Source organism: Ruegeria sp. AF2, assembly GCF_056542025.1.
In genome coordinates this window covers 57,672-171,342 of record NZ_JBQFZC010000006.1, presented here as the reverse complement: position 1 = coordinate 171,342, position 113,671 = coordinate 57,672, and the positions used below count along the sequence as shown (strand labels likewise).

The following is a 113,671-nucleotide window of genomic DNA, read 5'->3' as shown; positions in this document are numbered from 1 at the left end:
GGCGCAATCGCGGTGCGCCATTCGGTGTACATCCGTCGATGCTTACCGGGCGGTACTCACGCCGCCCCGCGCAGCGTTGAATAGGTTCTGCCAAAACCGCCTGCTCGGGGGTGCGTTCGTTCCGATGCAGACCGGCACGGCGTTCCATCATCCGCGCACCAATGATCTGCCACGTAACAAAGGCCGAAACCGGATTTCCTGGCAGGCCCACATAAAGCGCATCACCCCGACAACCGAACATGATCGGCTTGCCGGGTTTCATCGCCACTTTCATCACCTCGGTTTCGCCACCGATTTCACTGAACAGGCGCGGCATGTGGTCTTCGTCCCCGACCGAAACACCGCCCGTGGTGATGATCAGGTCCGAGCTATTACAGGCATCCCTCAAGACCTGCTTCAGCAGCACCGGATCATCTTCGACCGGGCCTCGGTCGGCTAGTTCGATCCAGGGTTTATCCAGCAAAGCCAAAAGCATGTAGCGGTTCGAGTTGTAGATCTGTCCGGGGCCAAGCGCTTCACCCGGCTGGCGCAGCTCGCTGCCGGTCGAGAAGATCGTGACCTTGAGCTTGCGAAAAACCTTCACCTCGCCATAACCAGCCGAGGCCAACGCGGCAGCCTCGCGCGCGGAAATTTCACACCCGCGCCGCAGGATCGGGGCACCAGCTTTCAAATCCTCGCCCGCGCGACGGATATGCTGACCGGATTTTGGACGGCGGTTGAACCGGATGCGATCGGACTGAAACTCACAGTCTTCCTGCATTAATACCGCATCGAACTCGGACGGCACCGGCGCTCCTGTGAATATACGCAAGGCACTGCCATCCGGCGCATCGTGTGCGCCGCTATCGCCGGCGGCTATGCGCCCGCCAACTAGCAGTTCGAACACAGGCCCCTCGCCCAGATCGGCGCTGCGAACGGCATAGCCGTCCATGGCCGAATTATCGAAGGCGGGCATGTCTACCTTGCTGTCGCAATTCTCGGCCAGTATCCGGCCAATAGCCTGCACCAGCGGTAGTGTTTCGGTATCCGTGATGGGGTTGGCCACGGACAAACCGCGCCTTAGGGCGTCATCTACGGTCAGGTACATATGAGCATGGTGGTCGCAGGCACATCCATCAGCCATTTTGGGCCTCCATATACGCAAAGAGCTCTTCGAAACCGACCCGCTCGGCCTCTCCAAGTTTAGGTAGGTAGGCCTTGGCTTCTTCGAGATTCGAGCTTGGATCACCAACTACCAGCAGCATGACCATTCCATGACGCCCATGAACGCGGCAGCGGATGCCGTAGACTCCCTCTTTCTCGAAAGTCAGATCCAGTTCGGGTTTGCCCCGGATCTCGAAGACGCGCGCGCCCACGGGTATCATTCGAGGAATGGCAGTGACCGTGTGCCGCCCGGTCGAGCCTTTGAAACGCACAGTCTTCCCAGCGGGAACCTGCAGGAATTTGGGTTCGAACCGAAATGCATGCGCCGGAGTGTCGGCGTTCAGGTCGATGACCTGATGAACTACGGCAACCTCGGGGATCTCCTCGGCCAGTGCGACAGTACCAAAGGCCATTGCCCCCGTTAGAATCGCCGCGCCTAGTTTCAGCGAAATCGCCATCTATCCCTCCGGTTTCAGACCGCCCGGTGGAGGTCTCCCAACAGGTCGGCCAAAGCGCTGATCAACACCGGCCACTGGGCGCGGCGGTTCTCGTCGCGCAATCCGGCCAACAATTCGCGCCCAATGGACACCAAGGCAGGGGTGCTGTCATTGACATAGGTCACGATCCGTTGCTCAGGATTGGCCAGAAGGAAGGGTACGATGGCCGCACCTGCCTGATCCGGGGCCGTTTCAGACAAAAGCCGCATCGCCGCCTGCCGTACCGGGGCCGAGACATCGTCCAGCAAGCTGCGCGCCACATCGGCCGTCCCGTCCCAGCGGGTCAGAATCTGCATGGCGTCGATACGAAAGGCAGTATCTCCGGTTTTCAGCATTGCCCGCAATTTGCCCCGCAGCGCATCCTGCGGTGGCAGGTCAGCCTGTTGCAGCAGGTTCAGCGCCTGCAGGGACAGATTGGCATCGGTATGCGAAAGCCCCTGTGTGATCAGCTCGATCAAATGCGACTGGTTCAGTTCGGACCCGTTGCGCGCGACCGACAAGCCCAGTGCCGCCAGCGCCTGCGCAGCGATCTCGGTCTCGGGGTCCTGCGCGATCTGCGCCAGCATGATCTGCATACCTGTGACGTCGCCCAGCAGGCGGATGGCCGAAATGCGGGTCTCACGCTCCAAGGCTTCGGCATTGTCATCCAACGCCACGCGGCGGCGTTTGGGATGGCGGGTGGCCTTGACCAACAATGCCTGCTCGCGTGGCGTCAGGGGGTGCAGGTCATCATCCTCGGCCTCTTTCTTCATCTCTGCCGCGATAGCGTCATGGCCAAGGATCGCGCCGAGGCTGGAGGTAGGGCCGTTTTCATCACCTTCAGACACATCCAAACCCGCCTCTTCCAGCGCAGCGATGTCGGTTTGCGGGGTATCCTCCACGACCTCGGGTGCAGCGGGCATCGGGGCCAGCGCAAAGGATAACAGCAGCTCGCGCCCCTGCTGCTGGTTCACATGCGGGCGGTCTGCATCGGTGATAATCATAGCCAGCGACGCAACAGCCTTTAGCCGCACCGACCGGAAGGGCGAACGACAGGCGCGCTGCAGCCACTCTACCGCCTCGCGCAATGGCGAGGTCGCCAGCGCATCAACGATAGCCCATTGCAGACGCTCGGCCTTGAGGTCATCGGCATCAACCGAAAACAGCGCGTTCAGCCGATCCGCCACCAGTTGCGGGGCCAACGCCGCCAGCAGGCCCAGCGCCTGTGCCGCGACCTCGGGCTGTTGACCGGTGGCGAGAAAATCCAGCACCTGCCAGCGCAGATCCTCTTGGTCAGTTATCGGTGTTTCGCGGTCCAGCCGGTCGATCAGCGCCAATTGCACCTTGGCGCCGGGGTCGCGCATCATGCGGTCCAGCAGTTCGGGCTCCGAAAAGCCCGAAAGGTTCAGCGCCGCGATGCGGATGTCTTCGACCGCATCGGTCAGCGCCTGTTCGACCAGCAGCGGATCACCCGGCATCAGCGCCTCATAAGCGATCAGACGCACGGCCCCGTCCTTGTCGGCGGTGGCTTTGCGCAAAATGGCTTCGGCCTCGGGTCCTCCGATGGTGGCCAGCGTGCGCAGAGCGCGGTGACGCAAACGGCGGTTCGAGGATTGAGCGAACACACCCAAGGTCGGCACGGACGGCTTACCGATCTGGCCCAGCGCTTCGCAGGCCACATCCCCCAGTTCCTGCCCGTCTTCGTCCATCAGGGCCATGACAATGGGTTCAATCGCAGCCGCATCGCCCATCCGACCCAGCGCCTTGATGGCCGCGATCTGGGTATCCAGCCAGTCGTCCCATTCGTCTTGGTGCAGCTCGTCCTCGTCCCACGTGATATCCTCGCCGCGACCAGTGACAAGCGTGCGCAGGTAAGGCGCCGCGTCTTCGGATTTCAACTCGGCCAGAGCGGTGACGCAGGCCAGTTTCACCTCACCGCAGGGATCATGGATCAAGTTTTCCAGCAGTTGCGGCGCGGCCTCCTGCACGCCCAGCGCGCCCAGCGCTTGAGCTGCGTCTTGCCGGACGTCTTCGTCATCATCCAGCAGCGCCTCGATCAAGGCCGGGCTGTTGGCGGCCCCAATGGCCGCCAGGGCCTGAATGGCGCGCAGGCGGATCACGTCATATTCGGATTTGGCGTGGTCGGAAAGCAGGCCGGTGGCCTCATCGCGCAGGGCGGTATCGGAATGCATGTTCATATCAGGTCTGCCATGTTTTGCGTTGGGACGGGTTGGGTGAATGTGGAAGACAGGTTTCCCAACCGAAGCCTGCCTTCCAGGTGGTCCCTTCTGCAGCGGGACCGGACCCGAGGGGCGGCATGGCGTCCGCCCCCCGGAAAAGCGTCAGGCGATATCGCGCGGCGCGAAGGACATCGTGCGGAACGAGGTCTTGTAGGGGCTCGGCCCCAGCTTGCGGACCTTGGCAACGCCCATCTTGTAGTTGTAGTTGCCGCTGATCCAGTCAACGATCCGGCCCTCAAGCGCGTTGGCGGGCTGCTGCATGTGTAGGAAGTCCATGTAAACGACGCTTTTCTTTATGGCGGGCGTAACCATGGCCACGGCGGTGATCGCCGCTTTGGTCAGTTCGATATGCCCGTTCTCCATCAGTTTCGAGAACTGGAAGTCGTCGCCTTCCACACCGAGCAAAGTGTGCTTGTTGCCCGGAACACGTTCCGAGTAAACCATCACGTAATCACCGCTTTCGATGCCACGCTCGGCCGCATCGTCGGGGTGAATCTCGACCCAGTTTTCCGGCCAGCGCTGCACGATATAGGGGCGGCGGCGGTCGTCGAAACCGGACTGCCAGCGTTCATTGATCCGACCGGATGTGGCCCACAACTCGCCTTCGTCCTTGTTGGGTTTCAGCCATTCCCAGTAATCCGAGAACAGGCCCCACGGCGATTTCTGGATGTTGCACTTGCCGGTCTGGCTGTTGAAGTGCGTCAGCTTCTTGTTGAATACATCCGCACCAGCCGCACCGGTATCAGGCAGCGTGCGGGTTGTGTCATGCAGACGCTTGGTTTCAATCAGCGTGACACCGTCGGCATCCAGCATGACCGGGCATTGCACACCATCGGTGCCGAATTCTCGGACCTTCTGGTGCAGACCCTTGCCCTCTTTCTTTGCCAGACGGTAGACCGCGTGGAAGTCCTTGCGCGACCCGCGCGTAAAGCGCACGGCCTCTTCGGCAACCTCGTTCGAGTTCTGCCAGTCGAACCCGTCAAAGCCCATCCGCTGTGCCAGTTGCGCAATGATCCACCAGTCGGGCTTGGCCGCACCGGGCGCATCATAGAACTTCTGATACAGGCGCAGGCGGCGTTCGCCGTTGGCGCGCAGAAAGTCCTCTTCGCCCCAGGTCGCTGCAGGGAACACGATGTCGGCATAGCGGTTGCCGATCGGATCCTGCAGATAGATGTCCTGGTTGATCACCACCATGCCACCGCTGTCGGCGCGGGCCTTCAGCGTGTCGATCATTTCTTGCTTGTCGAAAGACGCAATCTGATGCGGGTTGCGGACGGTCAGTTCCTCGAACTTGTCAGCTAACTGTTGCGAACCACACATCGCCTGAATCCATGTGGTGCCGATCACATGGGCCATACGGGTATGACCTGCGATCAGATACCGGTCCGTATCCATGGCGCGGCGACGGCGACCCGGCAGTTTCTCGGGCGACTTGTTGCGCGGGTATTTCCCGCCCTTCACGCCGCCCCGCTGGTGACCACCGGCCCGGCCAATCACCTGACCCGGACGACCGCCACAGCCACAGATGATGCCCAGAGCCGAGATCGCCTGCGTGTTGCCGGTGTTGTTCGACCAGTAGAACCCTTTCTCTATCATGACCGAGGTCTTGGGCCGGGTGCCATCCGCCTTGGGTTTGGCCAGCCATTCAGCAGCCGTATAGATCTTCTGCACGTCGATCTCGGCCATAGCGGCGGCGGTCTCAGGCGCGAATTCGTCCTGCGACAGCAGCCATTCTTTCCAATCCTCGAAGCCTTTGGTCTGGAACTTGCCCCACGTAGTGCGCCACTGCCATGGCGTGTTCCGGGTGCCCTGACCGAAGCCCGACGAGCTTTCCCACTTGTTGTTGACCCATTTCTTGATCCAGTCGCTGTCTTCCCAGTCATTTTCCACGATGACCCGGGCGATGGCGTTGACGACCAGAAGGTCGGTGCCGGGCAGAACGTCGATATGCAGGCCACCCATCTTTTCAGCATGGGCCACACCGGCAGACCGGCGCGGAATCAGATAGATCTCTTTCTGGCCGTTCTGCATCCCCTTCATCATCCACTGAGTATAGAGGATAGTCTTGGTTTCATACGGGTCGGTGCCACAGACCAGAAGGGTTTCCGCATCCCGCCAGTCCTCGTACGAGGGACCAAAGTTGTCGAAACCCGCATCCCGGAAACCGGGGGTCGAGGTCACGTCGGACGGCGTGTCGTGGAAGGTGAAGTTCGCGGTGTTGATATGACGCAGCGCGTATTTCGAGATCGCATAGGTGTTCTCGATATACTGATAGCTGAAGGTTTTTACGCCATAGGCATTGGTACCGTGCTTGGCGATCACGTGGTTGCCCACCTCAGCCGCAACATCCAGCGCCAGATCCCACGGAACCGGCATCAAGGTACCATAGATCCGCATCAGCGGCGTCTTAAGGCGGTCGCGTGTTGGCGTCTGAGGGTTATAGCATTTCTGCGCGATACATCCGCCCCGCAAGGAACTGTCGCCTTCGGTGTTGACGTATTGCGTGTCCTTGTCAGGGATGATCACCACGTGGTGCGGATGACCTTTGTGCAGTACGATATTGTGCTGGTTCGGCGCGACCCACGCACCCAGCGGTGCAACGGGGAAATCCTCGCCAAAGGCGTTCTCGTCCGCAGTTGGGCCACCGGGTTTGGCCGTCACGGGCCAGCGGTAGACTTTGTAACCACAAGCCACGATGCAGTAGTCGCAGGCGGTCGAGATGACCTCGGCTCCTTTGGGCGGCAGCGGGACGTTGGTTTCGGGTACGTAATACGGGGTTGCCATGATTCCGCTTCCCTTATGCAATGAGGTTGTCGTAACGGCCGTAGATCAGGCCGAACATGCCAACGGCGTAGATGTCATCGCCGTCCAGTTCCAAAAGGACCTGCGGCAACGATTGGTAGGCCTGCCCCGAAACGAGGATGCCGTGCCGTGTCATGTCATAGGTGGACAGGTGCAACGGGCACGGGCCCAGCACCTTATGTTCAGGCTTGTAGCTGTCATACATCGACCCACCCTGATGGGTGCAGGTGAGGTTGAAGGCCACAACATCCTTTTGCGGACCAATACCGCCGCCGCTTTCCACGCCGGTTTTCACAAGGATCGAGTCCGAATAGTCGCCCTCGTCCGGGTAGTAGAACTCGACCGGCACATCCTGTTCCAACTCGGAAAGTTTGCCGATCAGCTTGCGCGGATAGGTCGATACCAATGCGGGCACCTGTTCGGCCTGACCGTGGCGGGTAGGCATGGTCACCATCACGGCAAAGGTGGTGGCACCCGAGGCGAACAGGAACTGGCGGCGGTTCACGGTGCAGGCCTTTTTGGCGTCGCCCGAACAGCTGCATCCGGTTGCGTTATGATCTGTCATGACGCTTACTCCTCTGCTGCAACCGCAGGAAGCGGCTGGTAGTCCGGCAGTTCGGGTTCCTCGATCAGGATTTCCTCGCCGGACAGGGATTTCAGGAAGGCCACCAGATCCGCCTTTTCCTGATCATTCAGGCCAAGGGGTTGGATCAGCGGAGATTTATTGGCCGAGAACTCATTCTCGCCGCCGCCCTGGTTGTAGAACTCGACCACATCCTCAAGCGTCTCCAACATGCCGTTGTGCATGTAGGGTTCGGTATAGAGGGTATAGCGCAGGCTTGGCGTGCGGAACTTCCCCTTGTCGGCCTTTTCCTTGGTACGGAAATAGAAGCCGGGGTCGTCCTTGGTGTGGCGGTACATCTCTTCGGTCGAGCCTTTGGCATAAAGCTCATACCGGAAGGTGACTTGCGCCAGACCATCGTCCTGCCAACCGTCATAGGCGGGCACACCGGTGTTGTAGTATTTTTCATCCGACAGCAACGCACCGTTATGGCATTCGGAACACTGCGCCTTGCCGGTGAACAATTCCAGCCCGCGTTTCTGCTCGTCGGTCAGCGCCGCGTCATCCCCACGCAGATAATTGTCGAAGGGCGTGTCGGTCTGAACTATGGTCCGTTCAAACGCGGCGATGGCCCGCCATGCATTGCTGATACGCGGCCACTGATCGCCAAAGACATCGTTGAAGCGTTCGACATATTCGGGGACGAAGGCCAGGCGCGCCTCCATCATGTCGGCCTCACCGTTGCCGGCGACCGCACCGCCTGCGGCGGATTTGGCCTGGTTCTCAAGGCTTTTCGAGGAACCTGCCCAGAACAGCTTGCCGTAATAGGCCGAGTTCACGATGGTCTGGCTGTTGCGCCAGTGGGTCGTGCCCGGATAGCCGAACGAGATCGGTGCCTCGACGTCCCAGCCGACATCTGGCATGTGACAGGCCGAACAGGGCGTCGACGGATTCCCGCCAAGACGGGCATCAAAGAACAGCATCTTGCCCAGTTCGATCTTGGCGTCGGTTTGCGGGTTGTCCAGCGGGATCGGCGGCTCGCCCAGCGCCACCAGCGGCGAGTCTACATCGGGGTCTGCGCCACCGATGCCGGCCTCAATCTCCATGCTGGTTTCCGCAATCGCCTGTGCACCTAGGACGGCAAACAGGGCAGCGGTGGCGATTGTGCCTGAAAGGTAAGACTTTAGGTCTTTCATGGGTCCACTCCTCAGTTTGTCGCGTCTTGCCAGTTTTCGATCGGCGCATAATCCGTATCGATGTCCTCGGCGACGAAGTCCGGGCCGGTCAGCGGCTCACCAGACAGCGCCTTAAGGAAGGCCACCAGCTGTGCTTGTTCGGTCTCGTTGAGGCCAAGCGGCTTGATGCGCGGATCCTTGTTTTCATCTTCGCCACCACCGGCGTTGTAGAAGGCCACCACATCCTCGAGCGTCGCAATCGAGCCGTTATGCATATATGGCGCGGTATAGGTCAGCTCACGCAGCGTGGGGGTCATGAACGTGCCGAATGTATCGGCGGTGTGAGTGCGGATATACGCACCGGGGTCGGCGCGCAGGTTCATGTAATTCTCGACGCCGAGGAACTTCATCATGGTCACAAAGGTGATGTGACGTTCCGGGGTCGCCCAGATATCGGGGTTGTCGCCCACGCCGATATTGTGCGGCAGATCATCCGTGAACCGCTCGCCCGAGTGGCAGGAATTGCAGCCGCTGGCATTAAACAGCTCATAGCCCGCCTTGGCTTCTTCCGACATCTCGCCTGTATCGAACGGCGCGCCGCGCGAAATCAGCGTTTTCAGATATTCCGGGATGGCGTTACGGACCCCACCGTTCGACGGCTCGCCAAATCCGGCGGCTTCGAACATCTCGACATAAACCGGATCTTGCTTGATGCGTTCCTGCATCAAACGCATATCCATGTTCATCGAGTATGTCTCGGTGATGCTTTCGCGGGTCGCGTCGTTGAGGTTGGTGCCAATGCGCCCGTCATGGAACCACGCGGCGCGCTTGGCGCTGTTAATCAGCGTCGGCACGTTGCGGAAATGCAGGCTGCCGGCATAGGCATCCGATAGGGCCTGCCCGTCGGTAAAGCCGTTTTCCGGCTGGTGGCAGCTGGCGCAGGACAGTTCGGTGTCGCCAGACAGGCGCGGGTCAAAAAACAAACGTTTGCCAAGTGCCGCCTTGGCTTGGTCGAACTCAATGGCTTCTACCGGGCCCGGCTGTTCCGCCTGGGCATGGTGAACCGGGAACGCAACACCCACCGACAGCAATGAAACTGTCGACAGTGCCGAGAACCACGTTCTGGCTTTGGTCATCATTTAAAAAGCCCTCATTATCCGCAAATCTGATCGCTCCGGTTAACCGGAGATCGACGAGGCGAATATTAAAGGGTCATGTATCGCGATGCCTTGATCGAGATTAAATCCGCAGAGAATTGGCGACGTAATCGTCGCTTATCTGAACCAAGGCCGCGACTGTCAGACGTCGATATCCAGAGCAAGCGCATGGATACGGGGGACTATATCCCCCAATGCCGTATGTACTGCGCGATGGCGGGCAACGCGGGATTGCCCCTCGAAAGCCGCAGAACGAATAAGGACGTTGAAATGACTCTCACCGCCCTCCTGATATCCAGCGTGACCACGATGGCTCTCGCTGTCGTCAACCACCTCCAGCTCACGCGGGTTAAATGCTGCCTGCAATCGTTCACGGATTTCGTCGGTCACGCTCATTTTTATGCTCAACGGCAAATAAATTGCCGTCCCCCTCTTCTACTTTCGGCTGCTTAGATTAAACTGCTGCCTCCGAGTCGAAAAGATGCCTTCGTGAGGTTGTGCAGATGGTAAAGTCAGATCCCTTCGGATTCGATATGTCCGTGTCGAGCGCTAAGAAAAAGAAGCCGCGCGGCCGTCGGGGTATGTCAGGTGCGTCCGAAACTTCGGTGCGAATCTGTGATCATGAGGGCTGTGAAGAACCCGGTAAGTTTCGCGCGCCCAAAGCTCCGGACGTGCTGGATGATTTTTTCTGGTTCTGCCAGCAACATGTGCGCGAATATAACCAGAAATGGAATTTCTTCGACGGCACCACCGAGGCCGAACTAAACGCGCAGCGTTCGAAGGACAAAGTGTGGGAGCGTGAGACCAAACCGATGGGCGATCCCGAGGCCCGTGCCTGGGCACGTCTGGGGATCGAGGACCCGCATCAGGTTCTAGGCGAAAACGCCACCAAAAATCCCGGCCGCGCCAATTCCGGCGGTCGACGCCTGCCACCGACCGAGCGCCGCGCGATTGAGATCCTCGAAGCGCAAGATAGCTGGTCGAAGGCAGAGATTCGCAAAGCCTACAAGAAGCTGATCAAGGTGCTGCACCCGGATATGAACGGTGGTGACCGATCTCAGGAAGAGCAGTTGCAAGAGGTCGTCTGGGCCTGGGATCAGATCAAGGACAGCCGCAGCTTCAAGTAGTATCCAACGGATACGGGTCAGCGGCGTTCCGTCTCACGAATAGTGCTTGTTGCGGGACATCTTTCCGATTCCCGGGTTCATACTGTTCGTGGGATCGATCGACTTGTAGAAAGCTGCCAGATCGGGTTTGGCTGCATAGAGATGGCCAACATTATGTTCGGCCGGGTATTCAGCGCCGCGTTTGTCCAGCAACTTTAGCATTGCGGCCTTCAACGCGTTCGGGTCTGCGTCTTTCTTGACGATGTAATCCTGATGCAGAACATGACACATGAAGTGGCCATAGTAGAGTTTGCCGACCAGTTGATCCGCGATCTCAGCTGGCAAGTCTTCGAACCAGTTGACGTCATTGCGGCGCAGCGCGATATCTAGGGCGATGATATCTTCCACTTCGGCTGCATGAACCTTCATATAACGAATGGCTGCACCTGCGGCAGCAAAACGATGTAGCCCAGCGATTTTTGCCTCACGCAGGTCGCATTCAAAGAAATCCAGCTTGTCTTCGGCAGTCATGTCATTGAGTAGATCGCGCGCTTCATCGATACCGCCATCGCGCATTTTGAGTATCAGGTGATGCGGATACCGATCCCGATAGGCCCGCATCCGGCGCGGCAGGATATCGGGCCAAAGTCGCATCGCGAACTGCATGAAACGATCGGTAAAATTGCCGAGAACCGGAATGCCTTCTAAACGCGCGTCCACCGCGCCCTTCAGCGCAAAGAAAGTGGGCAAACGGTCGGTTCCCAACTTGTCAATCATCACCATGGTGTCTTTGCCATAGCGGTCAGAGATATCGAATACCTCCTCATGCATGTATTCAGCGCTGACCGGCAGGGTTTTGAAGTCGGACAGGATGCGACGGCGCAATTCCGTGAATGCCTCGGTGTCGTGCGCCCCGACGTAGAAAGTACGTTCTGCTTCGTTCTTGGCATATGTATCCAGCCGAACCGCAAAAACCGCCAGTTTACCCGCGCAGCCCGCTGCTTCGTATAGACGCGACTTATCAGCGTTAAAGCGTGCTGGCGTTTCAGCATCCACATTACGCACCCGACGGGCGTAATCGGTGTCAGAGGCTTTGCGATTGTCGGTGTCGATATCAGTTGCTGAGAAATCACCGTTCTGCAGCCGGGTCAGGATTTCTTCGGGTGTATCACCCAACTGCATGCCCAGATGATTGACCAACTCAAGCTCGCCGTCCTGAGTGATCCGCGCGTACAGTGACAGCTCGGTATAGGAGGGGCCGCGCTCGACCAGCGAACCGCCCGAGTTGTTGCACACCCCGCCAACGACTGAGGCACCGATGCACGAAGATCCGATCACCGAATGCGGCTGGCGGCCAATCGGGTCCAGCAGCTTTTCCAGCGCAAACAGTGTGCTGCCCGGAAAGCTGATGACCTGCTTGCCATCATTGATCAGATGCAGATCGTCCATCCGCCGCGTGTTGATCAACACTACATCACGATCGTAGCTACCCTTGGGCGTAGACCCTTCGGTCAGGCCGGTATTGGCGGCTTGCATGATGACAATTTTGTCAGCGGCAACACAGGCCTGCAGCACCTGCCATTGTTCCAGCAGCGTAGCGGGCTGAACCACCGCGAGCGCGTCCCCTTCACCCGATCTGAACCCCCGGCGAAAGCGGCGGGTGCTGCGCGACGAAGTCAAAACGCGCCGCCGCCCACAAATGGCCTGAAGACGCTTGATCAGATCGGCATCGTTCATCCCGCTACCCTCCGTTAATACGCGACCGAGGGCAACCACGTGGCCAGTTGCGGCCACAAGAAGACAAAGAACAGGCCGGTCAGCTGCAGGATCACGAATGGGATAATCCCTTTGTAGATGTCAGTCAGGTTGATCTCGGGCGGGCAGACCCCTTTCAGATAGAAAAGCGCAAATCCAACCGGAGGTGTCAGGAAAGAGGTCTGCAACGTCACCGCCACAAGGATTACGAACCACACCAGCGCAGGTTCATCGATGACACCGAAGCCATCGATATCCAGACCCAGCCCGTTCACGATGGGGCGCATCAAGGGCAGAACGATGAGCGTGATCTCGATCCAGTCCAGCACGAAGCCCAGCAGGAAGACGATGAACAGGATCATGAAGACAGTGCCATTTGGGCCGAGCCCGGTACCGTGGATCATATCCTCGATCAGCGCGTCGCCGCCCAGTTCGCGCAAGACATAGGAGAACACTGTGGCACCCAGGAAGATCGCGAAGATATAGGCGGTGGTGTTGAACGTTGCTTTCAGCACATTCACCAGCTTGGCCAGCGTCAGCTTGCGATATCCCAGCGCCAGCAGAGTGGCTCCCAACGCGCCCACGCCCGAGGCTTCGGTCGGTGTGGTCAAACCCGCGAAGATCGAGCCCAGCACGGCGAGGATCAGGGCCAGCGTCGGCAGAACAGCGATCAGCACATCCTTTACCGCGTTCCAATCGGGACGCTTAGCACCCTCGGGCACTGGGGCCACGTCGCGTTTGATCAGGGCGATGACGAAGATATAGGTCAAGTACAGCGCGCCAATGATCACACCGGGGAAGACGGCCGCCATGAACAGATCCCCAACCGACAGCGCCATTTGATCGGCCATGATTACCAGCATGATCGATGGTGGGATCAAGATGCCCAGAGTACCCGAGGCGCTGACCACACCAGCGGCCAAAGAGGGGCTGTATTTCTGCTCCATCATCGAGGGCAGAGACAGCACGCCCAGCAGCACCACCGAGGCTCCGATAATGCCAGTTGAGGCGGCCAGGATGATACCGATCATTGTCACCGTGATCGCCAGCCCGCCGCGCACCGTACCAAACAGGCGCTGCATCGAGGTCATCAGACGCTCGGCCACACCGGATTCGTCCAGCATCAGGCCCATGAAGATGAACATCGGCAAGGCCACCAGAACCGCATTTGACATGGTGGCATAGACCCGGTTCACCACCGCGCCCAGCGTCAGATAGTCCAGACCGGTCAGAGTTTCCTCAAGCCCGGTCCAATTCATCATGCCGTTGTCGAACAGATAAGCGAGCCCGCAATATGCGACCCCGACCCCGGCCAGCGTCCATGCCACCGGGAAGCCGGTGAAAAGCAGCGCGATGAAGGTCAGGAACATCGCGATGACCAGTTTTTCCTCAGTCGTTTCCACCAGGAAGGTCAGCGCGGTCGCCACCACAGCAAAGCCCAACAGCGCCCAGACGATCAGACGCAGGCCCTTGCCTTGCCGTTCCTCGTCGAGATTGACGATCAGGGCGTGCACGTCGTGGATCAGCCGCGCCGCCGCAGCCAATGCCAGCAATACAAAACTGGCCGGGATCACACCTTTCAAAGCCCAACGCGCAGGTAGACCGGTAGGGCTGTCCGAGGATTCATTGACGCGCCAGCTTTCGTAAAAATAGTCATACCCCTGATCGATCATCAAATAGATGAACGGCACCAATAGGGTGAAGATTCCGATGATCTCGATAATCCGCCGCGCGCGCTGGCTGAGCTGCATGTGCAGCAGGTCCACCCGCACATGGCTGTCGGTGACCAGCGCATAAGAAATGCCGATCATCGTCACCAGACCATAGAAATGCCACTGAATCTCATCCAGCTTGGGATAGTTCTGGTTCAGAAGATAGCGCATCGCCACCTGTGAAACGATGGCCCCAACCAGCAACAGGTTGGCCCACATGACCACATGACCTACCGCTTTGACACCGTTGTCGATCGCTACTGCCAGCTTTTGACGGTCGGGCTCACCATGCTCAAGGATACTTTCATAGACTTCAATCGGGTCGTCCTGATGACGCTGTGTCTCAGCCATGGTCTCCTCCTCAAGAGTTTGGCGGCGGGGTCGTGAATGCGCGCGGGTCGTTGGGGAAAATAAAGAAAATCAGAAGGATCCGAGGGCGGCGGAAGGAAGCCGCCCCCGGATAATCGCAAGTGGCAAATTTACTTGCGGGGGAGGAATGCGTTCTCTTTCCAGACCGCATAACCGTCACGGAATTCGTTCATGTCGGCCAGAACCTTGGCAAAGAATTCGTCGTTGGCGGCCTGTTCTGCGGCAACCTCTTCCCAGGTCGCGCGGAAGGTCGACAGCATCTCGTCGTTCCACTGCTTGATCTGAACACCATTGTTTTCAACGTTGTCCAGCAGCGCAGCGTGTTGGATCGCCTCACCTTCGGCAAAGCTGTCAGCCATCGAAGCCTTACAGGCATTTTCGATGATCGCTTTGTGCTGATCGCTGGCTTCGTTCCAGACGTCCTTGTTGATCATCAGTTCAAACACCGTCGCTTGCTGGTGCCAGCCGGGGAAGTAGTTGTACTTGACCAACTTGTGGAAGCCGAGACGCGCGTCGATCGCAGGCATCGAGAATTCGGTCGCATCAATTGCGCCTTTTTCCAGTGCCGGGAAGATTTCGCCGCCGGGCAGCAGTGACGTCGCCACACCCAGCTTCTGCATCACTTCGCCACCCAGACCGAAAAAGCGCATTTTCAGGCCGTTCAGGTCTTCGGGGCTGTTGATCTCATTCGCGAACCAGCCTGAGGTTTCGGGGGCGATGATGGCGCAGGGAATGACATGGACGTTGAAACCGGCCTGATCATACATCTCCTGATACAAGCTCATGCCGTTGCCATAGTAGAGCCACGCCATGTATTCGCCCGCCTCAGGGCCGAACGGAACGGCCGAGAACAACGGTGCAGCCGGGATCTTACCCGCCCAGTAGCCGGCAGTGGTATAGCCCGAATTGATCTTGCCTGAAGACACCGCATCCAGAATTTCAAACGGCGGGACCAGCTTGCCCGGTTCGTAAACCTTCATCTTCAGCGTGCCGCCGGACATCAGGTCCAGCTGTTCGGCCACGCGCGGGATCGGCGAGCCGAGGCCCGGTAGAGCGGTTGAAAACGCGATTGGGGTTTTTAGCAGCATCTTATCCGCCGCGTGGGCAACCGGGGCTGCCAGCAGCGAGGCCGCAACGGCAAGCGATGTCAGGGTGGTCTTCATGGGTTCTCCTCCAAGGTAAAGATCAGCCGGTGGTCTGGCTGTCACTCTCGCCGCGAGCACGGCTTAAGTGGTAAATATTGTTTACCTTGTCATTCAGTCAACAATTTAATTTACCAATTTGGCTACGCCGTGGTGATGTGGCTAATAACCAAGATTGACCTTTCATAACCCGGAATTTTCCAATAGTTTTGCGACACTCAATAAAAACAAACGCTTATACGCGCAGCGAGCATCCGTATTTTTGGGTAGTTTTTCTTGCAATGCCGAAAGCTAGTGGTAAATATTATAAACAACTTCGACGATCTTTAATCTAACTACCGGACAGGAATTATGAGCACGAACAGCCTCTTTGATCCCGTTGGTCACGAATCAATTGCCGATGCTGTCGTTGCACAAATCGAGACAATGATTGTTGATGGAATCCTGAAAGAGGGTCGCAAAATCCCGTCTGAACGGGAGCTTGCGGAAGCCCTAGGCGTTTCACGCCCCAAGCTGCGCGAAGCACTCCAAATCCTCGAAAATCGCGGCTTGGTGACCGTGCGACATGGCGAGGGCACCTTTATCGCCCCACTGACCGGTCGTGCCATGTCGCCCGCCCTTCTGTCTCTCTATGCCCGGCACGGCAGTGCTTTCTACGATTATCTTGAATACCGGCGCGAGCAAGAGGCCTTTGCCAGCCACCTCGCCGCACAGCGCGCCACACAGTCCGACAAGGAACGGATCGCAGAAATCATCGATGAAATGCAGCGAGCCTGGGAGAATGACGATCAGGATGCCAGTGAAGAGGCTGATTTTCGACTGCACGCCGCCGTTGTCGATGCGAGCCAAAACACGACCCTTATCCACATGATGGCATCCATCTATGACCTCACGCGCCAAGGCGTGTTCTACAACCGCCGCTTCCTGCGCTCGATGGACGGCACGGGTGAAGCGTTGCTTGAGCAGCACAAGGCAATCGCGCAGGCCATCATCGACGGCGACCCGGACCGCGCAGAAACCGCCGCACGCACGCATATGGATTTCGTCGAGGATTCATTTCGCGTAGGACAAGAACAACAAGCTCGCGAGATCCGCGCAGCAAAACGGCGGCAGTTTTCGGATTGAGGTCAAAAACAGAGGCGTATTTTTTTGTTCTACGGAAAAGTCTCCCGCACGACGTACTAAGTCTTGGCTTTGCCTTTCTCGACCGGTTCTCGCCTCAGGCACTTTTCCAAGTCTACTTCCAATGCACTGAGGTTTATGTCTCCAGCTCGCAGAGCGTCCACCTCATTGGCTCCTTGCCTCGTCAAACCAAGGTTTTTGAGCAACGTGTTCCAGTCCGGTACGTCCCGCTTCAATCCCGCGCGCAGCAAAACCTCAATTTTTCGAATGTACCAAAGGGTCAGAGAAGACACACGAATGTCTGGTGGAGTGTCCACAGGTACATGGGCGGCAATCGCAGCGCTTGCGCACGCCATTGACTCGGATGCCACGTAGAAAGCCTGCGCCGCGCTGTTAGGGTTTACGTATTTAACGCCTTCATTGATCAAAGCTCCACCGGCCAAGACCAAGGCCAGGTCTTTCCCTGAGATCGAGGCCGCACTTCCAAGCGCAGCACCGCCTGCTACAGTGATCAGTGCCGCCGCTGTCAGGTCCCGATTGCGCGCTGCTTCGTCGCCCAGCCTTTTGTAGGCATCTGAAAGTTGCAGCGCATAATACGACGTACGAATAGGACCGCGTTCAAGCAACAGGCTTGTGGACTGAAATGTTTTTGGTGCCGTTTCAAACGCACCCCCGATCCCTACAGCGTGCTGGATAACGTCTCCCGATGTATTCGACAGCACGGTTTGCTCGGCATTAAAGGCCCTGTTCTCGTAGGCACAACCGGTGATCAAAGTCAGCGGCACCAAGGCCGGAATCAGGCGATTGAAAACGGACTTCATCAAATTTCCCCATGAAAACGCGCAATTGAATAAGTGAAACTATACAATCACAGGGTGTTTCAGGCAAATTCGGCCGCACATGTCATCGCCAACTCACAATGCCACAACCCGTTTCAAACACCCGGCGCGACGCGCATGGATGGCTTATAAATCCCGAATCCAGAATTGAAGCCGCTTTTGGGTTTCGCAATCGTCGCCTCGATCCTTCCACGAGAATTGCGCCACGACGCCAGGAAGCGGCACATAACCCCGCGCGCGCCAGAAGGCATCCAACGGGCGGTAATGATCTGGTCGCATGGGGTGGTCGTCAGGGCGTACTACACTGCAGAAGGCGCTTTTGGTGAATCCCATCGCATGGGCGTGGGCTTCGCGCAGATCAAAAAACGTGTGGCCTGCGCCCTGTCCGCGATACTCCGGCAGCAGAACCGATTCTGCGCAATAGAAGATATCGCCCAGCGACAGGCCCGAGCCTTCGAACGCGGCCGCGAAATCGTCGGCGTGATCCGTCAAGGGTGCACCCGTCGAAGCACCCACCAAAGTATCACCGTCGAACGCTCCGACAACGATGGCCCTGGCGCTGTCGACGTAAGACTGCAGGTATTTGCGCTCATACTCCAGATCGCCATCATAGAGATATGGCCAGGCGTGAAATACGTCGATCCGCAGGCGCGCGACTTCATCCAACGCGTCGACCAATGTCGATCCGGTCATTGCGCGGACCTGCGAAATCTCAGCCATTCGAGACCTGTTTGGTCCAGTCCGCAAGGTTGTAGAATGTGGTCACGCGGGTGATCTTGCCGTCGTTAAGGTCAAAAAACGAACCCGCAGGCAAGCGGTAAGTCTGCCCATACGCTTCTGGCAGACCTTCATCAGTTTCCAGATAGGTTCCGTTGACGATGAACTCAGCCGCAGCACGGGTACCGCCTTCGGCCTCGAAGATCACGATATCCGTCAGGTTCTCGCGGTAACAGCGGTTCATATGCGCGCAGAAGGCGGCAAATTTCTCTTTGCCGACGCGAATCTGACCTTCGTTGACATGATGGGCCACGTCATCCGACAGGCAGGCCAGCATGCCATCTACATCACCGGCATTGAAGGCATCAAAATACGTTTTCACGGTCGGGTTCATGGTCACTCCGTCGGTTCGCCCCAGCGGTCTTTCAGATGCGCGATGATCTGATCTCGGGTTTGTCGATAATGACGTAGCTTGTCCTCACGGGTTTCACCTAGTCCGGTAGGGTCCATAATTGGCCAATAATCGACATCCAGGTGAAAAAACCGCGTCAGTTCCAGCGCCTTTCGCTGACTGGCGGGTGACAGGGCCACGATCAGATCAAATGAACTGAGGTCATCGCCCCATTGCTCCATTTCGTCAAAAGAACGCGAGCGGTGACGGGACAGCTCAACGCCAATCTCCTGACAGGCTGCGATGCAGAACCCATCGATCTCCAGATCGTTATGCACGCCAGCAGATTGCACATAGGTGCCGGTGCCGTAAAACTTCTTCATGATGCCTTCGGCCATGGGTGACCGAACCGAATTGTGGTCGCAACAGAACAGAATGGACTGCGGCAGAGGCGTCACCCGTTAGCCTCCAAAATGAAGGACGCAGATGAGCGTAAAGAGGCGGCGGGCAGTATCAGTATCAACCTCAGCTTTGCCTTCCAGCCTTTCCTGTAACACGCGGCTGCCTTCGTTGTGGATGCCGCGCCGAGCCATATCGATCGTTTCGATCTGGCTGGGCGGCAGTGTTTTCACCGCATCGAAATAGCTCTCGCAGATCTGAAAATAGTCTTTTACGACCTGCCGGAATGGACCAAGCGACAGATGAAACTCAGCCGCCTTCTCGCTGGCTTCGGTGGCGATATCGAAAACCAGTCGCTTGTCACGGATTGATAGCTGCACATGGTAGGGCCCGTCGGGGATCATCCGATCGTCGCGCGCTGGCAGCGTGAACGAGTTATCTTCAAGCAAATCATATATGGCGACCTTCCGCTCCTGCTCGATCTCCGGTGTCGGCGGGGGCAGATTTCGGTCGTCCAGTTCGATATGCGAAATACGGGTCATCTTAACGGTCACAATCCTTGCGTCTGCACAGACCTATAACAACGATTTTCATTGAGCAACGTACAGAAGCGCCATGCGTGCCAAGTCATTGCGTCACTTCAGCCATTCAGCCGGTTAAGGCGCGCCGAAACGGACAGGCCATGCGCTTCGAGGCTTTCGGATTGCGCAAGCGTTTCAGCCGCCGGGCCGATGGCGCGCAAAGCTTCGGGTGTCATCTGGCTGAGCGTTGTGCGTTTGAGAAAATCCATCACGCTAAGGCCAGACGAAAAGCGCGCCGAACGCGCTGTGGGCAGCACGTGATTGGGGCCGCCGACATAATCGCCAATGGCTTCGGGCGTGTACTGGCCAAGGAAAATGGCACCGGCATGGATCGTTTGCTGGCTTAACGCCACCGGGTCGGCCACGCAGAGTTCCAGATGTTCAGGCGCGATGCGGTTGGACAGCGCGGCAGCCTCGTCCAGGTCGCGCACAGTGATTACGGCACCAAAGTCGCGCCAGCTGGCCCGGGCGATGGCGCGGCGTTGCAGGGTCTCAAGACGTTTTTCCACCGCTTGCGTCACGGCTTGACCAAATTCTGCGTCATCCGTGATCAAAATGGATTGGGCGCTTTCGTCATGCTCGGCCTGGCTGAGCAGGTCCAGCGCGATCCAGTCGGGGTCGTTGTCCTTGTCTGCAATGACCAGAATTTCCGAGGGGCCCGCGATCATGTCGATGCCGACCTTGCCGAATACACGGCGTTTCGCGGCGGCCACGAAGGCGTTGCCCGGTCCGGTGATCTTATCGACCGGCGCAATGGTTTCGGTGCCATAAGCCAGCGCGGCCACAGCTTGCGCGCCGCCGATGCGATAAATCTCATCCACGCCCGACAGTTGTGCCGCCAGCAGGACCAGCGGGTTTGCCTGACCCTCAGGTGTGGGGACGACAATGGCCAACCGGTCTACGCCCGCCACCTTCGCAGGTATTGCGTTCATCAAAACCGACGACGGGTATGAAGCCAATCCGCCCGGCACATAAAGCCCCGCAGCCGACACCGCCGACCAGCGCCAGCCGAGTGTTGCGCCTGCCTCATCGGTCCACTGATGATCCTCGGGCATCTGCTTTTCGTGATATGCACGAATGCGTTCTGCTGCCAGTTCCAACGCGGCGCGGTCCTGGGGCGTGACCTGCGCGACGGCCTCGGCGATCTCATTGGATGAAAAGGCCATGGTCTCGGGCGTCAGCTCCAGCCGGTCGAATTTCGCGGTAAGTTCGATCACCGAAGCATCACCACGGGTCCGCACATCATCGATGATCTGCGCCACAACCGCATCCACATCGGGGCTGTCCTCGCGCTTGGCGGACAACAGCGTCTGAAATGCAGTTTCGAAATCGGCGGAGGTCGTATCGAGGAAAGCGGGCATGTGAGAGACTCCGGAAGCGTTTCAACGGGTCTTATCGCCCGGGCCGGGTGGCCTCAACCCTTAGGCCGCTGGGTGCAGCGATTTGCGCATCGGGAATTGGGGGATGCCGTGCCATTCCGTCGGGTCGCCGACATCATGCCAGCCGTGCGCCAGATAGAACGAATGTGCCGTTTTGGTCGCGTGCAGATGCGCCTCAGAGACGCCACGTGTCTGCAGTTCCTCTTCCAACCGATGCAGCAGCGCTGCTCCGAGCCCGCGCCCTGCGTGATCGGGATCGACATAGAGCAGAGATATCTCACCCTCGCCACTTAAACCGCCCACTGCAGTAACCACTCCCACTTGCGTAGCGACCCAAAGGATTGCTCCACTATCGATCCAGTTTCGGACCGAAGCCGGATCCTTATTGGCAGACCAGCGGGAAAGGTTTTCGGGATTATCTAGATGATCCGCCCGACAGAGGTCACGGATCGATCGGATCAGAACACGGCTGATGTCGAATACATCAAACACGGTTGCCCGCCGCACCGCGATGCCGCGTGGCGGATTCGGGAAGGCCTGAGCGATGCCACGTTTATTCTTCACTCGGGTGATGGGGCGCTTGTCCAGAAGGCGCCTTGTAGGGACGCGTCACATCCTTGAGCGTTGCATCGATGGCCTCAACCGACAGGCGGATCGCGCCGTCGCCTGCCAAGGTCAACAGGATTTGTCCCGCACCATCCTCGCTTGGCTCGAATTCGACCGAGAGCAGAGACAGGATCATGTCCTTGTCGCTGCGGTCGATGCCCTGACTGGCTACCGACAGAACCGAGCCGAACATCAAAACGGCCTGCACCCGCTCATAGGCGCGACCGCGCCGGGCAGCGGCATCCTTGTCTTCCCAACGAAAGCGATTGAGCAACAGCGCAAAGCGGCGCTGGCCGGGTTGCCATGTCATCTCGGTCACCGGGAAAACCGCATCCTGCGTCAGGGTCGCAATCACCTGGAGATCATCCGCATCCTCGGCTCCAAGGTTCAGCGGTGCCTCGCGGCCATCTTTGAAACTTGCGTCTGTCATTGACCCTTAATCCGTTCGATCTTTGCGCCCACGCCTTCCAGCTTGCGCACCACATGTTCATATCCGCGGTCCAGATGATAGACCCGGCTGACAACCGTCTCACCTTCCGCCGCCATTCCGGCAAGGATCAGCGAGACCGAGGCCCTCAGGTCTGTCGCCATCACCGGAGCACCTTTCAATCGTTCGACCCCGGTTACGGTGGCCGTGCCGCCATGTACCTCGATATTCGCGCCCATGCGCACCAGTTCGGGCGCATGCATAAAGCGATTCTCGAAAATACGCTCTTCAAGCACGGACACACCCTCGGCAGTGCACATCAGCGCCATCATCTGAGCCTGCAGATCGGTCGGGAAGCCGGGGAAGGGTTCGGTGACCACATCGACCGAGGTCACACGCCCGTTCTTACGAGAAACTTTTAGCCCCTTGTCGGTTTCAGAAACACTGATCCCCGCCGCATCCAGCTTGGCAGCGAAGGATTCGACCAGCGACATGCGCCCGCCCAGCAGCTCAACCTCGCCCCCGCAGATCGCCGGGGCCAGCATATAGGTGCCAAGTTCAATCCGGTCGGTCACCACCTGATGGGTCGCGCCGTGCAGACGATCGACACCCTGAATTTCGATGGTCGAGGTCCCCTCACCCGAAATCTGAGCGCCCATCTTGCGCAAGCATTCGACCAGATCGACAATCTCGGGCTCGCGCGCGGCGTTTTTCAGCACCGTGGTGCCCTTGGCCAGCGTGGCGGCCATGACGATGTTCTCGGTCGCGCCGACCGAGGCAAAGCGCATCTCATGCACAGCGCCTTTCAGCCCGCCCGACGCCTTCGCGTGCAGATAGCCATCTCTAAGCTCGATCTCGGCGCCCAGCGCCTCAAGCCCTTCGACATGCAAATCCATCGGGCGCGCGCCAATGGCACATCCACCAGGTAGCGACACCACGGCCTGCCCCAGCCGCGCCAGCATCGGCCCCAACACCAGGTTCGAAGCGCGCATTTTTCGCACGATGTCATAATCCGCCGTGTGGCTGTTCAGGTCATGGCTGGACATCGCAATGACCTGACCATCCTGCAGCGAAGACACCTCGGCCCCCAGCGACCGCAGCAGCGCCGTCATGGTCTTGATGTCACTCAAACGCGGCGCATTGGTCAACGTCAGCGGTTCTTCGCTGAGCAAGGTCGCGGGCATCAGCGTCAGACACGCATTCTTGGCCCCCGCAATGGGAATCTGCCCGTTCAGCGGGCCATTGCCCGTTACCAGAATCGAATCCATTTGCTCTTATCCCTCGTCCTTGCCGGCTTTGTCCCCGGAGGTGGCTCGCGCCTTGGCCTGAGCCTTGCGCCGCGCCATATTCGCTTTTAGCGCCGCCTTTAGACGGTCTTCGCGCGTTTCCCCGGACTTGCCGTGTTTTTTAGGTGAATTTTTGTCTGCCATTGCCTTTCTCTACAGGAGTAGAAAAAAACCGTCCAGACACCCTTGCGCCGCGTTTCGTTTGAGTCTAATCACCCGCCCACAGCGCTGCTGTAGCTCAGAGGTAGAGCACTCCCTTGGTAAGGGAGAGGTCGAGAGTTCAATTCTCTCCAGCAGCACCATGATTTCCTTATCTACATCAGAAACTTACGATAAAACAGCGGCTTGCGCTTGCAGTCTCCTACATAGGAGTTCTACACAGTGACGCTTATCATGCCTACACCAGGCAAAGACAAAAACAGCGGAATATACTACATCAGGGTGCGAGTTCCGGCGGACCTTAAGGGAATCGTCGACCGTGTCGAGGTGTCAAAGTCACTCCGCACCAGAGACCCTGCAGAGGCCAAAGAGAGATTTGCGGCTGAATACGCCAAAATCCAAAAGCAGTGGGCGTGCCTGCGGGCAAAGCCTGAAACCCTCCCTTTGAAAAAGATCGTTGCTCTTTCTGGTCGCGTGTATTTCCGCCTGATGGAAATGCTAGATAGTGAACCGGGTGAACCTGAGATATGGAACCGTGTACTGCACCTGAGCCAACAAGCGGAAACTACCGAAGGCGGTATTAAAAAATGGTACGGAGATGTGCTGACGAGATACTGGCGGAAGAAGGTATTGCTTTAGACGAACCGACGCGTGCGCGATTACTACGTGAAGTCCACAGGTCTTGGATTCAGGCGGCTAGCCAGCAGTTGAAGAGAGCAGAAGGCGATTTCACCCCGGACCCTCAGGTCATGCGTTTCCCCGAATGGGAACCCGAAGGCGTATCAAAAAAAGGCGGCAGAAGGCCCAGCACTCACCCATCTCACGGAGCGGTGACAGAAAGACCACCTGAGCAACGGGAATGTATGCAACGATTGAGACTTCGCTCATAAGAAAGACACGTTGGCTGCCTATCCTGGGCACGAGGATATCTCTCGAGTAAGGCCAAAGGACATTGCAGATTAGTGTGACTACCTTTGAGACAAAAAAGGATTGAAGCTACCGATGGACGATCAATAAGCGCCCTTTAGGTACCGACGAGGTGCAGTTCTGTCTTTGCACTAATGCATGCCGCTGCCGCCTCATGGTACTAAAGCGGTACGTCCACATGGGTGATGACGTGGTGGACGATTATGACGACTTTGAACCAGCTGCGGAATGGCCAGGGCCTGGGCTGAGATCTCCCGTCAAGGTGCCAGACCGGTCTATTTCAATGTGATCCCTACGGGACCTTTTGGTCACCATCGAGACGGGTGGCTCCGACGTGTGATGCTCCTCACGTTAGGCAAAGTGGTACCTCTTTCCCTGCCAGAACTTCAATCTGTCGCAATTTCGTGACAGCCTCCCCGGGCTTCGATCGCCTGTCTGCCATGTGCCTCCTCCGGTTTCCTAAACATAGTGGAGGACCAGTCCAACGGAAGAAAACCAAATCACTAGAGCCCGCGAGCCAGTTCCAATCAGATTGCATCGAAGACCGATCTGCAAAACACGTTAAAAATCTCTCGGAACTGTCTCTAGCTACTTTTCAAAAGCCCTAGTGTGTAGTACCGGTCCCTCTCGAGCTCTCAACCAGCCTTAACCACCCGCAATTGAAGAAAATGGTACTTTTCTCTAAACACTCGTCTGAAGACCGAAAGTTGATTTCTCTGCAATGAATAATCGCAAAAGACTCATGGGTATTTTCTTAAGCGCATTCATATTAGTTGTAGCGCTATCGATTTTTACGCTGGATACAGTTTTCAGCGCTAGAAATGAATTTCGCCCCGTTGAGTTGGACTACATCAGAACAGCCTTTCTGGCCTGTTCTTCCGCCCTTATTGCAATGGTTGTCGTTGCAAATTTGTTGCCTTCAAAGCTTGCAATAGCGGCCCGAGCTCTGACGGGTGTGCTTTTCGCTGCCGCTGTTTTTTCGATTAATTGGTCGATGGTCGAAGCATTCGTATTGCTTCCGATGATAGCAATGGCTGGCCTTTGCCTCCTTGCGATCTATTTGACTTACATCGTTCTGAGCTTGGGTGTTCGGGGCCGGGCAATAGTTGCTGTAATCGTGGCTGTGATTTTCATCCTTGTCCCTGGGCGGGACATGCTGGATGCGAATGAAGAGGCTGAAAACACAGAGTTTCCAGGCATCGAAGATATCACGTTTGATACAAAACCAAATGTCTATCTTATCTCGTTTGACTCAATTCACCCCAAAAGCCTGACATCTCGCTACATGGGCATTGAAGAGACAGCTTTCCACGAACCGGTTTATACCAGAATGGACAGGTTCGAGAATCTGTTTTCGGTCCGTGTCCCCACAAAATATGCGATGAATCTAATGCTACGGATGGAGGTTGATGAATTTGATCGCGGCAAACGTAAAAGTTTTGAACTCTATACGGGTAAGTACGACGGTCGACTAAACGCAATTTTCCGCAACAATGGTTACGAAATCAACACGGCCTATGCCGGAAAATACTTTGGGACCGAACAGGGCAGCTATGTGGATCGGTATCATATTCCGTCGCGAACAGCGGGCGCGTGCGAATTCAATGATAGCAAGTTTCGACAGGTGTCGTTGTTTGGTCTCTGCCGATTCATCGACAAAAACAAGTCCGATACAAAGGTCGACAAAGCAGCACATGTACTTGATTTCGTGTCTTATCTGTCACGTCAAAAGGAGCCGCAGTTCTTACTGGCCTCCATCTACTCCCCAGGTCACACCGGCAAAGACTTTTTGATCGAAGACGAAGAAGCCGATGCCGCTTACAATGACTTCTACCTGGAGCGTTCTTTGGAAGCACAGCAAACGTTGAACCAGCTTCTGGACCAGCTTGAGCGGGAAGATCCCACGGCGATTCTTTATATCTTCGGTGATCACGGCCCTTGGCGGAGCCGGGGAACTTGGGAGACCCGTTTTGCGAAAGATCCAGAGTTCTTTGTACATGACCGTTTTGGGATATTAGGGGGCGTTTTTCCGAAGGGACGTTGTAAAACCTATGTGGACCTGAGAAATGAGCAGACGTATACGACGAGCGTTCAAGGTGCGGAAGCAATCTTAAAGTGCCTGACCGAGGGTCGCTATCAGGAACTGGATCAAGTCTATAGAATCAACCAAAGCGTTGACGGCGTAAGTGATAAATTCGAGGACTATGTATATGAATAGCCGCAAGAAATTGGCATTGCTCATCATTGCCGCTGCCATTGTGCACCCATCCGTTGCTCTGGCATACGTGGATCCAGGTTCGGGGAGCGTCATTGTAACCACAATTCTCGGGTTCTTCGCAGCGATTGCTTACACGTTCCGCAAATACTTCTATAAGCTGAAGCGAAAGATATTTGGCACAAAAAGCGATGAAGAAGACAGTCGAGCGCTCGATGACTAAGGCAAACAGTGGCTCCTTTCGTGACCCCAGCAGCCGTGTATATACAATTGACTTACCCGAAAATGGCAGTTCTGCGATTTTTCGAGGCGTCGACAATAAAACGCTTGAGAACTTCAAAAAGCTCCAGACTGAGCCCTTCTACCAACAACTTGAAATCGAAAAGCGCGTTGTAAAAACCAAGCTTTGCGCGCCTGACGATCCTGTTGCAAAGGAAATCCTAGAAGCCGGGTGGGCAGGTGTGATGCAGCATGAGCCTGTCTCGATCGTTTCTTACTCTTACGAATGGTCGTTCGCCATGCTAAGACGAGCGGCTCTATTGCATCTGCGTATCTTGACCGACGCGCTGGAAGCTGGGTGGACCATTAAGGACTCAACGCCTTTTAACATCCAGTTTGAAGGTACGGCACCAGTCTTTATTGACATCCCATCGTTTGTGCCTTGGCAGGAAGGCGAACCCTGGTTGGCATACCGACAGTTTTGTTGCTGTTTTCTGACGCCGTTGATGATGCGTAGCCATCTGGGCATCAATCACCTTCCATTATTACGGTCCTACTTGGACGGTATACCTCCGGTTGAGGCTGCGAACTTTTTCAGAGGTTTCTCCCGTTTCAAGCGCGGTGTCGCTAGCCACATCATGCTACCTGCTCGCGTAGAAAAGCGGATTGAGGCGCGTGAACGCGATGCCGTTCCCGCTCAGGACCGAAGTCAGCGCAAAGTCAGTCGAAAATACGTACTGGCACTTGTTGAAAGTGTAACGCGACTGGTCAAGTCGCTCTCTGTGAACATCGAGCACACGGACTGGTCGGAATACGACAAAACCCACACTTACGATGACGAGGAACTCCAAGCGAAAAAAGGTTTCGTACAAAAGTTCGTACAAGAAAAGAAACCTTATTGCCTAATGGATATCGGCTGCAACACAGGCACTTTTTCAAAAATTGCTGCGGAACATGCAGACTTGGTCATTGCAGCTGATGGCGACCACGATGCGGTCCAGAAACTGTTTATGCATGAATCCAGTCACTCGGTGCACAACAACATCTTGCCGTTAGTGCTGGATTTGTCCAACGTCTCCCCCAATCAGGGATGGGCAGGCAAGGAACGCTCTTCATTCGACAGTCGCGCCAATCCAGATGCAATTCTGGTTCTGGCCCTTGTCCACCACATTCGGATTTCTGCCAATATCCCGATGGCATTGTTCCTAGACTGGTTGCGGTCTTTCAATTGCGACATCGTTATTGAGTTCGTTGATCGGCACGACGAGATGGTCGTCAAATTGCTGCAGAACAAAACGGAACAGTATCTGGATTACGACCGCGTGGCCTTCGAGCACGAGCTAAAAGAGCGCTTTAAAGTGCGTACTTCCAAAGACCTCAAAGGCGGTAAGCGCGTGATTTACCATATTGAGCCACAGTGATAGGGGATGTTGTTTATACGGTCCTGTTGCCGGTTATATATCCGATGGACTTGCTGTTCGATTTGATGTGGACTGCAACGAATTCTGCTGGGCTATCGATAATTCTGCTTGCAATGGTGATCTCGATTTTGACCATCCCGCTTAAGAAGTGGGCGAAAAAGTCCGAGGATAAATTTCTTGCGGTCAAGCAGTTGGTCGACATCGATATCGCAAAGCAAGCTGCTGGACTAAAAGGCGAAAAGCGATTCGAAGTAGTTGAAAAAGTTTATGAAAAACACGGCTATCATCCAATCAAATCGATCGTCGCCGGAACATCGTTCGTTGTTATGCTTCCATTTCTGATTTCGGCGATCTTTATTTTTGGAGGCTCGGATGAATTGAAAGGCGTTAGCTTTTTGTTAATTAGTGATCTTTCGGAACAAGATCATCTGTTTTTTGGATTAAATTTACTCCCTATCTTAATGTTGCTCCTTGGAATTAGCGAGGCCCTATTGCGCTGGCATAACCAAAAGGATCAATTGATCCGTTACTTAATCGTGTCGGTTGTTCTTTTTGCGTTGGTCTATTCACTTGCATCTGCACTAATACTCTACTGGATTAGCATGAACATTTGTGCCGGGATCATCTTTTTTGCGGCGAGAAGCCAGAATCCTCGTTAGAGGTGAACTTTCGGTTGGCGACAACCTGTGTCTCGCGCCAGATTGCCTCTCCCGTTTTAGGAGACAGCTCCAGTGTCGTCCGGCAGCGAATTCACGGTTACAGGAGGCAGCTATTATTTAGCTGACCAATAAAGTTCGCTGTAGAAACGGTGGCGAAATGATGTTTGGTGCGTAACTGAGAATCTGCAAAGTTTGTAGAGTAACTTTGCTCTGAGCTGAAGGCTGCCCGGTGCATTCACGATATCCTGACTAAATGCGAGGACGCGTAGGTGCAAGTGTTCGGCTATCGAGAAGCTTGCGAAGGATATTCCTTCAACAATTGCCGAAGTTACATTGTAGCTTATGTTAGTCATGATATTGGCCAATACGCCTCCGCAGGACCGCCACACATAGCTGCTCTACGTATGGTTTTATATCATTAAATCAATGTATTGGCACTCCCTCATCCAAATTCAATTCCCTCCGGGCACACCATCTTCATGTCCGACATAATGCTTCGAATGGTGCACGATCACGTGGCGTCTCTGCCACTGGAATTTTCATTGAATTGAGTTGAAGTTGACGCGCGCAAAAGCGCCTGACGACAGCGGGCGGTTGCATCACAACCGCCCGTGCCTAGGTTTATTCCGCAGGTGCTGTGGTCTGCTTTTGCCTCAGACCATCGCGATAAAGCGCCTTGGCAAGCGCTATACACATCAGGCCCATGACCATCGTAAAGGGTAGCGCACCGATGATCATCGCATTTCGCAAGGCGTCCATCGGATTGTTTTCACCCGCAGCGAGGATCAGAGCGCCAATCACCGCTGTCAGGATAAGGCCCCAGACGATCTTGTGCTTGTTGCCGATGTTCTGATCTCCGCCAGACATGATGGTGTTCATCACCAGAATGCCCGAGTCCGCCGAGGTGACCAGGAAGGTCATGATCAGGACGACACACATCACGGTGATGCCAGACAACAGCCCACCGGTGATCATCTCTTGCAAGGTGACAAACAGCTTGGCGGTGTTCGACGCCCCGATGATCGCGCCTTCGGCGGTGCCATTCAGTTCTAGATCGATCGCGGTGCCACCCAGAATGGTCATCCACGCAAAGCAGACCAGCGCAGGGGCAAAGACACAACCGATGATGAACTCACGCACAGAGCGTCCCTTGGAAATGCGCGCCAGGAACAGGCCGACGAAAGGCGAAAACGCGATCCACCAGGCCCAGTAGAACGTGGTCCAGCCCGCTTGCCAGCCAAACTGCCGACCCGGATCACCTGCAGCGTAGACCGAAGCCAGAACAGATTCCGGCAGCGAGGCGGCGTCGCCTTCTAGGCCAGATTTGAACCCGTCAAACGATCCCCAAGGATTGGTCGCACCGGCGTAAAGCGCATCGGCAAACGGCGCTGCTTCACTCGGCAGGGCGGCATCAAACGCCGCCGCCGATTGCGGATTGAAAGCACCAAAGCTGAGCGAAATGAAGTGCTGGATGTAATCGACAAATGCAGTTGCGTAAGTCGTCATCGCGAACAGGAACGACCCAAAGACAACAAAGACCAGCAACAGGATCAGCGACAACACCAGGTTCAGGTTAGACAGGTACTTGACGCCACGACCAACACCAGAGACAGCCGAGATGATCGAGAGGCCCATGATCACGATGAGGCCAGCCAGCAGACCAACAGTGCTGGGGGCCGGTGCGTCACCGGTCAGATCCATCATCCATTCCATACCTGAAATGGCGTAAAGGCCGTCGATGAACTGCGAAACCCCGTAACCGATGGTAACTGAAACACCCAAAATGGTTGCCACCACGCCCAGTACATCCACGACGTGGCCCAGGAAGCCGTTCATCAGCTTGCCGAACAGAGGTGTCAGCGCGGTGCGAATAGTCAGGGGCATGTTGCGCGTGTAGGCGTAATAGGCCAGCGACAGGCCGGTCACCACATAGATCGCCCAGGCGTGAAACCCGTAATGCAAGAAAGTGTAGCGATATCCTGACTGCAATGCGTCTTCGCTATTGCCGACGACATCGCCCGCGATGACAACCGGGTTCGATCCCCACAGCCCTAAAGGCTCAGCGGTAGCGAACACCATGAGACCGACGCCCAAGCCCGCGCCAAACATCATCGAAAACCATGAGAAATCCGAGAATTCTGGTTTTTCGCCCTCTGGGCCCATAAGCCGCTTACCGGTTTGCGGCAGCGCCGCCACGACAAACAGGAAAAAGACAAAAAAGCCGACAATAATGATATAGAAGGCGTTGAAATCTTCCAGCAGACGCGAGTTCAGGCTTCCAAGAACTCCGTTTGCATTTGCGGGCCAGACAAGCGCCCAGATAACCAGCGCGACCATGATTGACTTGCTCAGCAAGGCAATCTCAACACTGTGCCCTTCATAAAACCCGCCCGAAGATCGCTTGATCTCCAGATCGGTAAAAGGTTCCTTCATAGACATGTGTTTCCTCCCTATTCGCACGTGTCCTGATTTCCAGAAAGATCTTCATGAGCGTCCCGGAGCTTCGCCATCGAGCCCTACGTCAGCAGAGCTTCTATTTTGTCGAGGGTCGCTACACTGACAGCCACACCATCGTTCTTGGCCACCAAACGCTTTGCCTGGCGGCCGTCACCGGGCAAATGTGCGCCGTTCTGAGATCGGATCGCTTCGACAAGATCGACAATTCTGGAAGAAAATGCGTCATCCGCAGTCGCAGAAGCGTCAATTGCAATAAAGAACTGGCCTGTTTTCGGAGGCCCACCGGCGGTTCCCGAAAAAGGTGAGGCGTGTATCCCAAGCGTGGCACCAGTCAGCGCTGCAGCCAAAACCTCGGTCATCAGGGCAACGCCAACCCCCTTGTACCCACCCGATGGGGCCATGGAACCCTTAAGCCCAACATTCGGGTCGGTCGTAGGGTTGCCATCTGCGTCCAACGCCCAGCCAACCGGGATTGGTTTGCCTTCGCGCGCGTGTTTCATGACCTCGCTTTTGGCGATGGTGCTGGCGCTTTGATCGATCAGTAATGCGGGTTGGCCGTCGTTTCCAGGGACCGCGATTGAAAATGGGTTGGTTCCGACCACCGGTTTGGCACCACCGGACGGCGCGATGGAGGCGGGCGCGTTGGTGAACCCAAGTCCCACAAAACCAGCCTGCGCCAGCCGGTAGGTGTGATACCCCAGAACGCCGCAGTTATAGCTGTTGCGGATCGCCAGCACCGCAACGCCCTGCGTGCGCGCCGCAGCGATCAATGCCTCGAACCCCGCGTCGATCGCCGTGTGGGCGAACCCGGTCGCGGCGTCGACCGTCACTACGCCGGGGCGCGGCTGGGACAGCTGAGGGGTGGCCTGCCCATCTACCTTGCCGCACTGAACATGTTCGCAATAGATCGGGATATAGGCCAGACCATGGCTCGCTACCCCGTCCGCCTCGGTTGCGGCGGTTGCAATTGCCAATGGACGCGCGTTTTCTTCGCTGGTGCCCGCGGACACCAACGCACGGAAAGAAAGATCCTCGATTTCAGCAAGGCTAAGGGTACGGGTTTCGATCATGTCGGTCTCTCATTCAGTCATTGTCGGAAAGGCCCGCACCGGCACCCAACAGCCGGGATTCTTCGGTGGCGGGCGCATAGGTGCGGTGGGCAAATCGGTTAAGGGTGTCCCAACTGTCCGGGTCCGGGGTTGCGCGGGTCACTTGCGGTCGAGGGGTGGAGAGTTGGCCGCCCAGCGCGATCTGGACGTGATCAGAAAGCGCGGGCCATTCCTGCCCGGCTTCCAAATGACCGCCATCCGTTGCGGCCGAGAACAGGTCGGACGTAAGCGAGATCACGCTACCCTGAGCGCGCGCCGCAGAAGCTACGAAGGGCAGCAGATAGACAGGCACCGCAAGGTTTTGGATACGTATGGGACCTGCGTGCAGCAGGTCAGACCGATCAGAAAGCAACGCGCCCGTAATGATCGGACAAAGCACGCCTTGCCCCGCCCAAGCCGACTGCATCTCAACCGGGCGGTGATTCTTGAGTGAGGCCGCCAGACCTTGCTCCAACAATTGCGCCAGGGATTTCGTGCCATCAATCCCGTGCGCGCATAGCCAACGTGTGGCTTTGCCCGCCTCTTCCGCCAGACCCCATGGATATCCGGCTCCGCGCGCGGCGCGTTTGGCCGTGGCTTCGACCTCATTCAGCGATACGTTCACGATCCTAGCTCCGGATAGATCCACAGATCGGCAGTCTTGCTGCTTAACTCTTCGGGATAAGGCGCGCCAGCATACATGCAGATACGTACCCAGCGGTCTGAACGAGGATCGAAATGCGTGGCGCCAAAGAACGAGAGTTTGGCACGCAGCATGTCGATCGGCAGAACATCCGCGCTGATCGTGTTGTCGCGAATTTCGCCGTAAGGCGCGACGCGGCTCATTTGCGCGCGACGGATCGTGTGGCGGTGTTCAGGGTGTTCAAGTAGGAACTCGGCGATGGGTGCACCATCCGCCCATTCCGAAAGCGCGCTTTCGGCCAGAGCCGCGTCGCGCGCCGGGGCTAGCGGCTGTTCGTAGTCTGCAATCGGTTCGTCAAACCGCTCACCCAGCCGGGGCTCGAGCTTTTCCTCGGACACATACCAAGCGCGCGCGCAGTGTTCGGGCGCGTTCCAGTCCAGATCCATTGCCCAGCCAAAGCTGGCGCGGATAAGGTCGCGCACTGCGCCAACGGTCATCGTGCCATCAATCACATGCGCCGCACCGTTGCTGTCCGCCATACAGCTGGTCAGCCCATCGACCAGTTCTCCGTAGGGTTCAAGGATCAGTGAGGCCAACAACTCCTGCCCTTCTTCGCTGAGCGCAGCCTGAGACCACTTTATCAAGCGGTCCCAGGGCTGATTGCCCGTCAGATCGGTCTTGTCGAGATAGTCCGATATTGCGCACAAGTCAGCATTCAGCGCCGCGAGCTTTTCGATCTGGATTGGATGCTCGGACTTCCACCACGAGATCGACAATCTGCTACGGGCGAAGATGTTGCGAAACTTGGCCGCTTCTGCCTCTGTTGCGGTCTCAATGGACCGAACCCGCGAGATCGCCTCTTCCCGGACCATGATCCAGTTGTTGAACAGGATCGGGTGATTGACGATGAAAGGCGCCATACCTAGCCCGGTCGAATTGCCTATACCCAGCCAACGCGCGATTTCCGGGTTCAACTCTGCGGTCTGGTCGCCACCCTTGGTGCGGGCCATATGTTGCACCAGATCGCGCACGAAGGTCCGCGTCAGGTAGACCGAAAGCATCTCGGCCTGAAATGGCGCGCTGACTTCGTCTCGGTCTGCAATCCTCTCACGATCCGCCGCGCCGAACTTGCCCGAGCCATAGACGGCGGTTGTCCGCATCAGGTAACCGACCTTGTAAATCTGTTCGAGGTCGGGCTGCTGACCGGTGGCAAGACGATCCACAACATGTGCCCACAGACGCACCGAGCGGTTGGCCCGTGACAAGGACAGCTCTCTTTCGCTTACACGCCCGGCCTCTTGCAGAGGTACGTTTTGCGAAAGCCGCTCAATGTCTTCCGGGTCAGGAATTCCGTCAAACAACGCAAAGGTCGCGTCCCATGCCTCGGCGATCACACGATCCGAGCGTTGCTCGGGTGGCAGATCATGGGCAAACGCCACCAACGAATAAGCGCGTTCGGGACCTTGTGCGGTGTAAACCGCGTGACCGACGCCCTTTTCATCAATCAGGAAGACCGGGCGGGTGAATGTCCAGTTTTCGGCAGCCATCCGACGGGTCAATTGCCGCATAAAACTAAGACGGCATTGATGCAACGATCCTAGACGGGACAGGCGCATCACAGTGGCCGGGTCGCGGCGTGCGATATGCGGGCTTTGGTCCATCATGTGCCTTGTGGACCAAAATTATCGGCAAAGAAGCGGTACCAGTTGCCGCCCATGATCCCCGCGACCTCGTCGGAGTTCATGCCAGTGGCGCGCAAGCCGGACTCGATGTTGCCGAAGTCGCGATTGTCCCGAAACCAGCCCGGCATGGGCGGGAAACCGGGGGCCGAGGCCGAACCCTCGCCATAGTCGATCTGTTTTGTCCAGCGCCCCACGCGCATCCATTCAACCACACTGTCGGGCTGATCTTGACACAGGTCGGTGCCAATCCCCAGATGCTGGGCACCGTATTTCTCAGCCGTTCGGGCGATCATCTCACAGAAACTCTCCAACGTGCAGTCGGACTTGTCCTTGAGGTGATGAGGATAGACCGAAAAGCCCAGCATCCCACCATTTTCCGTCACCGCCCGGATCACCGCATCGCGCTTGTTGCGTAAAGCGGGTGACCATTCGTGCGGATTGGCATGGGTGATGGCGATGGGGCGCTCGGACAATTCCGCCGCTTCGATGGTCGACCGATCCGCCGAATGGCTCATATCGACAACAAGGCCCACGCGGTTCATCTCTTTGATCACCTGCTTGCCCATGCGGGTGATGCCGGTGTCTTCGGCCTCGTAACAGCCGGTCGCCAGCAGCGACTGGTTGTTATAGGTCAGCTGCATGAAGCGAGCGCCCAGATCATGCAGAACCTCAACCAGACCGATATCGTCTTCGATCGGGGATGGGTTCTGAAACCCGAAGAACACAGCCGTCCGCCCCGTTTCGCGCGCGATGTCGATGTCGCTGGCCCAACGGCCTTTCATGATCAGGTCCGGGTATTGCTCGAACCAGCGATTCCACTTTTCAAAGTTCAGAACGGTTTCGCGGAAATTCTCATGATAAGCGATGGTGACGTGGATCGCATCCACGCCGCCTTCGCGCAGTTGGCGGAATATCTTCTCCGACCAGTTGACATATTGCAGCGCGTCGATACGCATCAGACGGGGCCTGCGCTGATATAGGCGGTCTTGACGGTGGTATAGAACTCTGCCGCTGCTTTGCCTTGTTCGCGCGGCCCGTACGAGCTGTCGCCGCGACCGCCAAAGGGTACGTGATAATCGGTGCCTGCCGTAGGCAGATTCACCGTCACCACACCAGTTCGCGCATTGCGGCGGAAATGGGTGGCACGGGCCAGCGATTTAGTCACGATGCCCGAGGTCAGGCCGAAATTGGTGTCGTTCACCACACTCAGCGCCTCGTCATAGCTGCCAACCTTGATGACGCTGGTCAGCGGCGCAAACATTTCCTCGCGGTTTATGCGCATGTCGTTGGTGGTGTTCAGGAACACGCCCGGCGACATGTAGAAGCCCTCATGCGGCATCTCTAGGCGCTGTCCACCGCAGGCCAGTTCGGCCCCTTCAGATTTACCCAGATCGACATAGGCGAGGTTCTCGCCTAGTTGCTGCTGGCTTACGACGGGGCCCATCTGAACACCTTCTTCCAGCGCGTGGCCAACTTTCATCGCCTGCGCGCCTGCGACGAGTTTCTCGACAAAAGCATCATGGATGCCTGCATGCACCACCAGCCGCGACGAGGCGGTGCATTTCTGACCGGTGCCGCCGAATGCGCCGCCCAATGCCAGCGAAACCGCAAGATCCAAATCCGCGTCGTCCATCACGGCCAGCGCGTTCTTGGACCCCATCTCCATCTGAACTTTGGTCAGGTTCTGGATCGCCGCCGCCGCGATGCCCTTGCCTACTGGAACCGAGCCGGTGAAAGAGATCGCGTTGACCTTAGGACTTTCGACCAAACGCTGCCCGATGCTGCGGCCTGAGCCCATAACGAGGCTGAACAGACCTTTGGGAATGTCCTGCCGTTCGATGATTTCGGTCAGTGCCACGGCCGAGGCCGGGGTGATGTTCGCCGGTTTCCACACCACAGCGTTGCCATAGCACAGTGCGGGCGCAATCTTCCACGAAGCGGTCGCGGTGGGAAAGTTCCACGGGCTGATAATGGCGACAACACCCACCGCTTCGCGGCGCACGTCAATCTCGATATCGGGTCGAACGGAGTCGGCGTTTTCCCCAATCTGACGAAGACATTCAGCGGCGTAGTAGGTAAAGAACTGACCCGCTCGATAGACCTCGCCCTTACCTTCGGCCAGCGGCTTGCCCTCTTCCCGGCTGAGCAACGTGCCCAGTTCCTCGGCGCGGGTCATCAGCTCGTTACCGATGGCGTTCAGAACGGCCTGCTTACGTTCCAGCCCATAGGCAGCCCATTCAGCTTGCGCGATACGCGCCTGATCCAGCGTCGCTTCAAGTTGGTCGCTGCTGGCTTGCGCGAACATACCAACCAGGTCAGTCAAATCAGAAGGGTTGCGGTTTTCGATTTCGCTTTCGCCTGCCAGCCATTCGCCAGCGATCAGGTTCAGTTTGGTCACAATGCGCCCCAGAGTCAGAATTCGTTTGTCACAGGATGGATTTTCCGATGCACATCAGTCAAACTCAAATAACTTAAACAAACTTCAAGGAAACTGAAGTTGGCAATCAAGATTGAGATGCTGCGTTGCTTTTGCACGGTGGCCCAGACCGGGAACCTGTCCGAGGCCGCCGACCGCCTTGGTCGAACGCAATCAGCCGTCTCGATGACATTGAAGCAGCTCGAAGACCATCTGGGCAAAAAGCTGTTCGAAGGCGAGCGCAAGAACCAGCTTTCCCCGCTGGGTGAGCAGGTACTCGATCTGGGCTTGCGGCAAGTGCGCCAATTCGATCAGACCGTCCAGAATATCGAGGCCGCCGCGCTGGCTGAACAGGGATTGATCCGGATCGTATCCGTCCCGTCGGTTGGCGCGTTGATCTTTCCACCACTATTGCACCACATGAGCAGCGAATCCCCCGGGGTGAAGATCGAGCTGCGCGACACCGACACGCAGCAGGTGTTGGATGCTATCGCTCAGGATCAGGCAGATATCGGAATCGCATCCGGGTATCACGCCCTGAACGGCATCCGAACCATTCCGCTTTTTCAGGACTCCTTTGGATTGGTCGCGGCCTCGGATCATCCTCTGATCACACGCGCAGAACCGCTGAATATCCCCGACATCGCCACCGCGCCCTTTGTCCGAAACACGTTGTGCGATCTGATTCAAACGCCGGCTTTCCATACGGCAATCAAAAACGCCGAGATCACAATTCACAACACGCATTCATTGATCACGCTGGTGCGATCGGGCGAGTGGATCACAGTGCTTCCTCAAACCGTTGCCGAATTCTTGCCGGAGGCGGTGTCTTACCGCCCGATCACGGACCTTCACGACAAAAGGCAAGTGTATCTCTATGTCCGCGAGCGTTCGCGCTTCCAAGATCTGACCGAGCAGTGTTGCGCGTTCATCCTATCCCGTGATTTCGCGTGAGGGAGGGAGTCGATTAGACCTTTCGCCTTCAACCGCCCCTGAGACGCTGCATCAGATAAACCTCGGCACCTTCCGGAATCGGCTCAGACAGTCCGGTCGCGATGATGCGCCCGTCCAACGCCACCGAGACCCCAGCATCGATCGGTGCCTGCAGCCGGGGATGTATACGCACCAGTTCCTGCAGCAATTCGCCCGTGGTGGCGGCCTCAACCTCGACCACCTCGCGACCCCCGGTCAAAGACCGGAGGCTAGACCAGAGGTGGACCTCAACCATTGTCCTTGAGCGCGGCAAGAATGCGCGGCGGGGACATTGGCAGTTGCTTCAGGCGTACACCGGCCGCGTTGGAGACCGCGTTGGCGATGGCGGCCAAGGGCGGCACGATGCCGGTCTCTCCCACACCACGCACACCGAACGGGTGGCCGGGGTTGGGCACTTCGACAATCACCGTGTCGATCATCGGCAGATCGCTGGCGACCGGGATGCGGTAATCGAGGAAAATCGAGTTCTGCAAGCGGCCATCCTCACCATAGATATATTCCTCGTTCAGCGCCCAACCGATGCCCTGCGCAGCTCCGCCCTGATACTGGCCTTCGACATAGGTCGGGTGGATCGCCTTGCCCGCGTCCTGAATGACCGTGTAGCGGGTGATGCTGGTCTTGCCGGTTTCCGGGTCGACCTCGGCATCCACGATATGGGTGCCAAAGGATACACCCGCGCCTTCCGGCGTGGCCTCGAAATGGCCCGAGATCGGGCCGCCGGTCGCGCCCATATGGGCGGTGATATCGGCCAGCGGGCGCGGATCGAAGTCACCGGCATTGGGGCCTGAGGGCACGGCACAGCCGTTCTCCCATTTCACCGCATCAACCGGGATTCCCCAACTGGCCGCTGCGCGGGCGCATAGCTGCTCGACCGCGTGGCGCGCCGCCTTGATTGTCGCCAGACCCGAGGCATAGGTCACGCGGCTGCCGTGGCTCACATCATTGTAACCCAGCGTTGCCGTATCGGCGACGGTGACGCGAATGTTCTCGTAGGGAATGCCCAGAACCTCGGCCGCCATCAGCGCCATTGACGCGCGTGATCCGCCGATATCCGGCGTACCGACCATGACTTGGGCCGAGCCGTCCTCGGACAGCGCCAGAGATACCGAGGTCTCACCACCATGGTTGAACCAGAACCCACAGGAAATCCCGCGCCCTTGCCCCGGCTTCAACGGGGCCGAGTAATGCGGATGCGCCTTGGCGGCCTCAAGCGTTTCGACAAGACCTATGCGCTCATAGGTCGGGCCATAGCTGGCTTTGGTGCCTTCATGCGCGGCGTTTTTTAGGCGCACATCCACCGGGTCGAGGCCGAGTTGATTGCACAGCTCATCCAGAACGGATTCGACCGCGAACGCACCCATCGGAGCACCTGGCGCGCGATAGGCGGCCTGTTTCGGGCGGTTGGCCATTACGTCATAACCGACCTGGCGAACGTTGGTCAGGTTGTAGGGCGCAAAGGCACACATGGCGGTCATGTCGCCCGGCGCACCCGGGAAGGCACCGCCCTGCAGGCGGAAGATGCCTTCGGCTGCCGTGATGGTGCCGTCCTTCTTCATACCGATCTTGATATCCATCGACGCCGATGAGGTCGGGCCGGTCGCACGGAACACCTCGGACCGGGTCATCACGATCTTTACGGGGCGGTTGGCCTTGCGGCTGAGCGCCAACGCAACCGGTTCGATGAACACAGTGGTCTTACCACCAAAGCCGCCGCCGATCTCAGACGCGGTAACACGCAGTTGTGAGGTTTCGATGCCCAGCAACGCCGCGCAGGTTTTCTGTGCGATCCAATGGCCCTGGGTGGTGCACCAAAGCTCACCTTTGCCGTCAGTACCCAGAGACCCCATGCAGGCATGAGGTTCAATGTAACCCTGATGGGTTGCCTCGGTAACGAAGCTGTCCTCAATTACCAGATCCGCCTCGGCAAATCCGGCTTCGACATCTCCATGGCCGCTTTCGTGATAGCGCACCACGTTGGGGTGCATCCCCTCGGGCACCGAGTAGTCCGCTGCGCCTTCGCGGATGACAGGCGCGTCGGGGGCCATCGCCTTGTCCACATCTGTGACGTGGGGCAAAACTTCATATTCAACCTCGATCAGCTTCAGCGCATCGCGTGCCGCCAAGGCTGATGTCGCTGCAACTGCTGCTACCGCGTGGCCGTCATACAGAGCCTTTTCGCCCGCCATGACATTTTCCAGCACGTTCCAGAATTCGCCTTCCAGCCCCGGCTTGAACGGAACATCGGCGAAATCGGCGCGGGTCACGACGGCTTTGACGTCTTTGTGGGCCTCGGCCTTTGAAGCATCAATCTTGACGATCCGCGCATGGGCATGGGGTGAACGCAGGATGGCGCCATGCAACATGCCGGGGGCTGAGATATCCGCACCGAACTTGGCGCGGCCCGTCACCTTGTCCAGACCGTCAGGGCGGTCAGGGCGGGTGCCGACAAACGTGAAGTCAGATTTGCGATCGTCCAGTGCCATTACGAAGCCTCCCGCATCTCAGCCGCCGTATCCATCACGGCGCGAATAATCTTGTCATAGCCAGTGCAGCGGCAGAGATTGCCTGCCAGCCAGTACCGGGTTTCCTCTTCGGTGGGATTGGGGTTCTTTTCCAGCAGCGACTTGGCCGCCACCAGAATGCCCGGGGTACAGATGCCGCATTGCAGGGCGGCATACTCGATCATCTTCTTTTGCAGCGGATGCAGGACGTCGCCGTCCGCGATCCCTTCAACCGTTTCGATCTGCTTACCTTCAGCCTCGACGCCCAACATCAGGCATGAACACACAAGACGGCCATCGACGCTGACCGAACAAGCACCGCAATCGCCGGTGCCGCAGCCCTCTTTCGCGCCGGTCAGGTTCAGCTTGTCGCGCAGACAGTCCAGCAGGGTTTCGCGTGGGTCGCAGAGGTATTCAACCGCGTCCCCATTTACGGTGGTGGATACGTGGAACTTACTCATACGTCTTCTCCCTTTGCGCGGGCATAGGCGATTTTTGCGGCGCGCTTGGCCAGAACGCCAGCAACTTCGGTGCGGAATGCAATAGTGCCGCGTTTGTCATCAATGGGGTTGCAGGCAGCCGAGGCCGCTGCAGCGAGCGCGTCCAGCGCCGCGTCATCCAACGCGCTGCCAATCAGCGCTTTGGCGCAGTCTTCAACCAGCAAGACGGTTGGTGCGACAGCCCCCAGTGAGACGCGCGCCTCGGTGATGGTATCGCCATCCAGTCGTAAGTTTACGCCCACACCAACCACCGCGATATCCATCTCGGTGCGCGGGATAAAGCGCAGATAGGCGTCACCGGCGTTGTCGCCACGCGCTGGAATGTTGACCGCCGAGATCAGTTCGCCTTTGGCCAGTGAGGTCTTGCCGGGTCCCGTCGGGATGTCTTCGACCGCCACCTCTCGTGTGCCGTCCGGGCCCGTCACGGTGACTGTAACGCCTGCCGCAACCATCGCTGGCACCGAGTCCGCCGCCGGAGAGCCATTGCACAGATTCCCGGTCAGCGTCGCACGCCCCTGTACCTGAGTCGATCCAATCAGATCCATCGCCTCGACCACACCCGGCCAATCGCGGCCCAACGCGGCGTGCTCGCTCATCTCGGCGCCGGTCGCGGCGACGCCCAGCGTCCAGCTGCCATCGGCATTGCGGGTAATTTCGCTAACGCCATCGATCTTCTTGATGTCGATCAGTGTATCGGGCGTCACCAATTCCGAGCGCAACTGCACCAGCACATCGGTGCCGCCTGCCAGAAACCGAGTGATGCCCGTTGCATTTGCGGCCAGAGCCGACGCCTCGGCAAAGCTGGCGGGGCTGTGATAATCCATGAAAGTACCTCGCACCTGTTGATCAGGATAGACTGGGGTTCGCCGGGGACGTTAGTGCAGCAAGTCGGCGGCGTCCATGGCTGGAACGACCAATTTTTGGGATTCAAAATGTCGTTTTATCGAGAGCAATCACAGATCGATCTCGATCACCCCGTCTGCCCGGGCCGCCCGGCTTTGGCACAGTATGATCGCACCTTCGCGTTGTTTGTTGGACAAAACGAAATCGCGGTGTTCGATCTCACCTGAAATCACGTCACATTTGCAGACCCCGCAGATCCCATCAGCGCATTTCACATCCACGTGAAAGCCCGCCTCATTAAGTACCTGCGCCGCATCTTTGTCAGCGGGTACAGTCAACTCCCGACCCGATTTCGCCAATTTCAGAGTGAACGGATGGTTCTCATATTCGGGCTGTTCCGGCACCGAGAAATATTCGAGATGCCGTGCACCTTCCGGAAACCCCTGCCGTTCGGCTGCGTGAATGACGCCGTCCATATAGCGGTCAGGGCCGCAGGTATAAACGTGCCATCCGTCCTGATATCCGCCCAGAACGGCCTCCAGATCGGCCCGTGTGCCCTCGTCCGAGAAGTGATAGTGCACGTGATCGGCCCATGGCACAGCCGCCAGATCATCCAGATATCCGGCACCTGCTCGTGTGCTGGCGGAATAGTGTAACTCGAACGGTTTGCCCATCGCATACAGTCGGTGGGCAAAAGCAATCATCGGCGTGATGCCAATACCACCGCCCATCAGGAAGGTTTTGGTTGCAGTCTCGTCCAGCTCAAAATGGTTTATCGGCTTTGAGATGAAGACCTTGCGCCCTTCGTTGAAGATGCGGTGCAGCAAGGCCGAGCCGCCGCGCCCCTCATCCTCGCGCAGCACGCCGATCTGATAAGTGTTGCGGTCGGAGGGATCGCCCGACATCGAGTACTGCCGCAGGAATTCGGGCGAAACCAGCACGTCCAGATGCGCACCCGCCGTCCATTTCGGCAAGGGCGCACCGTCGAGGGTTGAGAACTCGTACTTGGTGACATCCGAGGTCATCTTGTCGACCTTGGTTAATTCCACCCGCATCACCGGGGCGTCCCCTGCGACCTGATAACGGTGGATCACAGACATATCGCCGGCCGCTTTGCGCGCTTTGTAGTCTTCAGCTGTGACCATCGCCTCATAGGCGGCAATTCCGGCTTCCCGGTCCACGTTGAAGGGATAGGGCCATGGGTGCGGTGCGAGCGGAGCGGGGTAGACAGCAAGCGTCTGATCCTCGTACTTCAAATCGAGGTCTTTTTGTAGGTCCCGCCGGTTCAATGGGTGCTGCGACGGGCGATAGGCTCCGTCAGGTTCCAGCTCGATATCCCACCACCATTTCTTGATGTTATTTAGACCACCATTGCCGACCGCATCATCCAGTTTGGCCAATGCAGGCGCGGCCTGCGGAATATTCATCGCGGCCCATCGGAACGGGCGTTCCTTGAATATACCTTCGAGATTCCATGGGCAGGTCTTCATGCATCGTCCGCACATCGCCCCCCCGGGCGTGGTGATACGGTAAGTGGCGCATTTCTGGCTGTCGGATTTCCAGATTTCATAGCCGTTGAACATCAGCTTTGGCCCGGCAGTGATCGCGCCCGAAGGGCATTCCCGAGCGCATTTGTTGCAGCTTTCGCAAAACGTCTGAAGGCCGAAATCGATGGGTGTGTCATGCGTCATCGGCATGTCGGTTGTCACGACACCGGATTTCAGGCGCGGGCCAAGATAGGGGTTCAGGATCACCTCACCGATCCGACTGACCTCGCCCAACCCCGACAACAGCAGCAGCGGCGGTTGCAGCACCTCGCCATCCATCACCGTATGCGCCTTGGCCTTGTAGCCGAGATTTCGGATTTGCTGCGCGATCACGCCCCCCAGCAGTGAAAACCGCAGGTAGGCGCGCATAGATTGGGCCACACTGATCCAGTCATCCCCGCTGGCGCCTTCCATCGTCTCATAGCCCTGGTCGATGATCATGCTGATCGCCTGATCATGGGGCGGAACGATTTCGTCTCCGGTGGCGTCATGGGAATACCAGCTCCACTCGGGGCACCGGCTGAGCCCGACGGCGTCGACCCCAAGGAAATAGGTTGCAGCCTTGATATTCGCGGCATTTCTTTCGGTATCTGTGGGTTGTACAGCCTCGGCGCTGTCACCGTCCTGCAGCAAAACAAATGCGCCCAGCGCGCGGCGTTGGGCGAAGCTGGGGGCGGATTTGCGCACGTAATGCCCGCCCTTTGTCGCATCCTGCAGCGATTTTCCCATGTCGCCGAACTGAGCCCGCGCAAACATGTCTGCGCGTTTGGGCACCCGGGCTACGTTTTGCTCGTCGATATAGGTGGTCGGTGTGTCGACTCGTTTGAGGTTTTCAAAAGGATGTGCCCCGTCCACATAGCGCCGCTTGGCATAGGCATCCCGGTTCAGAGCGTTCTTGGCGAAGCCTGCACCCAGCCACCATGCAGGTCCTTGCGTGCGGAACCACGGTTGTTCGGCCAGCGGTTGCAAGGGTCGGTCATGCGCGATCTCCATTTCGGTGGTCACAGCGGCCAATCCGAACCGCTTACCCAACCAGGGCACCACAACCGCACCATCCTCAACCGAGGCCAGACCCGCAGCAACTGCCAGCTTGCCCAGATCAACCTCAGAGGACATCGCCGTATGCGCCCGCGCATCGAAACCCAGGAGGCGGATGTAGTTGGCAATGACCACTGCATTCTCGGTGGCAAGCAAACAGGCGCGGTGATCCTGCGCATCCATGATCCAATCGGACCCGGGCTCCGAGGGGTCCGGATCGCGGTTGAACTCATAGAGAAACACGAGCGTATGGCGATGACAGTCCATCGGGCGTGGCGCGGCCTCCATGCTTTCTTTTAGATCCGCCATGATCAGATCGATGCCCGAGGCCAGCGTTTTGGTTTGCCGCGTCCTAAGCGCATGAGCCAGCCGGTCGATATCCGGGTTGCGCCGAGGCTCAGCCAGCATCGCCTCCGCGGGTAGCGGCCCACAGCCCATCATCGACGCATCGTTGAAATAGCCAAACGCTTTCAGATGATTGGCACGATCTGCTGGGTTGGCAGGAATTTCCGATGCGACGGGGTTCACAAATCCATCCCGAATTGCGTCCATCATCGCCTGAAACTCGCCCATCGCATTCACGATGCTTTCGGGCTGCTCGGGCCTGCGAAAGCTAAGCGCACACATCGGTTCGACCTGCGCCAGATCAGGCATCCGATCCAGCCGCGCCAGCCGTTCCAGCGGGAACGGACCCATGTGAACAGGTCTGTTCTTGTCCGAGAAAAAGCGGATCCCCATCGCGCGCCTCCAGTTAGCTGCCCTTTCCCCTACCCCGGCATGGACACCAAATCCATTCATGAATAATCATAAATGGTATGAGCAGAATTGATTTCACAGATCTGGACGGCAAGGTCCTACGGGTGTTCCTGACGATACTCGAAGAAAGCTCGGTGTCGAAAGCTGCCGACCGGTTAGGGGTGACGCAATCGGCCATCAGCCATACGCTGGGCAAGTTGCGGCAAGTGCTGGGCGATCCACTATTTGTCCGATCCGGACAGGGGCTGACCCCGACCGAACGCGCTTTGTCGTTGAAAGAGCCGGTGCAACAGGTGCTGGACAACATGCGCGCCCTGACCGAAGGTCGCCCGTTTGATCCGCTGTCCGAACAGATGGACATTCAGATCGCCACCAACGACATGCCGCGTGAGTTGATCTTTCCCGAACTTCTGCGGGCGACACGCGCCGAAGGCGTCAGGTTGCGGCTGGAGTTCATCCCGTCGGGTGTTCCTGACCCGGACTTGCTGCGCAGCGACCGGTGTCAATTGATGCTCACCCCGCTGCCACCGGATGGGCCGGATATCTTTCAGAAGCGGCTGATCACCAGCCCCTTGTTGGTATTCTATGATGCCGCTCACCGTGATCCGCCTGAGGATTGGCGCTCCTATTGCAACAGCGATCATGTCGAGGTGCGATTTGCCGACGGGCGCAACGCCCGTGCCGTGATGCGTGGCGTTGATCAAAGCCAGATCAGACCGCCCGTCGTAACCCTGCCGCATTTCAACGCAATCCCGCCTTTCGTGAAAGGCAGCGACCTGATCTCGACCGACACGGCGCTGATGAAACGCGGGCCGCTTGCCACGCTGGACAGCGCACCACTGCCGTTCAAATGTGAAGCAGTGTCAATCTATATGGTCTGGCACCAACGCTCGTCCAACGACCCGGCACATCGTTGGTTACGCGACCGGATCGACGCGATTGCGGCCTCGCTTCAGACCTGAGATAGCAACCAGTCGCGCATCTGTTTCACCAGCTCCGGTTGGCGCGGTTTCTGCGGGGTGACGATGAAAAAGCTCAAATCGTCAACCAGCACCTCAGAGAGCGGCTGCACCAACCGACCCGAAGCCAGTTCCGCAGACACAAGTGGCGCATTGGCCAGCGCAAAGCCTTGCCCCGAGACAGCGGCGTCTATCGCCAGACTTGTCTGGCTGAAACTCATCATCCGCGGCTTCCCCTCGACCCCGGCGCGTTCAAGAAACAACGGCCACAGCCCATGGGAATCGCTGAGCAAAACGTGTTGCATCAGGTCGTCTGGACCTGAAATTTGCGATGCGAGGTCCGGACTGCCCACGACAACGAATTCGGTCGAGAACAAAGGTGTTGCTTGCAGATCTCGAGCAACCGGTGAACGGCTCTGGCGTACTGCAATATCGATTCCATCAGACTGGAAATCCGCCAACCGCTCGCGCGCGTCAACCTGCACCGAGATATCGGGATGGCGGGTCACAAAATCATTCAGACGCGGCACCAGCCATTTTGAGGCAAAGCTGGGCGTGACCGAGATCGTGATCTGCCGCTGATCAGCCAGCTCATCGACAGCCTCTTCAATCAGCCGAAACGCCCGACGCAGCGGCGCGTGGAACCGACGCCCCGCTTCGGTCAAGCGCAACCCACGTGGTAGTCGTTCAAAGAGTGCAGTGCCCAGCCGCGCCTCCAACCCCCGCACCTGCTGCGCAACGGCCCCTTGGGTTACGCCGATTTCTTCCGCAGCCAAGCGAAAGTTCAAGTGGCGTGCCGAGGCCTCAAAGGCGCGCATCGCATTGAGAGGTGGAAGAGCGGGCATAACTAGACTGTAGATTTTCTACAGCCTATGCGCAATAGAACTGATTGGTCAAAGTGAACGCTGCCAGCCATCTTTATACCAAACATCGCAAAGGAGCGTGAAGATGGAAAAAGTAGCTTTGATCACGGCAGGCGGCAGCGGTATGGGCGCGGATTCCGCGCGCAGATTGGCGGCGGATGGTTTCAAAGTCGGCATCCTGTCCTCGTCAGGCAAGGGTGAGGCGCTGGCGCATGAGTTGGGTGGCGTGGGCATCACGGGCTCGAACCAGTCGAATGATGACCTGCAGAAACTGGTCGATGCTGCAATGTCCCATTGGGGGCGGATCGATGTGCTGGTGAACTCAGCCGGGCACGGACCCCGCGCAGCGGTGCTGGAGCTGACCGATGAGGACTGGCACACCGGCATGGATGTCTATTTCATGAATGCCGTCCGACCGACCCGACTGGTGACCCCGATCATGCAAGCGCAGGGCGGTGGATCGATCATCAACATCTCAACCTTTGCTGCGTTTGAACCGGATCCGGTTTTTCCGACCTCGGGCGTATTCCGCGCCGGGCTGGCGGCGTTTACCAAGCTGTTCTCGGACAAATACGCCGCCGACAACATCCGCATGAACAACGTCTTGCCCGGGTTCATCGACAGCCTTCCGGAAAGAGAAGAGTTCCGCACACGCATCCCGATGGGCCGCTACGGGCGCAGCTACGATGAAATCGCCTCGGTCGTGGCTATGCTCGCCTCCGAAGGCGGAGGCTACATAACCGGGCAGAATATCCGCGTCGATGGCGGTATCACCCGGTCTGTCTGAACTCAGAACCGCGCCTTAACAAGATGCGTCAGTGCCGCGCCGGTTTCGAAGAAGGCGCGGCGTAGGCCAGTCCAGTTTTCGCTATACTCAGCCACTGACGGAACCGGCAGCAAGGACGGATCGTCCTTGAGCAGACTTTTGGCCATCAAACGCCCGAACACGGTGCCCGGCCCGATCCCGCGACCAGAAAACCCATGCGCGGCTAACGCATTTGGCCCGATCTGAGTGATTTTGGGAATGTGATCCGAAGTCATGGCAATCCGCCCATGCCAGCCCTCGATCAACGGCTGATCCGCCAGTTGCGGATACAGCGCCGCCAGTTTGCGCCTGATCCAGGATTTGTGGGCAAATCCTCCGGCGCTGCTTAGATCCCCCATGCCGCCAATGACGAACCGCCCCGTCTGATCCAAACGGAAGGATGTCATGATGAGGCCGGTATCCCAGCATCCTTCTGCCTTCGGCAATATGCTGGCCCGCAGGTTATGGGACAGCGGCGCGGTGGCGTATTGGAAGTAGTAGACCGGCACATAGTCTGGTGCCGTATCGGCGATGCCCTGATGATAAGCGTTGGTCGCCTGAATGACCGATCTGGCGCGTACGGTTCCACCATCCCCCTGCAGCACCCAAACCCCGCCTTCCTGCCGCAAAGATCGAATCGGGCTTTGCGTATATATCTGCGCCCCCGCATTCTGGGCGGCGCGGGCCAGTCCCACCGCATAGCCCAGCGGCTGAATTGTACCCGCGCGGGGGTCAAACAATGCGCCGTGGACTGCCGGGCTGCCCGTCCGCTGGCGCGACGCGTCAGGATCGAGCAATTCGACCGGCGCACCAGAAGCGCTCAGCTGTGCGTGGCGTGTACGCAGATCACCAAAGCCCGAGGCCGAATGAGCACAATGCAACGTGCCTTGCCGCTCAGGCTCGCAGTCAATCCCGTGCGCTTCAATCAACTCGAACACGTCTGACGGCGCGTTAGCCAGCAGATCGATCAACCGATCCCCCGCCATTTGCCCCAGATGCGACCGAATTTGATCGGGTGGCAGCCAAAGCCCTGCGTTGACGAGACCGACATTCCGCCCCGATCCACCATGGCCGATCTGATACGCTTCGAGCAGGCACACCGAAGCCCCCGCTTTTGCTGCGGTCAAGGCCGCAGAACACCCGGTGTAACCACCGCCGATCACGGCAAGATCAACGCTTACGTCATCAGACAGCTTTTGCGTGTCGATACGCTCGCGACAGGTCTGCCGCCATAACGATTGATCATAGTCGCGCATGCCCGGGCCTCGCCAAAGTTTCGCCGATCATCAGGCTGGTCTCAGTTGGTTGCAAGGGCGCGCTGGTCAGCCCGCCCCATAGCGATGAGGAACGGATCCGCCTCCTGATGCGACTGGAATGACGCCTTATCTGTCATGCCCCGCCAGTGCCCCAGTGTCAGAGACTGCGCCACCGCGCCGCTCAGCGTTGCACCGGGGCCGGTGACGATGAACAGATCGGGTGCGAACTCGCGTGCGGCCGTCTGGATTGCATGGGTGAAGTCATAGGTCTCGGTCACCTGATGGCCCAGCGTGTAGTCCCACAACTCACTCGTGTCAGTTGCGCCGGGCCACCAGATTTTGCCACGCCCGTCAATCATCGGGAACTTGGGCTGAGCAAAAAGATCAGAACTCAATTGCGCCCGACCTTCCGCCGCCACCGGGGCCTGCAGCGCCGTATGAAAGGCGGCGTGATTGGCCAGCCGCAATGGGAACCGATCCTGCACGGTGGGGTGTGCCGCCTCAAACGCCGTCAGACCCGCCTCATTGCCTGCCAATACCAGCATCCCGCCCAGATCGATCGAAAGCGCCAGAGAATGATTGCGCAACGCATCGATCCTCGCCACCTCATCCAGCAATGCGGCTTTGCGGGCAGGATCATTCGCCCATGTCTCATCGACGAATGGGTAAACCAGTTGACCGCCGATCAGGTGCTTCTGCATCAGCGTGCCCATCGTATTGACCACGCGAAACCCGTTCCCAGGGGTCAATGCCCCTGCGGTGGCTAGCGCAATATACCAGCCCATCGAGTTACCAGTGACGGCGACGACTTCAATATCGCTGGCCAATGCCTGCGCATCGGCCAACGCGGCAGCATAGATCAGGGGTGAGGCCACATCGCCGCGCGAGTACTTCCCTACGCTAAAGCGATCAGCCCCATCCAAGGCAGTAATCGCATCCTGTCCGCTTCCGGCGCGAATGGCGTCGAAGCTGCGTAACAAGTCCATTCGATCCGAATGATGTTGGTGCAGATAGCCCAGCTCAGGCTTGTTATAAGTGCCCCGGCCCGGGCAGATCACAACGGCGGTGCGGGTCATGAGGCTGCTCCTGTCAAAGCCAGCGCTGCGGCAACGATACCGTCTTTCGAAGGAAGAGGCGCGGCATAGGCCGGGCCGGTTGCGATAAAGCAATCCTCGGCCACAACGCGGGCGGTTGGGGTGGAGGGACTTTCTTCGGCGAAGAAAGTCATCAGCGCCTCGGACTGGCTGCCGGTCTTGCGGCATTCGTCGACGATCAGAACATGCGCGCATGTTTTGGTGGCTTCACGCAAGGCCTCCTCTGGCAAAGGAGCTAGCCAACGCATATCGATAATCCGGGTTTTCAGACCTGCCGCCTCAATTTCGGGCAGGGCCTGTTGCGACAGGTAATGCCCGTTGCCATAGGTCACGATGGCGAGATCGGTGCCGTCCCCGTGTACTCCCACATCGCCCAGCGCAATTTTCTGATCCCGCGCAGGATAGGTGGTCATCCACCCGCCATCCTGCGCCGCATGCAGATCGCGCATCGGGTAGAGTGCGATCGGTTCAAGAAACACCACTACCCGCTGCTCTTCGCGCGCCAACCGCACGCATTCGCGTAGCATTTGCACCGCATCCGCCCCGGTCGACGGGCAGGCGATGATGACACCAGGGATATCCCGCAAAACGGCCAGAGAGTTGTCGTTATGGAAATGCCCGCCAAAGCCCTTCTGATATCCCAGCCCCGCAATCCGCAGCACCATAGGGTTGGTGAACTGCCCGTTCGAGAAGAACGGCAAAGTTGCGGCTTCGCCCCGAATCTGGTCCTCGGCATTGTGCAGATAGGCCAGAAACTGGATCTCGGGGATCGGGATGAAACCGTTATGGCCCATACCGATCGCGAGACCCAGAATGGATTGTTCATCCAGCAGCGTATCAATCACGCGGTCCGGACCAAAGCGTTGCTGCAGCTTTTGTGTGACGCCATAAACGCCACCTTTGCGGCCCACATCTTCGCCCATGCAAACGATCTCGGCATGTTCCAACATCAGATCGGTCAGCGCCCAGTTGATCAGGCGGCTGAGCGGCTGCGGCTCATCCATCGCGCGCATATCTGCGCCAAAGGTCTTCGCACGCGCCTCAGTGCTCGGGCCGTTGGTCGCTTTACAAGGGCGCTTAGGCGGGATCAGGCTTGCCATCACTTCGGTCGCATTGGCAAGATGGGGACGGCTGGCAGCCTCTGTAGCCACACGATCCGTTCGGGTGCAGGTATCGCTGTAGATTTTTAACGCCTGATCCGGCGACAATGCACCCGCCTGATCCAGCAGTCGTACGGTGTGCAAAAGCGGATCATTGGCCTCATCCGCCTCAACCTCAGTTTTCGGCAGATAGGTCGTGGGCACATCCGCCCCGGCATGGCCATAAAGCCGCACCGTTCTGAGATGCAGGAAGGCCGGTTTCCTGCGCTTGCGGACATAATTTGCAGCCTCTTTCGCGACCGCATGGGTTTCATAAATGTCCAACCCATTGGCCTGAAAATACTTGATCCCCGGACGATGCTCCATCGACGCCTGAATCCAGCCCTTGGGCGTTTTGACCGAAATCCCGATCCCGTTGTCTTCACACACGAACAGCAGCGGCAGCGGTGTCGATTGCACACTGGTCCAGCCTGACGTGTTGATCGCCCCCTGCGCGGTGGAGTGATTGGCCGAGGCATCCCCAAATGAACACATCGCAATCCCGTCTTCCGGCAACACGCGATGTTCGGGCGCATGTCGCCGGGCTGCCCCCAGCGCATAAGCCGCACCAACGGCTTTGGGCAAATGGCTGGCGATGGTCGAGGTCTGCGGCGGGATCATCAGCGCCCTTGATCCCAACACCTTGTGCCGCCCGCCCGAGGTCGGGTCCTCTTTCGAGCACGCAAAGCTGAGCAGCATATCCCACGCGATCTGCTGGCCCGGCACCTGTTCGGCGCGCGCGATCTGAAACGCAGCATCCCGGTAATGCAGAAAGGCAATATCGCTTGGGCGCAATGCGTGCGCGACGGCGGCCATCCCTTCGTGGCCAGATGAGCCGATGGTGTAGAACCCCTGCCCTGCCTTCTGCATCGCCCGGCTGGTCCGATCCAACGCGCGGCTGAGAACTTGCGACCGGAATAGCGAAACGGCTTCAGAATCGCCCAGACCGACGCGCGGCGGGGCTCCGTCGGGAAAATCACGATTTGCGACACGGGTCAGGAAATTCTCATGTACGATCTGGGCGCGGTCCATGTCTCTCGCTTTTGTCTTGTTGGTGTCATCGGCCTTGGGGAACCTCTGCGCGGGCGCGACCCGCTTGCTGATTTGTCCCGCGCTCCGACGTGAATTTCAAGATCGCGGATGGTACGGCACCCGCTCGACCACAAAAGTGATGTGGCGCACCACTCATCGCTCTGGCGGTAGGAAAAAACCAGTGCTATTGCGTTCAATAGGTATGAGGAATTGTCATATGATTGCACCCCGCCGTTTCTTGCCTTCAATCTCGTCCTTGCTTGCGCTTGAAGCCGTAGATCGGCTGGGCAGCGCATCTGCTGCTGCGGCTGAGCTGTCCTTGACACAAAGCGCGATCAGCCGGCAATTGAAGACGATGGAGGATCAGCTGGGCGTGCAATTGATTGAGCGCAGCCAGATGCGATTGCACTTGACGCCAGCAGCCAAAGACTATGTGCAAACCGCAAGGTCTGCTGTTCAGGATCTGGCGCAGGCCGCACTGAAACTCAAAGCCAACCCGGCGGGTGGGTCACTTGATCTATCGATCCTTCCCGCGTTCGGCATGCATTGGCTGGCACCCCGCCTTCAGGATTTTGCGCGACGGCACCCTGAGGTCACCGTCAATCTGGGTACCCGCCTCAAACCGTTTGATTTCATGTCTGAATCATTTGATGCCGCGATCCATTTCGGTCAGCAAGACTGGGCGGGCGTTCAGTATTTACCGATCATGCGGGAAGAAGTCCTGCCCGTCTGCGCCCCTGCCCTTACCGCTGTCAATTTCAATAGCTTGGGTGCTCTCCGCGCCGCGCCACTGCTGCATCTGGAGTCGCGTCCGGATGCCTGGGAGCGCTGGTTTGAGATACAGGGCCAGCCCGTCACCGGCCTACGGGGAATGCTGTTCGATCAGTTTTCGACCATGATTCAGGCCACGATTCATGGGTTGGGCGTGGCTCTGTTACCGTCATATCTGGTGCAGGATGATTTGCGCACCGGGCGGCTTGTCCAGGCATGGGACGGGCCGCGCGTGAGCCTTGGCAGCTATTATCTGGTCTGGCCGAATGACCGCTCGATGCCCGAGCCTCTACGGTCTTTCCAAGCCTGGATCAGTGAACAGATTGGGGCAGACGCCCACGCCTAACGCGGCCTTAGAACTTGCCGTTGTCATTTTTCCATTCGCTGCGTGGTGCAATGGACTCAACCGTGTCCCAGTGTTCGACGATCTTGCCATCTGCAACGCGGTACAGATCATAAAATGCGCTGTGAGTGCCCTGATATTCACCTTCGCACACGGTCAGTACAAAATCCCCTTCCGCCAATACCCGATGCAGATGCTGATAGTTTAGGGCGTTCCTATCGGCCAATGCGGTCCTCAAGGCAGTCAAATTATCAGAGAACTGCGGACTGTGTTCTACGTAAGCGTAAGTGTTGATACAGGCCTCTATCTGGTCGAGGTTCCCGGCAATCAACGCGGTTTCGACGAAGGCGCGAACAAAGGCCCGGTTTTCCTCGGTTTGCTCGACATCCCGAACTTCGGTCGGACCATCCACCATACTGTGATCCGAGCCGTTTGGCCCCATCCGTTTCTGGATATTGTCCCAATGCTCTACCGCTTGCCCGTCTTCGAACCGGAACACTTCGAAGCCGATATTCCGCCGTGAGAAATCATATTCCGTATGCGCGAAGACAAAATCGCCGTCTTCAAAGGCGCGTACGATATTCACGCGCGGTGAGGTCTGGGACAGCCGTTTGAATAGGGATGCAAGCCCTTCGCTGCCTTCATGGGTTTGCGGATTGTGCTGGATATATCGTGCTTCATTTACCACCGAAACCGGACCCGGATCGCCCGTTTCGATGCTTTTGAGCAGGGCAGATATGCGATCTTTGTTGGACTTCTCCATACCGGGTTCCCTTCAGGTCTGACTACTCCGTGATCACAATGGCAGGCGACGTGTCAGGCATCAACGCCAGCAACAGCCAAACCCTGCGCGGCCTTCGGCCTTGCGTCTTGCGGACGGCAGGGGGCCAGGCAGGCGCGGGCTGCGTCCGCGCCTGCCTAGCCCAACGGGAGGAGACGTTCCGTAAGGAATGTGGACGACGGGCGGGAGTGTTTTGGTTCAGACGTCCAGCGAACGGGCGATGAGTTCTTTCATGACTTCATTCGTCCCGCCATAGATCATCTGGACCCGCGCATCCGCATAGAGCCGCGCGATCGGGTATTCCATCATGAACCCATAGCCGCCGAACAGTTGCAGGCATTCGTGCATCACTTCGTTCTGCACCTCAGAGCCCCAGTATTTCACCATCGAGGCCGTCGCGGCATCCAATTCACCGGCCTCCAGTTTACCAATGCAGTCATTGACGAAACTGCGCAGCACCTCGGCCTTGGTTTTACACTCGGCCAACTTGAAACGTGTGTTCTGGAAATCCATCACCCGCTGTCCGAACGCCTTGCGCTCCTGCACGTATTCCACCGTCTGCGATATGGCGAAATCGATCGCGCCCAGCGCCATGATCCCGATGGTCAGCCGCTCCCACGGCAACTGCTTCATCAGTTGATAGAACCCCTGCCCCTCTTCCGGGCCCAGCAGGTTGGTCATTGGCACCTTTACGTCTTCGAAGAACAGCTCAGCCGTATCGTTGCCCTTCATTCCCAGTTTCTTGAGGTTCCGCCCCCTCCGGAATCCGTCAGCCCCGTCGGTTTCGACCACAATCAGAGAGACACCCTTCGCCCCTAACGACTTGTCAGTTTTGGCAGCCACGATAACCAGATCAGCCGATTGCCCGTTGGTGATAAATATCTTGGACCCGTTGAGCCGATAAGAATTGCCATCCTTCTCAGCGGTCGTCTTCACCGCCTGCACATCCGATCCCGTGCCCGGCTCGGTCATGGCCAGCGCGCCGATCATCTCACCAGAGGCCAGTTTCGGCAGCCACTTCTGTTTCTGATCCTCACTGCCATAAGCGGTGATGTAGTGGGTCACGATAGACTGGATGCCATATCCCCATCCTGCGTCCCCGCGCGCAGTCTGCTCATACAAAGTAACGGAATCGAAGCCCATCCCGCCGCCGACGCCACCATATTCCTCAGCAATCGAACCGGCCATCAGACCCGTCTCTCCCGCCTGCAGCCAAAAAGTACGATCAACCGCCCCGTTCTCGGCCCATTTCTCGGTATTGGGTACCAAGGCATCATCCATGAACCGGCCCGCCATTTCAGCAAACATTCGGTGTTCGTCAGTAACCCAGGCGGCGGTGCTGGTAAAAAGCGACATCAAATAGCTCTCCAGATCAGGTGTTTGCCCAAAACTAGCCGGGTGTGTGATTCCTTCCAATCCATGTGACGTGGCGTCCAGGACAGATACTACGCAACGTCCTTGGCACCATTGCCGAATTTGGGGCCAAACGTTCACATCTGTGTTCCCACGCCTGACAGAGCAGGCCATCATCGACCATATTGCGCATACGCCCCGGACGACGCAGGAGACAGCATAATGCCCCGCGCCTTTTCTGAACTGACCTTCACACCTGCCGTTCGCGCCCATCAAGAGCGGATGGGATCCGCAGCGACCTACGCGAAATTCCTGAGCCTAGGACCAAAACAGGGCTACCAAATCGGACCGACCGAAGAGGCGTTCATTCGCGCCCGCGACGGGTTCTATCAGGCCACCGTCTCAGAAACCGGCTGGCCTTATGTGCAGTTTCGCGGTGGGCCGATAGGGTTTCTGAAAGTGCTGGACCCGCACACCATCGGCTATGCGGACCTGTCTGGTAACAAACAATATATCTCGCGCGGCAACCTGGATGGAAACGACCATGTGGCGTTGATCTTGATGGATTACGCGAACCAGCGCCGTCTCAAGATTCTTGGGCGGATGACATTCAAGGAAGGTGCCGCGGCAGCAACTGATCTTTACATCAAAGGCTCCGAGACCGAGGCAGAACGGGCCGCGATCATCAAAGTTGAAGCGTTTGACTGGAATTGCCCCCGCCACATCACGCCGCGCTTTACCGAGGCCGAGCTTCGGCCACATCTGAATGATCTGGGTCAGCAACTGGCTGTTCTGCAAGCAGAAAACCAGCGTTTGCTGCGGGAATTGGCTGAGCTCAAAGCTGCTGGCGATATACGAAGCTGAAATCCGCGCCAGTTCAGATGTGAAACGAATGGCGCGCGATCCCTATGGATCTGGGCAGCAAATTGTGACGCAGGGTTGCCCTTTGGCCCAAGCTTTGCTTTGTCCTTTCTAAACATCACGACCTGCCGTCCGCTCGAGGCAGGAGCGGATAACAGAGAGGATCATCACATGGCAAAAGTTGCGTTCCTTGGCCTAGGCGTCATGGGCTACCCGATGGCCGGGCATCTTCAGGCTGCCGGCCACGAAGTCACCGTCTACAACCGCACCGCATCCAAGGCCGAGGCTTGGGTCGCCCAGCATGGCGGCGCGATGGCCCTGACACCGCGGCAAGCCGCAGAAGGGGCAGAGTTCGTGATGGCCTGCGTTGGCAATGACGACGATCTGCGTATGGTTTGCACAGGTGAAGATGGCGCCTTTCACGGAATGGCCAAGGGTGCGGTATTTGTTGATCACACCACCGTCTCGGCCAAGGTCACGCGCGAGTTGTACGAGGCTGGCAAGACACAGGGGGTTGCTTTTGTGGACGCCCCGATCTCGGGCGGTCAGGCGGGAGCCGAAAATGGTGTGCTATCGATCATGTGCGGCGGTGACATGGACGCTTATCGTGCTGCTGAGCCGGTGATGCAGGTCTATTCCAAAATCTGCCGCCGCATTGGAGACAGCGGCGCGGGTCAAATGACCAAAATGTGCAACCAGATCGCGATTGCAGGGCTGGTGCAGGGCCTGAGCGAAGCATTACATTTTGCCGAAAAGGCTGGGCTGGATGGTCGGGCTGTGGTCGAGGTGATTAGCCAAGGCGCGGCAGGCAGCTGGCAGATGGCGAACCGGTATGAGACTATGCTGGATGACCATTTTGAGCATGGCTTTGCAGTCGACTGGATGCGCAAGGATCTGGGAATCTGTCTAGATACCGCCAATGAGACCGGGGCTTCACTACCAGTGACGGCGCTGGTCGACCAGTTCTACAAAGACGTGCAGAAACTTGGCGGAGGCCGGTGGGATACGTCCTCGTTGTTCAAACGGTTGCGAGCACTGGACTGAGCAAAGGGGGGGCTGTCTGCCCCATCGCGCCAGGGCGCGACTCCGCCCGAAGATATTTTTGGCCAGATGAAGAGGATCACCGTGGCAGTTGCAAGAGATAGCGCATGAGCGACTTGAACACTTTCTGGGCTGGTCGCCTGCGTGAACACTGGGGTCTGGACGCCCGTCTGACGCGTCTGGATGGGGAGTACGACCTCAACTTTGTGGTCAAAGCCACCAACGGGCAGGATTATGTGCTCAAGGTGATGCGCGCGGGGTGCGATGCGGCATTGGTCGATCTACAGATCAAGGCGCTGGGACATCTCAGCGCAGCAGCGCCCGGATTGCCCTTTCCTGCCGTTTATCCCGATTTGAACGGGATGATGTTACCTGAGATTGCCGACGCGCATGGGCAACCGCGACAGGTCTGGCTGCAGGAACGACTGCCGGGGGCATGCTATGCAAGCAGCGCGCCCAAGACCGAAGACCTGATACTAAAACTGGGCCGTGTTCTGGGCGCAACCGACCGGGCGCTGGAGGGGTTCACCCACGAGGGCTTGCATCGCGCGGATTTCAAATGGGATTTGACGCGGGCGAGTTGGATCGTCGACCAACTAGAGGCCATCTCTGATCCGGCAAGACGCGCGCGCGTTCAACAAATCGCTGAGGATTTTGAGGCAATCTCTGATCAACTGGGTGCATTGCCAAAGCAGGCGATTCACAATGATGCCAATGATTACAATATCCTTGTCGAAGGCAATCTGGGCGAACGACGCAGCATCTCGGGTCTGATCGATCTTGGCGACATGTGCGCGGCGCCGCGCGTTTGCGATCTGGCTATTGCCGGGGCCTATGTCGTTCTGGACCACCCTAAACCCGAGCGCGCATTGGCTGCGCTGGTACGCGGGTATCACGCCGCCAATCGGTTACGCCCGGATGAGATCGACCTGATCTGGCCTTTGTTGCAAGCACGGTTGGCGGTGTCCGTGGTGAATTCGACGCTGATGGCGATTGAGAACCCGGATGATCCGTATGTCACGATCAGCCAGGCCCCAGCGTGGCGATTGATTGAAAATGAGGCAATCAATGGCGCACTCATGCCCGCCCGATTGCGCGCAGCGTGTGGCTTGCCCGTTGTGGACGGGGCCGAGCGCATTCACGCCTACCTGTCCGGCCATCGCGGACAATTCGCGCAGATGTTCGGGCAGAATCTGAGCGACGCACCGATGGGCTCACTGTCGGTGGAAAACTCAACCTGGCCTCAAAACCCGTTCCACATGCCGCTGGACGAGGCGGCGCGGGTTGGTGAGGAGTTTGGGGATGGTCTCTGGCTTGGGTATTACAGCGAGCCACGCCTGATCTATGCTGAGCCGGGGTTTCGCAAGGGACCGTGGAAAGCGTCGGATCGGCGCACAGTGCATCTGGCCGTGGATGTGTTTGCACCCGCCGGAACAGTGCTGCATGCACCTCTCAGCGGTCGGGTCGAAGCGGTTGAAAACAGGGACGCGCATCTCGACTATGGCGGGGTTGTGATCCTGCACCACGAAACGCCCGAAGGGGATGCATTCTACACGCTTTATGGCCATCTGGACCCTGAGGTGAGTGAGCGTTTGAAACCAGGTGACCCGGTGGCTCAGGGTGCAGCTTTTGCCCGTCTGGGCGATGCCAGTCAGAATGGCGGATGGGCCCCGCATGTGCATTTCCAACTGGCGCTGACGACCGACGGTATGCAGGCCGACTGGCCGGGCGTAGCGGATCCTGATGAGCTCGAGCTTTGGCACGCGGTCTGCCCCAACCCCGCAGCACTGTTGAACTTGCCTGATGAAAAGGTTTTCTATCAACCAACCGACAAGCAGGCGATTCTACAGGACAGGCGCGAACACTTCGGCGGCAATCTCAGCCTGACATACGACGACCCGGTCATGCTGGTGCGTGGCTGGAGGCATCACCTGTTCGATGAATGGGGGCGACCCTATCTGGATGCCTACAACAACGTTCCGCATGTAGGCCATGCGCATCCGCGTATTCAGGCGGTTGCAGCGGATCAGCTGAAGCGCATGAATTCGAACACACGCTATCTGCACCCGGCGCAAACCGCTTTTGCCGACAAGGTATTGTCGAAACTGCCGGATCACCTTGAGGTCTGTTTCTTCGTCAACTCAGGGACAGAGGCCAACGAATTGGCTCTGCGTCTGGCGCGCGCGCATACCGGGGCAAAAGGGATCGTGACGCCCGATCACGGCTATCACGGCAACACAAACGCTGCGGTGGCGATCTCGGCCTACAAATTCAACAAACCTGGCGGTATTGGGCAGGCAGATTGGGTGGAACTGATTGAGGTCGCGGATGACTATCGCGGCTCGTTCCGGCGTGATGACCCCGAGTGTGCTCGGAAGTTTGCTGACCTGATTGATCCGGCGATTTCGGCATTGCAGGCAAAAGGGCAAGGCCTAGCCGGGTTCATCGCTGAAACATTCCCCTCGGTCGGGGGACAGATCATTCCACCAAAAGGCTATCTGTCTGCGATATATGAAAAAATCCGTGCCGCCGGAGGGGTCTGCATTGCCGATGAAGTCCAGACTGGCCTCGGGCGCCTGGGCGACTATTACTTCGGCTTTGAACATCAGGGCGCGCTGCCTGACATAGTGGTAATGGGGAAGCCCATCGGCAACGGCCACCCGCTGGGTGTGCTGGTCACTACCAAAGAGATCGCCGAAAGCTTCGACAACGGGATCGAGTTTTTCTCGACCTTCGGCGGCTCAACCCTGTCCTGCCGGATCGGAAAAGAGGTGCTGGACATCGTCGACGATGAAGGCCTTCAAGAGAACGCCCGTGTGATGGGGGCTCACCTGCTGGATGGCCTCAAACAGATCGAAGCGGACTTTGGCTGTGTCGGCGATGTGCGCGGTATCGGCCTCTTCTTGGGTGTGGAACTGATTAACCCGGATGGCTCGGAAAGCGGTGAGATTTGCAGCTACGTCAAGAATCGGATGCGCGATCATCGCATTCTGATCGGCAGCGAGGGACCCAAGGACAATATCCTGAAAATCCGGCCACCGCTAACCATCGAAGCAGAGGACGTCGACATGATTCTTTGGGCGCTGCGGGAGGTTCTTGGCGAAGTGGGTGACTACAGCCCTGCCCCCATGTGCGATTACGATCATCATCATGCGGGCTGCGGCTGCAGCTAAGAAACACAAAACCCCAGCGAAATTGCTGGGGTTTTGTCGCCGTCGATCAGTGGAGCACTGAATGTGGGGGGTGGTGCCCGGTCGTCGGCAAAGGGATCGAAATGGTCATCCGGCGTAACGCCAAGCCCAGTTCCTCGGACAACGAGGCCAGTGCCGGGGCGAAATCGGGCCGTACGATCAGCGAGGCCATCATCATTGCATCTTCACGCGCCCCTTCAGAGGCGGCACCGATCATCTGGGCAAAACAATTCTCATCAGCGCCCAGACATGCACATCCCAGCCCATGACGCACCAGCGGACGGCGACCGTGATGTGCACAAAGTGAACACAGCCGGTCCAGCGTCAGCATCGTGGCGCGTCCCTGATCTGCACCCAGCGCGATGTCAAAATCGTTTGCGGCATTTGCCCGGCCTTCGACCCCATCACCCCAAAGCCGCAGATACATGACGGCTCCGGCCTCAATGGGGTTCAGGTCAGCCAGACGGCCAACAGCCGCCCCGCCACGCGAAGAAGGTGCGCTCATTTTGTCAGGATCAGTTTGCCTGCGCGGGTGATACGCAGCGTATAAAGCTGATCGCCCAGCTCGATATGGGCCAAATTGCCGCCATTGGTGAGGTCTTCCGCCTTGTGGGCCGGAAGCATCGAAACAGCGAAGCTAAGGGTCGAGGTAGGGGTTTGCGCGTTCATTGGGGCATCTCCAGAGCATCTGTGGCACTTGGCCTTGTCTGTCTTCGTTTCGCTTGATCTGGCTGACCCTGTTTTGGGCTGGCTATCTGTTCGTGTGATTAATCTGATAAAAATAGTAAGGTTTGTCAAGCTGCTGTTTTTTCAATCGCTCCCACGGGTCTCTATTGCGCCGTCGCACAGCACGACCTAGGCATTGGATATCAACAAACAAAGGCGGATTCGCAGATGGCAGCAGTTGTCGTATTTGATCTGGATGGCACCCTGATAGACAGCCTTGCCGACCTTGCAGCTGCGGTAAACCGAATGCTGCACGATCAGGGGCACCCCGCCTTGCCTCAGGATACGATCCGGGGATTCGTCGGGAACGGATTACCCAAGCTGGTCGAGCGGGCGATGATGCATTGCGGGCTGGAGCCAACGCTTCACAAGGACCTGACACAGCTTACTCTGAAGCACTACAATGCAGGCGCCTGCGATCAGACCGTAGTTTATCCCGGCGTGATCCAGGCGCTGGATGAGCTTCGCGATATGGGCTGTGCGCTTGGGGTCTGCACCAACAAACCCGAAGCCCCTGCCCGGCATGTGCTGGGCGAACTTGGCCTGCTACCCTATTTCAACACGGTCTTTGGTGGAGACACGCTGGATATACGCAAACCCGATCCAGAGCACTTGCACGCCTGTTTCAAGACCCTTCAAGCCGCAGGCCCACAGATCTTCGTTGGCGACAGTGAGGTTGATGCCGAAACTGCGCAACGGGCTCAGGTTCCGTTTTTGCTGTTTGAACAGGGATATCGAAAGTCGCCGGTTTCGGACATGCCGCACACGCTCAGCTATGATAACAGTACCGCACTGCCTGCACTTGTTCGGAAAATCCTGACGCAGGCATAGACCCCAAAAAAGGTCGAGGGGCCGGCCAAGGGGGTAAGAAGCCAGCCCCTCATCGGGGGAAATTAGTGAAAGTGGATTGGGCGCACTGGCCCGGTAGTTAATGAAAAGTTAACGCACCTGCGCGGATCGCGAAATTGGGGGATTCCCGTAGTGCTGCGATTTTTTTCCCGATCTCCCAAATTATTTTGCGCGCAGAAGCCTAAAAACTGGGATTTATGCGGCTTTCTCAGCCGCGGCACGCGCGATCACCAGTTCCTCGTTCGTCGGAATGACCATCAGTTTCACACGTGACAGGTCGGTCGAGATGACGCGCAGATTGTCCGCGTTTGCATCGTGGTCCAGTTCAAGACCCAACCACCCCATGTCAGTGCAGATACGGTCGCGGATATAGGTCGAGTTCTCACCGATCCCGCCGGTAAACACGACGGCGTCCAGACCTCCCAACACGGCGGCCAAAGCGCCCAGCTCGCGGCGTATCCGGAACGTGTAGTAGTTGATGGCATTGCGTGCACCCGGCGTATTCGAGGCCTCAAGCGTACGCATATCATTGGTCATTCCGGAAAGGCCAAGCAACCCGGATTTACGATACAGAAGATCCGAAATCTCATCCGCATTCATGCCTTGCTGATCCATCAGATACAGCACAACGCCCGGATCCAGCTGGCCACAACGCGTTCCCATCGGCAAACCATCCATGGCCGAGAACCCCATGCTTGAACCGACCGAGCGACCTCCGATCATGGCGCACATCGAGGCACCGTTGCCAAGATGCGCCACAACCACCCGTCCGCCATGTATCAGCGGCGCAGTCTTGGCCAGATGGTCCGAGATGTAATCATAGCTCAGACCGTGGAAGCCATAGCGCCGAACGCCCATATCGTAATACTCGGTCGGCAATGCGAAGGTGTCATTGACCCAAGGGTGGTGGCGGTGAAAAGCGGTATCGAAACAGGCAACCTGCTTGGCATTGGGGAACCTGTCCATCGCAGTACGTGCGCCCTGCAGATTGTAAGGTTGGTGCAGGGGCGCAAAAGGCTCGAGTTTTTCCAGCATCTGCAAGCTTTCGGGGGTCAGCAGAATGGGCCTGTCATTATCCGGGCCGCCATGCACGATGCGGTGTCCAACCGCGGTCACGCCCGCCGACGGAAACTGCCGTTCCAGCAAATCCAGAATATAGTCCAGGGCGCTGGCCTGATCACGCAGCGCCTCGGATGTGGTATCGGCCAGCACACGGCCATCCGTGGTCTCTGCTTTGATGCGCGCCGCAGGGCTGCCGATGCGTTCCACCTCTCCCGAACAGACAAGGATCGGATCTGCTTCGCCCGCGGAGAACAACCCAAACTTCAGCGAGGACGAGCCTGAATTCAGTGTGATGATATGGTCCATCAGATCTTACCCGACATCCGCGCCGCATGCAGGGCCGCGACGGCACAGGAAACCAGCCGCGCCTTTTCGCCATCTGCGCGACTGGTCAGAATAATCGGTACGCGCGCGCCCAGCACCACCCCGGCAGCCTCGGCGTGCGCGATATACGTCAGTTGCTTGGCTAGCATGTTGCCTGCGTCCAGATTGGGTACGACAAGAATGTCTGCCCGTCCGGCCACCTCGGACACGATCCCTTTGGTGCGCGCCGCGGCCAGGCTGACCGCGTTGTCCATGGCAAGCGGCCCATCGACCAAGCCACCCCTGATCTGCCCCCGCTCGGCCATCTTCGACAGCAATGCGGCATCAATCGACGACCGGATAGCCGGATTCACCGTCTCGACCGCCGACAGAACACCCACTTTCGGAGCGCCAATTCCGATTGAGATTGCCAGATCGATCGCGTTCTGCGTGATGTCGATCTTGGTTTCCAGATCCGGCTCGATATTGATGGCCGCATCGGTCACCAGCAAGGGATGCGGCTGGCCGGGTATATCCATGACGAAGACATGCGTAAATCGGCGCCCCGCGCGAAGTCCACGATCCCGCCGCAACGCCGCCCGTAGCAGTTCGTCCGTATGAAGATGCCCCTTCATCAATGCTTCAACATGTCCTTCGACAACCAGATCAACCGCTTTGTTGGCGGCGTCCAGATGGTCCTTAACGGGAACGATCTCAACGTCACCCAAGGGCAACTCAATCTCACGCGCTGCTGCAGCAATCTTGTCGGGGTCACCTATCAGGACCGGCTTGATGATGGTTTCACGCGCCGCCAATAAGGCCCCCCCCAGCGAGTTGGGCTCTTCTGGGGCGACAACTGCCGTGGGGATCGGAGGCAGCGGGCGCGAGCGATCGAGCAGTGCATCAAAATGCCGGTGCCGCTCGACGACCAGACCAGGCACTTCAATCTCATTGAATGACAGTTCTTTCTCCGGAGCGATCACGACCGCGATGCCGGACACGATCAGCGCTTCATCAATAGGGCGCATCACCTGAGTTTCCAGAACTACCTCGCGGTTATCGCGTTTTTCGATAACCGTAACTCTGGCCAGCAGTTCTTCACCCGCATATGCCCGGGCGCTAAAATCCAAGCTTTGCGACTTATACAGCGTACCCGCGCCCGGCAGGATATTCCCCAAAACGGCCGAGATCAGAGCCCCAAGAAACATCTCGGGCGCGATCGCCTCGTTTATGTTATCACCGTCCCCATCTTCGTCGGCCAGGTTTAAAGGGTTATGGTTGCCGGAATTCGATGCGAAGACATAAAAATCATCCTCTGTGCAGAACCGGGTCAACTCGGCGGTTTCTCCGATCTGAAGCTGATCAAAGGGCTTGTTGTGATACTGCATTGAAACTCTCGGCGGCTGTTTTGCACCGATCATTATGAGATTTCAGGTAAATTTCCAATGACGTTCGGTGGGTTTCTAGGGCTCAAACCCATCTGGCACACCAAACAGTGGCGCATCCAGTGTGGTCCCGGTCAATGCACCCATGAACGCCACCAGATCTGCGACCTGGGCATCGGTCAGTTCCAGCGGTTCGATGTCAATTTTCTGGCGATGACGCTCCATCTCGAACCGGTCCTGCCAGACGATGAAATCAACATTCTCAAGCCACGGCACGTTGGGCAGCCCGGCCAAATCAGGGGTCCAGGCAGCGAGGCTCTGAGATGGGTTCAAGTGGTGGCGAATAATGCCTTCCAGATCGGGAAAGGCACCGTTGTGACCATAGGGCGCCGTCTCTGTCACATTGCGCAGCATCGGTGTGCGGAAACGATAGGCGTCCTCAAGACGGTTGCTTTCACCCATATGACCCACGTCGCGGGCATAGGGGTCCCATTGGCGGGTCTTGCCCGGTCCAAATGGCGGCAGGCTCAGCGCGTGGAATTTTTGATCCGATAGCAACGGGCCGGAATGGCAGTTTGCGCAACCTGCCTCACCATAGAACAAGGTCATACCACCGTATTGCTCTGGCGTCAGAGCGGCATGGTCTCCGGCCAGATATTGGTCGAACGGACTGTCGGTGCTGCGCCATTCCAGCGCCATGAACGCGGCCAGCACGTTGGCGATCTGAGTGATCGTTACGTCTTCGGAGGTATTGATTTCGTCGAACGCCTTGACCATTGCGGGCCCATAGCGCGGATCTGTGCGTACCCGTTTGGCGAGGATCGGCCAGCCCTTGTCGATGCGGTCATGCACCGCGCCGGTGACCTGATTTTCGGCCACATTCCCGGCCATTTCAAACTGCGAAGTCAGCGGGAAAAGCGCCTGCGCGGCCAGCAGCGAATTCAAGCCGTCCGGCAACCACTCCTGCGCGGGCGAATTGAAGCCGTTACCGTAGACGTCAGAGATACTTAGGCGACCGTCATGGAAGACCGTGTGAAGGTCCTTTGCCCCAAGGTTCCAAAGCCCCGGCGAATTGCGGGGAATACGCTTGCGGATTTTGTCCGCTCCGGTGCCCGGCGTGCGATCTGGGCCAAGCCCCTGCCCGCCCTCGCCAATGCCCAGCGACAACCCGTCCGAGGTGCCAAAATCCGGGTGGTGGCAGTGGGCACAGCTGATGTTCTGGTTGCCCGACAAGATCGGATCGTAAAACAGTTGATGACCGATGGCGGCCTGTTCCATATCAAAGGGGATGAAATCGTCATCCGTCAGCGGGCGCGGCAGATCCTGAGCTGCCGCAGCCCCTGCCAAAAGGAAAGCAACCCCATGCGCCAGTTTGTATTTGCCCTGTGCCTTCTCGCGACCCCAGCGCTGGCTGAACTGGAAAAAGCACGCGATCTGATGGAGGCCGGAGAGTTTGAAGCCGCGCGTGAGGAATTGCTGCCGGCAGCGCGGTCCGGCAATGCCGAAGCCGAGGAATTGATCGGTGTGATGTACGGGTTGGGACTTGGAGTCGAACAGGACTATGAACGCGCGTTTGAATGGTACTTGCGCGCCTCGATGAAAGGTCATCCCGGGGCGCAATCTGGTATCGGTTGGTACTACGAGTTGGGTCTGGGCATGCCCGCGCCTGATCTGGTTCGAGCGTACATGTGGTACACGCTCAGCACCATTGGCGGCGACCCCGATGCGGCGATCAGCCTTGAAGAAGTGGTCAAAAAAATGTCGCCGGAGCAGATCGAGAAGGCGCATGTTCTGGTCAACGACTACAAAGGGTGGATGTACCCGTTTCGGTGAGGGCCGGACCCCAGGGCCCGGCCCAGCAATTCAGTTGAGATCCGCATCACGTGAGGCATTAACATCCGCCTCGGCTGCTGCCACAGCGTCAGTCAACGCTACAAAGATCTCATCACCACGTGCCACATTGGACTGGAACCAGTCATAGACCGGGGTTGCGGCTTCTTTGAAAGCAGCTTTCTGGTCGGGTGTAAGGACATAAAGGTCACCACCGCCGGCAACGAAATCCTCATACGCCTGGATCGACTTGCGCTTGGGTGAGGCAAAGGTCGCTTGCTGCAGCGCATAAAACCCGTCGACTACCACGCGGCGCATATCTTCTGGCATCTCCTGGAACTTGGCGTTGTTCATCCACCACAGCGCACCCATGTAGGCATGCCCATCCAGCGTGACATATTGCAGGCCTGCATCAGGGAACTTCATACCCATGATGTCAGTGATGCCGTTTTTTGAGCCCTCAACCACGCCGGTCTGGAAGCTGGTGAACAGTTCTGGCCACGGGATCGGGGTCGGTGATGCACCCAGTGCTTTGACCAGCTCCTGCGGCAGGTCGGCAACCACGGTGCGGATTTTCAGACCTTCCATGTCAGCCGGCTCAGCAACACGGCGTTGCGTATTGGCGAAGTTGCGCCAGCCACCTGTATTGCCGATTGTCATCAGACGGATCGCACCGCCGGAATCCTCCAGCGCCATGTCGCGCATCTGCCGGGTGAAATCACCAGATAGGACATGTTCGGCAATGCGGTCATCGGCCATCAGGTAAGGCAGGTCCAGAACCTGCACGTAAGGGAAGATGCCCGAGGCCCCTCCAGAGGTTGAGATGTAGATGTCGATCGTACCGTCTGCCACACCCTGCAGACACTCGGCACCGTTCGAGCAGAGCTGCGTACCTATGAACAGCTCAACCTCAATGGCTCCGTTCGAGGCCGCCTCAACGTAGTTCTTGAAAACGACCAGACCGTCATAGTCTTCGTCGTTTTCATTCGAGTTTGCTGTGGCGCGTAGCGTGTAGTCGGCGGCAGCCGCAGCAATCGCAGACGCGGCCACTAGCGACGTGGCCACCGCTGCGGTTTTGATAAATCTTCTGAGCATGCGTTTCCTCCCTGTGATACTCAGTTCAGTTTGCAAATCCCGTTATCCTCGGGATCGTCATGGATAGTGCGGGGATGTATGTGATCAAGAAGATCACGATGATTTCGACCGCCAGAAACGGCAGGATTGCCTTGGCGATGGTTTCAACCCGTTCCCGAGACACGGCGGCGGCTACGAACAGCACCAGCCCCATGGGCGGGGTGGCCAGACCGACAGTCAGGTTGACGCTCATGATAATGGCAAAATGGATCGGGTCTACACCGAGGCTGGTGAAGATCGGACCGAGGATCGGACCAAGGATGATGATCGCAGGGCCTGCATCCAGGAACATTCCAACAATGAACAGCAGCAGGTTGATCAGGAACAGCAGGATCAGCGGGTTTTCCGACAGGCTGAGGATCAGCGAGGCCAGTTGTTCGGGCGCATGGCTGAGGCTGACCACCGTCTTGAAGGCCATTGCCGCCCCGACCAACAACAGGACGACAGCTGAGGTCATACCTGCATTGCTGAGCACTTCGGGGACTTCTTTCCACGTCAATGTGCGCAGGACGAAGAAACCGATGATGAAGGCATACCCTACTGCGACTGCGGCGGCCTCGGTTGGGGTAAAGATGCCACCCAGTATTCCGCCCAGGATGATCACAGGGGTCATCAGTGGGAAGAACGCCTTTAGGCTGGCCTGACGGCGTTCCGGCCAAGTGTATTTACGGCTGGCGACCGGGAAGTCGTAGCGATCCGCCATCAGCTTGATCATGAGCATCAAACCGACACCGACCATGACCCCAGGCACGATGCCAGCGAGAAAGAGCGCAGCCACACTTTCACCCATGACATAGGCATAGATGATCATGATGCCCGAGGGCGGGATGATCGGCCCGATCACCGAACTGGCTGCCGTGATCGCGGCGGCAAATTTGCGGGTATAGCCTTGCTTCTCCATCGCCGGGATCAGCATTGACCCAAGCGCCGAAGTATCGGCGACAGCGGATCCTGAAAGGCCCGCGAACAGGATCGAGCTGAGGACGTTCACATGCGCAAGGCCGCCCCGCAGGTGGCCCATCAGGGCCTGGCTGAACTCCACAAGTCGGATGGTAATGCCGCCCCGGTTCATCAGTTCTCCGGCCAGCATGAAGAAAGGGATCGCCATCAGCGGGAAGCTATCCATACCGTTATAGACATTGCGATAGAGCAGCGTAATGTCGTTGGTCTGACCGCTAAGCCATAGCAGAATGCCGGGCGCTGCCAGCAGTGCGAAAAAGACCGGCAGGCCGATCAGCAGGAAAATCAGGAAGGTGGGCAGGAACCAAATCAGCATTTATTCAGCCCCCACCGCAGCTTCGGGAATTTCAGGCAAAAGATGTGCTCCGCCCAACATGGTTACTATCGACCGCAAGATCAGTTCGATATTGACCGAGATCAGCAAGATGATCCCAACCAGCAGCGAGGCCATCATCCAACTGCGCGGAATACGGTACCATTCATCGAACCCGAAAGAGGTAGGCAGGTACAACGCCGCAGTGGCGAACCGGCCACCAAAGCCCGTAACCTCAGACCAGCCGATATTGACCGCAACAAGCAGCACGGCCAGCGAGATCAGCAGCAGGAACAAATTGAGCGATTGACCAAGCACGCGCGGCAGGAAGCGCGCAAGCATATCGATGGCGACGAACCCTCCGCGACGGAAAGCTGTGGGGGCCATCAGGCCCGTCATCCAGAGCATGCAGAACCGGGCAGCCTCATCCGGCCATGGCAGGGCGTTGCCCAAGACATATCGGAAGAACACCTGAATCAGGATCGCGATAACCATAACTGCAATCGCAACAACACCGACCGCGCGGCCCAGACGCAGCACGGTTTCGTTCACGAATGCAATCGGCGTCAACGCCGATGCCAGTCCGCCCATGCGGATCCTCCCACTGTCAGCTGCGGGTTTGACCCGCAGTCGTCATATCGCGCTTAGCTCTGCGCGAATTGGCCGAGTTTTCCGGCAAAGAACGTCAGCGCGTCTCCATCCGCCATGCTGACTTTCAGAACTTTGCCCACCACGATCACATGATCGCCTGCATCGTGATAAGCGTGCTGCTCGCATTCGAACCGGGCAAGACTGCCCGGCAACAACGGGGTGCCGTTTTCACAACGGTCATGTTCGATATCACGCAGCGCATGGGCGTCTTTTGAACAGCCAAAGCACAGCTCGGCCTGTTCAGCAGACAGAACATGCACACTGAAGTGACGCGCCGCGTGAAAATAGCGGAACCGGCGCGAATTGCGGTCGCCCGCCCACATCACCAGCGGCGGATCCAGCGACAGGGACGAAAAGCTGTTGGCGGTAATGCAGATTGGCCCATCCTCACTGTCGCAGGTCACGACAGTAACTCCGGTGGCAAAACGGCCAAAAGCATCGCGCAGGGTTCGCGTGTCGTCCTTATGCGGGACGAATGTATGGTTCATATCGCGCGAGATTGCGTTCATCATGGCACCTCATGTCCCAGCGCCGCCTCATACAGGCGGTACCAGCTTTCACGATCCAGCTTGACCTTCAACGCATCCGAGGCGCGTTTGATACGGCCCAGATTATTTGTGCCCAAAACCGGCAGGATGTTCGCCGGATGCGCGAGCAGGAAGGCAACCGCAACGGCGGCGCGGTCCACCCCGAAATCCTCGGCTATCTCATCCGCGACAACACCAACCGGAGGGTTCCCCGCCATCAAAAGGCCCCCGCCAAGCGGGGACCACGCCATCAGCGGATGACCATGCTGTTGATGGAACGCCAGATCACCGTTGGTGAACGGGCTGATCTCGCCCAGAGATATCTCGATCTGATTGGTGACCAACTGGGTTTTCATCGCCGACTGCAGCAAAGACCAGTCCCAAGGGCGGAAGTTGGACACACCAACCGCGCCGACCTTGCCACTGGCAACCACCTCATCCAGCGCCGCACCGGTTTCATGGTGATCCATCATTGGATCCGGGCGGTGGATCAGAAGCAAGTCGATGTGGTCGATCGCCATTTCCGACAGAGATGTATCGACCGATTTCAGAATATGCGCACGCGACGTGTCGTAATATTTGACCTTGGCCTCGGCATAACGCCCCATCGGCGCGACGATGTCACATTTGGTGACGATCTCCATTTTCTGGCGCAGGCTGGGATTGGTGCGCAAGGCATTGCCCAGAACGGCTTCGGCCGCGTATCCGCCATAAATGTCGGCCTGATCGAAGGTGGTGATGCCCTGATCCAGACAGGCCTGAATCTTGGCCTCAACATGCGCAGTCGAGGTGTCACTGTCATCACCCAAGCGCCACATGCCATAGACAAGACGGCTCATTTCCAGCGTGTCAGATAGTTTCACACGTTGCATCAGCGACGAACTCCGTTGCCCAGCGGGGTTGCCGGGGTGGTTGCTGGCACGCGCCCGTAAGCTTCGGGAAGCGAGCAGGTTTTCAGGTTGGGCATCACACGGGCGCCAAAATGCTTGGCCTCGTCCATGTGCGGGTAGCCCGAGAAGATGAAGGCGCGGATGCCCATCTTCTGATACTCTTCGATTTTAGACATAACTTGATCGGTCGAACCGACCAGCGCAGCACCACAGCCCGACCGTGCGCGTCCGACGCCGGTCCACAGTCCAGGTTCGACATAGCCATATTCGTCGGCCAGATCGCGGTTCTTGGATTGATGCGCCACGCCCAAGGATGTCGCGTCCAGTGCCCGCTCGCGGATCGCACGACCATATTCGTCATCCAGTTTCGAGACGATGTAGTCGGCGTATTCCTGTGCCTCAGCCTCGGTATCGCGAACAATCATGTGGACGCGCAGACCGTAGTCCAGAGTACGATTGTAATTCTCGGCAACCGCATGAACGGCTTTCATCCGCTCGGCCAACTGATCCTTTGTTTCCGGCCACATCAGGTAGACATCGCAATGTTCACCGCACAGGTCCAAAGCAGACGGCGAGTAGCCGCCGAAATACAGCAGTGGGCCACCGGTCTGGTAAGGCCGAGCCGGGTCGGTGGTCAGGCCTGAAAAGTTATAGACCTCGCCCGCATGGTTGATTTCGTCCTGCGTCCAGGCCTGTTTCAGGATCTCGACCGCTTCGCGCGAACGCTGATAGCGGTACGCACTGTCGGCTTTCTCGCCCGGGAAATCGGACGAGATGATGTTAACCGTCAGCCGCCCCTTAAGCATGTGGTCCAGCGTCGCGATGGTGCGGGCCAGCATGATGGGCTGCATTTCACCACAGCGCACGGCGGCCAGCAGGTTGATCTTTTCAGTGATCGGGGCGCAGCCTGCAACAAAGCTCAACGTATCCTGACCGACCTGATACGATGACGGACACAGGATGTTGCGAAACCCTTGCGCCTCGGCCTCTTTCACGATGCCCGAACAATGCTCCCAGCTGGATCGCAGTTCACCATCGGGCACACCCAGAAACTGGTAGTCATCCGAGCAAAGCGCTGCAAACCACGAAACCTCGGCCGCATCCAGGTCGGGGGATGTGATGGGGACGATGGTCATTTGATTCACGCTCCGTACATCTTTGACTTTCCTCTTGCGTAGCAAGCGCATTGATGTAGATCAATAGTGTATCAATTTTTCCTGCGACCGAGTGAAGCGCCCTCAATGTCCGCCAACAGCCGCAATCCAAATGCCCTGCCGATCTATGTCCAGATCTCAGAGCTTCTGATCCGCGATATAGCTGCGGGCCGTCTGATTGATGGTGAGCGTCTTCCACCTGAACGGGACATGGCTTCGAACCTAAATGTCTCGGTCGGGACCTTGCGAAAATCGCTCGCCGAGCTTGAGAAAAAAGGCATGTTGGAGCGTATTCAGGGCTCGGGCAACTACATCCGCGAGACCGGAACGCAGAACAGCGTCTATGCCATGTTCCGGCTGGAACTGCCCGAGGGCGGCGGGTTACCGCGTGCCGATATTCTGTCAGTTGATCATCTTAAGAAGCCTGCGAAGCTGCCGGAATTCGGCCTGTCTGATAGCGGTTCGCGTGTACGTCGGATGCGTTATCTGAATGACACAATCATCGCGGTCGAAGAAATCTGGCTGGACGAATCAGCCGGGACCATCGACCAGAACCTGCTGTCCGACTCGCTTTATCGCTATTACCAGCAACAACTTGGCTTCTGGATCACACGGGCAGAGGATCGCGTTTCTGTCAGTGCCCTGCCCGACTGGACACCTGAAGGCTTCACCAAACCTGCGGGCCAAGCCGCAGGGTATATCGAACGGTTCAGTTGGTCTGAGAAAGCTGAACCTATCGAGTTTTCAAAAACATGGTTTGATCCAGATCGAGCCACATACGTTCAACGCCTGAAATAAAAGGAACTGCGCATGACCCGGACCACCAATTACGGGCTGATCGGATGCGGCATGATGGGGCAGGAACACCTGCACAACATTGCTCTGCTTGAGGGCACACGAGTCGCCGCAATCTTCGAACCCGACCCGGAGATGGCGCATAAGGCGCAGGCGATTGCACCCGACGCGCAGATGGTGTCTTCCCTTCAGGACCTTCTGACGGTCAATGATCTGGACTGTCTGGTCATCGCCAGCCCCAACCACCTGCATGTTGATCAACTGGCCGAGATTGCGGAAACCCGCCCACTGCCACTGTTAATCGAGAAACCGTTGTTCACTGATCCCGCCGATCTTGCACGGCTTGAAGAGTTAGAGCGCAATTTTCCGCACCCGATCTGGGTCGCGATGGAATATCGCTATATGCCCCCGATCACGGCGCTGATCGATGAAGCCGCGACCGCAGGTGGTGAGATCAAGATGCTCACGATCCGCGAACACCGCTTTCCGTTTCTCGAAAAGGTCGGCAATTGGAACCGGTTCAACCGTAACACTGGCGGTACATTCGTCGAAAAATGTTGCCACTTCTTCGACCTCATGCGCCTGATCCTGCAATCAGACCCGGTTCGCGTTTCCGCAAGCGGTGGCCAAGCCGTCAATCATTTGGACGAAGTTTATGACGGCGATACTCCAGATATTCTGGACCACGGCTATGTCATTGTCGATTTTGCTTCGGGCACACGCGCGATGCTCGAGCTTTGCATGTTTGCCGAGGGTTCGCGGTATCAAGAAGAAATCTCGGCCATTGGGCGCGATGCCAAGATTGAAGCGCTTGTGCCCGGCCCGGGCCGCTTCTGGCCCGAACATTTGGGCGACGCGCCTGTACCACAGCTGATCATCAGCCCTCGTGCACCGAAAGGCCCAATCCAGCGCGACATCCCCGTTGATCCCGAGTTGCTGGCGGCTGGCGACCACAATGGCTCGACTTATTACCAGCACAAAGGCTTTCTGGAGCTGGTCAGGGGCGAGCGCGCCAAACCCGAGGTCTCACTGCGTGATGGGATTTGGGCCGTGCGTATCGGCCTTGCCGCACAACAGGCGTCAGAGCAGGGCCAAACGATCAGCCTAGCTGGGTGATTAACAGGGTCAGAAAATCACATTCAGCATCAACAGTGAGACGATCAAGAAAATGATCGTCATGATCCCGCCCGAACGGACGAAATCGGTCACTTTGTACCCAGCTGGCCCCATGATCAGCGCATTCACCTGATGGGTCGGGATAATGAAACTGTTCGAGGTCGAAATCGCGACGGTTAATGCAAAGACCGCCGGGTTGGCGCCCGCCGCAACCGCAATTGAAACCGCAAGGGGCACCAACAGAACCGTCGCGCCGACGTTTGACATGACCAGAGAAAATGCCGTTGCCAGAATGGCGACGCCCGCCTGTAGCGCCCAATTCGGCCATCCATCCAAGATGATCATGATCTGTTGCGCAATCCATGCCGCAGTCCCGGTATTCTGCACCGCCTGACCCAACGGGATCAGACACGCCAGCAGAAAGACCGTGTTCCATCCAACTGCTCGATACGCCTCGTCAACACTGAGCACCCGGGTCAACATCATTCCTGCGGCTCCGGTCAGCAAGCAGAGCGACAACCGCACATCCGTGAACAGGATCAGCGACAATGAGATCAAGAAGAACAAGAGCGCCCAGCCTACCTTTTGCGGGCGCAATTCATCCTGCGGGAAGTCCGAGGTGACCACAACAAAATCCGGATCACGCTTTATCCGCATCAGGTTGTCCCAGCGGGTATGAGCAACCAACATGTCGCCAGCCTTGAACTTCTCAAGCCCGATCTGGGTGGATTCATGCGTCTCAGTCTCGACATGACTCAGCGTCTCTTCACCCCTGTGGATGGCGAGCAAAGACATTCCGTAGGTTTTGCGGAATAGCAATTCGCGAGGGCATTTGCCGATCAGTTTGCTGTCAGGCGTCACGACCACCTCTGCGACCCCAGCATTCGTGGGTGCGAACTCTTCGACAAACACATCCAGATCAGGCAGCACCGTCAGCCCGTACTTTTCGGCAAACTCTTCGACAACCCAGCGCCGACCCACAATCGCTAATCGACAGGGTGCGGCAATCTCGGCTGTTAACACCTGAACCATCGAGGTCTTGCCACGATAAAAGGTCGAGATGATATAGAGGTGATTTTCAAAGTTGATATCTGCCAGAATCTGCCCAACCAGCGGGCTGTCGGCCGGAACCACAACCTCGAACACATCGGCCTTCAGCCCGTAGACCCGCTGAAGATATTCCTGAGTCCCGCGCCCGGTACCCGTACTCTCCGACCCTGAATCACCCGGCAGCACCCAACGTCCCAGCAGCAGGAAATATGCGATCCCCGTTAAGATCAGCACCGCACCGATGGGGGTAACGGAAAACAATCCAAAGGGTTCCATCTTCTGAGCTTCGGGCAGTCCTTCGTTTGCAGTTTGGATCAGGTCATTCAACAGAATAAGGGGCGAGGACCCGACCATCGTCATTGTCCCCCCCAGAATGGCACAAAACCCCATGGGCATAAGCAAACGTGACAACGGAATACCCGATCGCGATGAGATACGGCTAACCACCGGTAGGAACAACGCCGCCGCCCCGACATTTTGCATGAATGATGAGATAACACCGACTGTGCCCGAAACGATCGGCAGCACTCGGTTTTCAGACTTACCACCATATTTCAAAATGACGGACGCGACCTTGTTCATTAGGCCCGTTTTATCCAAACCCGCCCCTACGATCATGACCGCAATGATCGAAATCACGGCATTGGACGCAAACCCGTCAAACAGATGAGGAACATTTGCCAGATTTTCGAGACCCGGTGCATAACTCAGCAGACCCACAATGACCAACACCAGGATGGCCGAAAGATCGATCCTTACAATCTCGGACACAAACAAGAACACCGTGAAGGCCAAAAGCGCCGAGACCACACCCATTTCGTATGTAAACGCCAATTGCTCCACTGGGATCACCTGGTTCCAAAAGCAAATCTAATAGGCATTTCTAGGCAATCAGCGCGGGCCTGTCATGGACTTTGTCTGTTTGGTCGAAATCCACCGTGACAAATCTATCGGCGCCGTAAGAAGCCGTCCGGTGCCACCGAAATTTGCAGCTTGTGATCGATACTCTTGTCGATCTCGAAATCAGGATTGACTTTCAACCAATCATGAACTGCAGTCTTTGGGTTGTCTCCAGGTCCCCATGGACGATCAGTGAACTTAGTGGGAGGCATATCCTCAACGATTGTATCGAAAACAATGCAATAGCTACCCGAAGAAACAAGCGGGGCATACGCATTTAACTCGGCAAGCACATGATCGTGTGTATGATTGCTGTCGAGACAAACAAGTACCTTTAGGTAAACTTCAGTAGCTGTTCGAACCTGGTCCACAATGTCTTCGTCGATAGATAAGCCTTGAATCATCTCGATTCTGGAGGCCATCGGATGCCCTTCTATGGCTGCACGATTGTGGGCGAGAGTACCAATGTCAACGCCAAGAACCCTGCATTTGGGACGGGCGAGATCAAGCGTCGTGCTCGCATAAGCGGCGTGAACATGTCATGGACTTGGACCACACCCCGCCGCGTGTGGTCAGGAAGACAGGCTGGAACCACTGCCTGAACTGTACGAAACCGTTATGGAGCTTGGTTGCAATAGGGATTCGCATCCGCGATAGCTCCAAGACGCCGACCCGATTGCAAAGTCATTCACGATAGCCGTTGCCGCAGGAGATGGCAGAGTAACGGCAAGCTGTTTCGCCAGCCGCGCAAGGCATTGGAGACCGTCCCTCGTAAATCCAACAGAGCAAACCTCGGCAGTGTCTCCTTGCTGCCTGCATCGGTGAAGCGCCTCGGGGGCATGAGTTCCGGGGCGCTTTTACTGAGCGAGTCACCACAGCAAGCCGCATTGCTTGTATTGTACTGGTTTGGGCAAACACACCACCCCGCAGGGCGGGCACCACCTACTCTAAGCTTTTGTATTTGCTTGACTTAAGTGGTGAGCCGTGCAGGATTCGAACCTGCGACCCACTGATTAAAAGTCAGTTGCTCTACCAACTGAGCTAACGGCCCACTCTTTTTAGGATCTCTTCGATCCGCAGCACTCTGTAAGGTAAATACCCGACCGGGTTCAAGACCTTATTTCGTACTTCAGTTCGCCGTCATTCGTATGAGTTCGGCGCCCCGATAGGCGGCCTAATTAGGCAGGTGGAACTGGGGGGTCAACCCCTTTTTTCAGGAATCTACGCGACAGGGTGGATTCATGTCCGGACCGGCGTTATACGCCCGCCATGCAACAGATACTCGACACCGGTTTGGCCTTTATGAAGATGCACGGGTTGGGCAACGACTTTGTCGTTGTCGATGCGCGCGCGCATGCCGTGCCGGTCACCCCGGCCCTTGCCAGGGGAATCGGGCACCGGCAGTTCGGCGTGGGATTCGATCAGTTGGCGGTTATCGAACGCGGTGAAGCGGATGCGCATCTGGTGTTCTACAATGCCGACGGGTCGACTTCGGCTGCGTGCGGCAACGCCACTCGCTGTATCGCCCGGTTTTTGATGAACGAAACAGGCAAATCCGAACTCACGCTCACAACTGAACGCGGCACACTGCAGGCCCGCGACGCTGGCGATGGACTGACGTCGGTGAATATGGGGCACCCCCAACTTCTTTGGAACGAGATTCCCCTGGCGGAAGAGATGGACACGCTGGAACTGCCGATAGAAGGTGGTCCAACAGCGACCGGCATGGGCAACCCGCACTGCACTTTCTTTGTCGACAACGCCGAGGCCATTCCGATGGAAGAGTTCGGCGCGCGTTACGAATACCATCCACTCTATCCCGAACGCACCAATGTTCAGGTCGCACAAATAGTCGCCCCCGACCACATCCGCATGCGGGTGTGGGAGCGAGGAGTGGGGATCACTCTGGCCTCGGGGTCATCATCTTGCGCCACCGCTGTTGCTGCCTCACGTCGAGGCCTCACTGGGCGTAAGGTGCAAGTGGATCTGGACGGCGGCACGATCTGGGTCGACTGGCGCGAGGATGGGGTCTGGATGACGGGGCCCACAGCCCATGTGTTTTCGGGCACGCTGACGCCTGAATACCTGAGGTCACTGGAATGAACCCGCCTAAGTTCAGCACTCTGGGCTGCCGCCTGAACGCCTATGAGACCGAAGCGATGAAAGAACTGTCGCAGCAGGCTGGCCTAACGGATGCTGTGATCGTCAACACCTGCGCGGTGACCGCCGAGGCCGTCCGCAAGGCGCGGCAGGAGATTCGCAAGCTGCGCCGCGAAAATCCCTCGGCACGTCTGATCGTCACCGGGTGCGCGGCGCAAACCGAGCCGCAGACCTTTGCTGAAATGGACGAAGTAGACGCAGTCATCGGCAACACCGAAAAGATGCAACCGGATACTTGGAAAGGCATGGCCGCCGATTTCATCGGTCAGACCGAGGCGGTTCAGGTCGACGACATCATGTCTGTCACGGAAACCGCCGGGCATCTGATTGATGGCTTCGGAACCCGCTCACGCGCCTATGTACAGGTTCAGAATGGCTGCGATCATCGCTGCACCTTCTGTATTATCCCTTACGGCCGGGGCAATTCTCGCAGCGTCCCTGCGGGCGTAGTGGTGGATCAGATCAAACGATTGGTCGATAGGGGCTACAACGAAGTTGTCCTGACCGGGGTCGATCTGACCTCATGGGGCGCGGATCTGCCCGCTCAGCCGAAACTGGGCGATCTGGTGATGCGCATCCTCAAACTGGTGCCAGACCTGTCGCGCCTGCGCATCAGCTCAATCGACTCGATCGAAGTCGACGAGAACCTGATGCATGCCATCGCGACCGAGCCGCGCCTGATGCCCCATTTACATCTGTCCTTGCAGCATGGCGACGATCTGATCCTGAAGCGCATGAAACGCCGCCACCTGCGCGAAGATGCGATTCGTTTCACTGAAGACGCCATCAAACTACGACCCGACATGACTTTTGGCGCGGACATCATCGCTGGCTTCCCGACCGAGTCCGAGACTCATTTCGAGAATTCCCTCAAGCTCGTCACCGAGTGCAACCTGACCTGGCTGCATGTATTCCCCTATTCCAAACGCGAAGGCACTCCGGCAGCCCGCATACCGCAACAGATCAACGGCAATGTCATCAAACAACGCGCCGCGCGCCTACGCGCCGCCGGCGATGCACAAGTCATCAAGCATCTGACGGCACAGATCGGCAAAACCCACAATATCCTGATGGAAAATCCCACAATGGGCCGCACCGAACAATTCACCGAAGTAACCTTCGGCAACGCCCAACCCGAAGGCGAGATCGTGATCGCGACGATCCGGGGGCACAGCAAAGCTCAATTACAAGTGTGATCCGTTCTTCATCTGGCCAAAAATACCTCGGGGATGAATTGGCCGCAGGCCAAGAAGGGGCTGGCCCCTTCCACACCATCGCAACAAAAAAACCCCCGTCACCGTGATGGCGCGGGGGTTTAGTTTTCAGTTATACGTCGACCTTAGTCCAGACGTTTGCCCTTTATCGGTGCCCACAAGCGCTTGTTCACAAGGTACAGCAGGACAGACAGAACTGTTAGGAACAGAACCCCGACGAAACCGGCATTTTTGCGCTCCATCATTTTCGGCTCGGCGCTCCACATCAAGAAGGCTGCTATGTCTTCGGACATTGCCTCAACGGTTGCAGGATGTCCGTCGGCAAATTCAACCTGATCTTCTGCCAGCGGCGGAGCCATGGAAATCCAACCACCGGGGAAGGCCTTGTTCTCATAGAGAACAGTACCGGCTTCTTCCTTTTCTTCACCGGTATAACCATCCAGAAGCGAGGCAATATATTCCGCGCCCCCCATGCCTTTGACCAGCTGGTTGATGCCCAGACCGTAAGGACCATGGAAACCGGCACGGGCCTTCGCCATCAGGCTCAGGTCAGGCGCGCCGACACCGTTGTTGGCCGGGAAATGGTCGGTCGGGATTGCCGGGCGGAAATCGTCCAGCTCGGGATCGAACACCTCGAAGTTGTCGGCCGCGTAGGTGATGACTTGCTCTTCCGAATACCCCAAATCTTCAAGGGTCCGAAGAGGTACATATTGCAGACCATGGCAGGCTGCGCAGACCTCGGTATAGATCTGTAGGCCGCGCTGAAGCTGGTTCTGATCCCAGGTTCCAAACGGTCCCTCGAACGAGAAGTCGAAATCTTCGATGTGCTGCTCACCGCCACCTGCCGCAAAAGTCGAGGCGGGCGCAAGGGCCAAAGCGAACGCGGCACCGATTGCAAGTTTCTTGAACATGTTTCCGGTCCCTCTTCTTACTCGGCCGGCGTGGCGTCGGCGTTTGCCTTGCCATAATGCGCGTTGAAGTCTTCTTCGATGGTTTCCGGCTGCGCCTCGGGTTTTTCGATGACACCCAGGATCGGCAGGATCACGAAGAAATAGGCGAACCAGTAAGCCGAAGCGATCAGCGAGAAGGTCGCGTAGGGCTCTTCCGCGGGCATCGCACCCAGCCACATCAAAGCAAAGAAGTCGATGATCAAAAGGTAGAACCACCATTTGAACATCGGACGATACTTGCCCGAACGCACGGTCGAGGTGTCCAGCCAAGGGGCTAGGGCCATGGCCAGGATCGCACCAAACATCGCAATCACACCAAAGAACTTGGCGTCGATGATGCCGCCGGTGATGAAGCTGGCGAACTGAACGACCCAGACTTCGCCAGTGAACGCACGCAGGATCGCGTAGAATGGCAGGAAGTACCATTCAGGGACGATGTGCGCAGGAGTAACCAGCGGGTTGGCTTCGATGTAGTTATCCGGGTGACCCAAGTAGTTCGGCATGTAGCCCACGATGGCCCAGAACACGACCAGAATGACCGCCAGCGCGAACAGGTCCTTGATCACGAAATAGGGCCAGAACGGCAGCGTGTCTTTCTCGGCCTCGGCTTTCGAGCCACGGCGCACTTCAACACCTGTGGGGTTGTTGTTGCCAGTGGTGTGGAAGGCCCAGATATGCACGATCACCAGTGCCGCTATCACAAACGGCAGCAGATAGTGCAGCGAGAAGAAGCGGTTCAGAGTGGCGTTGTCCACCGCAGGTCCGCCCAGCAACCAGGTCTGGATCGCATCACCAACAAACGGGATCGCGCCGAACAGGCCGGTGATCACGGTCGCACCCCAGAAGGACATCTGACCCCAGGGCAGAACGTAGCCCATGAACGCAGTGCCCATCATCATCAGGTAAATGAGCATCCCGATGATCCACGTAATCTCACGCGGGGCTTTGTACGAGCCGTAGAACAGGCCGCGGAAGATGTGGATGTAGACTGCTACAAAGAACAGCGATGCGCCGTTCATGTGCAGATAGCGCAGCATATAGCCGCCGTTCACGTTGCGCATGATGTGTTCGATGCTAGCAAAGGCCAGATCAACATGCGGGGTGTAGTGCATCACCAGAACGATACCGGTGACGATCTGCAACGCCAGGCAGAATGCCAGGACGATGCCCCAGATCCACCACCAGTTCAGGTTCTTGGGGGTTGGGATCATCAGGGTGTCATAAAGCAGGCCGACGATGGGCAGACGGCTGTTCAGCCACTTCTCGCCATTTGTCTTCGGCTCGTAATGATCGTGGGGAATTCCGGACATAAGTTAGGTCTCCCTTAGCCGAGCTTGATGGTGGTGGCGTCTACCCATTCAACGGGCGGAATGGGCAGGTTTTCAGGCGCGGGGCCTTTGCGGATACGACCGGCAAGATCGTAGTGCGAGCCGTGGCAGGGGCAGAACCAACCGCCAAAATCGCCAGCATCGCCAAGCGGCACACAACCCAAGTGTGTACAAACACCCATCTGAACGATCCACGCCCCTTCTCCTTCGCCTTCGGGCGAAGGCATGACGCGATTGGCATCGGTCGCTGGTGCGTCGGCGTTCAAATTGAAGTTGCGAGCCAGCGGGTCAGGCAGCGCGTCGACACCTTCAGCGTCCTGCTCCTGAGCTTCCTGAATCTCGGCACCTGTGCGGTGACGGATGAAAACAGGCTTACCCAACCACTTTGCAGTCAGCTGCGTACCCGGCTCTACCCCGCTTACATCCACACGGATCGAGGACAGCGCCTGGACGTCTGCCGATGGGTTCATTTGATTTACCAGGGGCCAAACGGCAGCCCCGGTGGCAACGACACCTGCGCCGCCAGCGACGTAGTAGAGGAAATCTCTGCGGGTGCCTTCGTGGTCTTCAGCTTGGGACACGAGGTTATCTCCGATTATCTGGCGCCCGCGAACGGGCATAAAGCTCGCGCACCGCACAAGTGCGGCGTCTTAAACGGGGTATCTATCGGGGAGAATAGAGTTCGTCCAGCGCTCTTAAACGCGCAATACGCCGCATCTAAGCATTCATGTCACGGTGAAAGGGCAAAATTTCAATCTCAAATGCAGATTTTAACCCTCAGAGCGGCGAATTGGCGCCAGGCAGGTAGGACGTGATTCGGCATCGACCCGCGCTAGTAGATCCCTGAACAGAAATCTTCTCACCCTATGGGAACGCCGCCGATTTCACGTGCATCTCTACCTTAGGAACACTGTATTCCTTCTATTTAAGCGCGATACGATTTCTCTTAAATTATTAATATAAAATAGATATTTCAAACACGTGATTATCTACCAGAATTTTATTGCACTCTATACGGGAATACGTGAAAGGCCACAGGCGCAATATTCCCAGCCGGAGATGTTCAATGCTCAAAATAGCAGCAACCGTAGTTTTTGTTTCGTTTCTGACTTCAGTACAGGCGATCGCAGCCGGCGATCCGGCGAAAGGCGAACAGCTCTATAACAGATGCTCTTCGTGCCATGCGATCATCAAAAATGGCGAGGTTCTGGTCAAAGGCGGCATCACCGGGCCGAATCTCTTTGGCGTAGTTGGCCGCACCGCTGGAACTGAGAACGATTATCTTTATGGAAGTGAACGTTTGCCCATCGGGATGTTCACCGACGACATGATCCGCGCCGGGCAAGAAGGGCTTGTGTGGACTGAAGAAAACATCGCCGCCTATTCTCGGGATCCGATCGGGTTCATCAAGGAATATCTGGATGATGACACCGCCCGCCCGAACATGAGCGTCAAGCTGAAAAAAGGCGCAGATGACATCGCTGCTTATCTCGCCACATTCAGCGCTCAATGAATGGAAGGCGAGAACGCGTGCCTCAGGCCTTGCGCATCAACGAGGCCAAGCGCGCCACCTCGCTGCCAAGTCCTGCTGAGTGCACGTGATCAGCCGCGCGATGTCGCGCCTCATCGGGCTTGTTCTGATTCAGCTTCCAAGTGCCGTCGATATCCGAGATCATGAGTCGGCAGGGAACGATCATGCGCATCATTCTATCCAGCGCGTCTGGTGTCATCTTGGACGCCAACCATGGCGGCTTTGGCAGCAGGCGATTTTCAAAGTCTGCCGCCTGCCGGTCGAGCAAATTTCGCAGGTCGTCCGTTGGCCGCATCTCAAGCACACCAGTCAGATGCACCGCTACATAGTTCCAGGTCGGCACTTGATCATCGACTTCGTACCAGTCAGGCGAGATATACCCATCCGGCCCTAACACAGCGATCTTCGCAGGTTGCGGCTGTTTCAGCGCCCTAACAATCGGATTTGACCGGACCAGATGCAGGTCAGCCGATGAAGCATCCTCGTTCAGAAGAAAGGGAACGTGGCTTAACAACGGTGCATCCGATGTCGACACTGCCAGAACACCAAAGGCGCGGTCACGCGCAAACTCGATGTGACGCTCGCGCGTCTCGGCGCGAAAGGTGGGATTGGGATGCATATTCGTCCTCCTGCCAATTTCTCTTGCAGAAGCGATATCTCCTTGGCAAGGTCCCACTCGTTCTCAGGGCGGGGCGAAATTCCCCACCGGCGGTATGCGGGCATGACCCGTAAGCCCGCGAGCGGCCCCGGTCTCCGGGGTGTCAGCAGATCTGGTGAGAAGCCAGAGCCGACGGTTACAGTCCGGATGAAAGAGAACGTGCAGCACGCCGGTAATGCTGGTGTGCCTGCTCGTGATCGCCTTGGGTGACGTGTCTGTTACGAAAGGAGATCATGATGACACACACCCGCTATGCTTTTGTCAAAGCCAACTGGCATTCAGATATTGTGGATCGCGCGCTGGATGGGTTTCTCGAACTAATTCCAGCTGATCAGGTTGATGTCTTCGACGTTCCGGGCGCTTTCGAGATGCCCCTGCTGGCCCGTGACCTGGCGCAAACGGGGCGCTACGCCGCCGTAGCCTGCGCTGCCTTTGTAGTGGATGGCGGCATCTACCGACATGACTTCGTCGCACAAACGGTTGTCGATGGCTTGATGCGGGCCGGGCTCGATTCAGGTGTTCCGGTCCTGTCGGTCTCGCTGACACCGCATCAGTATCAGGAAACGGATCACCACAACGCCATCTATCGCGCGCATTTCATCGAGAAAGGGCGCGAGGCAGCTCATGCAGCGCTCAAGATCAACGCAACCCGCGCCGCGGTGGCTCAAGCCGCCTGATTTATTCCAATCGCGCCGCCCACAGGGCGGCGCTTGCTTCTCTGCAAATGCAAATCCGCTTGAGGACCAAGGCACTCCCCGCTAATCACATCGCTCAAAGGAGCATGCCCCATGTCGATGAACAGTTTTGGCCACCTCTTCCGCGTTACCACCTGGGGTGAAAGCCACGGACCCGCTTTGGGTGCGACCATAGATGGCTGCCCTCCGGGCGTCACGATCGATGAAGGCATGATCCAGCATTGGCTGGACAAGCGCAAACCAGGTCAGAACAAATTCACCACACAGCGGCGCGAACCCGATCAGGTCAAAATCCTGTCTGGTGTTTTCGAAGGCCAGACCACAGGCACACCGGTGCAGTTGATGATCGAGAACACCGATCAGCGCTCGAAAGACTACGGCGACATCATGGACAAGTTTCGTCCGGGACACGCCGACATCACATACTGGCAGAAGTACGGGATCCGTGACTATCGCGGCGGCGGGCGCAGTTCGGCGAGGGAAACGGCATCACGTGTGGCGGCCGGAGGACTCGCGCGTGAGGCTATCAAACAGATTGCTCCGAATGTTCAAATCACCGGTTATATGACCCAGATCGGTCCGCACAAGATCGACCGTGCCAATTTCGACTGGTCGCAGATCGAACAGAATCCATTCTGGACGCCCGACGCCAAAGCAGCCGAAGATTGGGCCGCTTATCTGGACGACCTGCGCAAATCCGGCAACTCGGTCGGCGCAGTGGTCGAAGTGGTCGCGCGCGGCGTTCCGGCGGGGCTCGGCGCGCCGGTTTATGCCAAGTTAGACACTGATCTGGCTGCAGCCATGATGTCGATAAACGCCGTTAAAGGGGTCGAAATCGGTGAAGGCATGGCCGCCGCCGAACTGACCGGCGAGGCCAATGCCGACGAGATTTTCATGGGGCAGGACGGCCCTCAATACAGCTCGAACCACGCAGGCGGTATTCTGGGCGGCATTTCGACCGGCCAGGATGTTGTGGTGCGCTTTGCGGTCAAGCCAACCTCGTCCATTCTGACCACCCGCAAGACCATCACCAAATCCGGCGAAGAGACCGAGATCATTACCAAAGGCCGCCACGACCCCTGCGTCGGCATCCGCGCCGTTCCGGTAGGTGAGGCAATGATGGCTTGCGTGATCCTCGATCACCTGCTCCTGCATCGTGGTCAAATCGGCGAGAACCGTGGACGGATTGGCTGATCTGCGCGCTTCGCTGCGCGCTGTCGTCAGGCAACGGATGCAGACGGATCCGGCGCATGATCTGGCGCACCTGGATCGGGTTTGGGTTAATGCGCAGGCGATTGCGGATGATGAAGCCAACCCGCGTGTCTTGCTGGCGGCGTGTTATCTGCATGATCTGATCAACCTGTCAAAAGATGACCCGGATCGGCATCTGGCCTCGATGCGATCCGCCGCTGAATCAGAGCCTATTCTTGAAGAATTCGGCTATTCCACCGCTGAAATTGGAGCCGTGCAGCACGCGATTGCCGCCCATAGCTTTTCGGCCAACATCCCGCCCGAAACACCCGAGGCGAGAATACTACGGGATGCCGATCGTCTGGATGCGTTGGGTGCTATCGGTATCGCCCGCAACTTTTCAGTATCGGGCGCCCTGGGACGCACCCTTTATGACCCGTCAGATCCGTTTGCCGAAAACCGTTTGCCGAATGACCTGATTTTTTCAATCGATCACTGGCAAATAAAACTGCTGCGCTTACCCAATGATATGCTGACCGAAAAAGGCAGGGCCATCGCGCAGGACCGAGCCGCGCGGATGATGAGGTTTCTAAAGGACCTGTCAGAGGAAATTGGAGCTCAGCTTCCACTAGACTGGTCCAATCTCTGATACGGCAACTTTGGCCAGTTGATCTTTCCGCCTCAAAGGCGCAGGTTCGCGACCATGGCGAAATCCTTAACATCGCATCGTCCGGCATTGGCCGTGGCGCTCAAGCTCAGTGCGCTCGTGCTGTTCACGACGATGTCTGCATTGGTCAAGGCTTTGTCAGATGATTTCCCGCCGGGAGAGATGGTGTTTTTCCGCTCGCTTTTCGCGATTCCGGTTATCATCGCCTGGCTGGTCTGGCGAGGAGAGCTGGTGCATGGCTTTGTTGTCAAGAAGCCGATGGGCCATTTCTGGCGCGGGGTTCTGGGAACCTCGGCCATGGGACTGACCTTTACTGGTCTTAGCCTGTTGCCGCTGCCCGAGGTAACCGCCATCGGATATGCAACCCCGATCTTCACGCTGATTCTGGCTGCAATCATGTTGGGCGAGCGGATACGAATGATTCGTATCGGGGCCGTCGCGCTTGGCCTTGTCGGCGTTCTGATCATGATCTGGCCCCGGCTGGGTTCAGGCACTGCCGAAACCGCCGCAACAATAGGTGCGCTTTGCGTGCTGGCTGCAACCGTTGCCCGTGCCTTTGTGCAGATACATATTCGACAACTGGTACAGGTGGATCATCCCGCCGCAATCGTGTTCTATTTCTCTCTCACAGCGACCTTGCTTTCGGGTCTCACAGTGTTTTGGGGCTGGGTTATCCCGACATGGGAGCAAGCCGCATTGCTGGTGACAATCGGCCTGATCGGCGGAGTGGCGCAGATTCTGGTGACCTCGTCCTACAAGTTTGGACAAGCGTCAATGCTGGCACCTTATGACTACACCACAATGCTGTTCGCCATTGTCATTGGTTATTTCTGGTTCGATGAGTTGCCAACCCTGGTGATGCTGGGCGGCGCGGCGTTGGTGATTGCAGGCAACGTCGTGGTGATCCTGCGTGAACGACAACTTGGCCTTGATCGGACCAAAGCGCGATCAGCAACGGATCCCAAAGCCTGACTTTACCTTTCGCAATCTTTCCCTAGGTTGGGTCGCGATATACCTATGAGGTTTCCCGATGAGCGACGCACAGAACCACAAAGAAAAGATGCAAGAGGTGCAAGCCAAGCACCGCAAGAAAGTCTCGGAAGCGGTCGATCCCGGCCGGGGACTGGTGCTGATCAATACAGGTAAGGGCAAGGGAAAATCCTCGGCTGCGTTTGGCGTGGTGATCCGGGCATTGGGCTGGTGCCAGAAAGTGGCTGTGGTTCAGTTCATCAAGGGCAAGTGGAAAACCGGTGAGCGCAGGTTCTTTGAGGGACGCGATCTGGTCACCTGGCACACGATGGGCGAAGGGTTTACCTGGGATACACAAGACCTCGAGCGCGACATCGCGGCTGCGACTTCGGCCTTCAACAAGGCCTGTGATCTGATGAAAAGCGGCGACTACGATCTGGTTGTTCTCGACGAGATCAATATCGCCCTGCGCTACGAATACCTTTCAGTAGACACTGTTATTGAGGGGCTTCAGACCCGATCAGACAAAACCAGCGTGTTCCTGACTGGCCGGGATGCCCCGCAAGCCCTCAGGGACTATGCGGATCTGGTAACCGAGATGACCGAAGAAAAACACCCGTTCCAAGCCGGCATCAAAGCCCAACGTGGTGTGGATTTCTAGGCCCGCGCACCACCCTCATTCAGCGCGCGCATCGAATCGCGCCTGACTGCGTACATCGTTGCGGCTGAGTGTTCTTCGAGCGCCCGGCAGCGCTCGGCGTTGCAGGTCTTGTGATCGAGATAGGCCGCGACTTCTGAGGTTAGCGCGTCGCAATCACACAATGCACAGCAGGGATCGGCCATCAGTTCTTCAAATCGATCACGCAATCGCGGGCTCCTTTGGTCGTTCCCGGGGCGATGGCGGGCTTTCACATCTGCTTTTGCTGAGCCCACAGATCGCCCCGGAACCAGTTGCTTGATGGTGTCATCTGGCGTTGCGTTATATCTGATGGTTTTTGTCGGAAAATTCAAGCCTGAAAATCTGATGCAACAGGGGCGGCCCATTGGGCAAATTTGGCCTTATTAGTGTCTAAAACAAAAAAGGCCATCCGGATGCCCGCATGGCCCAGCTGATCGCTACGGTTCTGACTCCCTTCAAGCAATAGCGCTCTGTTCGGGCGCGCTGAGCGAGATCACCACAACGACTGCGGCCCCGTTCACCCAGTAGAACAACGCATCAAGCCCAGAAAACCCAAACAGGCTGGGTGCCAAAAGGAACGTGACGCCGACTAGCAGATCAACAGCCAAGTGAAACTTGTATGGCAGAACCCGCCAAATCCCAAGGTGATGGTCTGTCAGAACGGTCAGTACGAATGCTGCAAAGCCGGTCACAACGGACAGCCAGAGTGCCAGCGGGTTGGACTGGCCCAGCCCCAGTACAAAAGGCAAAACCATCAGCGCAATCGCAACCGGGTAGTCAAGATAGGCATGGACAGAGCGGGTGACAAAACGCAGGGACATGTGAACTTCCTTTCTTCAATCAGTGATGATCAAAGATTAGGGGCGCGCGATTGAACGCGACATCTCAGTTCGTTTTGCATTTATTGCAGATCGTTCAATTTGTCAGTACGATTAGTGCATCGCACGGTACGCGGCGGGCGACAGTCCGACCTGCTTCTTGAACACGCGTGAAAACGCAGCCTCGGACGCGTATCCCACTTCTGCTGCGGCATCCGCAACGTTCCAGCGATTTTCGGTCAACCCATGGCACGCGATCTGCATCCGCCAGTCCGTCAGGTACTGCATCGGGGTAGTCCCCATCTTTTGCGAGAAAAGCTGCGCAAATGCAGTGCGTGACATTGCTGCTTCTCGCGCGAGCATCGCAACGCTCCACTCCTGCGCCGGAGACTGGTGAAATGCAGTCAGCGCCCGCGAGATGCGCGGATCGGCAAATCCGGCAAGCGCGGCATCATGAGGACTTTGATGTTCAAGGTATGCTCGGATCGCTTGCGCAAACAGCACTTCGGACAGTTTCAGCGCGATCAGGTCACCGCCGATACGAGCACCGGACACTTCAGATCCGATCATGCGCAATGTCGCCTCGATCCAGGCACCCGCTTCTTCACCGTAATTCTCGATCAGTATGAAAGGTGGCAACCGGTCGATCAGCATATGACCGGTTCCGTTTCGCCCGGCTGGCCCGGTGAATGAGAAATGTCCGCAAATCAGTTGCGTATCGCGCTCGTCTTCCTCACCGCCATAAACCAGGACACCATCGCCTTTGTAGCCTGACAGCTCTAACACCCGCTCAAGGGGCAAGGCATCATAGGGTTTGACTTCATTACACAGCAGCGCATGCGGCGCACCGTGGGGAATAAGAATCAGATCACCCTGCCGCAACCGCAAGGTCTCGCCGGTTGTTGGCAGGTGCACCTTCAATTCACCGCGTTGCACAAAGTGAAACCGGGCCACGTTCTCGAAGCCCGGCACCTGTATCCCAAACGGCGGAGTAAAGGATGTGCGGAAATAAAATGTGCCACGCAGAGACAGGCGTGTAAGGATATCGCTGAGAAGATCTAACATGAGCCAACGATACGGCTTGGCCCGGCGGCGTCCATACCTTCGAACGATCTGCATGCATATTTGCATGATCTGCAATCAAAACCCCCGCCTGAGCGGGGGTTCAATACGGTGTTAACTTACGCGCGGACCAATTTCTCGTAATCTTCGGCGATTTCGCGGGTCAGATCGCCGACCTCGAAGGTATAATCGCCGATCTGCCCTACAGGTGTAACCTCGGCTGCAGTGCCAGTCAGCCAGCATTGCTCGAAATCGGCCATCTCCTCGGGACGGATCCGACGTTCATGAACAGTGATGCCCTTGTCTTTCAGCATCTGGATCACCGTCTGACGAGTGATGCCGTTGAGGAAGCAATCGGCCAGCGGGGTGTGCACTTCGCCATCCTTAACGAAGAAGACATTTGCCCCCGTCGCCTCGGCGACGTTGCCATTATAATCCATGAACAAAGCGTCCGAGCAGCCTTTGGCCTCAGCTTTGTGTTTGGAAATGGTGCAGATCATGTAAAGACCTGCTGCCTTGGCATGGACTGGAATGGTTTCCGGGCTGGGTCGTTTCCACTCGGCGATGTCCAACTTGGCGCCTTGCATCTTAGCGTCACCGTAATAGGCACCCCAAGGCCAAACAGCGATGGCCATCCGAACCGGGTTCTTGGCGGACGCCACACCCATATCCTCGCCCGAGCCACGCCAGACCAGCGCACGTACATACGCATCTTGAAGACCACTGGCTTTGAGCGCTTCTTCCTTGGCGGCCTCGATCTCATCGACCGAGTATGGCATCGGCATATCCAGCGCCTCTGCCGACGCGATCAGGCGTTCGGAATGTTCGCGGCTTTTGAAGATCTTGCCGTTGTAAGCGCGCTCACCCTCGAACACCGAAGACGCATAATGCATCGCGTGGGACAGGATGTGCACATTGGCCTCACGCCAGGGCACCAATTCGCCATCCATCCAGATGACACCGTCGCGATCGTCATATCCAGCCATGCGAAACCTCCTGAACCGGTCGATATTTCCGAATGTTGCGCCGTTTAGGTCCGTATCGGACACAATGTTGCGCAAAAACTGCGATTCGATACCTGTGCGCTCTTGGAATGTCAATAAGGCTGACATAAAGTCAGATTATATTGCGAATGAGGCCCAACATGACCGACATCCGTCCCGCCCCGGTCTTTGGCGGAGAAAGCCTGTTGTTTCTGACAGATGAACAACTGAGGCAGGGCATCGAGGCCATGTTTTTTGCCTATCGCGGCTTTACCGCTGATCCGGACCGTATCCTGACTGAATTGGCCTATGGCCGTGCTCATCATCGGGCCATCCACTTCATCAACCGTGCGCCGGGTACAACCGTCAACAATTTACTGGCCATATTGGGTGTCACGAAACAATCGCTGAATCGCGTCTTGCGCAGCCTGATTGAAGATGGGTTGGTCGAAAGCCGGGTCGGAACAGTGGACAAACGCGAACGCCACCTATTTCTGACGGATAAAGGAAAGGCACTCGAGGCCAAACTATCTGACGCCCAGCGCGCCCGGATGCGTGCGGCCTACAAAGATGCGGGCCCCGAAGCGGTGGCCGGGTTTCGCAAAGTGCTTGAAGCGATGATGGATGCTGATATGCGTCGTGCATATACGAAACTGCGGGATACGACTTCATGAGCGAAATGGACGCCCATCTTCTGATCGTCGACGATGACGAGCGTATTCGTGATTTGCTCAAGAAATTCCTGATGCGCAGCGGTTTTCTTGTAACCGCGGCGCGGGATGCAGCGCACGCACGGCGGGTTTTGTCGGGGCTCGATTTCGACTTGATTGTACTGGATGTGATGATGCCCGGCGAAGACGGCGTTAGCCTGACCCGATCCCTGCGCGACACCCATTCCACCCCGATCCTGCTTTTGACGGCCAAGGGCGAGACCGAGCATCGGATTGCCGGGCTTGAGGCGGGTGCGGATGACTATCTGGCCAAGCCATTCGAGCCGAAAGAGTTGCTGCTGAGGATCAACGCCATTCTGCGTCGGATGCCAGAGACACCTGCACAGGACACGGCGGCGAAGATTCTACATCTTGGACCCATTCGCTATGATATCGAACGCGGTGAGATGTGGCAGGGCGAAGACCCGGTGCGCCTAACCGCGACCGAAAGCCAGTTGATGAAAATATTCTCGGCTCAACCCGGCGAACCGATCAGCCGAGCCAAGCTGGTCGAAGATCTGGGGCGTGACAAAGGTCAGGCACAGGAGCGCGCTGTGGACGTACAGATCACCCGCTTGCGTCGGAAGCTTGAGCAAGATCCGAAGCAACCCCGGTATCTGCAGACCGTACGGGGTGCAGGGTATATGTTGGCACCGGATTGATTTTACCGCTGCGCGGCGATTTTAAGCCTTCGGCGAAGGTATTATTAGCCAGATGAAGATGGGATCCTGATGAAAACCGCCCTATTGACCCATGCAGATTGTTTGCACCATGTGACACCTGAGGGACATCCGGAACGGGTGGCGCGGTTGGAGCATATCCTGCATGCGCTTGAGAGGCTGGATCTTCAGCGTGTGACGGCGCCGTTGGCGGCGGATGATGATCTGCTAAGGGTGCATCCGCAGAACCATATCAGCGATATTCTCGACCATAGGCCCCCGGATGGGTTCAAGCAGATTGATGGGGATACGTTCATGTCTCCGGGATCTGTTGATGCGGCCTATCGTGCGGCGGGCGCGGTGGTGCGGGCAGTTGATTTGGTACTGACCGGCGAAGCGCCGAACGCGTTTTGCGCTATTCGGCCTCCGGGGCATCATGCCGAGACCGAGACGGCCATGGGGTTCTGCCTGTTTGGGAATGCCGCGCTGGCTGCAAAGCACGCGTTGGATCATCACGGGTTGAATCGCGTGGCAGTGGTGGATTTCGACGTGCATCATGGCAATGGCACGCAAGACCTGCTGTGGGATGAGAAACGCGCTTTGGTGATTACCAGCCAGCAGATGCCCTTGTGGCCGGGCTCGGGCCGCCCGGATGAGACCGGTGCTTATGAGACCGTTTTGAACATACCATTGGCTCCGGGCACGGGTGGGGCCGAGATGCGGGGAGCCTATGAGGCGCAAGCCTTTCCGCGTCTGCGGGCGTTCAGGCCGGAACTGATCATTATATCCGCTGGGTTTGATGCGCATCAGGATGATCCGTTGGCCAATCTCAATTGGTCCACGGGCGATTTCGCCTGGATCACGGCGGAGCTGTGCAAGATTGCTGATGAAGTGTGTGATGGCCGTATCGTCTCGACTCTGGAAGGCGGTTATGATCTGAACGCATTGGCCGAGGCGACACGCGCCCATGTGGAAGAACTGATAAAGGCAGCACGATGACCGATACCCCAGTTGAACAGATGACGTTCGAACAAGCGATGAAAGAGCTTGAGGCCGTGGTTGGCCAGTTGGAACGTGGTGATGTGGCGCTGGATCAATCGATTGCGCTGTACGAACGTGGCGCCGCATTGAAGAAGCGCTGCGAGGATGAGTTGAAGCGTGCTGAGGAAAAAGTGGCCGCGATCACTCTGGACGCAGATGGCCAGCCAACCGGGACGACGCCTGTCGAAGGTCAGTAAATGTTTCGTGAAAAGCTGGCACAGGATGCCGCGCTGATTCAGAGCCATTTCGATCTGGTTCTGAGCGCGCTGGATGATCTGGATGTGACACGGGCCATGGCCTATGCCACCGAGGGCGGCAAGCGTCTGCGAGGGTTTCTGGTATTGGAAAGCGCGCGGTTGCTTGGCGTCGATACAGCTCGGGCAATCTGGCCAGCGACAGGTATCGAAGCGCTGCATGCATACTCTCTGGTCCATGACGACCTGCCTTGCATGGATGATGACGACCTGAGGCGTGGACGCCCGACGGTGCACGTGAAATGGGATGAGGGCACCGCCGTTCTGGCCGGGGATGCGCTGCAGACACTTGCGTTTGAGCTTTGCGCTCGACCAGAGGTTGGAAACGCTGAAATACGCGCTGAACTGGCTCTAACGCTGGCAAAAGCGAGCGGCGCACAGGGTATGGTTCTGGGTCAGGCGCTGGATATCGCCGCTGAGACGGCGGCGGAGCCGCTGACACTGGATGAGATTACACATCTGCAAGCGGGCAAGACCGGTGCGTTGATCGAATGGTCCGCCTGCGCGGGTGCGCGATTGGCGCAGGCCGATCCCACCCCCTTGCGCCAATATGCCCAGGCGCTTGGGCTTGCCTTTCAGATCGCGGATGACATTTTGGATGTCGAAGGAGATGCCGAAAAGGCCGGAAAGCGGCTGCAGAAAGACGCCGAGGCGGGCAAAGCGACCTTTGTCTCGCTACTGGGTCTGGACGCCGCCAGATCCCGTGCAATTGAGCTTGTGGATCAGGCTTGTGCTGCGCTGGACGAACATGGCTCCGCTGCAGAAACCTTGAAGCAGGCTGCCCGCTTCGTTATTGCCCGGGACAGCTAAGCCAGGAACGCCAAATGTCTGACCGCCCGAATACGCCCTTGTTGGACCTTGTGAGCCGCCCAGCGGATCTGAAGCAGTTTTCAGATGCGCAGTTGCATCAGGTCGCACATGAGTTGCGGGCCGAGACGATTTCAGCAGTTTCGGTGACCGGAGGGCATCTGGGCGCGGGTCTGGGTGTCGTCGAGCTGACCACGGCGCTGCACGCGGTATTCGACACGCCACGAGACAAGATCATCTGGGACGTAGGTCACCAGTGTTATCCGCACAAGATTCTGACAGAACGCCGGGACCGAATTCGCACCCTGCGCACAAAAGACGGCCTAAGCGGATTCACCAAGCGCAGTGAAAGCGCCTATGATCCATTTGGCGCTGCACATTCCAGTACCTCGATCAGTGCCGCGCTAGGCTTTGCTGTCGCGCGTGATCTGGGCGGCGTTACGCCTGAAGGGCTGGGCGATGCGATCGCTGTGATCGGCGATGGCTCTATGTCCGCCGGCATGGCCTTTGAGGCGATGAATAATGCAGGCCATCTGAAGAAACGCTTGATCGTAATTCTCAATGACAATGAGATGAGCATTGCACCGCCGGTGGGTGCCCTATCGAATTATCTATCGCGCATTTATGCCGAAGAACCGTTTCACGATCTGAAAGCTGCTGCCAAAGGTGCGGTGTCGTTGCTGCCGGAACCCTTCCGCGAAGGGGCAAAGCGCGCCAAGGATATGCTGAAGGGCATGGCCATGGGCGGGACGCTATTTGAAGAGCTCGGCTTTTCCTATCTCGGCCCCATCGACGGGCATGATCTGGACCAGTTGCTGCCGGTTCTGCGTGCGGTCAAGGCGAAGGCAAGCGGACCGATCCTGATCCATGTGCTGACCAAGAAAGGCAAGGGGTATGCCCCCGCCGAACAGGCCCGCGACAAGGGCCACGCGACCGCCAAGTTCGACGTGGTGACGGGCGAGCAGAAAAAGGCGCCCTCCAACGCGCCTTCCTATACCTCGGTCTTTGGCAAGACACTGGTCGATGAAGCAGCGCGGGATGACAAGATCGTCGCGGTTACAGCCGCGATGCCGGACGGGACCGGGCTGAACCTGTTTGCCGAGCGCTATCCGTCGCGCTGTTTCGACGTAGCGATTGCCGAACAGCATGGCGTGACCTTCTCGGCTGCGTTGGCCGCCGGGGGGATGAAGCCTTTCTGTGCGATGTATTCAACCTTCCTGCAGCGTGGTTACGATCAGGTTGTGCATGATGTGGCGATCCAACGCCTGCCGGTGCGATTTGCCATCGACCGTGCGGGTCTGGTTGGGGCAGACGGTGCGACCCATGCGGGGTCGTTTGATATTGCTTACATGGCCAACCTTCCGGGTATGGTTGTCATGGCGGCCGCAGATGAGGCCGAATTGATGCACATGGTCGCCACTGCGGTGGCACATGACGATGGCCCGATCGCTTTCCGGTATCCTCGCGGCGAAGGAGCGGGCGTTGATCTGCCCGAGCGCGGAGAAGTATTGGAGATCGGCAAGGGCCGGTTGATCCAGAAAGGTGCCCGGGTGGCGCTGCTGTCATTCGGTACGCGGCTGGCCGAAGTGCAGAAAGCAGCAGAGGCGCTATCGGCGCGCGGGATCAAGCCCACCATCGCCGATGCACGCTTTGCCAAACCGCTGGATCGGGACCTGATCCTTGATCTGGCTGCCAATCACGAGGCACTGATCACCATCGAGGAAGGTGCCATCGGCGGCTTTGGCAGCCATGTTGCGCAATTGCTTGCGGATGAGGGCGTGTTTGACGAAGGGTTGAAGTATCGCTCGATGGTGCTGCCGGATATCTTCATCGATCAGGCGAGCCCGGCGGATATGTACGCCGTCGCAGGAATGAACGCAGAACAGATCGAGGCAAAGGTGCTTTCGGTTCTTGGCGTTGCTACAATCGGTGAGAAACGCGCCTGATATTCGGGTGTTGCCGCCCCTGGATGCTGAAAAAATAAGCAGTTCAAAAATGATCTAGGTCAATTCCTTACACGCTGTGCTACGCTAACACCCGAGTCAGGCAGGCCAACCCCTGTCGATCACTCAAAGGTCGCGAGCGAATGAACAAGCTAGCCAGCCGACGCGCATTCCTGAAAGGGAAAGTGCTGCGCGAGGATACATCAGCCATCCACCCACCGGGTGCGGTGACCGAGTTTCTTGAGCTTTGCACTCAATGCGACGAATGCCGCGAGGCCTGCCCTGAAGATATCATCCGTTTCGACGCGCAAGGCTGGCCTGCTGTGCAATTGGACGCAGGCCCCTGCACTTTTTGCGGTGATTGCGCCAACGCTTGCCCGACCGGGGCGCTGAATCCTGAACACGTGGCTGATTGGCCTTGGCGCGCTGCGGTGTCGGCCTCTTGCCTGTCGATGAATGGTGTCAGCTGTCGGGTTTGTCAGGATGTGTGCGACCAAAACGCGATCCGCTTTCGGCTGCAAACCGGTGGTCGTGCTGAACCCCAACTCGACACCGATATTTGTACCGGCTGTGGCGCTTGTGCCAGCGCCTGTCCTGCCGGTTCTGTCAGCTTCGAACGCCACACCCCGCCCGCTCAGGAGGTAGCCTTATGAATATCTGCGGATGCCTCGTCCATGTAACACCCGAAACCACGCAGAGTGCACAGGCCGCGATTGCAAGTACAAACGGGGCAGAAGTTCACGCGGCATCCGAGGATGGCCGCATTGTTGTTGTGGTCGAGGATACGCCGGAAAAAATGGCGTCCGAGACGATCATGGATCTGCATCAGATCCCGGGTGTGATCTCTCTGACCCTGACCTACCACCATTTCGAAGACCTCGCGGAGACCCGTCCGCACCTTAATGCTTCTCGCCAGATCTAAAGCCGGAGACCCATGTCATGACCATCTCTGAATCCCGCCGGACCTTCTTGAAATCAACCGCCGCTGCTGCGACAGCATCAGCCGCAGGGCTTCCCCTTGCGACCGGACAAGCCAGCGCTCAGGTCGGCAACCCTGATATCCGTTGGGACAAAGCCGCCTGCCGGTTCTGCGGCACCGGATGCTCGGTTCTGGTTGGCACCAAAGACGGGCGCGTGGTCGCCACGCAAGGCGACCCGGATGCGCCGGTGAACCGCGGTCTGAACTGTATCAAGGGCTATTTCCTGTCCAAGATCATGTACGGCAAAGACCGCCTGACCACGCCGATGCTGCGCAAAACCAACGGCGAATATGACAAGAACGGTGAATTCGAACCCGTCAGCTGGGACGAAGCCTTCGACGTCATGGCTGCCAAGTGGAAAGAGGCCCTTGCCAAGAAAGGCCCGACCAGCGTTGGCATGTTCGGTTCGGGCCAGTGGACCGTTTGGGAGGGCTACGCTGCTGCCAAGATGATGAAAGCCGGTTTCCGATCCAACAACATCGACCCCAACGCGCGCCACTGTATGGCCTCGGCGGTTGTCGGCTTCATGCGCACCTTCGGCATTGATGAACCAATGGGCTGCTATGACGATTTCGAGCACGCAGACACATTCGTGCTCTGGGGCTCGAACATGGCCGAGATGCACCCGATTCTGTGGTCACGCCTGACCGACACGCGTCTGACCAAACCGGGATCCGAAGTGCACGTACTGTCGACCTATGAACACCGCTCGTTCGAGTTGGCCGACAATGGAATGGTCTTTGCGCCGCAGACCGATCTGGCGATCCTGAACTATATCGCCAACTACATTATCCAGAACGGCGCGGTGAACGAAGAGTTCGTCAACAAACACGTCAACATCACCAAGACCGCCACCGATATTGGCTATGGACTGCGCGATAACAACCCGCTGCAGGAAGAGGCAGAGAATCCAAACTCTGGCAAGATGGAGCCGATCAGCTTCGAAGAATATGCCGAAGCGGTATCGGAATACACGCTGGAATACACATCGGAACTCTCCGGTGTTCCTGCCGCTCAGCTTGAGCGTCTGGCCCAGCAATATGCCGACCCCAACCGCAAAGTGATGAGCCTGTGGACCATGGGCTTCAATCAGCATACTCGCGGATCGTGGGTGAACTCGCTGATGTACAATGTGCACCTGCTGGTGGGTAAGATTTCCGAACCCGGAAACTCGCCCTTCTCGCTCACCGGTCAACCTTCGGCCTGTGGTACGGCACGTGAGGTCGGAACCTTCGCTCACCGTCTGCCGGCTGATATGGTTGTGGCAAACGATAAACACCGCGAGATTTGCGAGACCGCGTGGAAAATTCCTGCGGGCACCATCCCACCCAAACCCGGATTCCACGCCGTTTTGCAGCACCGCAAGCTGAAGGACGGCGATCTGAATGCCTATTGGGTGCAGTGCACCAACAACATGCAGGCCGCGCCCAATATCAACGAAGAAGGCTATCCCGGCTATCGCAACCCGGAGAACTTCATTGCCGTCTCCGATCCCTATCCTACTGTAACAGCCCTGTCGGCTGACCTGATCTTGCCTACCGCCATGTGGGTCGAGAAGGAAGGCGCCTATGGCAACGCCGAGCGTCGCACCCAATTCTGGCGGCAACAGGTCAAAGCTCCGGGCGAAGCGAAATCCGATCTGTGGCAGTTGATGGAGTTCTCCAAACGCTTCACCGTTGAAGAGGTTTGGGGCGAGGAACTGCTGGCGACCATGCCAGAACATCGTGGTAAGACCATGTATGACGTGCTGTTCGCCAATGGCACGATCGACAAGTTCCCGCTGTCAGAGACCGCAGAAGGATTCGACAACGACGAGTCCGAGCACTTTGGCTACTACGTGCAAAAGGGCCTGTTCGAGGAATATGCCGAGTTTGGGCGCGGCCACGCGCACGATCTGGCCCCATTCGAAACCTACCACCAGGCGCGTGGCCTGCGCTGGCCAGTCGTGGATGGTAAGGAAACACTGTACCGCTTCCGAGAAGGCTATGATCCGTATGTGCCTGAAGGCGAAGACGTGAAATTCTATGGCCATAAGGACGGCAAGGCCAAGATCATCTTCGCGCCATACGAACCCGCCCCCGAGGTACCGGATGAGGAATTCAACCTGTGGCTCTGCACCGGGCGTGTGCTGGAACATTGGCATTCAGGTTCGATGACCCGCCGCGTGCCCGAACTGCACCGCTCCTATCCCGCCGCCGTTGTCTACATGCACCCGGATGATGCGCGCGACCGCGGTCTGCGCCGCGGGCAGGAGATCGTTCTTTCCACCCGCCGCGGCGAAGTTAACAGCCGGGTCGAAACCCGAGGCCGGAACAAAGTGCCGCGTGGCCTGGTGTTCATGCCATGGTTCGACGAAGGCCAGTTGACAAACAAGCTGACTTTGGACGCGACCTGCCCGCTCTCGAAAGAGACCGACTTCAAGAAATGCGCCTGTAAGGTCGAGCGCGCGTAAAAGGCTGGCAAGGCAAAGGTCGTCCCCATGTCTCGTGTTGGCACACCCCTTTCGCCGCAGCGGCGCCGGTTCCTGCAGGACTCAGCGCGCGCAGCGGGTGGCTGCGTAGCAGCCGGGTCCTTGCTGGCCTGGCTGGCGCGGGACGCACGGGCGTTGCCGGCCGAGGCATTGCGCCCCCCCGGTGCCTTGCCGGAAAAAGACTTTCTGTCAGCCTGCATCCGCTGTGGTCTGTGCGTGCGAGAGTGTCCCTATGACACGCTGAAACTGGCCGAGCTGGGTGTCGATGCGGTGGCCACCGGCACGCCGTATTTCACCGCCCGCGATATCCCTTGCGAAATGTGTGACGACATCCCCTGCGTCGCTGCCTGCCCGACCGGGGCGCTGGACCCGGGACTGGACAATATCGACGACGCCAAGATGGGTGTCGCCGTTCTGGTCGATCAGGAAAACTGCCTAAACTTCTTCGGCCTGCGCTGCGATGTCTGTTACCGCGTCTGCCCCGTCATCGACGAGGCCATTACGCTGGAGACCGAACACAACGCCCGCTCGGGCAGTCATGCAATCTTCATTCCAACCGTTCACGCCGATCATTGCACCGGCTGCGGCGTTTGCGAGAAAAGCTGCGTTCTGCCCGAAGCGGCGATCAAGGTGCTGCCCGCCCGATTGGCTCGGGGCAGCAGCGCCGATCACTACCGCAAGGGCTGGGAAGAGAAAGAAGCCAAAGGCGCGCCCGTCGTCGAAGGTATCATCGATTTGCCTGATCGCCTGCCGGGACCGGGCACCGATAACCTTGTCGCACCGGGCGGGTTTGAGCCCAGCTTCAAATTGCCGGAGGTCACTCAATGACCGTCCGCACAAACATGCCGCTGGGGCATGAAGCTATCGCCGCCAAAGGTTGGCTGAGTGCCCATAAATACCTGCTGCTGCGCCGCGCCAGCCAGGTGTTCTTCCTGGTACTGTTCCTGTTGGGCCCGTGGTTCGGCCTCTGGATCGTGCAGGGCACTCTGGCCGGGTCGCTGACCCTAGGCGTACTGCCCCTGACCGATCCGTTTGTCTTTCTGCAAAGTCTGATCGCAGGGCACTGGCCCGAGCTGACCGCCGCCATTGGTGCCGTCATCGTTCTGGTTACCTACGCGCTGGTCGGAGGCCGCGTCTATTGCTCGTGGGTCTGCCCGATCAACCCTGTAACCGACGGCGCGCACTGGCTGCACCGCAAGCTGGGCCTGCAAAAAGGCTGGCAGCCCAAACGCGGAACGCGGCTGTGGATCATGGCCACCGTGCTGGTCGTGTCCGGCCTGTCCGGCGCAATTGCATGGGAACTGGTCAACCCGATCACCATGCTGCATCGCGGACTGATCTTTGGCATGGGCTTCGTCTGGGCGATGGTCGCCGCGATCTTCCTGTTTGACTTGCTTGTCTCGCGCCATGGATGGTGCGGCCATGTCTGCCCCGTAGGCGCATTCTACGGACTGGTGGGCAGCAAGGCGATGCTGCGGGTCAGCGCCGCCAATCGCAACGCCTGTGACGATTGCATGGACTGCTACGCGGTTTGCCCGGAAAACCATGTGATCTCTCCGGCGCTGAAAGGCAAAGACAACCCGCTGATCCTGTCGCCCGACTGCACCAATTGCGGTCGCTGCATCGATGTCTGCGCTGAACACGTTTTCAAATTCACCCATCGGTTCGACGCCCTGACCGTCGCGCCACCGGAATCAACCGCCGCGCCCCAGCCGCGCGCCTCAAGACCTTTTTGAAGGAGTGAGAAGATGAAAAAGCCGATCCTAGTGGGCCTTGCCCTGATCCCGCCGCTGCTCCTCGGTGGCCTGGCCCTCGCGCAGTCTGCCGGAGTTAACAGCCTACGCGGTGCCGAAGTCGATGAGCCCGCCGTCCTGGATCAGGTGCATCGGACAGTCGAAGGCCGTATGCAGCGCAATTATCGCCAGCAGCCGCCGCTGATCCCACATTCGATCGAACAGTACCAGATCGACCTGCGTACCAATCAGTGCCTCTCCTGCCATGACTGGACCAAGGCTGGTGAACGCAACGCTCCGACGTTGTCGATGACTCACTATCTGGACCGCGAAGGGCGAGAGTTGGATCAGATCGCCGGCACACGGTATTTCTGCAATCAGTGCCACGTACCACAGGCCGATGCGCTGCCTCTGGTCGATAACACTTTTGAACCTTCCTCCGGAAACTGAACACAGGTCGAAAAGGAGAGCGCGACATGTCCGACTCCCAAGAAAAACAAGGACTCATCCGGCGCCTCTGGACCTGGTTCTGGAGCCCGATCGCCGTCCTCAGTGTCGGCTTTACACTACTGGCCGGGTTTCTGGCAGGCATCCTGTTCTGGGGTGGGTTCCACTGGGCACTGGAATTGACCAACACGGAAGAGTTCTGCGTATCCTGCCACACGATGGAAACCAATCTGGGCGAATATCGGGAAACGGTCCATTACAATAACGATTCCGGCGTGCGGGCCATCTGTTCCGATTGCCACGTCCCGGACGAGTGGAACCACAAGATCAAGGCCAAGATCATGGCCGTGAAGGACGTCTACCACGAACTGGCAGGCACCATCAGCACGAAAGAGAAGTATGAGGACCATCGTCTTTCCATGGCGTCGGCCGTATGGAAGAAGATGAAGGAATCCGACAGCCGCGAATGCCGCAACTGCCACAACTTTGACTATATGGACTTCACCCTTCAGGAAACCCGCGCAGCCAGCGAACACCAGCGCGCAATCGACACCGGCATGACCTGCATCGATTGCCACCAGGGCATCGCACACAGTCTCCCACCCAATTATTTGGAAACGTATGAGAAGATTGCGAAAGAGGTAGATGGTGAGGTTCTGCAGGAACACGCTGCAGCATCAGGGGACGACATCCGCGCGTTCCTGAACAAAAGCTCGGAACAAGGTGGGGACTGAGATGTTAGAGATACTTGGAACCATCGGCGGTAACGTACTGGGTCTGCCCGGCATTCTGGGTCTGGCACTGGGAATGATGACGCGCCAATACTGGTTGGGCGCACTGATGGGTGGATTGGTTGGCCTGATCGCGCCTCTGCTCTTTGCCGGTTGGCAGATTTCCCACGTTGGAACGATAGCGCTGCTGATCGCAATTATCGTTGGTCTCTGCGCCGGAAGTCTGGGCACCGCCATTCGCCGCAAGGGCGCAACCGTCTGAAGTGGCTGGTCGGGCCCGGCGGCAATTCCGGGGTCACCGCCCCCAGTTTTCCGCCGGATCGCTTTCCGCATAGTCCCGCAAAAGCGCGATATCCGAGATTTCGGCGTGGTTGCGGTTGATCTTCACACCCACCGCCTTGAGCCGCGAAAACGCCCGGCTCAGGCTTTCCGGCTTCATCCCCAGACGGCCTGCGATGAGCATCTTGTCGTAGGGCAGCAAAACCTCGCATCCGCCTTTGTCGCTGTCGCAGAGATTCAACAAAAACTCGGCCACGCGTTGCGCTCCGGTCTGAGCCTTGAGTTGCTCTAGCTGCGCCACCAACGAGTGAAGATGGGTAAAGGTCGCGGCCAGAATAGAAATACCGATCTCAGGGTCCTCTCTCATCAAAGAGATCAGGATCGGACTGGGGATATGCATGACATCACAGGCCGATACGGCCTCGGCGGATACAGGATAGGGAACGTTACGCAGAGCTACGGCCTCACCAAAGCTGTCACCACGTTTGAAGACGCTCACGACGGCTTCGGCCCCGGTGGGGGTCATGCGGAACAGCTTGACCCAACCCTCAAGCACGACGTGGATGGCCTGCGCTTTTTCCTCCTGCAGGAATATTGTCTCACCACGGTCATACTGACGCCAGATCGCGTGGCTCAGCAGTGTTTCCACATGCTGTTCCGGTAAACTGCGCAGCAGCAGCGACTGACGTGCGATCGCTTTTTGTGCTTCGTGAGACAAGAGAATACCCCTGTTATTTCCTGCTGGCGCATGGGCGCGGTCGGTCCATCCCTGTTCCACGCTATGCCAGAGCCGGCAGTTGTGCACCATAGTTTTATGTTGCCTAAACTTGACTATTGTCATGTTGCGGCTTGGTTCGCTGCCCTATTCTCGGCTCAAAGCCAGTATTCCGGGGAGCACGTAACATGGACTACGAGCGTTATTTCAGTCAAAGCCTCAGTGACCTTCGGGATGAAGGGAACTATCGTGTTTTCATAGACTTGCAACGTCGCTGTGGTTCTTTCCCGAACGCGCGTCAGACGGATGGATCTGTCCAGCGAAATGTGCGGATCTGGTGTTCGAATGACTATCTCGGCATGGGTCAGCACCCATCTGTTATCGATGCAATGCATGACGCATTGGATCGCTGCGGCGCGGGGGCCGGGGGCACGCGAAACATATCAGGCACCACTCACGACCACGTGCTGCTTGAGGCCGAACTGGCCGATCTGCATGGAAAGGAAGCCGCGCTTCTGTTTACTTCCGGGTATGTTTCGAATTGGGCAGCCCTTGGCACTCTCGCCGCGAAAATCCCCGGCCTGATCGTATTCTCTGATGCACTGAACCATGCCTCGATGATCGAAGGCATCCGCCACTCGCGGGCGCAGAAGGTGATCTGGAAACACAACGATCTGGATGACCTTGAAACCAAACTGGCCGCAGCTGATCCCGATGCGCCAAAGATGATCGCGTTCGAGTCGGTCTATTCGATGGATGGTGACATCGCCCCCATCAAAGAGATTTGCGATCTCGCCGACAAATACGGCGCGATGACCTATCTGGATGAGGTTCATGCCGTTGGCCTCTATGGGCCACGCGGCGGTGGTATCGCTGAACGAGAAGGCCTCATGGATCGCCTGACGGTGATCGAAGGCACGCTTGGTAAAGCGTTCGGTGTGGTGGGCGGGTATATTGCTGCCTCGGCTGCGCTGTGCGATTTCGTGCGCAGCTTCGCCAGCGGGTTTATTTTTACCACCGCCCTGCCACCATCGATCGCGGCCGGGGCCGCGGCCTCGATCCGGCATTTGAAACAATCGAATGCTGAACGCGACCTGCAGAAAGCCCGTGTATCGCAGGTTCGGGCTCGTTTGGATGCGGAAGGTATTCCTCATATTCCTAACCCCAGCCACATCATCCCGGTGATGGTTGGCGATCCGGTGAAGTGCAAGTTCATCTCGGACACGCTGCTGGAAGAGTTCGGCATCTACATTCAGCCGATCAATTATCCCACCGTACCAAAAGGGACCGAGCGTCTGCGGATCACGCCGTCTCCGGTACATACGGATGAGGATATCGAGCATCTGGTTGGCGCGCTGTCCACACTCTGGCAACGCTGTCAGATTGCGCGCATGCCGATGGCAGCCCAGTAACCAAGAAGCGCCCCCTAGCGTAAAACTTCGCCGTCTCCCCGGAGGCGGCGTTTTTTTGAGTCAGATCAGGTAGAGGGCAAAGACAATGATGGCAAAGCCCGTCAGCACCATGGTGAAACCTCGCAGCCAGGCCGGGCTGTTTACGAGATCAAGATAACAAGCCAGGATAACGCGACATTTCGCCAGTGCGAGGACCAGAATACACCCCGCCAGAACGGCTGGCGGGATGGGCAGCACAGTCAGCAGTGCAGATGCAACGCTGAGCGCCAGAAGGCTGAGCCATGCGCGCGTGAGCGTATTCGGGAGCCTCCGGCGGGAGTATTTGGGAAAAGATGAAGCTGCGGGCATCCGTATTATCCCAACAGGTAGATCACGGGGAAAAGCAGGATCCAGACCAGATCGACCATGTGCCAGAACTGCGCACCTGCCTCAATGTTGCGTGGATCGTCACGCCAGGCGACCAGCAGCAGGATACCGACCCCTGCCAACACATGTGCGGCGTGAAACCCGGTCAGCAGATAATAGAACAGGAAAAATGGGTGGGTCTCATAGGTGATCCCCTGTGCGGCTTTGCCCGCGTATTCCGCACCTTTGATGATCAGGAACACGACACCCAGCACGGCGGCAGTGATCAAGGCCATTCGAGCCACGCCCCGGCGCGCGATTTTTTGCCACTGCAGCGCCTGCGCCGCCAGATAGCCCGAAGTGACCAGCACCACCGTGTTTAGCGCTGCCCCTGTCCGGTAAAGGTGCGATTGAGCCTCGGCAAATCCTGTCGGGTCGGTCAGGCGCACGCCCATAAAGGCAATCAGGCCCGCGCCGAAAACCAGCAATTCCGAGATGATCAGAACCCACATCAGCAGCTCGCCCGGAAGCTCATCGATCAAAGAGGCGTCGCTCATGCTCCAACCAGTTGGCGGTAGATCTGAGGCAGGGCCATGATCAGCCGGTGCGGGTCGGGGATGACGGCGAAGCCGCCTTGACCGAACATGCGCGGGAACCAGCTTTTGCCGGTTTTGTCGATGGTAACGCCAAAGACCGATTGCCCTGCCCTACGCGCCTCGCGCACGGCCATGCAGGTGTCTTCGATACCGTGGCGACCCTCGTAATGGTCCAGGTCGTTGGGTTTGCCGTCAGTGATGATCAATAGCAACCGGCGTTTGCGCGATTGGCTGGCCAGATCGGCGGAACAATGGCGTATTGCGGCGCCGAGGCGGGTATAGTGGCCGGGGCGCAGCGAGGCGATGCGCTGTTCCACCAAACTACCCATCGGCTCATCGAAGCGTTTACAGCGCTGCACATAAACCCGCTGGCGTTTCAGCGAGCTGAAGGCGTGGATGGCGAAATCGTCGCCGCAGGCGTTCAGACCCCAGGCGAGTGCCGCAAGAGCCTCGCGTTCAATGTCGATTACGGCGCGGCCTGTGACGGCGCTTTCGGTCGAGCGGCTGACATCCAGCAGGATAGACACCGCCAAATCGCGCGCCTCGGGGCGCGATTGCATCCAAATACGTTCGGTGCCTTCGCCATTGGCACAACGGTCTACCTGCGCCCGAACGGCTGCCTCGATATCCAATTGATCACCATCCAGATGACCGCGTGTCATCACGCGGCCCGGGCGCAGCGCCTCGAACTGGCGTTTCACGGCGCGGATGCGGCGGGCAGTGGCGGGGTCTTTGCCGAACTCGGCGGCATCTTCGCGAATCTCGGCATCCGAGGTCAGAACGTTGACATGATCGGGCAAGTATTGGCCGGTGCGTACGTCCCATTCGGGATACAGAACCCGTCCCGACAGGCGTTCGCGGTTCACGTCCTCCGGAGCGAGGTCCAGATGAAGTTTCAGTTTGGTCGGCGGCGCCTTCGAGATCTGACCCAAGCCAATCTCTTCCTGATCATCGGCGGCTTTCTTGGCGTTATCCGGATCGTCATCGTCAATGCGCCGGTTGATGTTCAGGAACTCGGCCCAACTGAGGATCGCTTCGAACTTGTGCAGGATGAAACTGTCGCTGCGGTTGGCCTGATCCGATTTGCGGCGGCGGGCACGGTGGGTTTTTTCGCCGGATTCCTCAGGCGGTCCTTCGGTTTCGGGGTTCTCCACTTCGTTATGTTCGGAGAACCCGACCGGGCGCAACTCGGGCCACAGCGGGACAGGCCGGAAATGCTGATAGGCGCGCGGGGCGGTGAGGTCGTCATCCAACGCTAGAAGATGTTCAGCCTTTGGCGACAAAGGCGCGGGGTCACCAAGCATGTGGCGGACCAGTTCTTCAACCGCTGCCTCGACGGGTGGCAGCCCGGAAATGTCGCGTTGATACAGCACGCCCTTGCACAGCTCGGTATAAAGCGGGCGCAGGCCAGGGGCGTTGTGCAACGCCGCCTCGACCATCTGTCGGGCGCCGACAAGCGCATGCAGGTCGGCGCGCAACGGGTCGTCTTCGTCGCTACGAGTTCCGGCATGTGCAGCGGCGGCGGCCAGCCAGACATAAAGCGCACCGTTGGCTTCACGCGCGGGAAACACCGCTAGCCGATCCGGCAAACGCAGAACTTCGCCATCGAACGACGCACGCGGCATTAGCTCGGCCTCGGTTGCCAGACGACGACGCCACCCCAGACGGTGGCGCGAAATCTCGGGCGAGACCGGGCGCAATTCTACGCCCGGACTACCCCCAAGTCCTCGAAAGAGGACTGCCAGCCGCCCTGCGACCTCTGAGAGGTCGACCGCGGCTCCATCATGCACTTCAGGTGCATCAAGGCGACTGGCAAGGGTGTGCCACAGTTTCCCGATCGTTTCCTCGGGTTCCCATGGCTCAAAATCGATCCTGACCATCGGCCGGCCTCACCCAAAGACAGCCGTGACAAGATCGAGGAGCCCGCGTTTGATATCCTCATCATCAGTCAGAGGTTCGATCATTGCGGCGAGGATGGCGCGGTCGGTGGACATGCCCTGTGCGATCAGCGTCGCGGCATAAACGACCAGCCGGGTGGACACGCCTTCCTCAAGGTCCTGACCCTTAAGCCCGCGCAACTTACCTGCAAGGCGTACCAGCGGTTTACAGCGTTCAAGCGGCAGACCGCTTTCTTGCGCGACGACTTCGGCCTCCATCTCGGGCGAAGGAAAGTCGAATTCCAGCGAGATGAACCGCTGCCTGGTCGAGGGTTTCAGGGTTTTCAGGATATTCTGGTATCCGGGGTTGTACGAGGCCACCAGCATGAAGCCGGGCGCGGCCTCAAGCTCTTCGCCGGTGCGGTCGATCGGCAGGATGCGCCGGTCATCGGTCAGCGGGTGCAGCACAACGGTGACGTCCTTGCGGGCTTCGACCACCTCATCAAGGTAGCAGATCGCGCCTTCGCGCACCGCACGAGTCAGAGGGCCGTCAACCCAGACGGTTTCGCCGCCCTTCAACAGGTAGCGACCGATCAGGTCGGCGGCGGCGAGGTCATCGTGGCAGGCTACGGTGTAAAGCGGGCGGCCAAGCTTGGCGGCCATGTGGGCCACAAAGCGGGTCTTGCCGCAACCTGTTGGGCCTTTCAGCAAGACCGGCAGGTCGTTGTTGTAGGCGGCGGTGAACACATCGCATTCATCGCTTTGGGCGAGGTAGAAGGGGGCGTTCGCCGCCCCCTCATTCAGTTTCATGGAGCCATCCATATCCATTACTCCGCAGGGGTTTCAGAGGCACCGGGTTCAATCACCTCTTTCCGGGGCACCCAGATCGAGTAGATGAACAGCAGCGCACCAAGGACCACGACCACACCAGAGCCAAGACGCATCCAGTAGAAGATCGCGATCTGGTCCTGCACGTCCATGAAGTAGTCACCGACCACACGTTGCATGTGAGTCTGCACGGTACCACCGAAGGTCAGGACGAAGGTCATGAAGACCATGCCGCTGGTCATAAACCAGAACGAGCCCATGTTCAGAACCTGATTGTAGGGATCACGGTTCTTCAGGATCGGCATCGCATAGCTGAAGATCGCCAGGTTGAGGCAGACATAAGCACCGTAGAAGGCCAGGTGACCGTGGGCTGCGGTGATCTGCGTGCCATGGGTATAGTAGTTCACCCCGTGCAGCGTGTGCAGGAAGCCCCAGACACCGGCACCGAAGAAGGCAAGCGTTGCACAGCCCAGTGACCACAGCAGAGCAGCCTTGTTAGGGTGGTCACGACGGCCCTTCCAGACCATGACGAAGGCAAAGGCCATCATCGCGAAGAACGGGATCACCTCGAGGCTTGAGAAGATCGAACCGATCCACTGCCAATAGCCGGGTGTACCGATCCAATAGTAGTGGTGACCTGTCCCAAGGATGCCCGAGAACAGCGCGGCGGCGACGATGACATAGAGCCATTTCTCGACCACCTCACGGTCAACGCCCGTAAGCTTCAGCATCAGGTAGGCCAGGATCGAGGCCATGATCAGCTCCCATACGCCTTCGACCCATAGGTGGACGACATACCACCAGTATTGCTTGTCGAGCGACAGGTTGCCCGGGTTGTAGAAAGCAAACAGGAACAGAAGCGCCAGACCCCAGAGGCCCAGAACAAGGATGCTCGAAATCGCCGTCTTCTTGCCCTTCAGAACGGTCAGTGACACGTTGTAAAGGAACATCAGCGCGGCCACGACGATGCCCGCCTTGACCCATTTGGGTTGTTCAAGGAACTCGCGCCCCTCTTTGCCCAGCAGCCAGTTGCCTTCGAACAGGTTGAAGACATAGGTCACGACCACGCCCAGCGTACCAACCACAAGAATAATCAACTGCAGATAGGCCAGCTTGGTCGAATGGATCTCGCGCTCGGTCTCTTCGGGGATCAGGAAGTAGGCCGCACCGAAGAAGCCCAGCAGCAGCCAGACGATCAGAGAGTTGGTGTGCAGCATCCGTACGATATTGAACGGCAGAAGCTCACTCAGGAAGTTCGGGAATACATAGATGAAACCGGCCAGCAGGCCGCCGATTACCTGTACCGCGAACAGGGCCATCGCTACTGCGAAGTAGGCGTAGGCGATTTTTTGGGATTCGTATTTCATTGCTCCGTTCCCTTTCTCAGCCTGCCTCGTTGGGCGGCCAGCCCTGCGCATCGATGTTGTCCGTCCAGATCAAGAAGTTGGTCAGATCGCGGATCTCTTCGTCGCTGAGGTTGAAATTGGGCATCTGCCGACGACCGGGAATGCCGGTCGGCTGCGCCTCCATCCAGCCCTTGAGCGCTTCAAAGGCCGATTCCGGGTCGTCCAGCACACCCCAGCGGGTCATCACATTCCCGACTTCCGGCGCGTAGTAGGCGCCCTCGCCCAGGATCGTGTGACAGTTGATGCAGGCATGTTTTTCCCAGACATGTTTGCCCCGAACCACACTGTCATCAAGCTTCGCCGAATTCTCGGAGTTGACGATGTACCAGTGCGAGTGGGCCGACAGGGCCAGGAAGATGAGGATGAAGAACAGTGACCCGCCATAGAATATGTTGCGAGCCATGCTCTTTGTCATGACTTCTCGCATTGCGCTCTCCTTTGCGCAGATTAGCTAGTCTGATGACAATGGCGGGTGGGTCGCAGGGCTGCCTTAACGAAAGTCAAGCATGCCAAAGTAAGCGCGGAATTGGACACCTGTGGTCATAATTGCGTCAGTATCACTAAAATGCCCTCAGATTGCCTTGAAAAATAGTACTTAGAACAGCATGTTTCCGGACGTTCGAACAGTTGAAGCGAGCGTTCTCGATATATTGGTGAATAGAGGTGCGTAGATGGCACCTGAAGCGTGGTGGTTAAAGAATGGCGAACTACTCATACATCGGATACGCACCCGGCGTCATTACGGTGAATACAATTGGGCCTGATACGATCACCCTGGACGCAAGCTATGACCCCGCGACGGACCGAAGGGTATTCAATGTTGAGGACGAGGCCGGTGGTTTCATTCGAAATGGGTTTGGCCCGCCAGTTCCCGATACCGGGGATGTTTTCAACGGCGACAGATTCAACAACGAAAATGGCGACGACGATACACAGATCGGAACGGTAACAAACCTTGATGGTTCGACAACGTTTCTGAGCGGCGACATCTATCTGGAAGAATCCTACATTCTGACGAATCCCGGCGGTGGGACAATCACTGTGTACCTTGTCGAGGTTGAAGGAACCAACGCTGGCTACATAACCTCTGAGCCCCTAGATCCCGGGGTGACGTATTCGATGAGCGTCGTCAACGTTACACCGAGCAACGCACCGGACACGACTGACCCCGGTTCCATCGTTGATGTTCCTTGTTTCTCAGCCGGAACGCTTATCGCGACACCTGATGGTGATGTCGCGATAGAAACGCTTTCCGCTGGTGACATGGTTGTCACCTTGGATCATGGGCCACAACCAATTCGCTGGATCGGCGCGCGCGCTCTGGATAGGTCTGAATTTGCGCTCAATCCCAAGCTGCGCCCGATCCGAATCACAGCGGGCAGCCTGGGAAGCAACCTGCCGCGACGTGATCTGTTGGTCTCACCGCAGCATCGCATGTTGATCCGTTCGAGTATCGCCGTTCGCATGTTCGACAGCGAAGAGGTTCTGGTCCCAGCCCATAAGCTGGTCGGCATACCCGGCATAACCGTCGACGAGACAGCTCAGGGCGTGGTGTATTTCCATATTCTGTTCGACCGGCATGAGATCGTGCTGGCGGAAGGCGCGCCGTCAGAAAGCCTATTCACAGGCAAGCAAGCCTTGAAAGGAATACAGCCCGAGGCGCTGGCCGAAATTGTTGCGCTCTTCCCAGAGTTAGCTTTGCCAGACCATCAACCAATCGCAGCCCGCCAGATTCCAAAACGCGGAAGACAAATCCATACTTTGCTGCAACGACATATTAAGAATGACAGGGCGTTGCTCCGACCTTCTTGATCTAAAAACCGTTGCTCAGGCCGCTAGACGTGGCCCGGTCAACGCGGGCCACATCGCAACCAGATACAAGACGATGGCGCAGATCCACAGCCCATCTGAGGCCAGCATCGCAACCAGATATCCCTGGTCAAACGCCGACCCGACCCAGCGCAAAACTGCGGCTGCCGCCATCAAACCGTAAGCGATCGCCATGGGCGGCGGGGCCACGAGGGCGCGGCCACTATGGCCAAGGGCGGCCCGACTCATCACGGCAAGGGTCATGCCGCCGACGCAGCCAATGCCCAGAACATGCAGCGCCCCGATCTCGCTGCCGAACCCCTGCACTGCCAGCCCCCACAGGATCAGGCCCAGCGCCAGCATGCCCAGCCCCAGATGCAACGCGATCAGGATCGGCTGCCGCAGTGCCCAGCGTGCGCGCCAACGTGCCATGCGCAGGATCTGAGCAACGCCAAGCATCAGCGCGATAGCGCCTGATACAGGTCCGATTCCAAAGACGAGCACGCTCAGCGGCAGTGAAAGTGCAAGCCCCATAGCGGCTTTATCAAACGTTCCTACCGAAATAGGCCAGTTGGATTCGGGCTCTCCCGCGCGTTTCATCGCATTTCGGGTGAAAGCTGGCGTAATGCGCCCGCCAAGTATCGCGATTAGGCTACAGAGCGTCAGCAACCCCGCCCGCAATCCGATGTCCAGCGTATCGCTGGTCACACCGATCCACTCTAAATGGGTTAACAAGTTGGCAATCCAGATCGCACTGAGCAGCAAAAGGAATACCATGTTCTGCGGTTTGGGGCGTCGGATCAGCTGAGTAGCAATCTTTGCCGCCAGAATTGGAACAAAGACCAGATCGAACACAGCGACCAGAACCGGCGGCAGCGCACCGGAGAACCACATCGCTACCCGCCCGGCCAACCAGAGACCTGCGGCCAGCATGATGAACCTGGCGCGCGCCTCTGGGGTCCCGGTCCAGTTGGGAACAGCCGTCAGAAAGAACCCGCCCAGAGCTGCTGTGGCGTAGCCAAAGATCATCTCATGCGCGTGCCACATTGGGGGACTCATGGAATAGGTTGGGTCTTCGTATCCGACCAACCCGGTCTGCGTCATCAACCAAAAACCCCACGCGCCTCCCGCGAACAGACC

108 protein-coding genes, 2 tRNA genes, 1 pseudogene and 1 riboswitch (2 of these 112 only partly in view) are annotated in these 113,671 nt (G+C 57.7%); of the genes and pseudogenes, 43 read left to right on the top strand and 68 right to left on the bottom strand.

Features of this window, described 5'->3' with window-relative positions; genetic code table 11:
* The 8 genes from ACR0NM_RS17700 to ACR0NM_RS17665 all read right to left on the bottom strand — a co-directional run.
* Positions 1 to 1,123 carry the 5' portion of a molybdopterin molybdotransferase MoeA gene (locus tag ACR0NM_RS17700; protein ID WP_480615933.1) on the bottom strand. The gene continues 122 nt to the left of window position 1, outside the view, so only the first 1,123 of its 1,245 coding nucleotides appear in the window; its start codon is at positions 1,121 to 1,123; its stop codon lies off the left edge, out of view.
* The gene (locus ACR0NM_RS17695) at positions 1,116 to 1,601 is read right to left on the bottom strand and encodes a plastocyanin/azurin family copper-binding protein (RefSeq protein WP_170625469.1); all 486 of its coding nucleotides are present in this window, start codon (positions 1,599 to 1,601) and stop codon (positions 1,116 to 1,118) included. The genes ACR0NM_RS17700 and ACR0NM_RS17695 overlap by 8 nt, the downstream gene beginning before the upstream one ends.
* Positions 1,602 to 1,615: 14 nt before the next feature.
* Positions 1,616 to 3,817 carry a HEAT repeat domain-containing protein gene (locus ACR0NM_RS17690; protein WP_480615931.1) on the bottom strand — a complete coding sequence of 734 codons (2,202 nt, stop codon included), beginning with the start codon at positions 3,815 to 3,817 and terminating at the stop codon, positions 1,616 to 1,618.
* Between the two features lie 144 nt (positions 3,818 to 3,961).
* Positions 3,962 to 6,643 carry an arsenate reductase (azurin) large subunit gene (locus ACR0NM_RS17685; RefSeq protein WP_480615929.1) on the bottom strand — a complete coding sequence of 894 codons (2,682 nt, stop codon included), beginning with the start codon at positions 6,641 to 6,643 and terminating at the stop codon, positions 3,962 to 3,964.
* A gap of 13 nt (positions 6,644 to 6,656) precedes the next feature.
* A complete protein-coding gene (locus tag ACR0NM_RS17680) occupies positions 6,657 to 7,226 on the bottom strand; it encodes an arsenate reductase (azurin) small subunit (RefSeq protein WP_170636909.1) in 570 nt (189 codons plus the stop codon).
* Positions 7,227 to 7,231: 5 nt separating this feature from the next.
* The gene (locus ACR0NM_RS17675) at positions 7,232 to 8,419 is read right to left on the bottom strand and encodes a cytochrome-c peroxidase (protein ID WP_480615927.1); all 1,188 of its coding nucleotides are present in this window, start codon (positions 8,417 to 8,419) and stop codon (positions 7,232 to 7,234) included.
* A gap of 11 nt (positions 8,420 to 8,430) precedes the next feature.
* Positions 8,431 to 9,537 (bottom strand): cytochrome-c peroxidase, encoded by a 1,107-nt coding sequence (locus ACR0NM_RS17670; protein ID WP_480615925.1) that lies wholly within the window; start codon positions 9,535 to 9,537, stop codon positions 8,431 to 8,433.
* Positions 9,538 to 9,696: 159 nt separating this feature from the next.
* Entirely contained in the window at positions 9,697 to 9,951 is a 255-nt protein-coding gene (locus ACR0NM_RS17665; RefSeq protein WP_170398480.1) for a BolA family protein, read from the bottom strand.
* Positions 9,952 to 10,058: 107 nt separating this feature from the next.
* Between ACR0NM_RS17665 and ACR0NM_RS17660 the strand changes: the two genes are divergently transcribed.
* Complete coding sequence (locus tag ACR0NM_RS17660; protein WP_170398478.1) at positions 10,059 to 10,682, top strand: DnaJ domain-containing protein; 624 nt, start codon at positions 10,059 to 10,061, stop codon at positions 10,680 to 10,682.
* A 33-nt stretch (positions 10,683 to 10,715) separates the two neighbouring features.
* Here ACR0NM_RS17660 and dld read toward each other — a convergent pair whose 3' ends face one another.
* From dld to ACR0NM_RS17645, 3 genes are all read right to left on the bottom strand, one after another.
* On the bottom strand, positions 10,716 to 12,398 hold the full coding sequence (dld, locus tag ACR0NM_RS17655) for a D-lactate dehydrogenase (protein ID WP_480563077.1): 1,683 nt from the start codon (positions 12,396 to 12,398) through the stop codon (positions 10,716 to 10,718).
* Between the two features lie 14 nt (positions 12,399 to 12,412).
* Entirely contained in the window at positions 12,413 to 14,479 is a 2,067-nt protein-coding gene (locus tag ACR0NM_RS17650) for a TRAP transporter large permease subunit (protein WP_480615923.1), read from the bottom strand.
* 128 nt (positions 14,480 to 14,607) lie between these two features.
* Positions 14,608 to 15,660, bottom strand: a complete 1,053-nt coding sequence (locus ACR0NM_RS17645; RefSeq protein WP_170398473.1) for a TRAP transporter substrate-binding protein — start codon at positions 15,658 to 15,660, stop codon at positions 14,608 to 14,610.
* 330 nt (positions 15,661 to 15,990) lie between these two features.
* On the opposite strand from ACR0NM_RS17645, the gene ACR0NM_RS17640 reads away from it, so the two are divergent.
* Positions 15,991 to 16,764, top strand: coding sequence for a FadR/GntR family transcriptional regulator (locus ACR0NM_RS17640; protein ID WP_170625458.1), 774 nt, complete (start codon positions 15,991 to 15,993; stop codon positions 16,762 to 16,764).
* A gap of 56 nt (positions 16,765 to 16,820) precedes the next feature.
* Here ACR0NM_RS17640 and ACR0NM_RS17635 read toward each other — a convergent pair whose 3' ends face one another.
* The 10 genes from ACR0NM_RS17635 to ACR0NM_RS17590 form a co-directional block, all read right to left on the bottom strand.
* Complete coding sequence (locus ACR0NM_RS17635; protein WP_170513804.1) at positions 16,821 to 17,582, bottom strand: hypothetical protein; 762 nt, start codon at positions 17,580 to 17,582, stop codon at positions 16,821 to 16,823.
* 144 nt (positions 17,583 to 17,726) lie between these two features.
* The gene (locus ACR0NM_RS17630; protein WP_170625457.1) at positions 17,727 to 18,320 is read right to left on the bottom strand and encodes a GNAT family N-acetyltransferase; all 594 of its coding nucleotides are present in this window, start codon (positions 18,318 to 18,320) and stop codon (positions 17,727 to 17,729) included.
* Positions 18,313 to 18,711: a ketosteroid isomerase-related protein gene (locus ACR0NM_RS17625; RefSeq protein ID WP_170398462.1), complete on the bottom strand. Its 399-nt coding sequence runs from the start codon at positions 18,709 to 18,711 to the stop codon at positions 18,313 to 18,315. Before ACR0NM_RS17625 ends, ACR0NM_RS17630 begins: the two co-directional genes overlap by 8 nt.
* A 2-nt stretch (positions 18,712 to 18,713) precedes the next feature.
* Positions 18,714 to 19,166, bottom strand: a complete 453-nt coding sequence (locus ACR0NM_RS17620) for an arsenate-mycothiol transferase ArsC (RefSeq protein ID WP_170398460.1) — start codon at positions 19,164 to 19,166, stop codon at positions 18,714 to 18,716.
* Between the two features lie 3 nt (positions 19,167 to 19,169).
* Positions 19,170 to 19,649, bottom strand: a complete 480-nt coding sequence (locus ACR0NM_RS17615; RefSeq protein WP_170398457.1) for a UPF0262 family protein — start codon at positions 19,647 to 19,649, stop codon at positions 19,170 to 19,172.
* A gap of 98 nt (positions 19,650 to 19,747) precedes the next feature.
* Complete coding sequence (gene hisD, locus ACR0NM_RS17610) at positions 19,748 to 21,049, bottom strand: histidinol dehydrogenase (RefSeq protein ID WP_480615920.1); 1,302 nt, start codon at positions 21,047 to 21,049, stop codon at positions 19,748 to 19,750.
* A gap of 60 nt (positions 21,050 to 21,109) precedes the next feature.
* On the bottom strand, positions 21,110 to 21,631 hold the full coding sequence (locus ACR0NM_RS17605) for a GNAT family N-acetyltransferase (RefSeq protein WP_480615918.1): 522 nt from the start codon (positions 21,629 to 21,631) through the stop codon (positions 21,110 to 21,112).
* The gene (locus ACR0NM_RS17600; protein WP_480615916.1) at positions 21,621 to 22,103 is read right to left on the bottom strand and encodes a DUF2948 family protein; all 483 of its coding nucleotides are present in this window, start codon (positions 22,101 to 22,103) and stop codon (positions 21,621 to 21,623) included. The genes ACR0NM_RS17605 and ACR0NM_RS17600 overlap by 11 nt, the downstream gene beginning before the upstream one ends.
* A complete protein-coding gene (murA, locus tag ACR0NM_RS17595; RefSeq protein WP_480588246.1) occupies positions 22,100 to 23,368 on the bottom strand; it encodes a UDP-N-acetylglucosamine 1-carboxyvinyltransferase in 1,269 nt (422 codons plus the stop codon). Before murA ends, ACR0NM_RS17600 begins: the two co-directional genes overlap by 4 nt.
* Before the next feature lie 6 nt (positions 23,369 to 23,374).
* Positions 23,375 to 23,530, bottom strand: coding sequence for a hypothetical protein (locus ACR0NM_RS17590; RefSeq protein WP_170425679.1), 156 nt, complete (start codon positions 23,528 to 23,530; stop codon positions 23,375 to 23,377).
* Positions 23,531 to 23,613: 83 nt separating this feature from the next.
* Here ACR0NM_RS17590 and ACR0NM_RS17585 point away from each other — a divergent pair.
* The 6 genes from ACR0NM_RS17585 (at position 23,614) to ACR0NM_RS17560 (ending at position 28,986) form a co-directional block, all read left to right on the top strand.
* Positions 23,614 to 23,688, top strand: a tRNA-Thr gene (locus ACR0NM_RS17585).
* Positions 23,689 to 23,767: 79 nt separating this feature from the next.
* Positions 23,768 to 24,184, top strand: coding sequence for a DUF6538 domain-containing protein (locus ACR0NM_RS17580; protein ID WP_480615914.1), 417 nt, complete (start codon positions 23,768 to 23,770; stop codon positions 24,182 to 24,184).
* Positions 24,185 to 25,193: 1,009 nt separating this feature from the next.
* Positions 25,194 to 26,690, top strand: a complete 1,497-nt coding sequence (locus ACR0NM_RS17575) for a hypothetical protein (RefSeq protein WP_480615912.1) — start codon at positions 25,194 to 25,196, stop codon at positions 26,688 to 26,690.
* Positions 26,683 to 26,910: a hypothetical protein gene (locus tag ACR0NM_RS17570; RefSeq protein ID WP_170398438.1), complete on the top strand. Its 228-nt coding sequence runs from the start codon at positions 26,683 to 26,685 to the stop codon at positions 26,908 to 26,910. The genes ACR0NM_RS17575 and ACR0NM_RS17570 overlap by 8 nt, the downstream gene beginning before the upstream one ends.
* The gene (locus tag ACR0NM_RS17565) at positions 26,879 to 28,327 is read left to right on the top strand and encodes a hypothetical protein (protein WP_170566762.1); all 1,449 of its coding nucleotides are present in this window, start codon (positions 26,879 to 26,881) and stop codon (positions 28,325 to 28,327) included. The genes ACR0NM_RS17570 and ACR0NM_RS17565 overlap by 32 nt, the downstream gene beginning before the upstream one ends.
* 44 nt (positions 28,328 to 28,371) lie before the next feature.
* On the top strand, positions 28,372 to 28,986 hold the full coding sequence (locus tag ACR0NM_RS17560; protein WP_170398434.1) for a YidC/Oxa1 family membrane protein insertase: 615 nt from the start codon (positions 28,372 to 28,374) through the stop codon (positions 28,984 to 28,986).
* A gap of 621 nt (positions 28,987 to 29,607) precedes the next feature.
* Here the strand turns inward: ACR0NM_RS17560 and ACR0NM_RS17555 are convergent.
* The 6 genes from ACR0NM_RS17555 to ACR0NM_RS17530 all read right to left on the bottom strand — a co-directional run bounded on the left by ACR0NM_RS17555 (position 29,608) and on the right by ACR0NM_RS17530 (position 37,254).
* Positions 29,608 to 31,425 (bottom strand): BCCT family transporter, encoded by a 1,818-nt coding sequence (locus tag ACR0NM_RS17555; RefSeq protein WP_480615910.1) that lies wholly within the window; start codon positions 31,423 to 31,425, stop codon positions 29,608 to 29,610.
* Between the two features lie 77 nt (positions 31,426 to 31,502).
* On the bottom strand, positions 31,503 to 32,513 hold the full coding sequence (locus ACR0NM_RS17550) for an Ldh family oxidoreductase (RefSeq protein ID WP_170566737.1): 1,011 nt from the start codon (positions 32,511 to 32,513) through the stop codon (positions 31,503 to 31,505).
* 13 nt (positions 32,514 to 32,526) lie between these two features.
* Positions 32,527 to 33,156, bottom strand: a complete 630-nt coding sequence (locus ACR0NM_RS17545; RefSeq protein WP_170408218.1) for a DUF3726 domain-containing protein — start codon at positions 33,154 to 33,156, stop codon at positions 32,527 to 32,529.
* Positions 33,153 to 34,835: a hypothetical protein gene (locus tag ACR0NM_RS17540; protein WP_480615908.1), complete on the bottom strand. Its 1,683-nt coding sequence runs from the start codon at positions 34,833 to 34,835 to the stop codon at positions 33,153 to 33,155. The genes ACR0NM_RS17545 and ACR0NM_RS17540 overlap by 4 nt, the downstream gene beginning before the upstream one ends.
* Positions 34,835 to 35,812, bottom strand: coding sequence for a membrane dipeptidase (locus ACR0NM_RS17535; RefSeq protein ID WP_170408216.1), 978 nt, complete (start codon positions 35,810 to 35,812; stop codon positions 34,835 to 34,837). Before ACR0NM_RS17535 ends, ACR0NM_RS17540 begins: the two co-directional genes overlap by 1 nt.
* Positions 35,812 to 37,254: an aldehyde dehydrogenase family protein gene (locus tag ACR0NM_RS17530; protein WP_170566730.1), complete on the bottom strand. Its 1,443-nt coding sequence runs from the start codon at positions 37,252 to 37,254 to the stop codon at positions 35,812 to 35,814. Before ACR0NM_RS17530 ends, ACR0NM_RS17535 begins: the two co-directional genes overlap by 1 nt.
* 99 nt (positions 37,255 to 37,353) lie before the next feature.
* Between ACR0NM_RS17530 and ACR0NM_RS17525 the strand changes: the two genes are divergently transcribed.
* Positions 37,354 to 38,226: a LysR family transcriptional regulator gene (locus ACR0NM_RS17525; protein WP_480615906.1), complete on the top strand. Its 873-nt coding sequence runs from the start codon at positions 37,354 to 37,356 to the stop codon at positions 38,224 to 38,226.
* A gap of 28 nt (positions 38,227 to 38,254) precedes the next feature.
* On the opposite strand, the gene ACR0NM_RS17520 is transcribed toward ACR0NM_RS17525, so the two are convergent.
* The 5 genes from ACR0NM_RS17520 to ACR0NM_RS17500 all read right to left on the bottom strand — a co-directional run bounded on the left by ACR0NM_RS17520 (position 38,255) and on the right by ACR0NM_RS17500 (position 45,432).
* The gene (locus ACR0NM_RS17520; protein WP_170408213.1) at positions 38,255 to 38,500 is read right to left on the bottom strand and encodes a MoaD/ThiS family protein; all 246 of its coding nucleotides are present in this window, start codon (positions 38,498 to 38,500) and stop codon (positions 38,255 to 38,257) included.
* Entirely contained in the window at positions 38,493 to 40,748 is a 2,256-nt protein-coding gene (locus tag ACR0NM_RS17515; RefSeq protein ID WP_170513769.1) for a xanthine dehydrogenase family protein molybdopterin-binding subunit, read from the bottom strand. The genes ACR0NM_RS17520 and ACR0NM_RS17515 overlap by 8 nt, the downstream gene beginning before the upstream one ends.
* Positions 40,748 to 41,227, bottom strand: coding sequence for a (2Fe-2S)-binding protein (locus ACR0NM_RS17510; protein WP_170408211.1), 480 nt, complete (start codon positions 41,225 to 41,227; stop codon positions 40,748 to 40,750). Before ACR0NM_RS17510 ends, ACR0NM_RS17515 begins: the two co-directional genes overlap by 1 nt.
* Positions 41,224 to 42,090, bottom strand: coding sequence for an FAD binding domain-containing protein (locus tag ACR0NM_RS17505; protein WP_170398402.1), 867 nt, complete (start codon positions 42,088 to 42,090; stop codon positions 41,224 to 41,226). Before ACR0NM_RS17505 ends, ACR0NM_RS17510 begins: the two co-directional genes overlap by 4 nt.
* A gap of 129 nt (positions 42,091 to 42,219) precedes the next feature.
* Positions 42,220 to 45,432, bottom strand: a complete 3,213-nt coding sequence (locus ACR0NM_RS17500; protein WP_480615904.1) for a reductive dehalogenase — start codon at positions 45,430 to 45,432, stop codon at positions 42,220 to 42,222.
* Between the two features lie 77 nt (positions 45,433 to 45,509).
* Here ACR0NM_RS17500 and ACR0NM_RS17495 point away from each other — a divergent pair, with 77 nt between their 5' ends.
* Positions 45,510 to 46,412, top strand: coding sequence for a LysR family transcriptional regulator (locus ACR0NM_RS17495; protein ID WP_480615902.1), 903 nt, complete (start codon positions 45,510 to 45,512; stop codon positions 46,410 to 46,412).
* Here the strand turns inward: ACR0NM_RS17495 and ACR0NM_RS17490 are convergent.
* Positions 46,403 to 47,254 (bottom strand): LysR substrate-binding domain-containing protein, encoded by an 852-nt coding sequence (locus ACR0NM_RS17490; protein ID WP_170398394.1) that lies wholly within the window; start codon positions 47,252 to 47,254, stop codon positions 46,403 to 46,405. The two genes, ACR0NM_RS17495 and ACR0NM_RS17490, sit on opposite strands and share 10 nt — an antisense overlap.
* Before the next feature lie 103 nt (positions 47,255 to 47,357).
* Here ACR0NM_RS17490 and ACR0NM_RS17485 point away from each other — a divergent pair, with 103 nt between their 5' ends.
* Complete coding sequence (locus tag ACR0NM_RS17485; protein WP_480615900.1) at positions 47,358 to 48,059, top strand: SDR family oxidoreductase; 702 nt, start codon at positions 47,358 to 47,360, stop codon at positions 48,057 to 48,059.
* A 2-nt stretch (positions 48,060 to 48,061) separates the two neighbouring features.
* On the opposite strand, the gene ACR0NM_RS17480 is transcribed toward ACR0NM_RS17485, so the two are convergent.
* From ACR0NM_RS17480 to ACR0NM_RS17470, 3 genes are read right to left on the bottom strand one after another with little or no spacing between them, the layout of a single operon-like run.
* The gene (locus tag ACR0NM_RS17480; protein ID WP_480615898.1) at positions 48,062 to 49,333 is read right to left on the bottom strand and encodes an NAD(P)/FAD-dependent oxidoreductase; all 1,272 of its coding nucleotides are present in this window, start codon (positions 49,331 to 49,333) and stop codon (positions 48,062 to 48,064) included.
* Between the two features lie 41 nt (positions 49,334 to 49,374).
* Positions 49,375 to 50,409, bottom strand: coding sequence for an ACP S-malonyltransferase (locus ACR0NM_RS17475; protein ID WP_170514528.1), 1,035 nt, complete (start codon positions 50,407 to 50,409; stop codon positions 49,375 to 49,377).
* Positions 50,406 to 52,598, bottom strand: a complete 2,193-nt coding sequence (locus tag ACR0NM_RS17470; protein ID WP_480615896.1) for a dehydrogenase E1 component subunit alpha/beta — start codon at positions 52,596 to 52,598, stop codon at positions 50,406 to 50,408. The genes ACR0NM_RS17475 and ACR0NM_RS17470 overlap by 4 nt, the downstream gene beginning before the upstream one ends.
* Positions 52,599 to 52,815: 217 nt before the next feature.
* Here ACR0NM_RS17470 and ACR0NM_RS17465 point away from each other — a divergent pair, with 217 nt between their 5' ends.
* Positions 52,816 to 53,715, top strand: a complete 900-nt coding sequence (locus tag ACR0NM_RS17465; RefSeq protein WP_480615894.1) for a LysR substrate-binding domain-containing protein — start codon at positions 52,816 to 52,818, stop codon at positions 53,713 to 53,715.
* 7 nt (positions 53,716 to 53,722) lie between these two features.
* Here ACR0NM_RS17465 and ACR0NM_RS17460 read toward each other — a convergent pair whose 3' ends face one another.
* Positions 53,723 to 54,475, bottom strand: coding sequence for a nuclear transport factor 2 family protein (locus ACR0NM_RS17460; RefSeq protein WP_480615892.1), 753 nt, complete (start codon positions 54,473 to 54,475; stop codon positions 53,723 to 53,725).
* 216 nt (positions 54,476 to 54,691) lie between these two features.
* Positions 54,692 to 55,849, bottom strand: coding sequence for an acyl-CoA dehydrogenase family protein (locus tag ACR0NM_RS17455; protein ID WP_170425647.1), 1,158 nt, complete (start codon positions 55,847 to 55,849; stop codon positions 54,692 to 54,694).
* A 219-nt stretch (positions 55,850 to 56,068) separates the two neighbouring features.
* Here ACR0NM_RS17455 and ACR0NM_RS17450 point away from each other — a divergent pair, with 219 nt between their 5' ends.
* The 3 genes from ACR0NM_RS17450 to ACR0NM_RS17440 all read left to right on the top strand — a co-directional run bounded on the left by ACR0NM_RS17450 (position 56,069) and on the right by ACR0NM_RS17440 (position 60,921).
* Positions 56,069 to 56,710 carry a pyridoxamine 5'-phosphate oxidase family protein gene (locus ACR0NM_RS17450; protein WP_480615890.1) on the top strand — a complete coding sequence of 214 codons (642 nt, stop codon included), beginning with the start codon at positions 56,069 to 56,071 and terminating at the stop codon, positions 56,708 to 56,710.
* A gap of 114 nt (positions 56,711 to 56,824) precedes the next feature.
* The gene (locus ACR0NM_RS17445) at positions 56,825 to 57,751 is read left to right on the top strand and encodes an NAD(P)-dependent oxidoreductase (protein WP_480459897.1); all 927 of its coding nucleotides are present in this window, start codon (positions 56,825 to 56,827) and stop codon (positions 57,749 to 57,751) included.
* Positions 57,752 to 57,855: 104 nt separating this feature from the next.
* Positions 57,856 to 60,921 (top strand): aminotransferase class III-fold pyridoxal phosphate-dependent enzyme, encoded by a 3,066-nt coding sequence (locus ACR0NM_RS17440; protein ID WP_480615888.1) that lies wholly within the window; start codon positions 57,856 to 57,858, stop codon positions 60,919 to 60,921.
* Positions 60,922 to 60,967: 46 nt separating this feature from the next.
* On the opposite strand, the gene ACR0NM_RS17435 is transcribed toward ACR0NM_RS17440, so the two are convergent.
* Both ACR0NM_RS17435 and hemP read right to left on the bottom strand, forming a co-directional pair.
* Positions 60,968 to 61,444: a hypothetical protein gene (locus ACR0NM_RS17435; protein WP_480615886.1), complete on the bottom strand. Its 477-nt coding sequence runs from the start codon at positions 61,442 to 61,444 to the stop codon at positions 60,968 to 60,970.
* Complete coding sequence (hemP, locus tag ACR0NM_RS17430; protein WP_480615884.1) at positions 61,441 to 61,608, bottom strand: hemin uptake protein HemP; 168 nt, start codon at positions 61,606 to 61,608, stop codon at positions 61,441 to 61,443. The genes ACR0NM_RS17435 and hemP overlap by 4 nt, the downstream gene beginning before the upstream one ends.
* Before the next feature lie 225 nt (positions 61,609 to 61,833).
* Here hemP and gph point away from each other — a divergent pair, with 225 nt between their 5' ends.
* Positions 61,834 to 62,496, top strand: coding sequence for a phosphoglycolate phosphatase (gph, locus tag ACR0NM_RS17425; RefSeq protein WP_170595145.1), 663 nt, complete (start codon positions 61,834 to 61,836; stop codon positions 62,494 to 62,496).
* A 213-nt stretch (positions 62,497 to 62,709) separates the two neighbouring features.
* Here the strand turns inward: gph and ACR0NM_RS17420 are convergent, their stop codons facing one another.
* From ACR0NM_RS17420 to ACR0NM_RS17410, 3 genes are all read right to left on the bottom strand, one after another.
* Positions 62,710 to 63,882: an acetate/propionate family kinase gene (locus tag ACR0NM_RS17420; RefSeq protein ID WP_480615882.1), complete on the bottom strand. Its 1,173-nt coding sequence runs from the start codon at positions 63,880 to 63,882 to the stop codon at positions 62,710 to 62,712.
* Entirely contained in the window at positions 63,882 to 65,267 is a 1,386-nt protein-coding gene (locus ACR0NM_RS17415; RefSeq protein ID WP_480615880.1) for a bifunctional enoyl-CoA hydratase/phosphate acetyltransferase, read from the bottom strand. Before ACR0NM_RS17415 ends, ACR0NM_RS17420 begins: the two co-directional genes overlap by 1 nt.
* Positions 65,268 to 65,342: 75 nt before the next feature.
* Complete coding sequence (locus ACR0NM_RS17410) at positions 65,343 to 66,611, bottom strand: cytochrome-c peroxidase (protein WP_480615878.1); 1,269 nt, start codon at positions 66,609 to 66,611, stop codon at positions 65,343 to 65,345.
* A 15-nt stretch (positions 66,612 to 66,626) separates the two neighbouring features.
* On the opposite strand from ACR0NM_RS17410, the gene ACR0NM_RS17405 reads away from it, so the two are divergent.
* Positions 66,627 to 67,097 carry a tetratricopeptide repeat protein gene (locus ACR0NM_RS17405; protein ID WP_480615876.1) on the top strand — a complete coding sequence of 157 codons (471 nt, stop codon included), beginning with the start codon at positions 66,627 to 66,629 and terminating at the stop codon, positions 67,095 to 67,097.
* A gap of 30 nt (positions 67,098 to 67,127) precedes the next feature.
* Here the strand turns inward: ACR0NM_RS17405 and ACR0NM_RS17400 are convergent, their stop codons facing one another.
* Genes ACR0NM_RS17400 through ACR0NM_RS17375 form a run of 6 tightly spaced genes read right to left on the bottom strand, consistent with a single transcriptional unit; the run spans position 67,128 to position 72,705 of the window.
* Positions 67,128 to 68,189 (bottom strand): TRAP transporter substrate-binding protein, encoded by a 1,062-nt coding sequence (locus tag ACR0NM_RS17400; protein WP_170408182.1) that lies wholly within the window; start codon positions 68,187 to 68,189, stop codon positions 67,128 to 67,130.
* Between the two features lie 25 nt (positions 68,190 to 68,214).
* Complete coding sequence (locus ACR0NM_RS17395; protein WP_170398321.1) at positions 68,215 to 69,504, bottom strand: TRAP transporter large permease; 1,290 nt, start codon at positions 69,502 to 69,504, stop codon at positions 68,215 to 68,217.
* Positions 69,505 to 70,092 (bottom strand): TRAP transporter small permease, encoded by a 588-nt coding sequence (locus ACR0NM_RS17390; RefSeq protein WP_170398319.1) that lies wholly within the window; start codon positions 70,090 to 70,092, stop codon positions 69,505 to 69,507.
* Positions 70,093 to 70,145: 53 nt separating this feature from the next.
* Entirely contained in the window at positions 70,146 to 70,661 is a 516-nt protein-coding gene (locus ACR0NM_RS17385) for a flavin reductase family protein (protein WP_170408253.1), read from the bottom strand.
* Complete coding sequence (locus ACR0NM_RS17380) at positions 70,661 to 71,551, bottom strand: aldo/keto reductase (protein ID WP_170425620.1); 891 nt, start codon at positions 71,549 to 71,551, stop codon at positions 70,661 to 70,663. Before ACR0NM_RS17380 ends, ACR0NM_RS17385 begins: the two co-directional genes overlap by 1 nt.
* Positions 71,551 to 72,705: an LLM class flavin-dependent oxidoreductase gene (locus tag ACR0NM_RS17375; protein ID WP_480615874.1), complete on the bottom strand. Its 1,155-nt coding sequence runs from the start codon at positions 72,703 to 72,705 to the stop codon at positions 71,551 to 71,553. Before ACR0NM_RS17375 ends, ACR0NM_RS17380 begins: the two co-directional genes overlap by 1 nt.
* A 105-nt stretch (positions 72,706 to 72,810) precedes the next feature.
* Between ACR0NM_RS17375 and ACR0NM_RS17370 the strand changes: the two genes are divergently transcribed.
* Positions 72,811 to 73,521, top strand: a complete 711-nt coding sequence (locus ACR0NM_RS17370; protein ID WP_170513702.1) for a GntR family transcriptional regulator — start codon at positions 72,811 to 72,813, stop codon at positions 73,519 to 73,521.
* Between the two features lie 12 nt (positions 73,522 to 73,533).
* Positions 73,534 to 74,634 carry a Gfo/Idh/MocA family protein gene (locus tag ACR0NM_RS17365; protein WP_223117378.1) on the top strand — a complete coding sequence of 367 codons (1,101 nt, stop codon included), beginning with the start codon at positions 73,534 to 73,536 and terminating at the stop codon, positions 74,632 to 74,634.
* 9 nt (positions 74,635 to 74,643) lie between these two features.
* On the opposite strand, the gene ACR0NM_RS17360 is transcribed toward ACR0NM_RS17365, so the two are convergent.
* The 3 genes and pseudogenes from ACR0NM_RS17360 to ACR0NM_RS17350 all read right to left on the bottom strand — a co-directional run bounded on the left by ACR0NM_RS17360 (position 74,644) and on the right by ACR0NM_RS17350 (position 77,635).
* On the bottom strand, positions 74,644 to 76,500 hold the full coding sequence (locus tag ACR0NM_RS17360) for an SLC13 family permease (protein WP_170398548.1): 1,857 nt from the start codon (positions 76,498 to 76,500) through the stop codon (positions 74,644 to 74,646).
* Positions 76,501 to 76,631: 131 nt separating this feature from the next.
* Positions 76,632 to 77,099 (bottom strand): annotated as a pseudogene (locus ACR0NM_RS17355) (CmcI family methyltransferase); the annotation flags it as partial.
* 460 nt (positions 77,100 to 77,559) lie between these two features.
* Positions 77,560 to 77,635 (bottom strand) — tRNA-Lys (locus tag ACR0NM_RS17350).
* Positions 77,636 to 77,853: 218 nt separating this feature from the next.
* Here ACR0NM_RS17350 and dapF point away from each other — a divergent pair.
* Both dapF and mtaB read left to right on the top strand, forming a co-directional pair.
* Entirely contained in the window at positions 77,854 to 78,687 is an 834-nt protein-coding gene (gene dapF / locus ACR0NM_RS17345) for a diaminopimelate epimerase (RefSeq protein WP_480615872.1), read from the top strand.
* Positions 78,684 to 79,940 carry a tRNA (N(6)-L-threonylcarbamoyladenosine(37)-C(2))-methylthiotransferase MtaB gene (gene mtaB / locus ACR0NM_RS17340; RefSeq protein ID WP_480615870.1) on the top strand — a complete coding sequence of 419 codons (1,257 nt, stop codon included), beginning with the start codon at positions 78,684 to 78,686 and terminating at the stop codon, positions 79,938 to 79,940. The genes dapF and mtaB overlap by 4 nt, the downstream gene beginning before the upstream one ends.
* 143 nt (positions 79,941 to 80,083) lie before the next feature.
* Here the strand turns inward: mtaB and ACR0NM_RS17335 are convergent, their stop codons facing one another.
* From ACR0NM_RS17335 to petA, 3 genes are read right to left on the bottom strand one after another with little or no spacing between them, the layout of a single operon-like run.
* On the bottom strand, positions 80,084 to 80,869 hold the full coding sequence (locus tag ACR0NM_RS17335) for a cytochrome c1 (protein ID WP_170398299.1): 786 nt from the start codon (positions 80,867 to 80,869) through the stop codon (positions 80,084 to 80,086).
* Between the two features lie 17 nt (positions 80,870 to 80,886).
* Positions 80,887 to 82,218, bottom strand: a complete 1,332-nt coding sequence (petB, locus tag ACR0NM_RS17330) for a cytochrome b (protein ID WP_170398296.1) — start codon at positions 82,216 to 82,218, stop codon at positions 80,887 to 80,889.
* A gap of 14 nt (positions 82,219 to 82,232) precedes the next feature.
* Positions 82,233 to 82,817, bottom strand: a complete 585-nt coding sequence (gene petA, locus ACR0NM_RS17325; RefSeq protein ID WP_170398293.1) for a ubiquinol-cytochrome c reductase iron-sulfur subunit — start codon at positions 82,815 to 82,817, stop codon at positions 82,233 to 82,235.
* Between the two features lie 485 nt (positions 82,818 to 83,302).
* Here petA and ACR0NM_RS17320 point away from each other — a divergent pair, with 485 nt between their 5' ends.
* Positions 83,303 to 83,749, top strand: coding sequence for a c-type cytochrome (locus ACR0NM_RS17320; RefSeq protein ID WP_170425585.1), 447 nt, complete (start codon positions 83,303 to 83,305; stop codon positions 83,747 to 83,749).
* A 22-nt stretch (positions 83,750 to 83,771) separates the two neighbouring features.
* On the opposite strand, the gene ACR0NM_RS17315 is transcribed toward ACR0NM_RS17320, so the two are convergent.
* The gene (locus ACR0NM_RS17315) at positions 83,772 to 84,386 is read right to left on the bottom strand and encodes an FMN-binding negative transcriptional regulator (protein ID WP_170425582.1); all 615 of its coding nucleotides are present in this window, start codon (positions 84,384 to 84,386) and stop codon (positions 83,772 to 83,774) included.
* A 55-nt stretch (positions 84,387 to 84,441) separates the two neighbouring features.
* Positions 84,442 to 84,588, top strand: a riboswitch (FMN riboswitch).
* 73 nt (positions 84,589 to 84,661) lie between these two features.
* Between ACR0NM_RS17315 and ACR0NM_RS17310 the strand changes: the two genes are divergently transcribed.
* The 5 genes from ACR0NM_RS17310 (at position 84,662) to cobO (ending at position 88,608) form a co-directional block, all read left to right on the top strand.
* A complete protein-coding gene (locus ACR0NM_RS17310) occupies positions 84,662 to 85,102 on the top strand; it encodes a 6,7-dimethyl-8-ribityllumazine synthase (protein WP_480615868.1) in 441 nt (146 codons plus the stop codon).
* 111 nt (positions 85,103 to 85,213) lie between these two features.
* A complete protein-coding gene (aroC, locus tag ACR0NM_RS17305; RefSeq protein WP_170636649.1) occupies positions 85,214 to 86,314 on the top strand; it encodes a chorismate synthase in 1,101 nt (366 codons plus the stop codon).
* A complete protein-coding gene (locus ACR0NM_RS17300; protein WP_480615866.1) occupies positions 86,298 to 86,960 on the top strand; it encodes an HD domain-containing protein in 663 nt (220 codons plus the stop codon). The genes aroC and ACR0NM_RS17300 overlap by 17 nt, the downstream gene beginning before the upstream one ends.
* Before the next feature lie 54 nt (positions 86,961 to 87,014).
* Positions 87,015 to 87,950 carry a DMT family transporter gene (locus ACR0NM_RS17295; protein WP_170398226.1) on the top strand — a complete coding sequence of 312 codons (936 nt, stop codon included), beginning with the start codon at positions 87,015 to 87,017 and terminating at the stop codon, positions 87,948 to 87,950.
* A gap of 58 nt (positions 87,951 to 88,008) precedes the next feature.
* Entirely contained in the window at positions 88,009 to 88,608 is a 600-nt protein-coding gene (gene cobO, locus ACR0NM_RS17290) for a cob(I)yrinic acid a,c-diamide adenosyltransferase (RefSeq protein WP_480615864.1), read from the top strand.
* Here the strand turns inward: cobO and ACR0NM_RS17285 are convergent.
* The 4 genes from ACR0NM_RS17285 to ACR0NM_RS17270 form a co-directional block, all read right to left on the bottom strand.
* Positions 88,605 to 88,814 (bottom strand): hypothetical protein, encoded by a 210-nt coding sequence (locus ACR0NM_RS17285; protein ID WP_480615862.1) that lies wholly within the window; start codon positions 88,812 to 88,814, stop codon positions 88,605 to 88,607. The genes cobO and ACR0NM_RS17285 overlap by 4 nt on opposite strands.
* A gap of 267 nt (positions 88,815 to 89,081) precedes the next feature.
* The gene (locus ACR0NM_RS17280; RefSeq protein WP_170819099.1) at positions 89,082 to 89,447 is read right to left on the bottom strand and encodes an SPW repeat domain-containing protein; all 366 of its coding nucleotides are present in this window, start codon (positions 89,445 to 89,447) and stop codon (positions 89,082 to 89,084) included.
* Positions 89,448 to 89,558: 111 nt separating this feature from the next.
* Positions 89,559 to 90,509, bottom strand: a complete 951-nt coding sequence (locus ACR0NM_RS17275; RefSeq protein ID WP_170408132.1) for an AraC family transcriptional regulator — start codon at positions 90,507 to 90,509, stop codon at positions 89,559 to 89,561.
* Positions 90,510 to 90,625: 116 nt separating this feature from the next.
* A complete protein-coding gene (locus ACR0NM_RS17270) occupies positions 90,626 to 91,492 on the bottom strand; it encodes a branched-chain amino acid aminotransferase (protein ID WP_170398212.1) in 867 nt (288 codons plus the stop codon).
* 158 nt (positions 91,493 to 91,650) lie between these two features.
* Here ACR0NM_RS17270 and ACR0NM_RS17265 point away from each other — a divergent pair, with 158 nt between their 5' ends.
* The 14 genes from ACR0NM_RS17265 to ACR0NM_RS17200 all read left to right on the top strand — a co-directional run bounded on the left by ACR0NM_RS17265 (position 91,651) and on the right by ACR0NM_RS17200 (position 103,526).
* A complete protein-coding gene (locus tag ACR0NM_RS17265) occupies positions 91,651 to 92,163 on the top strand; it encodes a MarR family winged helix-turn-helix transcriptional regulator (protein ID WP_170398209.1) in 513 nt (170 codons plus the stop codon).
* Positions 92,160 to 92,861 carry a response regulator gene (locus ACR0NM_RS17260; RefSeq protein WP_170513633.1) on the top strand — a complete coding sequence of 234 codons (702 nt, stop codon included), beginning with the start codon at positions 92,160 to 92,162 and terminating at the stop codon, positions 92,859 to 92,861. Before ACR0NM_RS17265 ends, ACR0NM_RS17260 begins: the two co-directional genes overlap by 4 nt.
* A gap of 69 nt (positions 92,862 to 92,930) precedes the next feature.
* The gene (locus ACR0NM_RS17255) at positions 92,931 to 93,857 is read left to right on the top strand and encodes a histone deacetylase family protein (RefSeq protein WP_480615860.1); all 927 of its coding nucleotides are present in this window, start codon (positions 92,931 to 92,933) and stop codon (positions 93,855 to 93,857) included.
* Positions 93,854 to 94,096 (top strand): exodeoxyribonuclease VII small subunit, encoded by a 243-nt coding sequence (locus ACR0NM_RS17250; protein ID WP_010443127.1) that lies wholly within the window; start codon positions 93,854 to 93,856, stop codon positions 94,094 to 94,096. Before ACR0NM_RS17255 ends, ACR0NM_RS17250 begins: the two co-directional genes overlap by 4 nt.
* Positions 94,097 to 94,963: a polyprenyl synthetase family protein gene (locus ACR0NM_RS17245; protein ID WP_480615858.1), complete on the top strand. Its 867-nt coding sequence runs from the start codon at positions 94,097 to 94,099 to the stop codon at positions 94,961 to 94,963.
* Positions 94,964 to 94,977: 14 nt separating this feature from the next.
* Positions 94,978 to 96,906 carry a 1-deoxy-D-xylulose-5-phosphate synthase gene (dxs, locus tag ACR0NM_RS17240; protein ID WP_170819095.1) on the top strand — a complete coding sequence of 643 codons (1,929 nt, stop codon included), beginning with the start codon at positions 94,978 to 94,980 and terminating at the stop codon, positions 96,904 to 96,906.
* Positions 96,907 to 97,046: 140 nt separating this feature from the next.
* Positions 97,047 to 97,556: a ferredoxin-type protein NapF gene (gene napF / locus ACR0NM_RS17235; protein ID WP_480615856.1), complete on the top strand. Its 510-nt coding sequence runs from the start codon at positions 97,047 to 97,049 to the stop codon at positions 97,554 to 97,556.
* A complete protein-coding gene (locus ACR0NM_RS17230; RefSeq protein WP_170566666.1) occupies positions 97,553 to 97,825 on the top strand; it encodes a chaperone NapD in 273 nt (90 codons plus the stop codon). Before napF ends, ACR0NM_RS17230 begins: the two co-directional genes overlap by 4 nt.
* Positions 97,826 to 97,842: 17 nt before the next feature.
* Complete coding sequence (napA, locus tag ACR0NM_RS17225; protein ID WP_170398190.1) at positions 97,843 to 100,335, top strand: nitrate reductase catalytic subunit NapA; 2,493 nt, start codon at positions 97,843 to 97,845, stop codon at positions 100,333 to 100,335.
* A 27-nt stretch (positions 100,336 to 100,362) separates the two neighbouring features.
* Complete coding sequence (napG, locus tag ACR0NM_RS17220; RefSeq protein ID WP_170513614.1) at positions 100,363 to 101,181, top strand: ferredoxin-type protein NapG; 819 nt, start codon at positions 100,363 to 100,365, stop codon at positions 101,179 to 101,181.
* Positions 101,178 to 102,089 carry a quinol dehydrogenase ferredoxin subunit NapH gene (napH, locus tag ACR0NM_RS17215; protein ID WP_480615854.1) on the top strand — a complete coding sequence of 304 codons (912 nt, stop codon included), beginning with the start codon at positions 101,178 to 101,180 and terminating at the stop codon, positions 102,087 to 102,089. Before napG ends, napH begins: the two co-directional genes overlap by 4 nt.
* Positions 102,090 to 102,101: 12 nt before the next feature.
* Positions 102,102 to 102,536 carry a nitrate reductase cytochrome c-type subunit gene (locus ACR0NM_RS17210; RefSeq protein WP_170398181.1) on the top strand — a complete coding sequence of 145 codons (435 nt, stop codon included), beginning with the start codon at positions 102,102 to 102,104 and terminating at the stop codon, positions 102,534 to 102,536.
* Between the two features lie 26 nt (positions 102,537 to 102,562).
* Complete coding sequence (locus ACR0NM_RS17205) at positions 102,563 to 103,267, top strand: NapC/NirT family cytochrome c (protein WP_170398176.1); 705 nt, start codon at positions 102,563 to 102,565, stop codon at positions 103,265 to 103,267.
* Position 103,268: 1 nt separating this feature from the next.
* Positions 103,269 to 103,526: a hypothetical protein gene (locus ACR0NM_RS17200; RefSeq protein ID WP_170408114.1), complete on the top strand. Its 258-nt coding sequence runs from the start codon at positions 103,269 to 103,271 to the stop codon at positions 103,524 to 103,526.
* 33 nt (positions 103,527 to 103,559) lie between these two features.
* Here ACR0NM_RS17200 and ACR0NM_RS17195 read toward each other — a convergent pair whose 3' ends face one another.
* On the bottom strand, positions 103,560 to 104,261 hold the full coding sequence (locus ACR0NM_RS17195; protein WP_170398170.1) for a Crp/Fnr family transcriptional regulator: 702 nt from the start codon (positions 104,259 to 104,261) through the stop codon (positions 103,560 to 103,562).
* A 185-nt stretch (positions 104,262 to 104,446) separates the two neighbouring features.
* Here ACR0NM_RS17195 and hemA point away from each other — a divergent pair, with 185 nt between their 5' ends.
* Positions 104,447 to 105,670, top strand: coding sequence for a 5-aminolevulinate synthase (gene hemA, locus ACR0NM_RS17190; protein WP_480602706.1), 1,224 nt, complete (start codon positions 104,447 to 104,449; stop codon positions 105,668 to 105,670).
* 60 nt (positions 105,671 to 105,730) lie between these two features.
* On the opposite strand, the gene ACR0NM_RS17185 is transcribed toward hemA, so the two are convergent.
* From ACR0NM_RS17185 to ACR0NM_RS17160, 6 genes are read right to left on the bottom strand one after another with little or no spacing between them, the layout of a single operon-like run.
* Positions 105,731 to 106,018 carry a cytochrome C oxidase subunit IV family protein gene (locus ACR0NM_RS17185; protein WP_480459885.1) on the bottom strand — a complete coding sequence of 96 codons (288 nt, stop codon included), beginning with the start codon at positions 106,016 to 106,018 and terminating at the stop codon, positions 105,731 to 105,733.
* 5 nt (positions 106,019 to 106,023) lie between these two features.
* Positions 106,024 to 106,572 (bottom strand): cytochrome c oxidase subunit 3, encoded by a 549-nt coding sequence (locus tag ACR0NM_RS17180; protein WP_480615852.1) that lies wholly within the window; start codon positions 106,570 to 106,572, stop codon positions 106,024 to 106,026.
* Positions 106,569 to 108,491, bottom strand: a complete 1,923-nt coding sequence (locus ACR0NM_RS17175; RefSeq protein ID WP_480615850.1) for a nitric oxide reductase activation protein NorD — start codon at positions 108,489 to 108,491, stop codon at positions 106,569 to 106,571. Before ACR0NM_RS17175 ends, ACR0NM_RS17180 begins: the two co-directional genes overlap by 4 nt.
* A gap of 9 nt (positions 108,492 to 108,500) precedes the next feature.
* Complete coding sequence (locus ACR0NM_RS17170; protein WP_170398158.1) at positions 108,501 to 109,310, bottom strand: CbbQ/NirQ/NorQ/GpvN family protein; 810 nt, start codon at positions 109,308 to 109,310, stop codon at positions 108,501 to 108,503.
* 5 nt (positions 109,311 to 109,315) lie between these two features.
* Positions 109,316 to 110,683, bottom strand: coding sequence for a cbb3-type cytochrome c oxidase subunit I (locus ACR0NM_RS17165; RefSeq protein ID WP_480615848.1), 1,368 nt, complete (start codon positions 110,681 to 110,683; stop codon positions 109,316 to 109,318).
* 16 nt (positions 110,684 to 110,699) lie between these two features.
* Positions 110,700 to 111,149, bottom strand: coding sequence for a c-type cytochrome (locus tag ACR0NM_RS17160; protein WP_170398152.1), 450 nt, complete (start codon positions 111,147 to 111,149; stop codon positions 110,700 to 110,702).
* Positions 111,150 to 111,421: 272 nt separating this feature from the next.
* Here ACR0NM_RS17160 and ACR0NM_RS17155 point away from each other — a divergent pair, with 272 nt between their 5' ends.
* A complete protein-coding gene (locus ACR0NM_RS17155) occupies positions 111,422 to 112,534 on the top strand; it encodes a Hint domain-containing protein (RefSeq protein ID WP_255611991.1) in 1,113 nt (370 codons plus the stop codon).
* Positions 112,535 to 112,549: 15 nt separating this feature from the next.
* Here the strand turns inward: ACR0NM_RS17155 and ACR0NM_RS17150 are convergent, their stop codons facing one another.
* Positions 112,550 to 113,671, bottom strand: partial view of an NnrS family protein gene (locus tag ACR0NM_RS17150; RefSeq protein WP_480562910.1) — the 3' portion only. 69 nt of this gene lie beyond the right edge of the window; only the last 1,122 of its 1,191 coding nucleotides appear in the window; the start codon falls outside the window, past its right edge; the stop codon is at positions 112,550 to 112,552.

Coding starts and splice junctions, on each gene's coding strand:
- ACR0NM_RS17570 (WP_170398438.1), top strand. CDS start 26,683: ATGAATAGCCGCAAGAAATTGGCATTGCTCATCATTGCCGCTGCCATT.
- ACR0NM_RS17640 (WP_170625458.1), top strand. CDS start 15,991: ATGAGCACGAACAGCCTCTTTGATCCCGTTGGTCACGAATCAATTGCC.
- ACR0NM_RS17385 (WP_170408253.1), bottom strand. CDS start 70,661: ATGAACGCAATCTCGCGCGATATGAACCATACATTCGTCCCGCATAAG.
- ACR0NM_RS17320 (WP_170425585.1), top strand. CDS start 83,303: ATGCTCAAAATAGCAGCAACCGTAGTTTTTGTTTCGTTTCTGACTTCA.
- ACR0NM_RS17560 (WP_170398434.1), top strand. CDS start 28,372: ATGGACTTGCTGTTCGATTTGATGTGGACTGCAACGAATTCTGCTGGG.
- ACR0NM_RS17470 (WP_480615896.1), bottom strand. CDS start 52,598: ATGGACCGCGCCCAGATCGTACATGAGAATTTCCTGACCCGTGTCGCA.
- ACR0NM_RS17450 (WP_480615890.1), top strand. CDS start 56,069: ATGCCCCGCGCCTTTTCTGAACTGACCTTCACACCTGCCGTTCGCGCC.
- ACR0NM_RS17165 (WP_480615848.1), bottom strand. CDS start 110,683: ATGAAATACGAATCCCAAAAAATCGCCTACGCCTACTTCGCAGTAGCG.
- ACR0NM_RS17635 (WP_170513804.1), bottom strand. CDS start 17,582: ATGAAGTCCGTTTTCAATCGCCTGATTCCGGCCTTGGTGCCGCTGACT.
- ACR0NM_RS17495 (WP_480615902.1), top strand. CDS start 45,510: ATGAGCAGAATTGATTTCACAGATCTGGACGGCAAGGTCCTACGGGTG.
- ACR0NM_RS17265 (WP_170398209.1), top strand. CDS start 91,651: ATGACCGACATCCGTCCCGCCCCGGTCTTTGGCGGAGAAAGCCTGTTG.
- ACR0NM_RS17335 (WP_170398299.1), bottom strand. CDS start 80,869: ATGTTCAAGAAACTTGCAATCGGTGCCGCGTTCGCTTTGGCCCTTGCG.
- ACR0NM_RS17490 (WP_170398394.1), bottom strand. CDS start 47,254: ATGCCCGCTCTTCCACCTCTCAATGCGATGCGCGCCTTTGAGGCCTCG.
- ACR0NM_RS17260 (WP_170513633.1), top strand. CDS start 92,160: ATGAGCGAAATGGACGCCCATCTTCTGATCGTCGACGATGACGAGCGT.
- ACR0NM_RS17670 (WP_480615925.1), bottom strand. CDS start 9,537: ATGATGACCAAAGCCAGAACGTGGTTCTCGGCACTGTCGACAGTTTCA.
- ACR0NM_RS17160 (WP_170398152.1), bottom strand. CDS start 111,149: ATGCGAGAAGTCATGACAAAGAGCATGGCTCGCAACATATTCTATGGC.
- ACR0NM_RS17375 (WP_480615874.1), bottom strand. CDS start 72,705: ATGACCATCGTCCCCATCACATCCCCCGACCTGGATGCGGCCGAGGTT.
- ACR0NM_RS17275 (WP_170408132.1), bottom strand. CDS start 90,509: ATGTTAGATCTTCTCAGCGATATCCTTACACGCCTGTCTCTGCGTGGC.
- ACR0NM_RS17690 (WP_480615931.1), bottom strand. CDS start 3,817: ATGAACATGCATTCCGATACCGCCCTGCGCGATGAGGCCACCGGCCTG.
- ACR0NM_RS17625 (WP_170398462.1), bottom strand. CDS start 18,711: ATGAACCCGACCGTGAAAACGTATTTTGATGCCTTCAATGCCGGTGAT.
- ACR0NM_RS17680 (WP_170636909.1), bottom strand. CDS start 7,226: ATGACAGATCATAACGCAACCGGATGCAGCTGTTCGGGCGACGCCAAA.
- ACR0NM_RS17665 (WP_170398480.1), bottom strand. CDS start 9,951: ATGAGCGTGACCGACGAAATCCGTGAACGATTGCAGGCAGCATTTAAC.
- ACR0NM_RS17310 (WP_480615868.1), top strand. CDS start 84,662: ATGACACACACCCGCTATGCTTTTGTCAAAGCCAACTGGCATTCAGAT.
- napA (WP_170398190.1), top strand. CDS start 97,843: ATGACCATCTCTGAATCCCGCCGGACCTTCTTGAAATCAACCGCCGCT.
- ACR0NM_RS17295 (WP_170398226.1), top strand. CDS start 87,015: ATGGCGAAATCCTTAACATCGCATCGTCCGGCATTGGCCGTGGCGCTC.
- dapF (WP_480615872.1), top strand. CDS start 77,854: ATGCAACAGATACTCGACACCGGTTTGGCCTTTATGAAGATGCACGGG.
- ACR0NM_RS17390 (WP_170398319.1), bottom strand. CDS start 70,092: ATGGGCGGACTGGCATCGGCGTTGACGCCGATTGCATTCGTGAACGAA.
- ACR0NM_RS17395 (WP_170398321.1), bottom strand. CDS start 69,504: ATGCTGATTTGGTTCCTGCCCACCTTCCTGATTTTCCTGCTGATCGGC.
- ACR0NM_RS17435 (WP_480615886.1), bottom strand. CDS start 61,444: ATGAGCGCACCTTCTTCGCGTGGCGGGGCGGCTGTTGGCCGTCTGGCT.
- hemA (WP_480602706.1), top strand. CDS start 104,447: ATGGACTACGAGCGTTATTTCAGTCAAAGCCTCAGTGACCTTCGGGAT.
- dld (WP_480563077.1), bottom strand. CDS start 12,398: ATGAACGATGCCGATCTGATCAAGCGTCTTCAGGCCATTTGTGGGCGG.
- ACR0NM_RS17650 (WP_480615923.1), bottom strand. CDS start 14,479: ATGGCTGAGACACAGCGTCATCAGGACGACCCGATTGAAGTCTATGAA.
- ACR0NM_RS17555 (WP_480615910.1), bottom strand. CDS start 31,425: ATGTCTATGAAGGAACCTTTTACCGATCTGGAGATCAAGCGATCTTCG.
- ACR0NM_RS17485 (WP_480615900.1), top strand. CDS start 47,358: ATGGAAAAAGTAGCTTTGATCACGGCAGGCGGCAGCGGTATGGGCGCG.
- dxs (WP_170819095.1), top strand. CDS start 94,978: ATGTCTGACCGCCCGAATACGCCCTTGTTGGACCTTGTGAGCCGCCCA.
- ACR0NM_RS17520 (WP_170408213.1), bottom strand. CDS start 38,500: ATGGTTGAGGTCCACCTCTGGTCTAGCCTCCGGTCTTTGACCGGGGGT.
- ACR0NM_RS17590 (WP_170425679.1), bottom strand. CDS start 23,530: ATGGCAGACAAAAATTCACCTAAAAAACACGGCAAGTCCGGGGAAACG.
- napG (WP_170513614.1), top strand. CDS start 100,363: ATGTCTCGTGTTGGCACACCCCTTTCGCCGCAGCGGCGCCGGTTCCTG.
- hisD (WP_480615920.1), bottom strand. CDS start 21,049: ATGCCCGCTTTCCTCGATACGACCTCCGCCGATTTCGAAACTGCATTT.
- ACR0NM_RS17550 (WP_170566737.1), bottom strand. CDS start 32,513: ATGATCGAAACCCGTACCCTTAGCCTTGCTGAAATCGAGGATCTTTCT.
- ACR0NM_RS17405 (WP_480615876.1), top strand. CDS start 66,627: ATGCGCCAGTTTGTATTTGCCCTGTGCCTTCTCGCGACCCCAGCGCTG.
- ACR0NM_RS17475 (WP_170514528.1), bottom strand. CDS start 50,409: ATGACCCGCACCGCCGTTGTGATCTGCCCGGGCCGGGGCACTTATAAC.
- cobO (WP_480615864.1), top strand. CDS start 88,009: ATGAGCGACGCACAGAACCACAAAGAAAAGATGCAAGAGGTGCAAGCC.
- ACR0NM_RS17210 (WP_170398181.1), top strand. CDS start 102,102: ATGAAAAAGCCGATCCTAGTGGGCCTTGCCCTGATCCCGCCGCTGCTC.
- ACR0NM_RS17630 (WP_170625457.1), bottom strand. CDS start 18,320: ATGGCTGAGATTTCGCAGGTCCGCGCAATGACCGGATCGACATTGGTC.
- gph (WP_170595145.1), top strand. CDS start 61,834: ATGGCAGCAGTTGTCGTATTTGATCTGGATGGCACCCTGATAGACAGC.
- ACR0NM_RS17460 (WP_480615892.1), bottom strand. CDS start 54,475: ATGGAGAAGTCCAACAAAGATCGCATATCTGCCCTGCTCAAAAGCATC.
- ACR0NM_RS17480 (WP_480615898.1), bottom strand. CDS start 49,333: ATGCGCGACTATGATCAATCGTTATGGCGGCAGACCTGTCGCGAGCGT.
- ACR0NM_RS17185 (WP_480459885.1), bottom strand. CDS start 106,018: ATGCCCGCAGCTTCATCTTTTCCCAAATACTCCCGCCGGAGGCTCCCG.
- napH (WP_480615854.1), top strand. CDS start 101,178: ATGACCGTCCGCACAAACATGCCGCTGGGGCATGAAGCTATCGCCGCC.
- ACR0NM_RS17230 (WP_170566666.1), top strand. CDS start 97,553: ATGAATATCTGCGGATGCCTCGTCCATGTAACACCCGAAACCACGCAG.
- ACR0NM_RS17360 (WP_170398548.1), bottom strand. CDS start 76,500: ATGGGTGTGGTCTCGGCGCTTTTGGCCTTCACGGTGTTCTTGTTTGTG.
- aroC (WP_170636649.1), top strand. CDS start 85,214: ATGTCGATGAACAGTTTTGGCCACCTCTTCCGCGTTACCACCTGGGGT.
- ACR0NM_RS17685 (WP_480615929.1), bottom strand. CDS start 6,643: ATGGCAACCCCGTATTACGTACCCGAAACCAACGTCCCGCTGCCGCCC.
- ACR0NM_RS17370 (WP_170513702.1), top strand. CDS start 72,811: ATGTCCGCCAACAGCCGCAATCCAAATGCCCTGCCGATCTATGTCCAG.
- ACR0NM_RS17415 (WP_480615880.1), bottom strand. CDS start 65,267: ATGCAGTATCACAACAAGCCCTTTGATCAGCTTCAGATCGGAGAAACC.
- ACR0NM_RS17155 (WP_255611991.1), top strand. CDS start 111,422: ATGGCGAACTACTCATACATCGGATACGCACCCGGCGTCATTACGGTG.
- hemP (WP_480615884.1), bottom strand. CDS start 61,608: ATGAACGCGCAAACCCCTACCTCGACCCTTAGCTTCGCTGTTTCGATG.
- ACR0NM_RS17565 (WP_170566762.1), top strand. CDS start 26,879: ATGAAGAAGACAGTCGAGCGCTCGATGACTAAGGCAAACAGTGGCTCC.
- ACR0NM_RS17270 (WP_170398212.1), bottom strand. CDS start 91,492: ATGGCTGGATATGACGATCGCGACGGTGTCATCTGGATGGATGGCGAA.
- ACR0NM_RS17440 (WP_480615888.1), top strand. CDS start 57,856: ATGAGCGACTTGAACACTTTCTGGGCTGGTCGCCTGCGTGAACACTGG.
- ACR0NM_RS17280 (WP_170819099.1), bottom strand. CDS start 89,447: ATGTCCCTGCGTTTTGTCACCCGCTCTGTCCATGCCTATCTTGACTAC.
- ACR0NM_RS17245 (WP_480615858.1), top strand. CDS start 94,097: ATGTTTCGTGAAAAGCTGGCACAGGATGCCGCGCTGATTCAGAGCCAT.
- ACR0NM_RS17455 (WP_170425647.1), bottom strand. CDS start 55,849: ATGTCGCTTTTTACCAGCACCGCCGCCTGGGTTACTGACGAACACCGA.
- napF (WP_480615856.1), top strand. CDS start 97,047: ATGAACAAGCTAGCCAGCCGACGCGCATTCCTGAAAGGGAAAGTGCTG.
- ACR0NM_RS17615 (WP_170398457.1), bottom strand. CDS start 19,649: ATGACCCGTATTTCGCATATCGAACTGGACGACCGAAATCTGCCCCCG.
- ACR0NM_RS17505 (WP_170398402.1), bottom strand. CDS start 42,090: ATGGATTATCACAGCCCCGCCAGCTTTGCCGAGGCGTCGGCTCTGGCC.
- ACR0NM_RS17170 (WP_170398158.1), bottom strand. CDS start 109,310: ATGGATGGCTCCATGAAACTGAATGAGGGGGCGGCGAACGCCCCCTTC.
- ACR0NM_RS17660 (WP_170398478.1), top strand. CDS start 10,059: ATGGTAAAGTCAGATCCCTTCGGATTCGATATGTCCGTGTCGAGCGCT.
- ACR0NM_RS17540 (WP_480615908.1), bottom strand. CDS start 34,835: ATGGACCAAAGCCCGCATATCGCACGCCGCGACCCGGCCACTGTGATG.
- ACR0NM_RS17365 (WP_223117378.1), top strand. CDS start 73,534: ATGACCCGGACCACCAATTACGGGCTGATCGGATGCGGCATGATGGGG.
- mtaB (WP_480615870.1), top strand. CDS start 78,684: ATGAACCCGCCTAAGTTCAGCACTCTGGGCTGCCGCCTGAACGCCTAT.
- ACR0NM_RS17645 (WP_170398473.1), bottom strand. CDS start 15,660: ATGAAGACCACCCTGACATCGCTTGCCGTTGCGGCCTCGCTGCTGGCA.
- ACR0NM_RS17200 (WP_170408114.1), top strand. CDS start 103,269: ATGTTAGAGATACTTGGAACCATCGGCGGTAACGTACTGGGTCTGCCC.
- ACR0NM_RS17255 (WP_480615860.1), top strand. CDS start 92,931: ATGAAAACCGCCCTATTGACCCATGCAGATTGTTTGCACCATGTGACA.
- ACR0NM_RS17315 (WP_170425582.1), bottom strand. CDS start 84,386: ATGCATCCCAATCCCACCTTTCGCGCCGAGACGCGCGAGCGTCACATC.
- ACR0NM_RS17380 (WP_170425620.1), bottom strand. CDS start 71,551: ATGCAACGTGTGAAACTATCTGACACGCTGGAAATGAGCCGTCTTGTC.
- ACR0NM_RS17400 (WP_170408182.1), bottom strand. CDS start 68,189: ATGCTCAGAAGATTTATCAAAACCGCAGCGGTGGCCACGTCGCTAGTG.
- murA (WP_480588246.1), bottom strand. CDS start 23,368: ATGGATTCGATTCTGGTAACGGGCAATGGCCCGCTGAACGGGCAGATT.
- ACR0NM_RS17600 (WP_480615916.1), bottom strand. CDS start 22,103: ATGACAGACGCAAGTTTCAAAGATGGCCGCGAGGCACCGCTGAACCTT.
- ACR0NM_RS17465 (WP_480615894.1), top strand. CDS start 52,816: ATGATTGCACCCCGCCGTTTCTTGCCTTCAATCTCGTCCTTGCTTGCG.
- ACR0NM_RS17695 (WP_170625469.1), bottom strand. CDS start 1,601: ATGGCGATTTCGCTGAAACTAGGCGCGGCGATTCTAACGGGGGCAATG.
- petB (WP_170398296.1), bottom strand. CDS start 82,218: ATGTCCGGAATTCCCCACGATCATTACGAGCCGAAGACAAATGGCGAG.
- ACR0NM_RS17180 (WP_480615852.1), bottom strand. CDS start 106,572: ATGAGCGACGCCTCTTTGATCGATGAGCTTCCGGGCGAGCTGCTGATG.
- ACR0NM_RS17575 (WP_480615912.1), top strand. CDS start 25,194: ATGAATAATCGCAAAAGACTCATGGGTATTTTCTTAAGCGCATTCATA.
- ACR0NM_RS17675 (WP_480615927.1), bottom strand. CDS start 8,419: ATGAAAGACCTAAAGTCTTACCTTTCAGGCACAATCGCCACCGCTGCC.
- ACR0NM_RS17535 (WP_170408216.1), bottom strand. CDS start 35,812: ATGCGTATCGACGCGCTGCAATATGTCAACTGGTCGGAGAAGATATTC.
- ACR0NM_RS17420 (WP_480615882.1), bottom strand. CDS start 63,882: ATGGACCATATCATCACACTGAATTCAGGCTCGTCCTCGCTGAAGTTT.
- ACR0NM_RS17515 (WP_170513769.1), bottom strand. CDS start 40,748: ATGGCACTGGACGATCGCAAATCTGACTTCACGTTTGTCGGCACCCGC.
- ACR0NM_RS17205 (WP_170398176.1), top strand. CDS start 102,563: ATGTCCGACTCCCAAGAAAAACAAGGACTCATCCGGCGCCTCTGGACC.
- ACR0NM_RS17175 (WP_480615850.1), bottom strand. CDS start 108,491: ATGGTCAGGATCGATTTTGAGCCATGGGAACCCGAGGAAACGATCGGG.
- ACR0NM_RS17250 (WP_010443127.1), top strand. CDS start 93,854: ATGACCGATACCCCAGTTGAACAGATGACGTTCGAACAAGCGATGAAA.
- ACR0NM_RS17500 (WP_480615904.1), bottom strand. CDS start 45,432: ATGGGGATCCGCTTTTTCTCGGACAAGAACAGACCTGTTCACATGGGT.
- ACR0NM_RS17510 (WP_170408211.1), bottom strand. CDS start 41,227: ATGAGTAAGTTCCACGTATCCACCACCGTAAATGGGGACGCGGTTGAA.